This window comes from Arthrobacter terrae, assembly GCF_015708085.1.
GTDB lineage: Bacteria > Actinomycetota > Actinomycetes > Actinomycetales > Micrococcaceae > Arthrobacter_M > Arthrobacter_M terrae.
Genome location: NZ_JADNYM010000017.1, coordinates 1 through 110,276 on the forward strand (window position 1 = coordinate 1; position 110,276 = coordinate 110,276).

The following is a 110,276-nucleotide window of genomic DNA, read 5'->3' on the forward strand; positions in this document are numbered from 1 at the left end:
TAATCATAGCGCTCGCCGGTCGCCTGTGCCTGGGCCGCAACACCATAGAGGGCCTTGATGCCCGGGATGGAGGTCTGCACCCGGATGGATTTATACCCCTCCTCCAGGTGCTGGCGGATCGAGTCGAATAACTCCGGCAAATCCCGGCCGGAGGCATGCCCGTAGGTGCGCAGGGCCGTCCGGGAGGCGCCGCCGAGCAGCTGATACACCGGCAGACCCGCGACCTTGCCCTTAATATCCCACAACGCCATATCCACCGCCGCGATCGCCGCCATCGTCACCGGCCCCCGACGCCAGTAGGCGCTCCGGTACAGGAACTGCCAGGTGTCCTCGATCCGGTGCGGATCCCGCCCCACCAACAACGGCACCACATGCTCGGTCAGGTACGCTGCAACGGCGAGCTCACGCCCATTCAACGTCGCATCCCCCAACCCCGTAAACCCCTCATCCGTGGTGATCTTCAACGTCACAAAATTCCTCGACGGACTACTAACAACCACATCAGCAGCAACGATCTTCATCGGTATACCTCTCCATACCTGGACATACGTACCATCGTCTTTGCTCGGTGTCCGGTGCAACTGCCGGAGGCTACCGTCACCACTCGGCGTACGAGCCGTCGTCGTGCCGCCACAGTGGCGACCGCCAGGCGTGCCCGTTCTTGTCGGCGCTCCGCACAGCCTGTTCGTCGATCTCGATGCCCAGACCCGGACCGGTCAGCCGCTCAATATGTCCATTGACGAACTTCAACGGCGTTTTGTCCAGCACATAGTCCAGCACCTCGGCACCCTGGTTGTAATGGATGCCGATGCTCTGTTCCTGGATCAGGTAATTTGGCGTCGCGAAGCCGACCTGCAGACACGCGGCCAGCGCCAGCGGGCCGAGCGGGCAGTGCGGTGCGAGCTGGACGTCAAAGATCTCGGCGAGGGAGGCAATTTTCCGTACCTCCGTAATGCCGCCGGCATGCGAAAGATCCGGTTGGGCGACGGCGATGCCGGCCTGTAGGACCGGTAAGAATTCCTGCCGGCTGTACAGCCGCTCCCCGGTGGCGACGGGAATCGAGGTTGACCGGGTCAGCTGTCCAATTAAATGCGAGTTCTCCGGCACGACGGGTTCTTCGATGAAGAACGGGCGCAGCGGTTCCAGCAGCGGTGCCACCCGGCGCGCGTTAGCAAGGGTGAAGCGACCGTGAAAGTCGACGGCGACATCCCGGTGCGGTCCGAGGACGTCCCGGGCGGCGGCGACCCGTTCCACGACTCCGTCGATTTCCCCGACACTGCCGATCGGGTGCATCCGGCCGCTGGCGTTCATTTTTACTGCTGTCAGGCCAACGTCCAATTGGGCACAAATGGAGTCGGCAATTTCCGCCGGCTCGTCCCCGCCGACCCAGCCGTACATCCGGATGCGGTCCCGGACATGGCCGCCCAACAGCTGATGCACCGGGACGCCCAAGTGCTTGCCGGCGATGTCCCATAGCGCCTGGTCCAGCCCGGATACGGCGCTGGCCAGGATCGGGCCACCGCGGTAGAACGAACCCTTGGTCATGACCTGCCAGTGATCCTCGATCCGCAGCGGATCCTTACCCAGCAGGAGTTCGGCCAACTGTTCGACGGCGGTCCGAACGGTTTCGGATCTGCCCTCCACCACCGGTTCGCCCCAACCGACAATGCCGTTGTCGGTTTCGATGCGCACAAAGAGCCAGCGGGGCGGCACCAGGAACGTTTCGATTCGGGTAATGCGCATCTGGGGCATCGATCAGCCTTTCGTGGCGCCGGCAGTGAGGCCGGTGACAATGTATTTCTGCGTAAACAGGGCGATCACCATGATGGGAATGGTCACCACAACGGCGGCTGCCATCAGTCCGCCCCAGTCGATGCTGGCGTAGGAGACGAAGTTGAAGATCGCTACCGGCAGCGTCTTGGTGTGGGCGCCGGAGAGCACCAGAGCGAACATGAAGTTATTCCACGAAAAAATGAAGGAGAGGATGCCGGCCGTGGCAATTCCGCCGACGGACAGCGGGAGGGTGATCCGCGAGAAGGCGCCGATGGCGGTCAGCCCGTCCACCTGGGCAGATTCCTCGAGTTCCAGCGGCATCGAATCGAAGAACGACATCATGATGTAGACAATGAGCGGCAGGGCCACGAACATGTGCGAGAGGATCAGCACCGAGAACCCGCCCACCAGGCGCATATTGGAAAATACGTAGTACCAGGGCACCAGCAGGCTCACGCCGGGAATGATGCGCGCCATCAGCACCACCAGGGCGGAGCGGTGCATGGTGAAGCGGCTCATCGCGTATGCCGCCGGTACGCCCAAAACGAGGGATAACGCCGTCGAGCAGAAAGCCACCCAGAAACTGTTGAAGATGAACTGGAAGTAGTTATTGCGGCCCAGCACATTGTTGTAGTTCTCCCACGTAGGGGAGAAGATGATTGATTTCCCTGCGTCGTAGATGTCCACGTTGGTTTTGAAGGAGGCCAATAGCATCCACGCCAGCGGAGCGATGAATACGATGACCACCAGAATCAGCATGACCACGCGGAAAACCTTGTAGGCCCGGGAGCGCAGCGGCTTTCGGCGCCGTGCCGGGACTGCGGACCTCGTGTCAGGCCTGCCGTCGGTAAGGGTGGTGGCGCTCATTATTTATTGCCTTTCCGGCGACGTGTCAGGATAAACATGCATGCCACGATGATAAGGAAGAACAAAATCAGGACCGCCGAGGCCAGACCGTAGCTGTTGTAATCGAAGCTCAGGCCGTAGGCGTATACGTTGAGGGTTTCGACTTCGTTGAAGGACCCGCCGCCCTTTCCCTTGGTGGCGTAGAGAATATCGAAGGTTTTCAGGGCGTCGATGCTGCGCAGCAGGACGGCGACGATGACCGTGGGCATCAGCAGCGGCAGCGTCACAAAGCGGAACCGCTGCCAGGCATTGGCGCCGTCGATGCGCGCCGCTTCATCCGGCTCATCGGAAAGTGCGGTCAGGCCGGCGAGCAGGATCAGGACGACCATCGGCGTCCACTGCCAGATATCCACGAAGACCAGCGTCGGCAGGGCGGTCTCGGGGGAGGAGAGCCACGGCTGGGACGGCAGCCCAAGGAAGTTCAGCAGCTGGTTGGCGAAGCCGATGTTTGGATCGAAAATCAGCCGCCACATCATGCCAACGGCGACGGGGGTCGCCACCAGCGGCAGCAGGATTGCCACCCGCACCCATTTTTCACCGCGAAAGGGACGCCACAGCAGCAGCGCAATGCACATGCCCAGGACCATTTCCACGGCCAAGGCAGAGAGGGTGAAGGCAAAGGTGCGTCCGGTTGCCGGCCAAAACCTTTCGGTGTCCTTGAGGACTTCCAGGTAGTTGCCGAAGCCGACGAAATGCGACGCCGCACGGACCGAGCCGTGCGCATCGGTCAAACTCAGATAGAGGGTCCAGGCCAGAGGAAAGGCGATCAGGACTCCCACGAAAATCATGGCCGGGGCCGCAAAAAGCCACTTCCGGTGGGTATTGGCCCAGTCCGAATATGCCCGCCACGCGGACTTTCGGGTCGTGGTCAGAACGGTCATCGTTCACCTGTCGAATCGTTTGTTGGGTGGAAAATGTGTGCGCGGTGAGGAGATTGCGGAAGGCCGGCCGCCAGGACGGCGACCGGCCAGCGTGTGCCCGCAGTTATCCGGGGCTGATATTAATTGCCGGTCTTACTTGTCACTGTCAAGGAACTTCTGGAAGGCCGTGTTTGCGGAATCCGCTGCCTCGGAGGTGTTGCCGCCGGTGATGGCGGTGACGATCGGTTCGCCGACGATTTCACGGGCCTTGGCCACGGAGATCACGAGCGGCCGGTCATGACCGACGCCGTTCTTGGCGCTGACCGCGATTGCCGACGCCAGATCCTTGGGATAGGTGGAGATGCCCGCCGGATCATTCCAGACGGAGTTGCGCGGTCCGGGGACTCCTGCCTGTTGGATCTTCAGCGTCATGTCCTTGCTGGTGGCCCACTGGATGAACTTCCAGGCGTTGTCCTGATTCTTTGACGCCGCGTTGATGCCCAAGGCCCACGACGGCACGTTGTAGGGCTTGGATCCTGCAGGTCCGGCCGGCAGGGGCGCGAAGCCGACAGTATCGGAGACCTTGGACTTGGCCGGGTCGGTGGCGTTCTTGTAGAGACTGTCTGCTTCCGTGTAGAACGCCGCGTTACCCTGCGTGAAGATGGCCATCGCCTCGGGCCAGCTCATGTCGGTGCTGACATTGGCCGGTCCTTGATCCTTGATCAGGCCGCCGTAAAAAGCGTAGGCCTTCTTGGCTGCATCGCTGTTCACCGCGGACTTGCCCGACTTGTCGATGAAGTCGCCGCCAAAGCTGTACAGGAAACTGGAGAACTGGGTGACGGCAGTGGACTTCCCGGTCCGGGCCACAAAACCGGCCATCCCGGGATTGGCGTCCTTGATCTTCGTCGCTGCAGCCTTGAGCTCATCCATGGTCTTGGGGACTTCAATGCCCGCCTGGGCGAGCAGGTCCTTGCGGTAGTAGAGGACCTCGCGCTCGGTGATGGTCGGGACGCCGACCACCTTGTCTTCGTAGGTGGTGGAGGAAACGGGGCCGTCCTGGAAATCGCTCCAATTCCAGTCCGCGTCGCTCTTGACCTTGTCGGAGAGGTCGGCCAGGTAGCCGTTCTTGGCGAACAACTTCCCTTCCTGCAAGGGGCGGTACATCATCACGTCGATCTCGTCCGTGCCGGCGTTGAGCTTGACGTTGTACTGATCCGATAGCTGATCCTCGCCCAGCTGCGTGAGCTCGATCTTTACGTTGTTGGCCTTTTCAAATTCCGGGATAGCGGCCTTGATCTGATCGGTCCAGACGTGGTTCGCCAGCGTCACGCGCAAGGTGCTCGGTCCGTTTCCAGCTGCCGAGTCTGAGCCCGTGCCGCAGCCGGCAAGTGTTCCGACGGCCAGTGTCACTGCCGCAGCAGTTATCCCAACGGATCGCAAAAGAGGTGCTCGTTTCACGGTCTCTCCATTTCTTCAGTGGGACTGCAGCGCCACAGGCGGCGCAGCCGAAACAGATGCTTCTTTACATCTGCTTTATCCCGAAACTCTAGTGAGTAAGATCATACTTATGCAACCGCAAAACGGTAACGATATGATCAATGCCATGGACCCCCGGAAATCTTTGCGCCTTGCTGCCGCCGAAACGAGCGCCGGCAAGAACCTGCCAGCAGGGGAAAATACGGTGCGTACAGGCGGCCTTCACGCGCAGGTCGTGGAGCTCCTTGGGCTGGCCTTCAGCTCCGGTGAACTGCCAAGCGGCTCCATCCTGCGGATTGAAGAACTTGAAGAACGCTGCCAGGTTTCGCGCTCCGTGGTGCGGGAAGCGCTGCGCGTTTTGGCGTCGATGGGCATGGTGACATCACGGCGACGCATCGGCGTTTCTGTGCTGCCGTCGTCGGAATGGAATCTGTACGACCCGCAGATCATCCGGTGGCGGTTAGCCTCCGCGGGACGGATCGCGCAGTTGCGCTCGTTGTACGAGTTACGTGCCGCTATTGAGCCGGAGGCGGCGAAATTAGCGGCGCTGCGGGCACCGCTGAGCGATGCCAGCGATCTGATGGGGCTAGCCGGGAAGCTGTGGGCAGCAGGCCGGGACGGGGACACGGGCCTGTTCCTGGACCTGGATATCCAGTTCCACCGCCTCGTGCTCTCCAGCTCGGGGAACGAAATGTTTGGCCGCCTGCACACCCTGGTGGCGGAGGTGCTGACCGGGCGGACCAACTATGGTCTGATGCCGGAACATCCGCACGAAGAAGCACTCCAGATGCATGTGGACGTGGCCAGCGCCATTCAGCGCGGCGACCCTGACCAGGCCCGGGACGCCATGCTGCGTATTACCGACCGTGCAGTACGGGAAATGCAGTCACTGTGGACCATGAAGACGAACGCCTGAGGCAGCCGAACGCCGTTCCTGACCGCCGGCGTCCTCCTGCCCGCAGTGAGGACTAATCCGTCGTTCTAGTCTGCCGGTAGGGGTGGGCGGGGAAGACGCCCAAAATCCTCAGTTCGGTGCTGAAGAAGGTCAGCTCCGCCAAAGCCTGTTTCAGGGCACGGTCCTCTGGATGGCCCTCCACATCCACCATGAACATGGTGGCGGAAAATTCACCGTCCACCATGTAGCTCTCCAACCGGGTCATGTTCACGCCATTGGTCGCGAAACCGCCGAGCGCCTTATACAGGGAGGCCGCGATGTTCCGGACCCGGAAGACGAAACTGGTGACCAGCGGTCCGCTACCGGCCTCCGGATAACTCTGTGGGGGAGAGAGCACCACGAACCGGGTGGTGTTGTGGTGCTCGTCTTCCACATCCTTGGCCAGAGTATCCAGCCCGTACATAGCGGCGGCGAGCGGAGGAGCCAGCGAAACCTTTCCCGGATCGTTCCAGTCGCGTACCTCGCGGGCGGACCCGGCGGTGTCCCCGGCAACGACTGGTTTCAGGCCGTGGGCGCGGATGAAGCGGCGGCATTGGGCCAGGGCGTGGACATGGCTGTGGACTTCCTGTGCCTGCGCCATGGTGGCGCCGGGAATGCCCAGCAGATCGAAGCGGATCCGGAGAAAGTGCTCGCCGACAATCTGCAGACTGGTGTCCGGGAGCAGCAGGTGAATGTCCGCTACCCGCCCCGCCACCGAGTTATCGATCGGAATCATGGCGAGCTGGGCGGCCCCGGAGATGACCTGCGCGAAGGCATCCTCGAATGTTGCGCAGGGGATCGCATTCCAGCCGGGGTAAGCCTCGAGGCAGACAATATGCGAGTTCGCTCCGGGCTCGCCCTGGTAGGCAATGGAACCGATCGCGGCGGGTTCTGCTGGGGACGTCATGGCTCCATGCTAGTTAACACCGGGCAGGCTCCCTAAAATATGGCGTCACCGTCCCGCCGGGCAGAGGAACTCAAGGGATCCCCGCTGCTGCCAAGGTGTAGCCACCGGGCGCTGTGCTTAGTAGCGTGGACGGTGGAACGGTTCCCGGTCAGGCAAGGAGACAGCGATGGATGGACAGCAGATACATCAGCGGATTCAAGAACTCGTGGAGCAGGAACAAGGGCTACGGGACACCGCACCCTCGGAAGGGGAGTCGAAGTCCCGCAGCGCCGAACTGAAGCAACTCGAGGTACAGCTGGACCAATGCTGGGACCTGCTTCGGCAGCGGCGTGCCAAACTCGATGCGGGTCAAAACCCTGATGAGGCTTCCGTTCGCCCCGTCGAAGAGGTTGAGGGCTACCGCCAATAGCACCGGCACGGCCAGTGCAGGCCGGCCGTGACCCCGTCCTCAGCGACTGCCGTGGCCGGGGCACCCCTCCTCAGCGGGCCGGACCGGCAAGGTGGCCGCTAGTGATGCGTTATCTCGCTGATTTTTCCACGGGCGAGCCGGAATCTGCGGTCCGTTTTCCGGGCCAGGGCCTGATCATGGGTGACCACCAGGATGGTGGTGTTCTTTTCATGGCACAGCGAGCGCAGCAGCTCGATGATCAGCTCGCCCGTTTCATCGTCGAGATTCCCCGTCGGCTCATCCGCCAGGATCAGCTTGGGGTTGTTGGCCAGTGCACGGGCAATCGAGACACGCTGCTGTTGACCGCCGGAGAGCTTGTTGGCCTTGCGGTTGTGCATGTCTTCGGTCAGCTCAACCTGGTTGAGGAGCTGAGCGGCACGCACACTTCGTTTGGCCCGAGGCAGGCCGGCGAATTCCATCGGCAGCATAACGTTTTCCTTGGCGGACAGGTTGGGGATCAGGTTGTACTGCTGGAAGACGAAGCCGATGTCGTCCCGGCGGTAGGCCGTCAGTTTCGAATCAGGCAGCGCGCTGATATTGACCCCGTCCACCAGCACGTCCCCGGACGTGGCTTTATCCAACGCACCCAGCAGCGAAAGCAGCGTGCTTTTCCCGCTGCCGCTCTTGCCCAGGATCGCGGCAAACGTTCCCTGTTCCAACGAAAAGGACACTCCGTTGACCGGTTTAATGGTGTGATCGTCCGTCTTGAATGACTTGACGACGTCTTTTACTTCCAGCATCTCTTACTCTCCTCGCAGGACTTCAATGGGACGGACCTTTGCCGTGAGCAGCGCCGGGATCAATGCACCAAGGGCGGCTATCAGCAGAATTCCCAGCACACCCAAGACCAGGGTCTGCCACCCCAGGGACGTGCTGATGGTGCCGATGAGCTGACTTGCCCCGGCAAACGCACCCCGGCCGCCACCTGGCGCGGCGGAGCCGCCGAAGCCACCCGCCGCTTGCCTTGCCGCCAGCAGTCCCTGCCGTCCGGATCCGGCGACCGCCGCCGTCGTGCCCATATTGGTCGAAACCAGCGCGCCGACAATCGAATTGCTGCTGACGGACGCGAGCACCGCGCCGACAACCGAGCCCATCACCACCAGGACCAGCGCTTCGAAAACGAACTGGACGCCGATGCTGCGGTTTGACGCACCGATCGCCTTCAAAACGCCGATCTCGCGGCGGCGTTCCCGGACCACCATAATCATAATCAGCAAAACAATCAGACCGGCCGTGCCCACTGCTGCGATAAAGCCGATCAACGAGATGCTCTGCACGCTGCCGAGCGAACCGATGGTGGATTCGACCCTGCCGGGACCGGCCGTAACATCCACGCGAGTACTGCCCAGCGCGGAGGCCAGCGCCGATTTGGTGGCGTTAACATTGTCGATGCTGTCCACCAGAACCGTCATGGTGCTGATCTCGCTGGGTTGGTTGGCCAGGGTCTGCGCAGCGGTCAGCGGCAGGTAGATGGCGTTATTGTCAAACGCCGTGCCTGCGTCGAAGATCCCGCTGACCGTCATGGTCCGGTCATTGATGGTAAACGCGGAACCGACCGTCAGGGAGTTCTTAGCGGCCAAGGTGCTGCCCACCAGGGCTTGCGCTGACGTGGCGGCGAAGTCGTTAAGAGCCGTGCCATTGGTGATGTTGATGGGCTCTGCGGCGGCATTGACCGAGCCGCTGACGCCCGTCGCCTCGATTGGGATGCTGAAGGCGGGCCTGACGGCGGTGCTGCCGGCCACGGCCGCCCCGCTGGACGCTGTTGCCCCGCTGGACGCTGTTGCCCCGCTGGACGCGGTAGCCGCGCTGGTGGATGTCCGGCCGTTTTCCCGGTTACCCAAGGTGCCCGGGTCAACGGCGGACACCAGGCTGGTGGTGCCGCTGAGGGCCCTGCCGGTCCGGCTGCCGCCCTGCCCCTCCGGAGCCGCGGGGGCTGGTGCTGTGGTGCTGGCATTGCTTAACCGCAGGCTCAGCGTCCCGTTCACCGAGCTGACATGCGCTACCGAAGAGGCGGTGCTGAGGTCCGCGGTGGTCAATGGTTCTCCACCGCCCTGCCCGCCACGGGAACCAGCCGGATTGACGGTCAAATTATTTCCCACGGATGCCTTCAGCGACGTGATTTTATCCGCCACGGCTTGATTGGCCACCAGCATGGACAAGGCCAGTCCGATGGCGACTGCCAAAATAATGACGACGGCGCCGCTTCGGACCTTATTGCGGAAGGCATTGCCCACGCTGCGGGCTAAAATACTCATGTTCACTCCAAAGATTTCCGGCGCTCACGCGGCGCCTGGTCTCCTCTATATTTGCGGGCCGAACCGTGGAAGTACCTGCACCGGGCTGGGAGCGGGCTGTGAGTTGGCCGGATCGTCGTGGGAGTGCTCGTTCAGGCGTTGCACAGCCGCCGGACGTTAGACTGGACGCAGACATCCGTCACCGTATAACGCCGTCGGGCTGGCGTTTTGTGTTCCGCGAGGACGGCAGGACGCTGGCCGGCGGGAAAGGCCACATGAGCGAGAAATCACCGTTGCCCAGGCGCCCGGTGCCGCATGCCGGAATGATCCCCCTGGTGCCGGCGGCAAAGCAGAATTACGCGGCCCGCAGTGTGTTGCGCAAACTCGTCCAGGGCGAGGCGCCGCCCACGGCGCCGATGAGTATTGTGGACCGCCTGGCGGGCAGCCCCTACGCAAATCCGACGATTCAGGTCGGCGGGGTGGATGCCTCAGCCCGCAAGACCATCGACTTCGCGCTGCATCTGGCGGAAACTATGTTTCGCTATGGCGCCGGCGCCCTGGAGGTGGAGACCAGCATCATCGCGGTCACTGCGGCTTTGGGGCTGCGCAATATTGAGGTGGACATCACTAATCAGTCCGTGATCATCAATTACGCGAAAAAGGATGCGACGCCCATCACGTTGCTGCGTGTGGTGCGGTCCTGGACCAATAATTACGCCGGCCTGTCGCTGGTTCATGAGCTGGTGACGGACATCGTTTCCGGCGGGGTGGGCCGGGACGAATCCTACCGGCGCCTGGAGACCATTCTCCGAAGCCCACGGCCGTTCCCGCGCTGGATGGTCACCATGGCGGAGGCGGGGTTTGCCGCCATCGTTGTGGCTGTCATTGGCGGCACGGGCTTCGGCACCCTCGTCGCGCTGTTGAGCTCGCTGCTGGTGGGGCTGCTGGCCCGAACGCTGGGGAAATGGCGGGTCCCGGACTTTTTCACTACAGCGGCCAGTTCCTTCCTGGTGACCGCGATTGCTCTGATCTGCGCAATGCTGGATGTTCCGCTGACCCCGGCTTCGGTAGTGACCGGCGGGATCCTGCTGCTGCTGCCCTCCGGGCGCCTCGTGTCTGCCGTGCAGGATGCCATCAATGGCTTCCCGGTCACAGCGGCGGGACGATTTCTCTCCGCATTCCTGACCTTCGGCGCCATTGTCTCCGGGATAGCGGTGGGGCTGGTTTTTGGCTCCCTGTTCCGCTCCGGCCGGCTGGATGTCACCCAGCCCTTTTCCGGTGGCCTGCCGTTATGGGCGGCTTTGCCTCTTGTGATTCTGGCATCGGTAGCCATCGGCATCGCCGAGCAAACCAAAATCAAGCTGCTGCTGCCAACCGGTCTGATCGGATTGCTGGGGTACTGCGTGCTTCTGCTGGCCACCGCGGCAGGCCTGGGGGACCGGTTCGCGCCGGCCGTTGCAGCCGTGGTCGTAGGGATGGCGGCGCGGTTCGTGGCGCTGCGGATGGGGGCGCCGCAGCTGGTGATCGCCGTCCCGGCCAGCATTTTCCTGCTGGTGGGCCTGTCCATTTTCCGGGCCATGTTCGTCATGACCATCACTCCGGCTGCCTCCGTGGAAGGCGCGGTAGGACTCTTCAACGCACTGATCATCATTCTGGCCGTGGCGGCCGGCGTGGTGCTGGGAGACAATCTGGCCCGCCCGCTCACCCGCGGCCACGGCAACAATGAGAAGCGGCATAACCGAAGGCGCTAGATTTTGCCGATGGGGGTTTTCTTCTCGGCCTGGAACCCGTCCTCATTGCGGCCCTGGGCCCAGTAGCCGGAAAGGGACACCTGGGATCTTTCCAGGCCATGATCCGTGAACAGGATTTTGCGCAGGGCCTTCATGTATTCGCGCTCGCCGTGTGCGAAGACGTCAACGCGTCCGTCCTGCCAGGGAACAGCAGCCACGGCGTCGGCCAGTAAAGTGCTGGTGCCAGCGGGTTCGCCGCTGCGGAGCAGCCAGATTACCTGTATTCCCGGCGGTGCGGCGATCCTCTGGATGTCGTCGTCGCCGTCCACCTCCAGGAAGGCAGAGCCGACGGCGGCGGCCGGCAGGGCTTCCAGGGCTGCAGCAATGGCCGGGAGTGCCGCCTCATCGCCGGCCAGCAGGTACCAATCGGCTTCCGGATCCGGCCGATAGGCGCCACCCGGACCGGAGACAATCAGTCTGTCGCCTGGGGTGGCTGCTGCTGCCCACGGTCCGGCGAGGCCCTCACTGCCGTGAACCACGAAGTCGATGGCCAGTTCCTGCGCCTTGGCATCGATCCAGCGGATCGTGTAGGTGCGCGTGGCCGGCCATTGCTCCCGTGGCAGGGTATCGCGGAGGGCGAAAACGTCCAGCGGTTCGCGGTATTCTACGCCCGGCTGAGGAAAATGGATCTTGACGTACATGTCGCTAAACCCATTGGGCGTGAAATGGGCCAGGCCGACGCCCCCTGCGATGATCCGGACCATATGATCCCCGAGCCACTCCTTGCGCAACACGGCCAAGGTGGCCTGCGGACGAGGCTTCACGGCAGGGGCAATGGTCACAGCGGGACTCCTCGGATCGGTGCAGGGGCTCCCTGCGGGACTCCCAGCGGGACGCCCGGCTGGGGGTTACAGCTGGGGGTTTCAGACAGGGGGTTTCAGCCAAGGGTTTCAGCCAAAAGTTTAGGGCAGCCGCAGGGCCCCGGGTCAACCTTGCCAGCCTACAACGGGGGGAGCGACCAGTCGATCGGCTCGGCACCTTGGGCGCGTAGGAGTTCGTTTGTCCGGCTAAACGGCCGCGATCCAAAAAATCCGCGGGCTGCCGACAACGGGCTGGGATGGGCGGAAATAACGAGGGGCGTTCCGCCCAGCAGCGGCTCAAGTTTGAGCGCATCCTTACCCCACAGGACGGCGACCAGAGGCGAATGCCGGGCCACCAAGGCCCCAATGGCGGCATCGGTAATGACCTCCCAGCCCTTTCGCCGGTGCGAACCGGTAACCCCGGGCGTCACCGTGAGGACCCGGTTGAGCAGCATCACACCGTTGTCCGCCCACGGGCTCAGATCCCCGTGCAGCGCCCGCGGGATGCCTTGGTCCGACTGCAGCTCCTTATATATGTTGGCCAGGCTGCGGGGAAGCGGACGGGTGCGGTGGTCCGTGCAGAAAGCCAGTCCCACCGAATGGCCAGGCGTCGGATACGGATCCTGGCCGACGATTAACACTTTGACTCCGGCCAGGGGGCGCTGGAAGGTGCGCAGCACATGCTGGGCGCGCGGCAGGAAGCCGCGGCCGTCGTCGTGCTCCTGAATCAGGAACCGGCCCATTCGCCGCAACTGCCCCTCGACGGGCTGGAGTGCAGCTGCCCAATCCGGCGCCATGAGGGACAGCGGGTCGCTGGCGAGCACGCTCAGCGCAGCTGAATCCTCTGCGGGGCCGGACGCATCCTCGGGGAGGTTGAACAGAGCATCGGGATTGGTCACCCAACTATTCTGACCGATCCCATCCGCCTAGTCCGCCAAATGACAACGTTGTGATTCCGGATTATTATGGAGAGCAGCCGACTGCCCCGCCCCAGCGCCGCTGCCTTGCGTGCGCCGTTGCCCGAACCCGAAGGGGAGTGTGCATGACCGAACCTGTACCCGAGATGCCGCACCACGATGACGGATTCAGCGAACGCGATGCTCAGATGCTGACGCTGGAACGGCAATGGTGGAAGTACGCCGGCGCCAAGGAACAAGCCATCCGCGAACTTTTTGATATTTCCGCAACGCACTATTACCAGATCCTGAACGTCCTGATCGATACCGAAGCCGCGCTGGCGCATGACCCCATGTTGGTCAAGAGGTTGCGTAGACTACGTACGTCGCGTCAGCGGGCCAGAACGGCCCGCCGGCTGGGGAACTGACGCGAAGCCACGCAAGACACCACAAGGACGCAACTGCCATATGAGTAAATTCCCGCGGGACGAGTTCGACAAGGTCCCCGAAAATTCGTCCCGTCGCGGTGTTCATCGTAATTTCAATGACGCGCCACGATCCGGCCTTATCCCTATTCTCGCGTTCGCGGTACTGGCTTTACTCATCGGTGCGGTGGCGTTCTTTGTTCTCCCCAAGCTCGGGTTCGGGACCTCCTCGAGCTCGACGACGACGTCTGCGCCGTCCTCGAGCGCACCTTCATCCGGTGCTGAAACGAGCAGCCCGGCGGCCGCACCGGCCACCGCGGCACCTTCTGCAGGGTTAGCCGCCGCGTCCGCGAAGAAGTTACCGGAAGCCGCCGCGGTGAACAAGAGGACGCCGGTCAGCGTACTGAATGCATCCGGCCTGGCCGGGCTGGCGGCTAAGTATGGCTCCATGGTGACCGGCGCGGGCTGGTCCGTGAACCAGACGGCTAATTGGGCCGGAGCCGACCAACCGAGTTCCGTAATTTTCTACAGCTCCGCCAATGACAGAGCCGACGCCGAGGCGCTGGGCAATCTGCTGGGAATAACACGGACGGTACAAACTGCAGAGCTGGCCGTTCCGCTGGCCGTGGTGCTGGGCCCAGGGGCCCAGTGACAAACCGCCGGAACAGCGGCAGGGCCACTACCCGCGGCGTGGCTTTAGGCGCTGCGGTTCTGGCCGCCGTTCTGGTAGCTACGGCCTGTTCCGGGCCTTCCGGCAATGCCCGGTCCGCCACGGTTGGGGCCAGCGGCGACGGCGTCCTGAAAGTTGGTCTGCTGCTGGACAATAGCGGGGCCCAGGGCTTCCTCAACGACTCCGAGCAGGCTGCGGCGAAACTGGCCGTCAGCCAGATCAACGTCAGCGGCGGACTTAACTCAAAGCCGGTGGAGCTGTTGCCGGCAACACCGGGCGCGGACACAACATCCCAGGCGACCACTTTGGCCGCGGCCAAGGCCGACGTGGTGATCGGTCCCACCGATTCCTCGAACGCAGCCGCGGCGATTCGTGTGCTCAGCAAAGCCAGGATTGTGCTGATCTCACCGGCCAATAGTGCTCCGGGCCTGCGCAATGCTGCCAGCGGCGGGTACTACTTCAGGACACAGCCCGCCTACACCATGCAGGGGCAGGTACTGGCGAAGCTGGCGGCGGACATCGGCCCCAGGATCGCGGTGCTTCATGAGAGCGGCAGCTACGGATCGCAAATATCCCGTGCCATTGCCGAGGCGTTGAAAGAGACCGGACCAGAGGCCGGCGCCGGCACCCACGCCGGTATGGGCACCGTTGTTGCAGATGCTCAGGCGAACCCGGGCGCGGAAGGGGACGCTGTCCGGGAGGTCCAAAACGCCCGGTTCGATGCGGTGATTGTGGTGGCCCGCGGCGGCGGCCAGTTGCTCCTGGCCAAGCTCGCAAACGCCGGCATCCCAGGCTCCAAGCTGGTCCTCAGTGACGGGGCAACAGGGGATTATGGCACCGGGCTTGCCTCGGCTGCACTGAAGGGTGCGAAGGGGGTCCTGCCCGGTATTTTCCCAACGGCGGATTTCCAGAAGCAACTGCTGGCGCACACTCCGGGACTAAAAGATATGACTTTCGCTGCGGAAACTTACGATGCGGTGATGCTGGCAGCTCTGGCGGCAACGGCCGCGGATGACGACGCCGGATCCTCCATTGCTGCGCGGCTCGTGTCCGTCTCGGGCGGATCAGGTGCCGGAGACAACGGCGGCAAAACCACCTCGGGCACCCCTTGTACCGGATATCCGGACTGCTCGGAACTCTTGGCGCGGAAGCAGAGCATTGACTACGACGGGATCTCCGGTCCAATAAACTTTGACCAAAACGGCGACATTACAGCGGCCAACTATGTGAGCTACAGCTACGGCTCGGACAATAGACCCGCGATGAGTGGTACCGAAAAGGCAACCGCGCCCTAAACGGAAGGGCCCCTGGCCTTGCCGTCGGTGCCCCTAGCGGGCGGCCAGGTTCCCGATCGGACTGTTCGCCAGCTCCTGCAGTAACGACGCCGGATTCTGGTACACCGCGACGGCTCCGGCATCCCGCAGCTCGGCTTCACTGGTGCCACCGCAGGTCAGCCCTATGCAGGGGATGGATAGCTTAGCGCAGGCTTGGACGTCCCAGACAGAGTCCCCGACATAGACCACGTTCGCCGCTTCCAGCTGCCCTGCACGCAGTGCGGCGGAGAGGATATCCGGTGCGGGCTTGCTGTGCTCGGCGTCGCCGGAACTGGTCGCAGCGTCAATGCTGGCGTCCGCATCCAGTGCTGACTTCAGGACCGCGAGCTCATCCTCCTGAGCCGAGGAGGCGAGAACGACGGCGAGCTGGGCATCCGCGCATTGAACCAGTAGCTCTTTGGCTCCGGGGAAGGCCCGCAGGGCCGGCCAATGGGTGGAGAAGATGGCGCCGTGCGCGGCTTCCAGCGCGGCGTCATCCTCCACCGTCCGATCCGGTCCCAAGAGGTGGGCAATGATTTTATCCCCGCCCATGCCGACGGCGCGGTGAATGGACGCCATCTGCACGTCGATGCCCTGCCGGCGGAAGGCCTGCCACCACGCCACAGTATGCAGGTAGCTGGAATCGATCAGGGTGCCGTCCACGTCGAAGAGGACGCCGAACTTCTTCCCGCCATGCCCACTCATGATGCCTCCGTAGCTGGTTCTGTTGTCCCGCCTGTGATAAGCGCCAGGAGGGCCTTACCATACGCCTGGGCCGGATCAGGGTCCGTGTAATGCCTGCTGCCGTCCGAGCGGTGAATCTCCACCGTGAACAGGGCCGGCGGTCCGCTTTGGCGGCGGAGAGCCCGGAACGTTCCGGCCAGCAAATCGCGCAACTGGTCCTCCCGGGGGAGCCACAGCGACTCTTCCAGGGCAACGGAATCCAGGGCCCATTCGGTCGTGCCGTTCATGCCCAGTACGGTCCCGGTGGCGTAGGCGTGCGCCTCAATGGTCATGTCGCTGACCACAAAAATCTCGTTGGCCTCAAGGACATCCTGGCTCTGGCTCAACCGCTCGATGCAAAAGGCATCTCCGGACACGGGCGCCCACCGAAGACCGGCAACTTGCAGCGCCCGGGCAAGCTCGGTGGAAATCACCTCGACGCAGCCTTCGGCCGGGGCAGCAGCTTCGGCGAGCCCTGCAGCCCATCGCCGTACCCCATGCCCTGGATTACCTCCACCATCGCGTCAACGGAGCTGATCCGCGGCTCCCAGCCGAGCGCCCTGATTTTATCGGTGGACATTACCGGCGACTGCGCTGCCATGTCAATCCATCCCGGGTCCGAGCGCTGCAGCCTCAGCCGCCAGGTTACGGCGGCCAGGGCCCGAAGCACGGCCAGCGGCAGCGTAATGATCCGCCTGGATCCGAGGATCCAACCCAGCAGCTCCGGGGTAATTATCGGCTCACCTGCCACGTTGAAGGCGCCGGGAGCCCGCTGCTCGATCACCCGCCAATACGCATCCGCCACATCCTCGGCGTGCACGGCCTGGAAGGTGAGCTCCCGAGGCAGCGGCAGCAACGGCGTCGTAATTTTGTAACCGGCATATTTGGGTACAAAGGGGCCAAGGAAAAGCCTGCCTATTTCGCTGCCGGCGTCGCGCTGAAAGATCAGCGAAGGACGCAGACGGCTCACCATTACGCCGGGCTGCTCGGCCTCGAACGCGTCCAGTAAGCGTTCCGCTGCTGCCTTGTGGCGGCTGTAATGGGAGGTATGGATGCCGCCTGTGGGCCATGTCTCGTCGGTACGGCGGATCTTCGAACCCGGGCTGTAGGCGCCGACGGAGGACGCGTAAACGATGTGCTGAACGCCGGCACTCACGGCTGCCAGGAGGACGTTCTCCAGTCCAGTGACGTTGGTGGCGAACATGTCCGCCTCGTCATGGTTCGGCTGGATGGCCCACGCCAGATTGACGACGACGTCGGTTCCGTCCAGGATGCCGGACAGCTGGGGCGCTGCGCTGGCGGAGCCGATGTCCAAGGAGTGCCACTGGACTCCGAGGTACGGCCCGCTGCCCGGATCGGGCAGGTGCCGGGCAATGCCAAGGATGGAATCGACTCCGTCAGCCCGGTGCAGGCGCCGCAATAACGCCGTTCCGGCATTTCCGGTGGCCCCGATGACTGCTATCCGCATCCCGCACTCCCTCACCCGCTGCAGCCACACTAAGCAAGTGTGCTGATCACTAGCAAGCCTATTGTCGGCATGTGCCGCTAGCAAGGCCGACGGGGCCCGGTTCCGTTCTAGGATGAGAGCTAGGAATAGTCGGCGCGAACGCGGCTGGGAGACCAGCAGTCCACAGGGGCTCGCGCATTAATAGACAGGAGGATCGGACCATGAGCACCGAACCACGCGAACCGCAGGCAGGCAATCCCGGCAGAGAGTCGGTTAATCCCGGTAGGGAGCCGGGCAGGCCCGGCAGTGAGCCGGTTGATCGGAAGCGGTCGTCGGTCCCGGCGAAACCGGGACTTGGGCAGGACGGCGGATCGGGAAGCACGGGTGCTAATTCGCCGGACTCCCCGGTTGGTCGGAAGCGGACAGCCGCGCCACCGCCCGGCGCGAACAGCAGGACCCGGGCGGCGGCTGTATGGGTCGCTGTGGCGGTCTCACTGGTCGTGCTGGTCCTGCTGATCATCTTCTTCATTCAGAACCAGGATCAGGTCCTGGTCAGGTTCCTCGGAATGGAAGGATCATTGGCGCTGGGCATAGCGCTCTTCATTGCTGCAGTGGGCGGCGGGATCCTGGTTGCTCTGGCAGGGGGCGCCAGGATCGTTCAATTGCGGGTCCAAAGCCGGCGGGTCCGGAAACTGGGGAATCATTAGCCGAAACGTTATCAGTCCCGCAGCGGGACGCCCCTGGCATCGCGGCGAAATCCTTCCGAAGCGGTCAGGATTAAAATCCCCTCAATGATCCCCCAGATCGCGCTGGCCCAAGAGAGGAAACCCAGGGACAGCACGGTGATCAGCAATTGCGCAATCGCTTTTCCGGTAAAGCCAAGATAGAAATTGTGAATCCCCAGCGAGCCCAGGAAGATGCCGAGCAGACCGGCCGCTACCTTGGACTTCTGCTCAACGTAGCCGGGCTGGCCGTAGACCGGTTGGCCGTAGCCGGGCTGGCCGTATTGCTCGGGGTAAGGCTGTTGCCCATAAGACTGTTGACCGGAGGGCTGCTGCCCATAAGGCTGCTGGAGATACTGCTGCTGCGGGTATGGCTGCGCTTCGGAGTAAGTGGATGCATCCGGGTAGGGAAAGTCGGCCGGATAGGGAGAATCGGGTGACTGATATCCGGGATTATTTTCCGAGGGCCGGTTCTTCGCGGGCTCGTTGGACTCGGCGGGGATGCCGTGCTGCGGGTTGTCGCTCATAACCGGTCCTTGGATGGATGGATGGATGCTGCGGCTAGGAATCTGCACCGCTGCGAGTGGGAGTACTTGCCATCCCCAACGCTATGCCATCCGGGGCACCACGACCAGTGGTTGACGCGCAGTGCGCCGTTGCCGTCCGCTTACCGGGTTCGCCCCGAGCGCAAGAGCACTTATGCGCTTGCACTCTCCGCGGGCGAGTGCTAATTATTGAGTTAGCACTCTCCGGTGCTGACTGCTAAAAACGGGAAGCGCCGGAGCGAGTGAAGCATGAACCAGTGTGGTGAGAGCCTACCGGCCGGCGTAAAGAGATCGCCTGGTCCACGGCTCGTCCGTCGCGGGCACCACAGCCTGGGTCTGAGTCCAAAAATGACTGTCCCGAAAGGACTGAAGCCTACATGGCCAAGATCATTGCATTCGATGAAGAGGCACGCCGCGGTCTGGAGCGCGGATTAAACATCCTCGCCGACGCCGTCAAGGTCACCCTCGGCCCGCGCGGCCGCAACGTCGTGCTCGAAAAGAAGTGGGGCGCTCCGACGATCACCAACGATGGTGTTTCCATCGCCAAGGAGATCGAACTGGACGACCCTTACGAAAAGATCGGCGCAGAGCTGGTCAAGGAAGTTGCCAAGAAGACGGACGACGTGGCCGGCGACGGTACGACGACGGCTACCGTTCTTGCACAGGCATTGGTCAAGGAAGGCCTGCGGAACGTAGCGGCCGGAGCCGACCCGCTGAGCCTCAAGCGCGGAATCGAGAAGGCTGTCGAAGCCGTTATCGCCGAGTTGCTCTCCTCTGCCAAGGAAATCGAGACCAAGGAACAGATCGCCGCTACCGCGTCCATCTCCGCCGGGGACCCCGAAATCGGCGCCCTAATCGCTGAGGCGCTCGATAAGGTCGGCAAGGAAGGCGTCATCACCGTCGAGGAGTCCAACACGTTTGGGCTGGAGCTGGAGCTCACCGAGGGGATGCGCTTTGACAAGGGCTACATCTCCGCGTACTTCGTCACCGATGCAGAACGCCAGGAAACTGTCCTCGAGGACCCGTACATCCTGATCGCCAACTCCAAGATCACCAACGTGAAGGATCTCGTTGCCGTTCTGGAGAAAGTCATGCAGTCCTCCAAGCCGCTGCTGATCATCGCAGAGGACATTGAGGGCGAGGCCTTGGCCACGTTGATCGTGAACAAGATCCGCGGAACTTTCAAGTCCGTTGCCGTCAAGGCTCCGGGCTTCGGCGACCGTCGCAAGGCTCAGCTGGCGGACATCGCCATCCTGACCGGCGGACAGGTCATCGCCGAAGAGGTCGGTCTCAAACTGGAGAACACCACCCTCGAACTGCTCGGTAGCGCACGCAAGGTCGTCGTCACCAAGGACGAGACCACCATCGTCGAGGGTGCCGGCGACGCCGATGCCATTGCGGGCCGGGTTGCACAGATCCGTGCCGAGATCGAAAACTCGGATTCTGACTACGACCGCGAGAAGCTGCAGGAGCGCCTGGCCAAGCTGGCTGGCGGCGTTGCAGTCATCAAGGCCGGAGCCGCAACCGAGGTCGAGCTCAAGGAGCGCAAGCACCGCATCGAGGATGCAGTGCGTAACGCCAAGGCGGCTGTCGAAGAAGGCATCGTCCCCGGCGGTGGCGTGGCCCTGATCCAGGCCGGGGTCAAGGCATTTGCCAACCTCAACCTCTCAGGGGACGAGGCAACAGGTGCGAACATCGTCCGCGTTGCCATCGACGCACCGCTGAAGCAGATCGCGTTCAATGCGGGCATGGAGCCCGGCGTCGTTGTCGAGAAGGTCCGCGGCCTGCCCATCGGTCACGGCCTCAACGCTGCAACCGGCGTCTACGAGGACCTGCTGCTGGCCGGCATCAACGACCCGGTAAAGGTGACCCGCTCTGCTCTGCAGAACGCGGCTTCCATCGCCGGTCTGTTCCTGACCACCGAAGCTGTTGTGGCTGACAAGCCGCAGAAGTCGGCTCCGGCCGCCGGTGGCGGGGATGACATGGGTGGCATGGGCGGAATGGGCGGCTTCTAGCCACTCCGGCCTCACCCAAGCGTCACCTTGACGCGCAAAGGCGCTCCTGCCACGCGGGCAGTAGGATTCCGAAAAAAGAGCTCGGAATCCATCCCCGCTTCCGGCAAGGGCGCCTTTGCGCGTTTAAGTGTGCGGGATTGCGCCGAGTGGGGAGTAGGTGCAGGTTAGAGGGCGCAAGGCGACACCTGCGGCGCAATCGATGCGCGCAGATGGTCCGGCGGGGGTGCCGGGGAATGAAAGTATGGACGCATGACAATTGTTGCTGCCGCTGACGGTTCCGCCCTTGGAAATCCTGGACCGGCCGGATGGGCCTGGTACGTGGACGATTCCTGCTGGCGTGCCGGCGGGTGGCCGCACGGCACCAACAATCAAGGCGAGTTGATGGCCGTACTTGACCTCTTCCGGTCCACGGTTCATGTTCGGGATGAGCATCTGCGCATTCTTTGCGACAGCCAGTATGTCATCAACTGCATCACCAAGTGGATGGCAGGGTGGAAGCGTAAAGGGTGGCGCAAAGCCGATGGCAAGCCGGTATTGAACGTGGATCTGCTTAAAGACATCGACGCCGCAGTCGTTGGTCGCGACTACAGCTTTGAATGGGTGAAGGGCCATGCCGGGCATGAGCTGAATGAAGCTGCAGATGTTCGTGCGCGGGCCGTGGCAATCGCCTTTCAATCACAGAAGCCGGTTCCGGCGGGACCGGGCTATCCCGGCGTCGTCGCGCCAGCCGCCGACGGTGCCAAGGACGCAGTCATGGCCGTCAACAACATGGCGGATGTCAATGAGGCCGCGGCGTCGGCCCGGACGGTTGCATATTCGGTTGAGGAGCCCGATCTGTTCTCGCTCATGCGCGATGACGATTTATTGCAGGATTCTGCCTTGCAGGAGAGTGCGTTGGAGGACGATTTTGTCCCGCTGACAACCTCCGTCCGGGATCATATTGTGACCCTGGAACAGGAGCTAATGCGACCGGATATCCGTAGAGATGCCAGCCGCGTCGCCGTACTTCTTCATCCTGATTTTGAAGAGTTCGGCGTGTCGGGTCGAATGTGGAACCGCGATGCGATGCTCGGCACCATCGGGGTTGACATTGAACCCAACCCGGAGATGGATGTGCTTAACCTGGATCTGCTCGATGATGCCACCGCTCTGCTGACGTACCGGACCACCGGCCGGCAGGGCTCGGCGCTGCGTAGCTCCCTGTGGCGGCAGACTGGCGGCCGGTGGCGGCTTCGCTTCCATCAAGGCACCCCCGAGGCATAGAAAGCCCGGTGATCCTTGGTAGCGAATCTCCAAGCGGCTGCAGGCGGCCTTGGTCGATCGCCGAGGTAAAGGGCAGGTTAGCGACCCGAAAACAGCCTGGTGTTGGCGTCTTCCGCCTCGGCATATTGAGTTGCAGCCATGGCGAGGGCGTGGTTGATGCTCTCCAGCGAGGCTTCAACCCGGAGCTGAGTGCTCCGCCAATCCGTGAGCAGCAACTGGAAATTACTGGCTGCGGCTCCGGTCCAGCTCGATTGCAGGTCCATTAGGTTGCGTTGCATGGCATCCACCTCAGATCGGATCTGGTCAATGGAGCCTCTAACGGCCTGGCTTTTCAGCGCCAGATCGTCGCTGTTGACATGAAATTCGGCCATTTGGGGTTCCTCCTGAAGCTTGGTCGTCAACCTGACACTTCGAGGCTAAGCGCCGGGGCTTTCCGTTACCAGAGGCGGCAGCGATAGTGTGAATAGCTCTTTGTCTCAGGCACCGGTGGAGGAAGAGCCAGCATTGTTTGCCTGTATCTGGGTTTCCTGAATCTGAGTTGCCTGAATCTGATTGTCTGACGCCAGTTTGTCGTTTTCGTCGGAGTCGTCGGGAGGCTGGAACGGAAGGGAGACCACCAGGGTGGCGCCGCCGTCAGGAGTTGGTTCCACTTGGACCGTTCCGTCGTGTGCGGCGATGAGGGCGGTCACTATAGCCAGGCCAAGTCCACTGCCTCCGGTGTCCCGGTTGCGTGAAGAATCAGCGCGGTAAAAGCGTTCAAAGATCCGGGGTGCTTCTTCCTCCGAGATGCCAGGTCCGTGGTCGCGCACCTGCAGCACCGAGCGCCTCCCGCCGTCCGCTTCGGTCACTCCAACGGCGATTTCCACCGGGCTGCCCTCGGGGGTGTACCGCAGACAGTTGCCCATCAGATTGGCCACCACTTGGCGCAGTTTTGCTTCGTCCCCGCTGGCGGGCGCGCTGGTGCCCGGACCGCCGTCGAGCCCTACGACCTTAATTTCCCGGTCGGGAGCCGCAGCGCGCGCATCGATTACGGCGTCGTGCCCGAACAACAGCAGATCCACCGGCTTGCGCTGCAGCGGACGCTGCTCGTCGATGCGGGCCAGCATCAGCAGGTCCTCCACCAGCTCGCCCATCCGTTTGGCTTCGCTCTCGATCCGGCCCATCGCGGTCATCACGTTCTCGGAGCTCTGCAGGGCACCCTGGCGGTAGAGCTCAGAGAAGCCGCGGATAGTCACCAGCGGCGTGCGCAACTCATGCGAGGCATCCGCAACGAACCGGCGCATCCGCCGTTCCGAAGCCGTCCGGGCGGCGAACGCGGATTCGATGTGCGCCAGCATTGCGTTCAGCGAACCCGATAGGCGACCCACTTCGGTGGCAGGATTCTCGATCTCCACCCGGCGGGACAAGTCCCCTGCGGCGATAGCGGCCGCGGTCTTTTCCACGCGCGAGAGCGGCAGGAAAGACCTCGTCACTGTCCAGCGGGCAATCACGATTCCCAGCGCCACTGCCAGCAGCGCCACGCCGGCGATCACCGTAGCCAGCCGTTCCATAGTGTTATTCAGATCCGTGTAGGGAAGCCCGACGACGACGTAGCCGGCAAAGTTGGTGGAAGGTCCGGATCCACTCTGCCCCCTGATATTTGCCGGAGAAACGATGATGACACGCCAGGGATCGGCTCCGTCCGCGCCTGGGACCGTGAATGGCCGGTCCGCCAGATGGTTAGCCTCCGGCAGCGTATAGTGGGCCAGCACCGGGTCGTCTTTCTCCTGCCTGTTCTGGACATAGACCGTACCGTCCGGGTAGGAGAACTGAACGTAATACTCGAATCCGAACGGTGAGCTTCCATTGGCATCGGAGGGGCTAACACCGGCTTGGGCAATTGAGCTCTGGAAGGTTTTTAGCTGATTGTCCATCTGTTCCTGCAGGAAGGAGCGGAGCAGAATATATGTGGCACCCCCGAGCGCCAGCAGCGACACCACCAGCAGGGCGCTGATGATCGCCACCAGCTGCGTACGCAGCGAGGCGTTCTTCCAAGTACGGATCACAGAACGAACCGCTAGCGCTTTTCGGCCGTCCGCAGCACGTAACCCACGCCGCGCTTGGTCTGAATCAGCGCGGGAGAGTCAGGATCGGTATCGACCTTGCGCCGCAGGTAAGAGATGTAGGACTCCACAATGGACGCATCACCATTGAAATCGTATTCCCAGACATGGTCGAGGATCTGGGCCTTGGAGAGGACACGATTGGGGTTCAGCATCAGGTAGCGCAACAGCTTGAATTCGGTAGGGGAGAGTTCGATCGAACGTCCTCCGCGGCGGACCTCGTGTGCGTCGTCGTCGAGCTCCAGATCATCCACCCGGATTACGGCATCGTCGTCCTCCATCGGCTGGGTGCGCCGCAGCACCGCGCGGATTCGTGCCACCACCTCGTCGAGACTGAAAGGCTTCGTGACGTAGTCGTCCCCGCCCACGGTCAGGCCGGTGACCTTATCCTCGGTATCGTCCCGAGCGGTAAGAAAAAGGACAGGGAAGTGCCGGCCGGCAGCGCGCAGTCGTCGCGTGACGGTGAAGCCGTCCATGTCCGGCAGCATCACATCCAGCACCGCAAGGTCCGGATTGTGTTCCTCGGCGGCCGCGAGTGCCTCACGGCCGTTTCCCGCGGCGATCACCTCAAAACCTGCGAAGCGCAGCGACGTTGACAGCAATTCACGGATATTTGGCTCATCGTCAACAACGAGGAGCTTCGCTTCTGGTCCGGTCTTTTTCACTCTTCCAGTCTCCGACTAGTTGCTGGGAATCAGCTGGGCGTACCTTGTGAGTCCACTGTCAGCTTATCCCCAGCTGGCGCGTGGCGGACTGTCAGCGGACCCGGAGCCCGGAGAAGCCGGCGTAGTCCATGTCTGCGAAACTTTCGTGTGAGGGTCGAGGTGATGATCAAGCGGTGTGCTGACCGTTTGGATGAACATCCGGTCCAGATTGGGCAATGCATGACTGAGTCTGTGCCGGGCCTCAGTGACTATTTCCTCCGCGGCCGAGATCGTCCTGTCGCTGACCTCAATGCTGGCGTTGCCCTGCAGCCGGTGTCCGATCCACCGTAACTGCAGGGCCGGGACCGATTGCACGCCGGGGGTGCTGGCCAGAGCCGACTCCGCCCGGTCCAGCAGCTCCGGTTCAATTCCGTCCATCAGGCGCCGGCCGATGCTTCGCACCGTTCCCCAAAGCAAGACGACAATCGCCGCTGCAATCAGCAATCCGACGATCGGGTCTGCCAGCGGAAACCCAAGCCAGACGCCGACGACGCCTGCGACAACAGCGAGCGAAGTGAAGCCATCGATTCTGGCATGCACGCCGTCCGCCACCAGGGCCGCCGAGCCGATCTTCTGTCCGATCCGGATGCGGTAGATGGCAACCGCCTCGTTGCCGGCGAAACCAACCACACCCGCCGCCGCAACCCATCCCAGGTTAGTCAAGACTTGTGGGTGGATCAGCCTGTCGATGGACTGCCAGCCGGCGATGATGGCCGAGAGTGCGACGACGGCGACGATGAACAGTCCGGCCAGGTCCTCGGCACGGCCAAATCCGTAGGTGTAGCGGCGGGTCGCGGCCCGGCGAGCCAGGATGAAGGCGATCCACAACGGGACCGCCGTCAGGGCGTCGGAGAAATTATGGATGGTGTCGGCCAGCAGCGCCACGGAGCCGCTGAACAGGACCACTATGAATTGCAGGATGGTGGTACCGAGGAGCATGAACAGACTGATCTTTACCGCGCGGACGCCCTGCTCACTGGCTTCCAGTGCATCATCGATAGAATCTGCGGCGTCGTGGCTGTGCGGAACGAACAATCCATAGAAAAACCCCTTGATCCCGGTGGGATGCTCATGCGAATGGCTGTGTTCGTGCCCATGTCCGTGGGAGCCTTCGTGGCTGTGCCCGTGCTGGTCAGGATGCACATGGTGGCCAGTGGGGTGAGCGCTCATAACGCGTCCATGCCTTCGACGTGATGGTGACGGGGGACTCCCCCAAGGGAATGCTCTGCTTGGAAGATGGCGTCGGTGACGAGTTGGCGGGCGTGCTCGTTCTCCAAGCGGTAGAACACCCGGGTGCCGTCCTGTCTGGTGGTAACAAGGCGTCCCAAGCGCATTTTCGCCAGGTGTTGGGACACGGCTGCCGGAGATTTTCCAACCACCACGGCCAACTGATTGACGTGCATTTCACCATCCCGCAACGCGAGAACAATCCGTACCCGTGTTGCGTCGGCGAGCATTGCGAACACCTCGACAGCCAGTTCCACGTACTGGCTGTCCGGTTCCCGACCGCATATCCGTTTATCTGCATCGATACGTAGATTGTTGCACGCAAAGGCCTCATTACTGCTGTAGCCTTGATTGCTGATACCCCACCCGGGTATTATGACCAAGAGCAGCCGGTAAGATGGCCGGCATCCCAGCGAATGAGGAAGGATTTATGAGCAGCACACTGACACTGCCCGGCATCCGTTCCATGCTGCGCTGGGGACGCTTGCTCATCGTTGTGTTGGGTATCACCGGGGGAATCCTGGGTATGCACGTGATCGGCGGAGCGCCTCCTGAGTCAATGGCACCAGCAGCCATGACCACCCCCACAGCGACCGCTAAGGCCGTCACGTATGTAGGTGCGGCTCCGCAGGAAACCGTGGTCTCCATTCCGAACGCGCCGGGTGAACAAGCTCCTGACATCTGCAGCTGTTCATCTGGCTGCCCCGGTTCGATGGCCATGGATGATGCCTGTGTGCCCACCTTCGGTCCGGCGGGCGTCATTGTCCCGGCGCCGCAGACGGTTACCCACCGGTATGGGGATATTGTGTCCGGGCGAACGCCGGCACGAACCGCGGTCGAGCGGATCCCCGATGGGCCCTCACTACGCCAGCTCTCCGTTAGCCGAACGTAAACCGATGACGTGGCCGCCGCTTAGCGGCCGGCCTTCATTGACGCGCACTGATACAGTGCGCCGGCTATCGAGTGAGACTCCAGCTTTTAGTGAAGGACTTTACCAATGAAGAAGTTTCTGACCATTTCGTCCACTGCGCTTGCCGCGGCCATCGCTCTCGCGGGCTGCTCCGCCGGCACCGACAGCGGCAGTATGCCCGGCATGGATCACGGCGGCAGCTCCGCGGGCCCTACCGGCACGAGCGCGGCAACGTCCGCGACGTTAGGCGGCGCCGAGTACAACTCTGCCGACGCCACCTTCGCCCGGATGATGGCTCCGCACCACGTTCAGGCCGTGGATATGAGCAATATGCTGCTGGCCAAGCAGGACATCGACCCGCGGGCCAGTGCCCTGGCAACCAAAATCAAGGCAGCCCAGGCCCCCGAAATTGAGAAGATGACCGGATGGCTTGCGGCCTGGAACGAACCGGCAGCCATGTCGGGAATGTCTGCAATGACCGGCACGATGAGTGATGACGAGATGAGTAAGCTCGACGCGGCGCAGGGCGCGGAGGCCGCGAAGCTGTATCTTTCGCAAATGGTCAACCATCACGAAGGGGCAGTGGAGATGGCGAAGACTGAGGTGACCGAAGGCAGGAATGCTGACGCAGTCGCGCTGGCGAAGTCCATCGTCTCGGCCCAGGAATCCGAGATCAAGGAAATGCATGATCTGCTGACGGCCCTCTAAGCCAGGGCACAACGTCACAGCCAGTGGCGCTCCGGGGATCCGGGTCGCCACTGGGACACCTTCCTTCCTTCCTTCCTTCCTTGGAGCCCGTTGTGAAAACGCCTACCTTCCTTCTCCGCAACCATCGATTGCTCACCTCCGCGGTGCTGGGCGCCGTCGCCCTGCTGCTCGCCGGCTGCTCGTCCGGATCCGCCTCAACTGATCCCGCACCAACTCTCCAGAATCCCGACACCCACATTCACGCCATCGCCGTGGACCCGGCGTCGTCGGACGTCTTGCTGGCCACCCACGAGGGGCTGTATGACGCCGGCAAAAAACACCCCGTCAAGATCAGCGGCACCATTGACCTGATGGGGTTCACAGCTACGGCGGATCCCGCCGTTTTCTATGCCTCGGGCCACCCGGGCGCGGGATCGGCTTTGCCGGATCCCGTGGGACTCATCAAATCCGTTGACTCGGGTAAAACCTGGTCTCCCGTCTCGCGGCAGGGTCAATCGGACTTCCACGCCCTGACGTCCACCAAGTCAGGCCTGGTGGCCTACGACGGGACCCTGCAGACCAGCGCCGACGGCGTCAACTGGACTCCGTCGCCGTCGTCCTTTGCCCCCGCAGCGCTGGCCGGCAGCCCCGCCAGCACCGTCGTTTTGGCCACCACGGAACGGGGCCTGCAACGTTCCACCGACGGCGGAAGTACGTGGCAGCCCAATCCCGGAGCTCCGATTATGCAGTACGCGGCCTTTGCAGCTGCGAAGGACAAAGCAACGACGGAGGCCGTGGGCGTCGCGCCGGACGGCACGGTCTACCTTTCCGTCGATGCGGGTCTGAGCTGGGCCCGAACCGGCCAAATCAGCGGCCAGGTGCAGGCGATCGCAGCCGCTGAGGGAGAAACCGATAAGCCGCGGATCTGGGCCGCCACCAGCACCGGCGTCCAGGTCTCCACCGACGGCGGAACGACTTTCAGCCCCGCGGATTCCCGCTAGCTCCATGAACATCGGAGGGTATTTCGCCACGACGGTCAGCTCGGGAGCGTTCCTCACTCCGGTGTGGAATTTCCAACTCAGTATTATCAGTAAGGAATGGTTACCATGACCACTCAGGTCAACCGCCGCACGTTCGTTGGACTCTCCGTCGCCGCCGCCGCGGCTGCAGCGCTTGCCGCATGCAGCGGCAATGCCGCTCCCACCCAGTCCACCGGCGCTGCGGGGCAGCGAATCATGCCTGACAGTCCAGTGGTCGCTAAGTACGAGTCGCACCGCACTTCCACAGGTAAGACCGTCAACGCCCAACTGATACCGGCGGCGCTCAGAACCAGTCTGGACGGCAAAGAGATCACTACCTGGGGCTACAACGGAGCCCTAGTGGCACCGCTGATCCGTGCGGGCGTCGGAGACCTGCTGGAAGCAAAAGTCACCAACGGGCTCACGGACGCAACAACGGTGCACTGGCACGGTGTGGCGCTTCGGAACAACGACGACGGCGTCCAGAACGTCACGCAGCAGCCCGTCGCTGCCGGGGTCGACTTCACCTACAGTTTCAAGCTGCCCCATCCGGGAACCTACTGGTACCACTCGCATGTGGAACTGCAGCGGGCCCGGGCGCTCTACGGCGCTTTGATCATCGAAGACCCCAAGGAGCCGCTGCAGTACAGCAGGGACTGGGTCATTGTGCTTGATGACTGGCTCGACGGCGTCACAGGCACGCCCGATGAGGTGCTGCAGGAGCTGTCCAAGGGAATGAGTATGTCCGGGATGTCCGGGGGGACGAGCACGTCCGCGATGTCCGGCGACATGGGGCAGGGCGGGATGGATAGGGGACACATGCTGACGGGGGCCCGCAGCGACTTCTTGGGAGGGGATGCCGGAGACGTGGAATTTCCTTTTCACCTCTTCAACGGCAGGCCGTCGTCGCAGCCCGAAACGCTGACAGCCAAACCCGGAGAGGTCATCCGGCTGCGCATCATCAACGCCGCCGGCGATACGGCCTACCGCGTCGGTATTCCCGGGCAGAAGCTCACACTCACGCACACCGACGGGTTCCCCGTCACGCACCGGGACGTGGACGCGGTCGTGCTGGGCATGGGGGAGCGGATCGATGCGCTTCTGACGGTCCGGGACGGAATCACCCCTGTCCTGGCGCTGGCCGAGGGCAAGGGCCAGCTGACATACGGACTCGTTGCCACCGGCATCGGGACGCCGCCGGCGGCGGCGGACTTGCCCGCTCAACTCGACGGCGTCGTCGTCGACGGTGGTCAGCTCAAGGCCGACCCATCCGTGTCACTGCCGTTGAAGGCACCGGATAGGGTCCACGAACTGCACCTGACCGGCGGGATGGGTACATACGACTGGGGAATCAACGGGAAGCGCTTCGATATGGCAAAGCCGTTTGAGAACGCCTTCGACCTGAAAATCGGAGAGCGTGTCCAGGTGAAGTTCATTAACGACACGATGATGTGGCATCCGATGCACCTCCACGGCCATACATTCCAGGTAGGCGATGACGGAGCGCGCAAGGACACCGTCATCGTCCGGCCAATGCAAACCGTCACCGTCCAGTTCGAGGCGGACAACCCGGGCCAATGGCTCACCCACTGCCACAACGCCTTCCATGCCGAACGCGGCATGATGGGCCTCTTCTCCTACACCACCTAAGACAGGCCCCGTGATCGGTGTTGATGAAACACTGTTCGCCGTGGGACCAGCAGCTTCGGTTCGGGGCGCGCGCAGCAGGGGTCCAGTTGGCTCCGGTCGTTTAGCTCAGCGAATGCTTCAATCGGCTACGGAAAACCGGGCGTAAAGCTTTAGCGCAACGCTCCCGCCGTGGCTACGGGAACGGATTGACCTGCAGAAAAGCGAGTACTGGGTTCGCGAACAAGCCCATCAGCAGTGACAGGATCCCCAGGACTATTGCCGTTCGCGCACTCCGTGGCGCGACCAGGGTGCCACTCAGTACGACCGCATTCGTCGTTGCCGCACCCTCGCCTGAGGCGCCTTCCCCCGGCACATCGGCGCCGTCGTCGTGCGCCGTTGCCTGACCGCGCCCCGGCTGGAAGAGCCGGTAGATCCAGCGCAGGTAATAAAAGACGCTGGCCACGGAATTTATCAGCGCAAGCACCACCAGCCAGCCGAGACCGGCGTCGAGCGCGGCGGTGAAGGCGGTGAGTTTGCCGACGAAGACGGCAGTGGGGGGTGTGCCGACCAGCCCAAGCAGGCAGACAATCAGGCTCAGCGCCAGCCAGCGGTGCGTGCGGAAAAGCCCGCGGTAATCTTTCAGGGTGCGCAGGCTGGGGAACGCGCACACGACGGCGAAGGCTCCGAGATTGGTGATGGTGTAACCGAGCAGGTAGAACAGCAGGCTGGGCAGTGCCAGCTCAGAATGCCCGACGGCGGCGGTAACCATCAGCAGGTAGCCGACCTGGCTGATAGTGGAGTAGGCGAGCAGCCGCAGCACCGTGCTCTGGAAAAACGCGGCCAGATTGCCCAGCGTCATGGTCAATGCCGCCAGCAATGCCAGCATCAGCGGCCAGGCTACGGGCACGCCGGACAGTGAGCTGAGCCGGAATAGCGCAATGAGCGCGCCGATTTTGGGGATCGTGGAGATGAAGGCGGCGGCCGGCCCGGTGGTGCCGTCGATGGCATCCGGGACCCAGAAATGGGCCGGCACGGCGCCGGCTTTGAACAGCAGCCCGGCGGCAACTGCCAGCAGCCCGACGGCGGCGGCGCCGGCGGGTGCGCCGAGCAAGGCGCGGGACAGATCGGTATAGGTGGTGCTCCCGCCGGCGCCGAACAGCACCGTGATCCCCACCAGCAGCAGCACGCCGAACAGTGCGCCCATCAGGTAGTACTTGAGCATCGCTTCGGTGCCAGCTGAGTCTTTGGTGAATCCCACCAGGGCATAGAGCGGAATGCTGGCGAGCAGGTAGCCCGCTCCCAGCACCAGCAGGTCGCTGGCGCCGGCCAGGACCAGCGTTCCGAGGGCCCCAAGCAGCAACAGAACGTAAAACTCCGATTTCCTTTTGTGGACGCCGAACCTTCCGCCGGCCAGCACCAGGACGACGGCGGTGCCGGTAAGTACCGCTATGCGGGTCATGCCAAGGGAGACGTCGATGGTAAAGGTTGCCGCTGCGGTCACTTCCGCGGGTTGGACGATTCGGATAATTGACAGGATCAGGGCGGCAAAGACGGCTGCCAGCGCCAGCCAGCGGGACAGATGCTGCCGACGCCTCGGAAGCCAGCTGCCCAGCAGCAGGATGATCACGGCGGCCAGCGCCACGATGATCTCCGGCGCCAGGGCTGTGAGACTGATGGCGTCCCCGCCGGGTCTTGCGTTCACTGTGTCCCCGCCGCGACGAGGGTGATCAGCGCGTGCGCTGCAGGTTCGATCAGATCCAGCAGAAACCGTGGGAAGACGCCGATGACGACGGCCAGCACCAGCAGGGGAGCGACCGAGAGCAACTCGCGCGGGCGCAGATCACCCAGCGTTCCGGACCCCAACTCCGCACCCGCGGTGGGCTGCCGCTCGGGGCCGAGGAACACCTGGGCCAGCATCCGCAGCAGCAGGGCCGCGGTGATCAGGATGCCCAGCAGAGCCAAAGCCGTGGGGATGGGTGCGGCCCCCAGGCTCCCCGTGAAGATCTGGAACTCGGCGATGAATCCGGAGAGGCCGGGCAGGCCCAGGGAGCCGAAGACGGCGACGGCGGTGAGTGCGGCAAAGCGGGGAGCGGTCCGGGCGAGACCGCCGTATTCGGCCATTTCGTAGCTGTGGCCACGGGCAAAGAGCACTCCGGCCAGCAGGAACAGGGCTCCGGTCAGAAGTCCGTGGCTGACCATTTGCGTTACCGCACCAGTGACGGCCAGATTGGCTGCCTGCGGGTTGGTTCCCGCTGCAAGCCCCGCAGCCCCGAGTCCCAGAATGATGTAGCCCATGTGATTGACCGAGGTGTAGGCCACCATCCGCTTGAAGTTGGTCTGGGCCATGGCCACTAGTGCGCCGTAGAGCACCGAAACCACGCCGACGATGACGAAGACCATCGCGTAGCTGCGCCAAGGCCCCGGCAGAATCGGCATGGCGATCCGGACAAAACCGTAGGCTCCCATTTTGAGCAGCACGCCGGCCAGAATCACGGATCCCGGCGCCGGGGCGTCGGTGTGCGCGGGCGGCAGCCAGGTATGGAACGGCACGGTGGGCGTCTTCACGGCCAATCCGATGCTGATGGTCAGCAGGGCCAGGCCCCCCACCAGTGGATCGTTCTTTAGTGGATCCTGCCGGATGAGTTCGACGATGTCGAACGTGTGCGGGTCACTGGCCAGATACAGCACGATGAAGCCCAGCAGTAGGGCCAAGGAGCCGATGAACGTGTAGAGAAAGAACTGCAGGGCAGAGCGTGCGGCGTTTCCGTGCCCCCAGACGGCGATGATGAAGTACATGCCGACGATCGACAGGTCGAAGAAGACAAAGAAGAGGATTAAGTCCAAGGACACGAACAGACCCAGCGAAACGGTCTGCAGGAACAAAAACAGCGCGGCGTGGGCCCGGGGACGGTGGTCCTGACGGACGGAGTATATAGCGCAGGCCAGAAACAGCAGGGCCGTCATGGCCGCCAGCGGCAGCGACAGACCGTCCACACCCACGTGATAACCCGATCCCAAGGTGGGCATCCAGGCAATGTTGGTCTCATAGCCGATGGCGCCGGTCCCGGATGCCGGCCCGGCAACGGCTCCCGCTCCGGTACTTCTGCCGCCGCCGGCCGCGTAATCGATCCACAGTGCGACTAATAACGCGAGGTCGACGGCGGTCGTCGTGATCCAGATGCCGGCCACCAGCCGCCGTCGTGCTTCGGGCACCAGCAACAGACCGATCCCGACCAGGACCGGAAGAAAAACCACGATGGTTAACACCGGCAGTTCAGAGAACACAGTCACCTCAGGACGACGAATAGGGCGGCAAGGACAGTCAGCGCAATGATGGCTTGGGCGTAATACTGGTGAATGAGACCCGTCTGCGGGCGGCGGGCGGAGCGGGCCAGCTGCCGGAACGTACTGGCAATACCGGCGACGGCGGCACCGATGCCGTGCTCGATGCGTCGGTCGGTGCCCGTAGCGGCTTTCAGGACAAGTACCGCCGCCGCGTCGATACTGCGGGCCAGTACCCGATCGTCGAACCGGGCCAGGGAAACCGCCAGCGACATGGCCGGGCGGGTGATGAGCACCGACGCCGCGTGCTCCAGGCCGAGCCAATTACCGAGCCAGGCCGTCAGCCGGTTACCCGCAGGCGCACCCACCAGCATGCCCTCCCTCAACAGCCGCCGGGTCTGCTGACCGTAAATACCCCCGATGACGGCGAGGGCCAGTATCGCCGAGACGGCCAGTTCCCACGGCGCCGGGGTGGCGGTCTCCGGCAGCCCCAGCAGGTCCTGCCACCAACGCGAGACGGCGGGCACGCCGGCGACGCCGAATACGACCGCCGCGGTGGCGAGGACGGGCAGGGGCAGTAGCGCCGTGGTAGGAAGGCGGTGTTGTTGGCGTTTCCCAGCGGCGGCAGCCGGGCCGGCATCGGAAACGGATGCTGCCGGGTTTGCCCGGCCGGAAACCGATGGGGCCGGTTTTGCCCAGACCACGGCGAGCGCTTTGGCAGCGTAGGCCGCGCTGACGGCGGCTGCGGCGAGCCCCACTATGTAGAGCGCCGGAGATTCCCGCAGAACTCCGGCAAGGATCTCGTCCTTAGCGGCCCAGACGGACAGCGGCGGCAGGCCACCCAGAGCGAGGGCACCGGCAGTGAACGTGACCCCCGCGGTTCGGTACCCGAGGACGGATCCGTTCGCAGAGCCGCGGGCCACGCCGCGCAGCTCCAGCAGGTCCCTGGTTCCCAGCGCGGTCAGCCATGCCCCGGCTATCAGGAAGAGCAGGGACTTCACGGCTGCGTGCGCGACGAACTGGGCGGCCCCGCCAGCGACGCTTCCCGCGCCGGCGGCGAGCACGATGAAGCCGATCTGCGAACACGTGGAGGCGGCCAGCAGCTGTTTGAGGTCCCGCTGGGCAAAGGCGACGGCGCCCAGCAGCAGGGCCGTCAACGCACCCACCCACGCGACCGCGGGCCCGAGCCACCCGGTGGCGGCCATCCCCGGTTGAATCCGCAGCAGCAAATATCCCCCCGCGGCAACCATTGTGGCCGAATGCAACAGGGCGGAAACGGGGGAGGGGCCAGCCATGGCGTGCGAGAGCCAGAAACTAAAGGGCAGCTGCGCGGACTTCCCCAGCGCGGCCAGGGCCAATCCGGCCAATGCAGCATCCCGCCAGCCACCGGGCATCAACGCGAGGGCATCCAGGCGCAGCCCCGCAGCCCCACCGGCCAGGGCCGCTCCGGCGGCCAGATACATGCCCAGGTCTGCCGCCCTGGTGGTGATAAACGCCAAGGTCGCGGATCTGACCCGGGCAGCGTCCGGCCACCAGTATCCAATCAACGCATACGAAATGGCGCCCATCAGTTCCCACGAGCCAAGCAGCGTCAGCATGCCTGTCGATGTGACAGTCATGAGCATGGCGGCAACGAAAAGCAGCATGAGACCGAAAAAGCGCGCTCTGGCTTCCGATGAGGCGAGGTCGGGGCCGGCGAAGACGATTACGGCCAGGAAGATGCCTGCCACCGTCACCACCGCCGCGGCGGCAAGCCCATCGACGGCCAGACCCGCCGGGATGCCTTCGAGCCCCGGCACTTGGACGGCGGGCCGCAGGAGCGCAGCGGCCACAGCAAGTCCGAGCAGCACAACGGCGACCAGCACAGACACCGGGGCCGCGGCGCCGTCGGCCTTCCGTCCGAATACCAGCAGGATTCCGCCGGCAAGTGCGGGAAGAAGAATCAGCAGCCACAGGACCATGCCGGTTAGCCCGCCAGATCCGAGGCGGAATCAGCCATGTCCACATCGCGGGCGCGGAAAATGGCAGTGGTGATGGCAAACCCCATGGCCATTTCAATCGCCATCGCGCTGATGGCAACCAACACCAGGACCTGTCCGTCGGGTCGTCCGGACGCGGCGAAGAACCAGAATGCGGCGACGGCGACGATAATGCCGTTGATGGCGAGTTCGAGCCCCATTAAGATCATCACGATTGACTGCTGGCTCAGCAGGCCGTAAAGGCCCACTGCGAACAGGGCCGCGGCCAGGAGGAGGAACAACTGCAGCGTCATTTGCCCAGCCCTCCCCGCACCGGGTCGTCCGCCGGTCTGCGCTGCAGATCATCGCCGAACCTGTCATAACGGCCGCGATGGGTAGAGAGGACGACGACGGCGACCATGCTGGCGAACAGGGCCAGACCGATGACGATCATCACCAGCATATGCGGGCCCATCAGGTCCAGCCCGAGTGCCAGGGTCGGATCAGCCGCCGACCTGCCCCCCGTCGTCGTCGATCCCGAAACTGCCGCCTCCGCGGTTCCCGACGGCCAGGGGGTGAAGAGAGCCCCGGCTGCGAGCAGGACGAAGACCGCCGCCGCTATGACAAGCGACATTTTGTTGTTGTGGACCATTTTCATCGGCATGAGTCCGGCCGGGTTCATCATGTACATGACCATGAAGACGGCCATGATCATCATTTCCATCACCATCATCAGAATCACCAGTATCCCGAGGTAGGACAGGCCCAGCAGCAGGATCGGGACGGCCGCGAAAATAAAGGATGCCAGCAGCGCAAGGGTGGCCCGCGCCATAGAGTCCACCCGGAACACCGCGATGCCCGCCGCCACCGCCCCGACGGCGCAGATCAGGAAAATTACCGTCTGCAATGTTGCCTCCTCACATCCATCCGACAAGGACAAAAATCGATACGGCCAGCGCCTGGAGAATGGTCAGCGGCAACAGGACCAGCCAGCTGACCTCGGTGAAACGTTCCATCCGCACCGCCGGCACCCGGTGGCCGATCCAGACCAGGACCGCCAGGACCGCTGCCGTTTTGAGCAGGATCCAGGCCCCGGCCGGCAGCAGCGGGCCGGCACCACCGCCCAGGAACAGCGGAACGGACATGGCGGCGCCGGCCGTCAGCAGCAGGTACCTGCCGGCGAGGAGCAGTAACCTGTCGATTCCGGATAATTCGGCTGCCGCCCCGCCGGCGATCTCCCTGCCGATTGGTTGATCGAACGGGCCCCAGAAGGCAAACCCCAGCGCCGAGAGCAGGAAAACCAGGAACGCCGCGGGCATGTACACCACGAACCATAGGTGTCCGGGTAGTCCCTGCACCGCGGCAATGTCGCTGACGCGCAGCGACCCGGCGCCCACGGCGGCCGTGATCAACGCGAACATGTGCGGGAGTTCGTAGGCCAGCCCCTGTGCCAGGAAACGGTTGGCTCCCACCAGGCCCCAGCTGGAATTGGATCCCCAGCCGACCATCCACACTGCGGCCCAGGCCAGGACCTCCATGGCGTTGAACCAGACCACACCGACGGACAAATCACTGATGGCGTGCTGTCCGAGCGGGATCACCAGAACGGACATCAGCGCCGCCAGCGGCAGCAGCCCGGTGCCGATCCTGGCGAGCAGGGTGTCAGCGCCGGGAGTGACGCTGCGCTGGCGGATCAGCAGCCGGGCCGTCTCCTGGCCGGGCAACGTCAGCGCCGCTACCGCTGACGTTCCACTTTCGCGGGCGCTCATTGCAGCGGACAAGGCTGCAGCCGCGTAGGCCAGCACGCCAAGGACGACGAAGCCGCCGATGATACTCCACAGCAGCGCGCTATCCATCTGACTTCCTCGGCGCCGCTGCGTGCGCCTGCAGCGCTTCGATGTCGGGATCCAGCGAGGCCACAATCAGCCGGACCGCCGCAAGCTCTTGACCGACGAGCAAGTGGGGCAAAACGGTCAACGCGGCCCGGGCGCTTGCAGCACGACTGGTAACGACAGCTTCCCGCGCATCTGTGGAAACGGGATCGAGGACAACGGCAATGTCATCCACCCAGCGCAGCACGCGCGCGGTGACGTCGCCGACCAACGTCAGCGGAACGCCGTCATCGAGTTGGCCAGGGCCCAGCTGGCCAAGACCCGCAACGGACCAACGCAGCACCCGCGAACGCCCAACTGCTCGCAGCCAGCGCCTCGACCGGGGATCAATCGCGCGGCTTCGAGCTGCCGGATGGGCGGCACCAGCGAGCAGTTCATCGCGCAGCCGCCGGACAATGCGGGCAGCGGACGGCCATCCGGCCACATTCAGGAACCGCTGCAGTGAATCCGCCGCCGCGGCCGCGTTGACGAGTTCGACATGTTCGATCGGCTCCGACTGAGCAGCCTCACCGATCAGATCTGCCCAGAAGGAGGAGATCGGGGGCCCATCCGCCGCGCCGTCCAGCACGGATATCCCAGCCCTTTGGGCCACATCGCCTTGCAGGACCAACCGGACCACCAACCCGGAGGGCCAATCCGATAGGGCGGGTCCCAGGACCAAATGCAACTGGTCAAGCTTTAGCCCATCGCGGTCGGCGCCGCGGTCCGCCATCGGCAGGCCGCCCGGCAGTTCCATGTCCATGTCCATATCCATGCCGGTCTTGTCTGAGTCTGAGCCGGCCATATCCATGTCCATCGGCGCGGCATCCGGCCGATCGACTTCGAGCCGCCGTAGCCCCTCCAGATCCCGGAGTGCTGCGACGGCGGCGTCCAGGCAGGCGGACGCAGCGTCCGGGTCAGGAACCAGGGTCCTGGTCCGTGGGGCCGGCAACTGCTCCCACACCCGCCCGGCCACCGCACCGAACTCCTTGCCACCAGAGCCACACAGCACCAGCATGTCCGCGTCTGCCGGGCTCAGCGCCTCGGACCAGCCGCGCTCGCGGATTTGCTGCTCCACCGCCAGGCGCACCGCCGTGAAACCAGGGGCCGTGATCACGAAAGGGTGCGGAACGCCGAGCGCGAGCAGCCGGGCGGTCAAGTCCACCGGAACGCTCCTTCCCGCCACGCGTAAACGACTGCTGAAAACAGCACAGCCAGGAAGGCGAACATTTCCACCACTGCTCCGGCACCCATCCGATCCACCACCAACACCCAGGGATACATGAAAACCATCTCCATATCGAAGGCCAGGAAGAGCACGGCGACTGGGTACCAACGCACATGGAAGCGGGAGACGGCGTGCTCGCTGGGCGCGATCCCGGACAGGAACGGCTCCCGGGAACGCGGCTGGCGGATCACTCGGAGCGAAGCCGACAGGACGCAAACAGCCAGGATAATGACCGCAGCGATGCCAAAGACCAGCAGAGCTGCTCCGAATTCCATCCCGTCCCCCTTCGTGGTTTCGCCTTGTCTTCGGTCCACGCGGTCCTGGTCCACGCGGTCCTGGTCCACGCGGTCCTGGTTCCACACGGCTGCCCTGCGCGCCTGCGCCATTCGTACTTGTCAGTATTACTTGCCGAACCGCCGCAGCCGCAGGGAATTGGTGACCACGAGCACCGAGCTGGCGGCCATGGCGGCGCCGGCGATCATTGGATTCAGCAGTCCCAGCGCTGCGACCGGGATGCCGATGGCGTTGTAGAAAAAGGCCCAGAAGAGGTTCGTCTTAATGGTCCCGAGGGTTTTGCGGGAGAGTTCGATGGCCTGCGCCACTTGGGCGAGGTCATTGCCCATTACGGTCAGGTCCGCCGCCTCGATCGCGACATCTGTGCCGGATCCCATGGCGATGCCCAGATCAGCCTGCGCAAGCGCTGCTGCATCATTGACGCCGTCGCCTGCCATCGCCACCGTGGCGCCTTCTGCCTGGAGACGCTTGACGGCGTCGACCTTGCCTTCCGGCAGTACGCCGGCATAGACATCCTCCGGCGCGATGCCGACGACGGCGGCCACCTGGGCTGCGGCGGCGGCGTTGTCTCCGGTGAGCAGGATGGGCCGCAATCCCAGCGTCTTGAGCCTGGCAATGGCGGCCGCCGATCCGTCCTTAATGGTATCGGCAAGGCTGATGATGCCCTCCGGGGTTCCGTCCACGGCCACCCAGATGGCTGTGGCGCCGGTCTGCTCCGCGCTGAGCAGTGTTTTCTGCTGGGAGTCAGTGGTTTCGATCCCGTTTTCCCTCAGCCATCCTGCCCGCCCGGCCACAACAACGTGCCCGTCAACCGTGCCTCGGACGCCGCCGCCGGGAGCCGATTCGAACCCCTTCACCGCAGCGCGGCCCGCTCCAGCTGGCCGTCCTTCCGCGGCCGCCGCCGCGATGGCGCGGGCGATCGGATGTTCGCTGGCCGATTCGATGGCTCCGGCCAAACGCAGCACCTCGGCTTCCCCTCGCTGACCCAGTGTCACGATGCCGGTGACGGCGAGTTTGCCTTGGGTGACGGTGCCGGTCTTGTCCAACAGAATGGTATCGACCGTGCGGGTGTCTTCGAGAACCTGCGGGCCCTTGATCAGGATGCCCAGTTGGGCGCCGCGGCCGGTCCCCGTGAGCAGGCCGACGGGAGTGGCCAGGCCGAGGGCGCAGGGACACGCGATCACCAGGACGGCGACGGCGGCGGTGAAGGCGCTTTGGATGTCGCCGCTGAGCAGCAGCCACAGGATAAATGTCAGGATGGCGAGGCCGAGCACGATCGGTACGAAGACGGCACTGATCCGGTCCGCCAACCGGGCGATGGGCGCCTTGCCGGACTGGGCCTGACTGACCAGACGCCCCATCTGGGCCAGCGTCGTTTCGCTGCCCACGCGGGTGGCCTTGACCAGCAGGCGCCCGGAGGTATTAATGGTGGCGCCGGTGACCGTGTCATCCACGTCCACGTCGACCGGCATCGATTCTCCCGTGATCAGGGACGCGTCCACCGCGGACCGGCCCTCGACGACGATGCCGTCAGTGGCGATCTTTTCACCTGGCCGGACGACAAAGATGTCCTCTGCCACGAGGTCTGCGGCTGGAACGCTGACCTCGGCGCCGTCGCGGATCACCGTGGCGTCTTTAGCACCCAGACTCAGCAGTGCCTTCAGTGCGTCGCCGGCCTTCGCCTTGGCCTTCGCTTCCAGGTAACGGCCCAGGAGCAGGAAGGTGACAACTATCGCGGCGACCTCAAAATACAGTTCCGCATGGCCGCCCATTTCAGGGTGCGCAGTCATGGTCGGATCCGCCGTAAGCATGACGGCGGAAAATAGGTAGGAGGCCGTTACGCCCAGGGAAACCAGGGTGTCCATGGTGGAGGAGAAATGCCGGGCGTTGATGGCGGCGGCGCGGTGAAATGGCCAGGCCGACCATGTCACCACCGGCAGGGCCAGCAGGCCTACAACCCAGCCCCAGTTGGGGAACTGCAGGGGAGGGAACATTGAGATCAGAAATACCGGCACGCTGAGCACCGAGGCGAGTATCAGCCGCGGCCGTAATTGCGCAGCCACGCTCACAGCGGGTTCCTCCGCCGCTCGACCAGGGACGCCCGCGGGCGCGTAGAGATCCGGCATCGCGCCGTCGTCGTCCGCTGCGCTCGCCCTATCAGGCAGGCCCTTCAGCGTGGCCTTGTAGCCCGTGGCGTTGACGGTGTCGAGGATCTGCTGATCGCTCACGCCCTCCGGAACGGTCACCCGGGCTGACTCCAGCGGCAGATTCACCGCCGCCTGCACGCCGTCGAGCTTTCCGAGTTTGCGCTCCACCCGGCTCACACAGGAGGCACATGTCATGCCCTCAATCTCCAGGTCAATGACCCGGCTGAGCGGCTGGTGCAGCAGTTTTTCGGTGCTCATGGCAATTCCTCCGGAGGTGGTGGCTCGTTTGCGGCTGGGAGAAGCAGTTGGTTAGGCGTCGTTGGCGACGACGAGGTAGCCGGCCTCGGCGACCGCCTCGCCGATCTCCTCCGGCGAAATTGTCAGGTGGGAGATCACAGTGGCGGTGGAGATCCCCTCGGCGGCCAGATCTATGGTGACGTCGTCGACGCCCTTAAGCGAAGTGAGTTCTTCCGTAACGGCCCGGACGCAGTGTCCGCAGGTCATGCCGGAAATGCTGACGGTAGTGGTAATGGCATTCATGATGGTTCTTTCCTGTCGGTAGCGGTAGCAACTAGCGCAAAAGCCGCCCAATGGCGTCGGTGGCTTCCTTGACTTTTGATTGGACAATCTCCGGATCCCCGGTTTTGTCCGACTCGCGGGCTGCGCCCACGACGCAATGGGCTATGTGGTCTTCGATCAGACCGAGGCTCAATGCGTGGAGCGCCTTATTGATTGCGGCCGCCTGTGTGAGGATGTCGATGCAGTATTTGTCCTCGTCCACCATCCGGGCGATACCGCGGACCTGGCCCTCAATCCGTTTTAACCGGCGCAGATATGCATCCTTGTCCGTGGTGTAGCCGTGGTCAAGGTGTTGGTCGGCCGTCTCGCTGATGGTGGTGTCGCTCATGATGGTTCCTTCCCTGGGCTTCGCTTATATAATATACCCCTTGGGGGTATATATCCACGGGTTCGTATTGCGGCAACGTAATTCATGTCTTACGGTTTAGCTCAGACGCTGATGCGTCCCAAGAGACAAGGAGGATTTGCCGTGCTGATCTGTCTTCCGGCGCTTCTCCCGCTGGCTCTTCTGCGGCCTGGACGGGGATGAAGCGCCTCCGCTTTCTTGTGAAGGACGCTTTTCCATGTTTCGACCTTCGATCAGTGCCGACCTCGGCACCATTTTAACTTTCGCTGCTGCCGGGCCCGTGGGGTGGATTGATGCCGGGCGGTATCGGCGGGAACTAGCCACGAATAACTACCGCGACCATTGGACCTGGATCGCAGAGGTCAACGGAGTCCCCATTGCCCGGGCGATTTGGTGGGCACCTTCCGGAGCCAACCATCCTGCCGCGCTTGATTGCCTGTTGGTAAAGCCTTCCGTCAGAGAACCTGAGGAGCTCGCTGCGGGGCTGCTCAAAGCCGCGCATGTCGCCTTCAAGGCAGCGGGGGCGACGGTATTGCCCGACTATACAATCGACGTTGCCGTCGGGTGGCACGAGGACCCGAGGGCGAGGGAAGCCGTAGCATGGCGCCGGGGCGCCGCGCAGTCCGCCGGGTTGAAAAGTTTTATTGAGCGGGTGAATTTTGAATGGACCCCAGGAAACGTCCTGCCTGTTCCCGCCCATGAGCTGGACTATAGGTCCGGAACGGATCAGGAGTTTAAGGACGCGTTTGCCCGCGCAGCCGAAGGTAGCCTGGATGCCCAGACCAAGAGGAATCTGGCGGTCATGGGACCGGACGGACAAGCGCAGGACGATTTGGACTTCTATCTCTGCCTGCCGGGGGACAGAGCGGCCTGGCGACTGGCCTTTTTACCATCGGGGGCTCCCCTCGGATTCATCATCCCGACGCGCACGGCCTACGATGCGTCCGTGAGCTACTTGGGGGTCTATCCGGGCCAGCGTGGCCGTGGATATATCCATGAGCTGCTGGGTGAAATCACCCGCGTACACGCAGCTTCGGGTGCCCCACGGATTGTCGGGACAACCGACTTGGCTAATGCACCGATGCTGGCTGCGTTCGAGCGGGCCGGCTACCGCATTATCAAGCGCCGCCTGGTGCTGACCGCCTAGAATGCGGCTGGACCACTCGTAGGCCACCGGCCCCTTGCACGTCTGAACCGGTCTTGGATGATCGCACTTAACCCGCCCGGACCAATCGTGCAACCGTCCATTCACGCCCTTTACCGCGTAGCCTAGTCTCAACATAGGTCCAGCCGTACAGCCGGACGGCGGAGACATCCGACAGGAGAGGCAAGCACATCGTGGTTCACACCTTGCAGAACTTTATTAACGGGCAGTTTGTGCCCGTGATGGGCTCGGATTCGATCGAGGTCGTCAACCCGACCAATGGCGAGACCGTTGCCCTTGCACCTATCTCCGAGCAGGCCGATATAGCCGCGGCCATGAGTGCTGCGGCCACTGCCTTCCAGACCTGGCGCCGGACCACCCCGAGGGAACGCCAGTCGTTGCTGCTTCGGCTTGCCGATGCGATGGAGGCCCGCAGCGCCGAATTGGTGGAGGCACAGCACCGCAATACCGGACAGGTGCGCCAAATGATTGCTGATGAAGAGGTGGCGGCCGGCGCGGACCAGCTCCGCTTTTTCGCCGGCGCAGCGCGGCTGCTGGAAGGCAAATCCGCCGGTGAGTATATGGACGGGTTTACCTCCTTTGTGCGCCGCGAGCCGGTGGGCGTCATTGCCCAGGTGACGCCCTGGAATTACCCGCTGCTGATGGCTGTCTGGAAAATTGGTCCGGCCTTGGCCGCGGGGAACACCGTTGTCCTCAAGCCCAGCGACACGACTCCCGAAAGCACCCTGGTGCTCGCGGACATTGCCAAGGACATTCTGCCGGCCGGCGTTTTCAACGTGCTGTTGGGCAATGGCGCAACCGGGGCAGCCATGGTGGAGCATAAGATTCCTGCCATGGTGTCCATTACGGGCTCCGTGCGGGCCGGCATTGCCGTGGCAACGGGGGCAGCCGCCGGAGTGAAGCGGGCGCATCTGGAGCTCGGCGGCAAGGCTCCCGCCGTGGTCTTCGCGGACGCGGACCTGGGCAAAACCGCACAGTCTATCGCCGAATTCTCCTTCTTTAACGCCGGTCAGGACTGCACGGCCATTACCCGCGTTCTGGTCGAAGAATCTGCCCACGATGAGCTGGTGACGGCGCTGGCGACAGCGGCTCAAAGTCTGGAAACAGGCAATGAAGATGAATCGAAGAACTACTTTGGTCCGCTGAACAACGTCCACCATTTCAATGCAGTATGCAAGGTTGTGGAGAACATTCCGGAGTACGCGACGGTGGTGACCGGCGGCAAACGTGTGGGGGACAAGGGCTTCTTCTTCGAACCAACGGTGGTGGACGGCGTCCGGCAGACGGATGACATTGTCCAGCACGAAACTTTTGGCCCGGTCATCACGGTTCAGACGTTCCGGACCGAAGAGGAAGCCGTGGAGCTGGCCAATGACGTGGACTTCGCCTTGGCTTCCAGCGTCTGGACCAGCAACCATGGAACTGCGATGCGCGTCTCCCGGGATTTGGATTTCGGCGCCGTCTGGATCAATACGCACATCATGCTGACGGCGGAAATGCCGCATGGCGGATTTAAGCAGTCCGGTTACGGCAAGGATCTGTCGATGTACGGCGTCGAGGATTACACCCGGATCAAGCACGTCATGAGTGCGCTGGACGCTTAGTTTCGACGACGAAGACGACGACGGCTGGCTGCGCCGGGCGTGCCCCAGACTTATCTAAAAAAGCGTGAGAAAGAAGAAAAAATGGCGGAGATTCAGTACCGGTTGGAGCAGAAGCGGCAGATCCTGGGGGAATTCCCGGGGCCTAAATCCGCAGCATTGACGCAGCGGCGCAAGGCCGTGGTGGCGGCCGGCGTGGCCTCCAGTGTTCCGGTTTACGTCGCGGACGCGGACGGAGGTGTGATCGTCGACGTGGACGGCAACTCCTTCATTGACCTCGGCTCCGGCATTGCGGTGACCAGCGTGGGCGCGTCCGATCCCGCCGTCGTCGGCGCAGTTAAGGACCAAGCCGGGCATTTCACGCACACCTGCTTCATGGTTACTCCTTATGAGGGGTATATCGAGGTCGCGGAAGAGCTGGCAAGACTGACCCCCGGGGATCACGAGAAGCGCACGGTGCTGTTCAACTCCGGCGCCGAGGCCGTGGAAAACGCCGTCAAGGTGGCACGGCTTGCGACCGGCCGGGACGCAATTGTCGCCTTCGACCATGCGTATCACGGCCGAACGAACCTGACCATGGCGCTGACGGCAAAGGCGATGCCGTACAAGGCAAATTTCGGTCCGTTTGCCCCCGAGATCTATCGGGTGCCAATGAGCTACCCCTATCGTGAAGAAACCGAGATCAAGGGCGAGGACGCCGCCCGCCGCGCGATCAGCATGATTGAAAAGCAGATCGGTGCGGACTCCGTGGCGGCCATCCTGATCGAACCGGTCCAGGGCGAGGGCGGCTTCATTGTCCCCGCGGAGGGGTTCCTGCCCACGCTCGCTGCCTGGGCCAAGGAAAATGGCGTCGTCTTCATCGCTGATGAAGTACAGTCCGGTTTCTGCCGCACGGGTACGTGGTTTGCGTCCGAGCACGAGGGTGTGGTGCCGGACATCATCACGATGGCTAAGGGGATTGGTGGCGGCCTGCCGCTGAGCGCCATTACCGGCCGCGCGGAGCTGCTGGACGCGGTGCATCCGGGCGGCCTCGGCGGCACCTTCGGCGGAAATCCAGTGGCCTGTGCCGCGGCACTGGCTGCGATCGGCAGCATGCGCACGTTCGATCTGAACGCGCGCGCGCAGCGGATTGAAAAGATCGTGATGGACCGGCTCGGTGCGCTGGCGGCGGAGATGGGCGACGGCGGCATCATCGGCGAACTGCGCGGCCGCGGTGCCATGCTGGCCGTCGAACTCGTCCGGCCGGGCACCGCGCGGACCACCAAGGAACCCAACGCCCAGGCAACCAAGGCCGTCGCCGCTGCGTGCCTGCAGGCCGGCGTCGTCATTCTGACGTGCGGCACCTATGGAAACGTGGTCCGATTGCTGCCGCCGCTGGTCATCAGCGACGAACTCCTCAAAGACGGGCTGGATGTGCTGGTGGAAGCGATCCGCGCCAACGTCTGACGCTGCGGGTAGAGTCTGTGCTAACTGGTCGGCAGCGCAGATGCCGGCAACCCTAGGTGAGGGGTCTTTTGATGCGGTATGTAGTTGGATACACGCCAAATGAAAGCGGCGCGGACGCCATTGATCTGGCGTCCGTCATTGCCCGGACCCAAGGGGCACGTCTGGATCTGGTGTATGTGGTCGGGGAGCGGGCCGCCACCGTCCAGAATGCGGAGGCGGTCCAGCGGGACGCGCTCGACCTCGTTCCCGAGGGTGTGCAGGCCCAATTCCACGTCCGGCATTCGGACTCCTACGCGAGCGGGTTGATTGAGGCAGCTGTTGAATACTCGGCCTTGCTCATAGTCGTCGGCGCCGCCCGCAGCGGGCTGTTCAAGCGCTTCACCGTCGGCAGCGTGGCTAATGCTCTTCTGCACGCCTCGCCGGTGCCGGTGGCACTTGCACCGCGCGGCTATCAGCGCACAGAGCCGCTCACCCGGCTGACCGCCATGGTGGGGACCCGGGAGGGCTGGGAATCGGTGACGAATGTGGGAATCCATGCGGCGGACCGGCGGCATCTGCCGCTGCGCCTGGTCTCCCTCGTCGAGCTCGATGAGCTGACGCAGCGCCGTTACGAGCTGGACAATGCGCTCAGCCCAGCGCGCCAGCATGCCAATACCGTGCTGACCGAGGCCGCGCAGCGACGCTCGGGCGGGTCAACAACGGTAACTCTGGCGCACGGCCGGACCATCGAGGAAGCGGTCGATAGCCTGGGCTGGGAGGACGGCGAACTTGTCATCGTGGGGTCCAGCCGGCTGGCGGAACGCCGGAAGCTGTTCATGGGCGCAACTGCCAACAAAATCCTGCGTGCGCTGCCGGTGCCGATGGTGGTTGTTCCCCGTGAATACGAGCGGATCGATGACTAGCTTCTGATGCAGTCAAGGACCGGGCCGGGTGCTCAGTCCCGCGGAAGGGGCTGGGCCGCGGCCGGCATTAGGGAGCGGGCCCGGCGCAGGCTCCGGCTCTGTCCATAATTGCGGAGCATATCAACGGTAAGCAGCACCAGTGCCAGCCAGACGATGCAGAAGCCGATCCACCGTTCCGGGCCCATCTGCTCGCCGAGCACAGTGATGGCAAGTATGAATTGGATGACCGGGGTAAAGTACTGCAGCAATCCGATGGTCGTCATCGGGAGCCGGCGGGCAGCAGCCCCGAAGAACAGCAACGGGACCGCAGTAATAATTCCGGATGCGGCCAGCAGCCAGAAATGCCCCGCGCCGAGGGTGCCGAGCGTGTCCTGTCCGTTGAGCGAGAGGACGATCATAACGACGGCGGCGAACGGGGCCAGCACCGCGGTTTCAATGCTCAGGCTCGACGCTGCATCGACCCTGGGCCCGACCCGCTTCTTCATAAACCCGTACAGGCCGAAGCTGAAAGCCAGGACCAGAGCGATCCAGGGCAGTCGGCCGTAGCCGATTGTCAGGACGACGACGGCGGCAAACCCGACGCCGACGGCAGCCCACTGCAGCGGGCGAAGCTTTTCTTTCAGGAAGATGACGCCGAGCAGCACAGAGACCAACGGATTAATGAAATAGCCCAGGGACGCCTCAATGGCCTGGCCGGTGGTAACGCCGAATGTATAGGTCAGCCAGTTCACCGCGATCAGTACGGCGGCAACGGAGAGGTTGCCCAAAACCCGTTTGTTCCGTACGGCCGCGATCAGCTGCGGCCATGCCTTGGTAACAGTCAGCAGAAGGGCGCAAAACCCCAGCGACCAGACAACCCGGTTGGCCACAATTTCGACAGCGCCGGCGGGGATGAGCCAGATAAAGTAAACCGGCAGCAGACCCCAGATGCTGTAGGCACCCATCCCGAAGAACACCCCCGAGGTGGAGTCGCTTCGCGGTGCACGCCGGGGTGTGGAAGCGCCGGGTACGGGGTTGAGGGCACGGTTGCTGGCAGACACAAGTTCCATAACATCAGCTTTCCCGACAGTATTCCGCATCACGTCTTTGGTCCGCAGGTGAAACAGCCATTTAGACTGGTAGCTGGTGGCCATGGGGATGTCCCTGCGCCACGAAGCCTCGCTCTTGCTGATCGATCGTTTGGAAGGACTCTCCTGTGTCTAACTCGGCAGCCGCCCGCCCTCTCCGGGTGGCCATCATTGGTTCCGGCCCGGCCGGCGTCTATGCCGCCGATATTCTGACTAAGTCCCAAGAAGTGCGCGGCGGCGACGTCGCGGTCAGTATTGATCTTTTTGAGTCCTACCCGGCTCCTTATGGTCTGATCCGCTATGGTGTGGCTCCGGATCATCCCCGTATTAAGGGGATTGTGAATGCCCTGCATAAGGTCCTGGACCGGGGCGATATCCGCTTTCTGGGCAATGTCACCTACGGCCGGGATCTGACGTTGTCCGATATCCGCCACTTATACGATGCCGTCATCTTCTCCACCGGCGCCATCAAGGACTCCGGTCTGGACATTCCGGGCGTGGAGTTGGAGGGTTCGTTTGGCGGGGCGGATTTTGTGTCCTGGTATGACGGGCATCCGGATGTGGCGCGGGAGTGGCCGTTGGAGGCTAAGGAAGTTGCGGTGATCGGGAACGGCAATGTTGCTTTGGATGTGGCGCGGATGCTGTCCAAGCATGCCGATGATTTGTTGGTGACCGAGATTCCGGACAATGTGTACCGGGGGTTGAAGTCTTCACCGGTGACGGATGTGCATATTTTTGGCCGGCGCGGGCCGGCGCAGGTGAAGTTCACGCCGTTGGAGCTGCGGGAGTTGTCGCATTCGAAGGATGTGGACATTGTCCTGTATCCGGAGGATTTTGTCTTCGACGCGGCCTCGGATGAGGCGATCCGGACGAATAACCAGGTCAAGACCATGGTGAACACCCTGACGAACTGGCTGGTGGAGGAGCCGTCGCATGCGCAGAAGCCGGCGTCCCGGCGGCTGCACCTGCATTTCCTGCACAGTCCGGTGGAGATCACTGGGGTGGATGGGAAAGTCAGCGGGATGAAGTTTGAACGTACTGAGCTGGACGGCAGCGGGCGTGCGCGCGGCACCGGTGAAATTGTTCACTATCCGGTCCAGGCCGTCTACCGGGCCATCGGCTACTTCGGCTCAGAGCTTCCCGAGGTGGGCTTTGATGCCACGCACGGCGTCATTCCCAATGACGCGGGCCGGGTGCTGGATGCAGACGGAAAACCGGTTCCAGGCATCTACGCCACCGGCTGGATCAAACGAGGCCCCGTCGGCCTGATCGGCAGCACCAAGGGCGATGCCTTGGAGACTATCGGCTGCCTGCTGGAGGACCGCCTGAGTTTGCCCCGGGCCGGGAAGCCGCAGGAGCAGGCCATCATTGATCTGCTCGAATCCCGCGGCGTGCAGTACACCAGCTGGGAAGGCTGGCTGAAGCTGGACGCGCATGAGGCAGCACTGGGCGCCGAGTACGTTCGGGCCGACGACGCAGCCAGCCTCGCCGGGGACACCGTCGGCAAGCGTCCACGGGTAAAGGTGGTGCCGCGGGAGGACATGGTTTCCATTTCGCGCGGTACATCGCCGGAATCAGTCCTCGGGACGTCCCCGGGGACTGAGGGTTGTCCCACTATCTGAGACTGTGATGGCGTCCGGGCGGGCGAAGCAGATGCGGGTTCGGTATCGTGGTTGGGTCCCTTTGGCCCCAACCTCGACGGATGTCCATGAATTTACTGCGCACAAAGTCCATTGAAAGCTCCCTCCGCGATGCCCAGGAGCCCGGGCGGACACTCAAACGCTCGCTCAATACCTGGGACCTGATGATCATGGGAATTGCCGTGGCGGTGGGTGCCGGCATCTTTTCCGTGGGAGCCAAAGCCGCAGCACATAACGCAGGCCCGGCCGTGACCGTCAGCTTCATTCTGGCGGCGGTCACGTGCGCGTTGGCCATCATGTGCTACGCGGAGTTTGCCACCGCAATGCCCGTCACAGGCAGCGCGTACGTCTTTACCTACGCCACCATGGGGGAGCTGCTGGCCTGGATCATCGGCTGGAACCTGATTCTGGAACTGCTCATGGCCGGCTCGGTGATCGCTAAGTACTGGGGGGTCTACCTCAGCGACTTCCTGCAGGCCGTTAATATTGATATCCCCGCACAGCTGCACTTCGGAGCCCTGACCCTCTACTGGGGGCCCTTAGTGGTCGTCGCCGTCTTCACCACGGTCCTGGTATTAGGTACCAAGCTCTCTGCCCGGGTCAACAGCGTCTTCACCATGATCAAAATAGCGATCGTTGTCTTCGTGATCGTGGTGGGATTCTTCTTCGTCAAGGCGCAGAACTACACACCCTTCGTGCCCGCGTCCGTGCCGGCGCCGGCAACGGGCGGTTCCTGGACCGAGCAGCCGTTCCTGTCCTTCCTCAGCGGCGCCAACCCCGCTATGTACGGTTTCACCGGCGTGATCTCCGGCGCCGCGCTGGTCTTCTTCGCCTTCATTGGTTTCGACGTGGTCGCCACCAGCGCGGAGGAAGTCAAGAACCCGAAAAGGACCCTGCCGCGCGGCATTTTTGCGGGGCTGGCGGTCGTCACGGTCCTGTATATCCTGGTCACCTTGGTGGTCACGGGCATGGTTTCCTATCAGGACCTGGCCAAGGCCACGGATCCGTCCCTGGCAACCGCGTTCCATCTGGTCGGAGCGGACTGGGCCGTCGTCGTCATTTCGCTCGGTTCCCTGATTGGCCTGACGACGGTGATCATGGTGCTCCTGATGGGTCTGGCCCGAGTCACCATGGCGATGAGCCGGGACGGCCTGCTCCCGCGTGGGCTGAGCAAGACCTCTGCCAAGCGCAGCACTCCTGCACGTACGCAGATCATGTGCGGCACACTGGTGGCGCTGCTGGCCGGCTTTACCCCGGTGGATCTGCTGGCCGAAATGATCAACATCGGCACGTTGTCCGCGTTCGTGATGGTCAGCCTGGGTATTCTGGTGCTCCGCCGCAAGCGTCCGGATCTCAAACCATCCTTTCGGGTACCGTTTGGCCCTGTCATCCCGGTGGCCTCCGCCCTGCTCTGCATCTACCTGATGTTTAACCTGGCGACGCTGACCTGGGTCTTTTTCGGGATCTGGCTGGTTCTCGGGCTGGCGATCTACTTCTCTTACGGAGCGTGGAATTCCCGGCTCGGCAGGCAGCTCAAGAGCGCGCGGTCCGGCGGAGAACTTTACAGCGCTTCGGCGGAGGCCGACGCCGACGACAAGGTCTCCCTCGACGCCTGAGGCTCTTGTGCCGGTGACTTCTGCGTAGAGTTGGGCGCTACGGATGCGCAGGGATGCATCCGGCGCATTGTCCGGCGCCAACGCTGCGCAGGTTTACGCGGCTTGCTGCGGATCAACGCGTGCGGACAGAGAAAGGGCGGGTTCCCGGTATGGGAGCCCGCCCTTTTATGCTTGGTGCCGGATGGAACCTAGTACTTGATGGCCGCTTCGGAGGCCGAATTAGTCTCTTCGCCGGCGCCCAGATTAGCGCGCAGCTTGGCTCCGAGATCCGCGTCTACGCTGGTCCAGTAGCCGATTGCACGCTCCTTGATGCCGGCGTCCTTGACTCCGCCCACAGCGCCGGTGATGGTGTCCAGGAAACGGGCCTTGGCGCCGTCGTCGAACACCTCGCGGTACATGGTGCCGGCCTGGCCAAAGTCGCTGTCCTCGGCGTGCAGGGAATGTGCCGAGAGCGTCAGTGCGCCGTCGTTTTCCCAGCCGCCACCGACGGTAGCCGGCTCAACGGCAGCTGCCCCGCCCTTGGAATTGGGGGCGTAGTTCGGGGTGGACGCATCGTTGAACGTGTAGCGCGCCGCGCCGTTCTGGCTGTAGTTGTGCACCTGGTTCTTCGGCGCGTTCACCGGCAGCTGGGCGTGGTTGGTTCCTACGCGGTAACGGTGCGCATCCGCGTAGGAGAAGATACGGGCCTGCAGCATCTTGTCCGGCGAAGCTGCAATACCCGGTACGAAGTTCGACGGCGCGAACGCGGCCTGCTCGATCTGCGCGAAGTAGTTCTCCGGATTCCGGTTCAGCGTCATGGTCCCGACCTTGACCAGCGGGTAATCAGCGTGCGGCCAGACCTTGGTCAGGTCGAACGGGTTGAACCGGTAGTCCTTGGCATCGGCGTACGGCATGATCTGTACGTGCAGATCCCAGGAGGGGAAGTTACCGGCATCGATGTTCTCGTACAGGTCCCGGATGTAGTAGTCCGAGTCGGAGCCGGCCAGGCGCTCGGCCTCATCGCCGGTCATTGCGTTGACGCCCTGGTTGGAGCGGAAGTGGTACTTGACCCAGAACCGCTCGCCGGCGTCGTTGATCCACTGGTAGGTGTGTGAGCCGTAGCCCTGCATTTCACGCCAGGAGGCGGGCAGGCCGCGGTCGCTCATCACCCAGGTGACCTGGTGGGCGGACTCGGGGGAGAGGGTCCAGAAGTCCCACTGCATGTCGGCGTCGCGCAGGTTGGAGCCGGGAAGACGCTTCTGGCTGTGGATGAAGTCCGGGAACTTGATGCCGTCGCGGATGAAGAACACCGGAGTGTTGTTGCCGACCAAGTCGTAGTTGCCCTCGGTGGTGTAGAACTTCGTGGAGAAGCCGCGCGGGTCCCGCCAGGTGTCGGGAGAGCCAGCCTCGCCGGCCACGGAGGAGAAGCGGGTCAGCGTCTCCGTCTCCACGCCCTGCTGGAACAGGGCAGCTTTGGTGTAAGCAGAGACGTCTTCGGTGGTCTTGAAGGTACCGAAAGCGCCGCCACCCTTGGCATGCACGATGCGCTCCGGGACACGCTCGCGGTTAAACTGGGCCAGCTTTTCGACCAGATAGTGGTCCGTCAGCGCGATGGCGCCGTCGGCACCGGTTGACTGGGCATGCGCGTCACTGACGACGGGGGCACCGGACTGGGTGGTGGAATGCGGCGTCGTGGAAGGGGTAGTTGTGGAAGGGGTAGTCATATCTCTCCTTGATAGTGGTTCGGGTTGGCTGAGGAAAAATCAGTGGGAGGCAGGCGCGGGGGCAGGTGCCTCGACCAGGCCGGCCTTGGCCGCGCAGTCGCTGCACGTTCCTTGGTACAGGACGTCCGCGATGACGATGCGGCCGATGGTCGCGCCGGCGTCCAGGCCCGGAGTCAGGCAGGGAGCATGGCCGACGGCGCAATCCACGTCTTCGATCCGCCCGCATCCGGTACAGATGGCATGGTGATGATTGTCGCCGGTCCGGGTCTCGTAGCGGGCCGCGGAGTTGGGCGGCTCGATGCGCCGCAGCATACCCAGCCCAGTAAGGTCCGCCAGTACCACATAAACGGACTGCAGGGTGATGTTTGCCAGCTCGGCACGGACAACGTCGGTAACGGCTTCCGCCGTCGCATGCGGAGAACGGGCGACGGCGGCCAGCACGGCGAGCCGCTGTTTGGTCACCCGGCGGTCGTGGGAATGCAGCTGCTGCTCCCACTGGTGCTCCGCTGTAGGTCCGGAGGTCCACTCCGTCGTTGTGTCCGTGGTCATGGTTTTAGTTAACCACTTATTCTGAGTAATTCACAATAAGCATTGCTGCCGGGCGCGCAGGAGCGTCTGCCGGCTGTGCGCCGGTATCCTTGACCGGTGCGCAATCTGCTGGCCGATCTCACCCCGCTTCGTGAAAGCCCGGAATTCCGGCGGCTCTTTTTTGGCCTCGGACTGTCCTCGATCGGCACTCAGCTGACAGTGGTCGCGGTCAGCCTTGAGATCTACAGCTTGACTCAGTCCACCCTGGCGGTGGGTCTATTGGGGATATTTGCTCTGCTTCCGCTGGTCTTCGCCGGCCTCTACGGCGGTTCGATCATCGATTCGCTGGACCGCCGGAAGGTGGCGCTGATGTCCGCTGCGGTGTTGTGGGTGGTGACCATCGGCATCGCGCTGCAGGCCTGGCTTGGCCTTCACCAGACGTGGATCCTGTATCTGCTGATTGCGATTCAATCCGGTGCGGCAGGCATCAACCAGCCGGCCCGCAGCGCAATTATTCCCCGCTTGGTGCGCTTGGAGCTGCTGCCGGCAGCCAATGCCCTCAGCATGATCGTCTTCGGACTCGGCACTACCGTTGGACCGCTGCTCGCGGGTGTCCTGGTGGCCAATATCGGCTACGCCTGGACCTATACCATCGACGTGCTGACATTCGCCGCTTCTATGTGGGCCTTGTTCGCTCTGCCGCCGATGCTGCCGGAGGGGGAAGTGCGTAAGGCGGGGCTGGGCTCCGTGCTGGAGGGGCTGAAATTTCTGGGAACCCGGCCCAATGTGCGTATGACGTTCCTGGTGGACCTCTGCGCCATGGTCTTCGCCATGCCGCGGTCGCTGCTGCCGGCCATTGGAGCCGTCTGGCTGGGCGGTGGTGAGGAAACAGCAGGTGTCCTCCTGTCGGCGATTGCCGCCGGTTCCTTGCTTGCCGCACTGTTTTCGGGACCCCTCGGGCATGTGCGGCGGCAGGGCCTGGCTGTGGTGTGGTCCGTGACTGTCTGGGGGACGGCCATAGCGGCAATGGGTGCCGCCGTCGCTCTTGGCGGACGGCACGGCGGAGAAGGAACTTCCCCGTGGATCATTGCCGCCGTGTTCGCCCTGGTGGTTTCCGGTGTTGCGGATTCCGTCAGCAGCGTGTTCCGGTCCACTATTCTGCAGGCCGCTACGCCAGACCACCTCCGCGGTCGGCTGCAGGGGGTCTTTGTGGTGGTGGTCGCAGGTGGGCCACGTTTGGGGGATCTCTTTGCCGGCGGCGCCGGACAGGTCCTTGGGGAGGCGCTCGCCGCAGTCGTCGGTGGCTGTTTGTGTATCGCGGCCGTGGGGCTGCTGGCCCGCTGGCAACCTAAGTTCCTGCACTACGACGCGCGCCACCCCGAGCCGTAGCGACAGGACCCGGGGCGTGGGAGATCAGGCCTTCTGCACCGTAATCGACCATTGAGCGTCGCCGACCTTGACAAAGTTGGTCACCGGATAGCCGTTCTCCGCAGCCCAGCGGGGAATCGCGTCCGTGGCCTGGGTGCAGTCGAAGTTGATGATCAGCTCATCCCCGGCACTCAGGTCCCGGATGGCGTTCTGGGCCTCGACCAAGGGGAAGGGGCAGACTTGTCCGTCGGTTTCCAGCGTTTTCACCATGGTGTCTCACTTCTTCTTCTGTTGGGTCCATTGCCGACTTCTCAGCGCGGCTTACACACCGGGTCTGCTTACACGCCGACGCTGCTGCGCGCGGGCTTCGCCACAGCCGGTGCAGTGGAACCAGTCCGGCGGATGGTCAGTTTAGCGGCCGCTCCGGTTCCCAGAATCATGACGCCGAACGCCACCCAGCCCTGAAAGCTGAACTGCGCGGTCTGCACCATGGCGTTGCCGATAGTGCAGCCACCGGCCAGGGACGCCCCAACGCCCATCAACGCCCCGCCGGCAACGCTCTTGACGGCCTGCTTGGCATCGGGCACCCGCACCCGGAATTCCCCGCTGGTCTTTGCCGCAGCGAAAGATCCGAGCAGCAGACCGAGCACCAGGTAAACGCCCCAGTCCACCAGCTTGATGTTCCCGGTGGTCAGAAACCCGATGAGGTTGGCCGACGGAGTGGTGATACCCAGGCCGTCATTACGTCCGGTCGCCGAGCTCAGGGGCCATGCTGCGATCGCGATAATGCCGATCACGGCGGCGGATGCGAAGGCGCCCCATGGCTTCTCGAAGAGCAAGTGTGCCAGACCGGTTTTTTCCGGCGGCAGGGCAGCCATCTTAAAGCCGGGCCTGGCCAGGTGATGCCTGGCCATAATGACGACGACGGCGGCCAGCAGGGCGACGAGGACCCATGGAGAAATCCCTAACGTCTGGTAAATGTTTCCCTGCCGAACCGTGATGCCACGCAGCAAGGCTGTCAGCTGCGCGAGCGGACCGGTCTTCATGATCGAGCTGAAGAGGGCGTAAAAGACCAACGCCAGCCAGCTGCCGACGAGCCCTTCACCGGAGCGGTAATAGGTGCCGGTGGCGCATCCGCCGGCCAGGACGATGGCGAATCCGAAGATGAAAGCCCCGACTATGGTGGCCAGCCACGGGAAGGCCTTCGACTGCAGATCGATCACCCCGAGGGCAGCCAAGGCGAAGATTCCTGCACTTTGGATGGCAATGACCATCATGAACGCCGTGAGCCACCGCGTGTTCCTGCTGATCCACACGTCCCGGAAGGCTCCGGTGACACAGAAGCGTCCTCGCTGCATCGCGAATCCTAGAGCGGTCCCAAGCAGGAGTCCTGTGATTGGCATTGGCAAGTCCTTTACAGCTAAACGAGTTCCAGCGGATTTTCACCGGCAGCGTTGCGCCTTAGCGCTAAGCTGAAAACACTAGACCGGCACGTCGTGGCACGGCGATCTTTTATTAAGACGTATGACGTTCCGGTGCCACCGGTGCGCCGACGGGACCGCGGGAACACCAGAGCCCACTAAGCCGCTTTCTTTACGGCCGGAAGTTTCCCTTACCACCGGTCGGCCGATAAGTCGGCGACTAAAGGAGAAGTGATCGTGCACAGGCATTTCAACGGGTTGAAAACCGCCGCGCTCTTTGGTGTGCTGTGGCTGGTCCTGCTGATCATCGGAGGAATCCTGGCAACGGGGATGCGCAGTTCGGCCCCGATCTGGATCATGGCGCTGATCGGCGTGGGGACAACGGCGTATGGATACTGGAATTCGGATAAGATCGCTATCCGCTCCATGCAGGCCTTTCCCGTCACCCAAGAGCAGGCGCCGGGCATTTACCAGATCGTAAGGGAACTCTCCACCAAGGCACATCAGCCCATGCCGCGCATCTATGTTTCCCCTACCCTGGCTCCGAATGCCTTCGCCACCGGGCGCAATCCCCGGAACGCCGCAGTGTGCTGCACTCAGGGGATTCTGAACATTCTCACCGAACGCGAGCTGCGGGGCGTGCTCGGGCATGAACTGATGCACGTCTACAACCGGGACATCCTGACCTCTTCCGTGGCGGCTGCCGTCGCGGGTGTCATTACGTCGGCGGCCCAATTCGCGCTCTTTTTCGGCGGTGGCCGGGACAGCAGGAACGCCAATCCGTTGGCCATGATTGCCATGGCACTGCTGGCGCCGCTGGCCGCTTCCGTGATTCAGCTGGCCATCAGCCGGACTCGTGAATACCATGCGGACGAGGACGGTTCAACGCTTACGGGTGATCCGCTGGCGTTGGCATCCGCATTGCGCAAGCTGGAGCAGGGAGTAGAGCTGGCGCCGCTGCCCCGCAAGCAGGACTTGGTCAACACCAGCCACCTGATGATCGCCAACCCGTTTCGCGGCGCTGCAGGGCGGATGTTCTCCACCCACCCGCCCATGCCGGACCGCATTGCCCGGCTTGAGCGAATGGCGGGCCGCCCATGATGGTTTTCAGGGATAATTGAAACATGCGACTTATCCTGATCCGGCACGGCCAAACCTCCTCCAATGTTCGTAACCTCCTGGACACGGCGGTGCCCGGACCCGGACTAACTGAGTTGGGCCGGCGCCAGGCGCGCGCGATTCCGGCGGTCCTGGCCCGCCTCGCCGGGATACCGCCGCTGGCCGCGATTTACGTTTCCAACCAGACCCGGGCACAGCTGACGGCGGAGCCACTGGCGGCAGCTGCCGGACTTGAACTGCAGATCCGGGACGGGCTGCGTGAGATCGACGCAGGGGATTTGGAGATGCAGGGGGATCCGGTCTCGGTCGGGCAGTACGTGGAAGTCGTGCGCAGCTGGCTCACCGGCAGGCAGCAGAGCCGGATTCCGGGTGCCGCTGAGACGGGGACGCAAACCCTGGCACGCTTCGATGCCGTGGTCCGCGAGGCCAGCCAAGCGGTGGGCAGCGGGACGGCGGTCATGGTCAGCCATGGCGCCATGATCCGCAGCTGGGTGGGCTGCCGGGCCGGCAATATTGATCCGGCGCACGTGGAGAATTACGGGCTCAGCAATACCGGCATTGTTGTCTTGGAGGGGTCTGTTCCGGAGGACGGATCGGCCAATCAGCGCAACGGTGAGCGGACCTGGGAGATCATCAGCTGGCAGAGCCAGCCAGCCGGCGGCCCGGAGCTGGCCGATAGCTCCGCGGACGGACCGATGGGCGACGCGGACGGACCGATGGGCGACGCGGAGGGGCCCGCTGACGGATTCCGTCATCCCGCCCATGCTCAGGGGCGGTACCGGTGACAGCGGCCAAACGCCTCGATCTGGCCACCCAGATGGCGGCGCTGCCGCGGCTGAGATTGAAGAAGATCAGCTGGGCCTGGCTCGGGTTTATCACCGCCTGCGTGGCACTGATGGCGGTAGGCGCTTCGCTGAACGTGAATCTGTACAGAATGATGCTGCCCTTCGCCCTGGGCATGACGATTCTGCATACCGGCTCTCTGGCGCTGACAGTTGTCCGTCCGGTCCCGGGGGCGCTCCTGTCCCTGGTGCCGCTGGGGATCATGCCGCTCGTGTCCTCGCCCGTAGGTTCGGCCCCGATGCCCTTCAGCATCGTCGCCATGGTGACGCAGATCCTGGTCATGTGTGTGGCGGGTCTGCGCACCCACTGGACGCTCCCCGCGGTGACTTGGCTGTTGAGCACTTTCATTGGTGTAGCCGTAAACTATCGTGGCCAGCCGGCGCAGGTTCCGCTGGCGGCGGAGATGAACGTGGTGGTCTACGCCTCGGTATCCGGTGGCCTGATGGTAGCCGCCGTGATCACCCAGCAGTGGCAAAATATCCGCCAGCAGCTGCTGGCCGAACGGACCCTCTCCGCGGAAGAGCAGTCGATGCGTCGGCTGGCCGAAGAACGGGCCAGAATCGCCCGCGAACTCCATGACGTCGTCGCCCATGGCATGTCCATTGTGGTGGTGCAGGCGACGACGGCACAGTACCGGCACCCGGATCTGGACGGGTCCCTCAAACAGGAATTTGATGACATCGCTGCGAATTCCCGGCGTGCGATGACGGAAATGCGCAGCATGCTGGGAGCACTGCGCAGTGACGGCGCAGTCCGGGACCTCTCGCCGAAACCGGGTTTGACGGATATCCCGCAGCTGATCGCGGCTGCCCGGACGGCCGGAGTTGACGTTTCGATCGATCTGGACTCGGACAGTATTGGGGCCGATGCGGCAGTGGATGTCAGCGAAGTGATTGGCCTGACGGCGTATCGAATTGCACAGGAGGCACTGAGCAACGTGGTTCGTCATGCACCGGGGGCCCAGGTTACCGTTTCCCTGCGCGCGATCGCCCGGACCCTCCAGCTGGAGATCAGTAATGGCCCTTCCGGAATCGGTGCGGTACTGGCACAGCTGGACCGCACGCATCCCGGACAGGGTCTGATAGGAATGCGTGAGCGGGCCAGCATCGTCGGCGGTTCCGTCCTGTGCATGCCATCGAATAACGGAGGATATACGGTCACCGCAACATTGCCGCTGGTCACCGTGGGAACCGGAGGAACCCCATGACAATCCGCGTTTTGGTGGTGGATGATCAGGCCATGGTCCGAGCCGGGTTTGCGGCCTTGTTGGGCGCGCAACACGACATTGACGTCGTCGGGCAGGCCAGCGATGGAGCAGAAGCGGTCGATCTGGCGGCCGCATTGCTGCCGGATGTTGTGCTGATGGATGTCCGCATGCCGGTCATGAACGGACTTGAGGCGGCCCGCGAGATTCTGGGCGGGCAGGATCCCGGCCACGGCGCACCAACCACGCACGTGTTGATGCTTACAACCTTTGACGCTGACGACTACGTCTACGACGCATTGCGGCTCGGTGCCAGCGGATTCCTGCTCAAGGATGCCTTGGCGGACGAGTTGGTGGCAGCCGTGCGGATCGTGGCGGCCGGGGAGGCATTACTGGCTCCCTCCGTGACCAAGCGCTTGATTGAGCAGTTCGCCAAGAGCCAACCCCGGTCCGTGCCGTGTGCAGACCGGCTGGTTGGATTGACCGAACGCGAACGCGAAGTCATGGTTCTGGTGGGGCGCGGGCTTTCCAATCAGGAGATTGCCGCGGAGCTTTATATCGCGGAGCAGACCGCTAAAACGCATGTCAGCAAGATCCTGACCAAGCTCTCGCTGCGGGACCGGGTGCAGGCAGTGGTGCTCGCTTACGACACCGGTTTGGTCGAGCCGGCCGGCTAGCCGTTCGCTGCGTCGGCGCAGAGGGCCGCGGACGCCCTAGCGGAAGTTGATGAACTGGAGGTCGGCATCCTCGAAGTTCTTCAACAGAGCCATGGTCGACTGCAGATCGTCACGGCTCTTGGAACTGACCCGCAGCTCGTCCCCCTGGATGGTGGACTTAACACCCTTGGGCGCCTCGTCGCGAATGAGCTTGTTGATCTTCTTCGCGACGTCCTGCTCGATCCCTTCCTTGATGGAAGCCTCCAGCCGGTATTCCTTGCCCGAGGCGAACGGTTCGCCGGCATCAAGGGATTTCAGCGAAATACCGCGCTTGATCAATTTGCTCTCGAAAACGTCCAGGACTGCCTTAACGCGTTCCTCCGAGTTTGCCTTTAACAGAATTTTTTCGCCGCTGAAGTCAATCTCCGCCCCAATCCCCTTGAAGTCGTAGCGCTGGGCAACTTCCTTCTGCGCCTGGTTCAACGCATTGGCGACTTCCTGCTTATCGACTTTGCTGACGACGTCGAATGTTGATTCGCTTGCCATGAGGCCCTCCAGATAATTGAAAATGAGCAAAATACGCTTCGGCTTCTAGCCTATCCGGCTAACCAGTGTTGGCCAGCGTGCGGCGGCGAACGGAGGCCGACGACGGCGAACGGCTGCCGCTCCCGGCCATGGGTTCTCAGTTCGCTCCAAGCGGACGCAAAGCGGGAGCACAAACAGAACCGGCAGAGTTGGAATGGTAGAGGGCCCACGAACCCATCATTGACGAGGGAGATCAGCATGTCCACCGGAAAACCGCGCCGATACATTGTCCGGGGCGCAAAAATTGCAGCGGGAACCATGATCGCCGCTGCCACCTTGGCCGCCTCCACAGCGTTTTCCGCAACGGGCACCACAACTTCACCAACTGCGGCAGCGTCGTCCCGAATCGACGGCGTGCATGCAGACTTGGCCCGTGCCGTGGCTCTACGGCAGGTGACGCAGGAACAGGCCGGGCGGTTCGAGCAACAGCTCATCCGGAGAATCCAGTCGGACGCGTAGGCCAGCCTGTCTCCCCACGAGGGCCTTGGGTCCTCGATTCGATTCCTGGCCACTTTCCTAGTATCGTTTTAGTGCTTCCACTTATTGGGAGCAAATGCCGGTCCGGAGTTTCGGGACGGCAGGCCTGCGGCAGATTACCCGAGCGGCCAAAGGGGGCTGACTGTAAATCAGCTGGCAACGCCTACGGGGGTTCGAATCCCTCATCTGCCACACTATGAGAGGCCCGGAACACGGCGGGAGATCGCCAGGTTCCGGGCCTTTTTGGCGTTATGGTCCTGGTACTGCGGTCGCCTTTGGGGGGATGTCAGCGGCAGGGTAATGACAGTATTGTGCCCGCGGTTGATTTTTTTGCCGCCTGATTGGATGCTTCAGGCTCGGCGCGAAGCGGCCGGCACCAGATGAGCCGAACCCAGCAGGCGTCTGATTTCCGGACGGGAGAACCTGATCAGTTCCCGGCTTCGACGGGACTGTTGATGCGGGTCCGTGCCCAGCGGTAGTCTGCCGACGCACTCGCCCCCGCTCCGTTCAAGGAAGCGGGGGCGAGTCGCCGTTTGGAGCGGCTGCAGCATCGTAGCGGGCCATGCGGGTAAACTCCCGCTAGCCGCCGAGACCGCCGGGGAGTTTGCCCATCAGGTCCTGGGGATTGATGCCAAGCTTGCTCAGCAGTCCCGAGTCCTTATCCGTGTCGACCTTGTCGGGAAGGTCGGACTGGGCCTGGTCGGTCTTGTCCTGATCGCCCTTGCCTTTGAGGTGGTCAATGATTTGCTGCTTGTCTATCTGCATCTGATTCTCCTCTGTTTCTGGTTACCCGGGGTTTTTCGGGGATTGATTGAGGCTATCCATGGGGTGGTGACGTCCTGCCTCAAGAGCGTGGGAACGGTCCGTCAGTGCTTTCTACCTTCTTCACCCCTGGCAGTGTCCGTGCCGGCGTCGGTGTCGATCTGTTCCTTGCGGACTTCCTCGTTCACTTCCTGGTTCTCGGTCACGGTTTCGGTGCCGAGCCGGACACGTTCCACCGGAACGGTTTCCTTCTCCACTACGGGCCGTTCGGCGTGGAGCGTGACCTCGTGCTCCTCTTCGCTGATGTCCGGACCGGAGGTAGCAGCTCCACGGTTGGCGTCGGTAATCGGCTCACGTTCGACGTGGACTTCCTCGTGGCTGACGGGTACCGTCTTGGAGACGTTTTCCGTTACCACGTACTTGCGCAGCCGGGCTTTACCGGACTCAACTTTCTCGGTCCCGACCCTCAGCTCTTCCTCTGAACGTGTCATCGAGTCATCGGTGGTGGGTCCGGAGGTGTCACGCCCCTGAACGCCGGACTCACCGGCACGATCCGGACGCTTCTCCTTGCCGTGCTGCGGAGCACCGCCGGCCGGAAGGCCGGAATCCGATGTCCGTTCCGAATAGGCCAGGCCGTAGTACTCGTAAAGGTCAGCCTCCTGATCCTTGCTCAGGTGTCCCTCGGAGTCGTCCATCCGCGGTGCGTTCTTGACCTTGTCCTTGTCATAGGGAACCCGGATGGTGTCACCTTCGACAGTGCCTTCGGCCAACGGAACGAAGGTCTCCGCACCGCCAAACATGCCGGTCTTGACCGTGACCCATTCGGGCTTTCCGGTTTCGTCGTCCATGTAGACCTGGCCGATTTTTCCGATCTTGTCCCCTTCGCCGCCGACGACGGTGCCGCCGCTGCCGAGCAGGTCCTGGATCTGTTCTGTAGTAATCACAAGGATTCTCCTTTTCTGTGCGGGGCCCGAGTGGCCCCTGGGGTGTGGTGATGGGTCCGGATTCAGTGTGGGGTGTAAGGGCCGCCGTCGACCAAACGTGTGCAATTCGCCTCTGCCGGCTTCTTTGTCAGGATCGGGCAGGAAGCGGTGCGCTACCCGTGATTGTTCTCAGTCAGGTCTACCTCGATGCGTTCCTTGCGGACTTCTTCAGTGATGTCCTGCTCCCCGGTGACGATGACCTTGCGGACTTTTATCCGCTCGACCGGAATGGTTTCCATCCGGACCACCGGCCGCTCGGCATGGAGAACGATGTCGTATTCTTCTTCATTTAGAACAGCATCCTCAGGGGTCTGAGTGTGGTTTCCCGCGGGGATGGGTTCGTGCTCAAGACGGAACTCTTCGTGGCTCACCGGGACGGTCAGCGTGACCTCTTCGGTCACGATGTATTTGCCGAGCCGGACTTTGCCGGTTTCATAGGTCCCGGTGTCCACCCGGACCCGCTCCTCGGAGCGGATCATGGAATCCTCGGCGCCGGATGCGAAGCCGTCAGACATGTCAGTACCTTCCATGATCTATTGCAGAACGGTTCCGGTTGAATGGACAACCGTGCCGGTGCCTTGGGTACGGCCGCTGACATCAATTTGAAGACGGCTCTTCTGCAGGGGTGTCTCCAATGCGTTGGACAGATCCGGCAGTGTGGACGTTTGGATCCGGTGGATGAGGTCCTGAACATCTGTGCGGTCATTGACCGTCACCTTCAGGGTCAGGTCGGGATCGGTGGCTGTGCCACGCAGCAGGGCCGAGGAGGTGACAACGCCGGGGAGTGTATTGACCTGGTTTTCAACGGCAGTGGCCAGGACAGACGGGTCACAGACGGTGAAGCCTTGCGCGCCGTCGTCGTGCAGCCGGTAGGTGTCCGCCGCGTTTTTCCGCGGAACCTGCGCCAGCATCCACAGCAGGCCCAGCACACCCACAATGATGCCTGCAATCAGGATGACGACCACGACCCACTGCGGGGACGTGACGGCGTGCAGGTCACCGGTAACGACGCGCTCTGAGGAAGGAGCAGTGTTGGCCAGGCTGTGCAGCTGTCCGCTGGCCTGCAGGAGCAGTCCAATGCCGGCGGCCAGGACAATGATGCCCAGAATTGTCAGCCAAGTGCGGTTCAGGGTTCCGGCTGTTTGCCTCATCAGAAACATTCCTTCCATAGGTGGTGCGCAGGATCGGCCATGATGTCAGGCGTTGGATTGGATGGTGGCGCTCACGCGCGGAACCGGGTCAAGGCCCGCAGTTTCGAGGTGCTCGCTGATCGTGTCGGTGACCCTCGCCCGCAGATCGCCGGATTCGCGCAGAGACGTTTTGACGTTTAGGTGTACGCGCTTACCGGTGGCCGTCGCGGTGACCGAGCTGACGCCGTCGATCTGCCCGCACCGCGCCCGGGCAAGTTGGGCCACCGCACGTCGGGTCATCACGGTCTCCTGCTCCTGTACCGGTGCCTGGTCCGAACCGTCGGGACTGCGGACCGGGAGGGCACTGAAACCGCCGGGCACAATCGCACACAACAAGAGAATTACGCCCACGACGACGGCGCCGACTCCTACGCCCCACGCACCGGCACTGTTCCAGGTCAACCCGGTCAGCCAGTCCCTGGGTCCTTGCAGGACCATGGACCACGTACCGTTCATCAATCTGGCAATGGTCAGCCACACCAAGGCGACACCGGCTGCCAAGAGCAGGATGCCCACGATTAGTGCCGGGACGGTGCGGCTGGGCCGGCGCCGCAAACTCGTTGACCGTCCGTCATGCCGGCTCACAATAACCGCCTCCGCCCAGGCGCAGCTCCTTCACTTGTCAACCACGCGACTTTGATATCGACCTGCCGGACTTCGACCCCGGTCAATTCCGTGACCCGTCCCCTGATCCGCTGCCGCAAATCCTCGGTCGCACGGCGCAAGGGAACCGGATATAACAACCCGACCTCGACACTGACCGTGGCAATGTTCCCGTTCAGCTCAACTGAAGCCTTCGGCCGGGCAGACAAATCCGCATGCGCGCCAATCCCGAGAAACCCTCCGGAGGAGCCCCCGGCAGAGGATTCATCATTGGCGACCTGACCGGCAATCTTCTCGATCACCCTATTTGCCAGGACCGTGTGGCCCCGGGAGCCGATGTCATCATCGCCACCGCCATAACTGCCACTGGCGGCGTCCTCAGCTGCAGTGGGCGGCAGTTGGTGGGCGCCCTGCCGGTTCATCGGCTTGTTGCCTTACCGAACAGGGCTGCCATGTCGAGTTTGCCCTCCGCCACCCGGCCGACCACCAAACCGATGAAGCCCAGGACGATCGCGGACACCAGCGCCCACCACCCGCCGAAAGCCAAGACAATTCCCAGTACCAGACCTATCGTCAAGCACCAACGTGTAGTAGACATAGCCATCCTCTTCCTTCCCGGTCTTACGGACACACCGGGCAGGATGCCCCGCCCGGTGCTGTGGACTTACTGAAGTTCGGTCTTCTGATCCTGCTGGCTCTGCTTGTCCTGCTGGTCCTCGCCGGGGAGATGTACATCGGTGACATTGATGTTCACTTCAATGACCTCCAACCCAGTGGCCCGTTCCACCGACTGAATGACGTTGCGGCGGATTCCCTGGCTGACGTCCACCACGGAGGCCCCGTACTCCACCACGATGGAGACGTCGATGGCAGTCTGCCGCTCACCCTTTTCCACGGACACACCGCCGCTGACGTTGGTCTGGGAACCGGGGATGCGCTCGGCCAGCGCGCTGAAGGCACGGCGCCCGGCACTACCCATGGCATATACGCCGGGAACCTCGCGGGTCGCCATGCCGGCAAGCTTTTGCACCACGGTTTCCTCGATGGTGGTATCCCCGCGGTCGGTGTGCAGGGGGCCGGTCTTTTTCGGCTGTTCCTGCGGAGCGCTTCGCTTCTGCTCCTCGGGCGTGGCCATAACGCCGCTGGAACTTCCGGGGGTCTTCGTTGCCTCTGACATGGAAAACATCTCCTTCTGAAGGGGAATAGTAATCGTGCTTACAAAGATAAAGACGAAGCCCACAGCCAAACGTCACGCACAAGGTAGATCTTTTTCGAAAAGTTTTCCCGTGAAGCGCCCGTTAGAAGCTGCAGATCCTGCAGCGTTATGACACAGTGAGGGCAATGCGCCGGTACACTGCCGGACGGAACGGATGGCCGATGGAGGATTACGGATCCGGCTTCGAGGCGGAACCGGGCCTGGATGAAGGAAGTATCGTTGCCCGCGCGCAGGACGGGGACCTCAGGGCCTTCGAACATCTGGTCAATTCCTATCAGGGCCGTCTTTTCCGGCTGGCATACCGCATGCTCAATGACCGCGGAGATGCCGAGGATGTGGTGCAGGAGGCACTGACGGCCAGCTGGCGCGGACTGGCAAGGCTGCAGGACGTGCAGGCCTTCGGCGGCTGGGTTTATCGGCTGGCCACCAACAGATGCCTGGATGTTCTGCGGAAACGTTCCACCAGAACCGAGCACATAACAGATCCGCAGGATATTCTCTCCATCAGCACCGATGGTGCTGGATCGGACCAGCTTTCCGACCCCGCCTACGCGGCCGAAAGGACCGCCCGCGACGACGGCCTCACTGCCGTCCTGAACACCCTCCCGCCGGAACAGCGTGCCTGCTGGCTGCTCCGGGAAATGCATGGACGCAGCTATGCCGAAATCGGTGCAACACTAAAGATAAGCCCAACGGCAGTGCGCGGACGCCTCGCCCGGGCACGGATCCAGATTGCGGAAGGGATGAACGAATGGCGCTAGACGACGAACCACGCCTGGGCTGCGGACGCAGCATCGACCGGATCTGGACCACCATTGATCAGCCGCTCAACGCCCACGAACAAACGTGCAGACAATGCCAGGCCGCCAGGGCACAGCTGAAAAGGCTCAATGAAGCAACCCAAGCACTGCGCGAAGCCGACCTTCACGATGAGGCATTGACCCCGCGCAGCGGAGTCAAAACCGCCATCATGGACGTAGCCCGGGCAGAGATCCGGCGCAGCAAAAGAATCCTCCTGGCCAGCAATGGCAACGGCACAACCGAAATCAGTGAGCAGGCCCTGAGCTCCGTCATCCGGGCGGCCGCTGCCGAGGTTCCCGGTATTCATGCCCGACGATGCCACATCGAAATATCTTCTGCCACTTCCGACAGCTCCGTCGACGATCCCCCCTCCGGTCAGTCCGGCGTCATCGGCCCGCACCTCGTCATCGGTCTTCGGTCTGCAGTTGCCCCGGACATCAATATCCCCCGAACCGTCCAGTTGCTGCGGCAACGGATCATCACCGCCATTCCCGCAGGCATCGGCATCAGCGCCGGGACCATCAACATCACAGTGGAGGACCTCTACGATGTCTGAAAATCCGCTCCAAAGCCAGCTCATCACGAGTAAGCTGATCGCCTCCCTGGCCGCCCGCACAACGTTGGAGACCCCCGGGGTCCTCAGACTCGAGCCCACCGTGAAGGGGTTCCTGGCCCGGCTCGGTCCTGCCGCACTGCAGCGCCTCTCCAATTCCGCCGGCCAGAACGGCACCTACCGGGATGACGGCGTTCGCGTCACCATCAACGACAATGTCGCCGTCGTCCATCTTGATATAGCCACGGATATCGCCTACACCGCCCTCAACGTTGCCGAAACAGTGCAGCAACGCGTCCGCGGGAACATCGGCCACACCGGTCTGACCGTGGGAAAGGTAGACATCAGCATCCTGGCGATCGAGCCCCCACCGCCGGCAAAAATCAGCTAGCCGGCAGGTCAGTCCGTCGGTGGGGTATAGAGCTGAAGATCGTTTCCCTCAGAGTCCTTGAATGGCATGATGCGACCCCAGTCATGATCGCTGACCTGGCCGGTAATTTCGATGCCGTTTGCCTTGAGCCGGTCAATTTCCGTTTCGAGGTCGCCGCCATCCGGCTGGAAAGTTATTACCGCACCGCGGCTGGCATGTGCTGACGCGTCCTCGCGGGCGTTTAGCCCAATTTTTAGGCCGTTCGCATCGACTTCACTCCAGTCTGACTCCTGCTTCGTGACCTTGAAGCCAAGGGAATCACGATAAAACCTTACCGCCCGTTCCATGTCGCTGACGGGAACCCACACTGCCGCTATACCTGATGCCATGATTCTTCTCCTTGCTATTAATACTGATGGGATGATTCCGGCCCTCTACCTCACGAAGCCTTTGAGGACGTTACGAGGCCGCTGCATCTCTGCGTGCTTGGCGCCCAGAATAATGACCGTGCCGGCGAAGAAGGGCAAGGCCCACTGCAGGAGACGGAGTTTCTTTTGGGCCGGCTCCAGTTCCTTGGAAGCATTCGGGCCCGGTTCCGTTGCACCCTCGGCACCCTCCCCCGCCAGTTGTTCAACTTTCCTGCCCAGGAGCCCCGTGTAGAGAGTAAATCCGGCTCCAGTGAGGGTCACAGCCGTCTTGAAGGCCGTCACGCCGGTCATACCGTCTTGGCTTGCTATTCTCCCCTTATTGTCACTGATGACGAAGATCCCGGCGATCACGTGACCTACCAGGGCTGTAGCCTGGACGGGGGCCCATCTTTTCCAGCCCAAAGCGGAGAGCCTGGTCCGTTCGGTGGAGTCTTTGGCCTGTGACGCTGCGCCATTGAGGCCGATGGCGCCCATCAGGGATCCCCCGAACCAGGCGGCAGCGGTGAGGTCGTGGACGGAACGGGCGATCAGGTTGCCGGCCATGATGGTTTCCTTTTCTCGAATCCAAAAAGTTACTGGTCGTCGGCGCTGCTGGAATTAGTACCGGAGGGCTGCTGTTGGTGCGGATGCTGATAGACCTGCTGCCACATTCCGACGCCGTAAGCCCGGATCAGACGTCCCTCAGCGGTACTGATCCGAAGCACACCATCTTGAAGTCCGATGTCGAATCCGGGCACTTTTCCGGAAGTTCCGTCTTCTTCCTCTTGCGCATAAACGTGCGATTCGGAGTCAAGAAGTACCAGTACTCCTGGCTGCACCTGGCCATACAGGGCTGATGAATAACTGGATGCTTCCTGATCAGCATCAAAGATCTGCGGACCCTTCGAGCCCTGAGCATAAATTCTTATTGTTGGCATCATGGTCTCCTTTAGAGCTTGTTTATCCAGACTACGACGAAAACTAAGCCAACTGACTTTTATGCTCCTAAATACTTGAGACCGGGTATTACTGGTCGTTGCTAACCTGATAATGCCCCTCTTGGGGCAGTGTGGCATGCGACGCGGGGCCAGCGCTGGATCCCTCCCCGTCAGCTATGCCCGGGGCTTCTGGTTCAGCCCTGCCCGGAGCGTTACATCTATTTCCTGGATCTGAAGACGATATAGAGCACGAGGGCAAAGGTGATCATCGCGCCCAATGCGATGGGGTAGCCGAACGCCCAGTGGAGCTCGGGTGGGCATGTTGTCGAAGTTCATGCCGTAGATAGCACCGATGAGTGTGGGTGCAAAGAGGATTGCCGCTCATCCCGAGATCTTTTTCATGTCCTCGTTTTGCCATTGCACGACGAGGCTCGAGTTCACGCTCAGGATCTGTGAAAGGGCGTCGACGCCCAAATGGACGCCTGATGAACAACCTTTCGCCCCACCTTCAGCCCTCGATTTGGGTTCTCACCGTGAGCCATGGCTCGAAGATTACAGGCTCTGCTGGTGTGGCCCGCTGCCATCGCGCTTGAAAGAAGCCGTGGTCAAGGTCGAGAGTTCCTTGGCCGGAGTGCAACCCGAAATGCGGGTGCTCCATGAACGGCTCAATATAGGTTGGGATCGCCGCATCGAGGCTTCTTCGCAATGGGTGCAGCAGATTTCAAGGTCCAGGATGTTGGGGTCCTCTCTGCTACGGTCGAACGCCAATCGTAGGGTGGCCGCGAATATTGCTGACTAATCACCGCGTTGTCTTCTCCTGAAAAAATACTGTTGCCTGACTGACCCTGGGACGCTGTGGTGATTGCCTGTTATTCGACCCGCCATACTTGTTCGGTGTCACTGTGATAGGCCATGCGGCGGCCGAAGGCGCCATTGCTGGAGAGCCAGATAATGGTTGAGTCCACCGTTTTCTCGTCGATATACCCCGAGTACGTCCGATACCCGTTGTTTTTTAGATAGACCTTGTCTCCGCGTCTCAGCAGCGTCCAATCGCTGACCAGCGTGCTCCCGGTTTGCAGCGGGAGCGCAGCTATCTGCGGCGGGTACGCGTGGTCGCCGGTCCGTGGGCTCAAGGCCCCTCCCTCAGGTAGTTAGGTGACAGTGCCGGATCGTTTCAGCCGGAACTGAGAACGGTCTCTTGTTTTCGGCGCTCACGGTTCTTTCTCCGGTGGTGCGTTGTAAAGGGTCTCCGAGGTCCGTCAGCTGCAGGCGGGCCTGTTGTTGAGCGGGAATCAGGGCAAGGTATCGGGGATCGGTGCGCATGAACGCCCGGATGGCGAGGCAAAAGGGCAGTACGGCGAGACGACGTCGGGAGGCTTCCTCCACCGTGCTGCGGATCAGCAGCGTGGTCAGTTTAGGATTGTCGTGTTGCAGCATCTGCGTGTTAAGGAACCAGATTTCCTGACCGTTCATGCGGTAGAACACGCAGCCCGCCAAGCGCCCATCGTCGTAAATTTCGAAACGGGACAAGTCAAGGTTGTTATGAATGGTCTGCATTGGTCACCCCTGCCGGTACAGCTTCCCGGCCCGCGCGTGCGTCAAGTTCTGCCGCGACGTCCTGATAGAGGGCGCAGACACCAGGGCTGGGAAAGTCCTGATCCAGCAGGCGGTACATCCGATCACAGGAGGCAAGCAGATCTAGGGTGGGGACGCTGGAAAGATCCGCCGGCAGACCCGCCTGCGGTAGCGCAGAAGCCACTGACGAAGTTCTCACGCGGCCACCTTCGCAGCTGTGGGCGGACAGGAAACCTGCCACGCAGGGCACTCCGGCAGGACTGCGGGAGCACTGACACTGACGTGCGGATTGGATCCTCCGAAGGGCGCCAAGTCCGCATCCACGTCGGGACCGTCGTTGAGGTGGTACAGAATGTCCAGCGCCGACGCATCAATGTGGCGGGCGAGGGAAAGATCAACGACGACGTTCAGTCCCTGAATCAGGGAGCCGGCACGACGGATAATGGGAAGAAGAGCACGGCAGCTCTTGTCGGTGAGGCAGCCGTTTACTTCAAGAACGGCGGAGGTCGCTTCAATGTCCAAACGGACGATTACGCGCAGTTTATGATCCATGGGGGTACTCCAAGATGAAGGTTCCATGGCTCACTGCTAAGCCTCGATAATGTTATAGGTTCCAATGGGAAGCAACAAGCTCCCGGCACACCTGATTATCAAATGGTGCGAAGAGGCACGGTAACACCACGTGATATCTGTGATCCGGCCAGGGTTTTGGCGCCGGCCCGACCTCCGGGCTGCTGCTCGGGACCGCCCATGGATTGCTGCGGGCCTCTATGATAAGGACTTACGGTTTAGCAAAAAGCCGTTGGCATGCTTATCGGGACAAAACGCCGCCGACTGCTCCAGGATCTCCGGGAAACCCGGCCGCGGATCCCCGGGCGTTTGGCTACGTTCGGTGTCGGCCGGCACAACCGGAACGGCAAAGACAACGTGGCCATTGACGCGACAGCTCGAACCAGCACACCCGAATCCTCGATCGGCGAATATCTCCACACACTGATTCTTCAAAGCGAAGACATCGATGCCTTCCTCAATGGCCTCGCCTGTCATGCTGCACAGATTCTCTCCAGCGCAGATGATGAAGTGCTGTGTGGCATCACTCTCCTGCGGGACCGGAAGGCTGGGACCGTTGCCAGCAGCAGTGACCGTGCACGCCATATGGATGAAATCCAGTACAGCTTCGGGGACGGTCCCTGCATGACGGCATCCCGGGACCAGGTCACGGTCCATGTACCCGATCTGGAAACCGAAAACCGGTGGCCCGAGTACTCTGCGACCGTGCACCAGAGCGGTATGCGCTCTATCCTGGCCATCCCGTTCAACCTCGAGGGAGACGCGAAGGCAGCGCTGAATCTGTATTCGGCACGTGCCGGCAAATTTGATGCCCGCGTCCAGGAGACCGTCCAAAGGTACACCAGGGAGGTAACCACCACTTTGCAGCTTGGACTTCGCTTCGCCCAGCACATCGATACCGCATCCAATCTGAAATCAGCACTGGAGTCACGGACCATCATTGATCTTGCTGTGGGCATCATCATGGCGCAAAACCGGTGCAGCCAGGAAACCGCAGTTGGAATTCTCAAATCTGCCTCCAGCGCCCGGAACCTTAAACTCCGCGATGTCGCGACCGCCCTTGTCCAGTCCATCAACCAGGAAGCCGCCCACACGCATTTCGATTAAACTAAATCCAGGCTTTCAATACTCGGCCACAGAATCCGGACGCTGCACGCCATTGCCCCCTTCCCATCGCTGACGTCAAGCAGAGCGCGGCAACGGTGGGCAGGGCCTTCAGGCGCCGGCCGCGCTATTTCACGCCGTTTCGGAGCGATCAGGGGTACCTGTCGCCTCTTGGCAACTGCTGTAAAAACAGAAAATGAACGACGCAGACGACAACAGCAGCTGCTGCCCCTAAGGGATCAGAAGAGAATGTGATTAGACTTCGACTACCTGACCGTGCCCCGGAGTTGGAGGCCACTGTAGTGACGGATGTAGACAAGCATGTTAAAGACACCAAGGGTGAACCAGCTGCTCAGGAGGGTGCGGCAACCGTGGCCACGGATGATTTGGCCATCAGACTCGGCGAATTGGCCCGGGCACTGCAGCAGGATGACGGCGCTGAGCAGATGATGACGGACACGGTGCTTGCGGCCATTGACCTGATTCCCGGCGTGAACAACGGATCCATCAGCGTAGTCACAGCCCGGAAGCATGTTCAGTCCCGGGCAGCGTCCAGTGACCTTGCCCGCCGCATTGATGCCTTCCAGGAAGAGACCGGGCAGGGACCGTGCCTGTCGGCGATCTACGAAGAACGGACGATCCGGATTCCGGACATGACATGCGAGACCCGCTGGCCCGAATTTATCCGCAAAGCGGTGCAGACCGGTGTTGGCAGCATGCTGTGCTTTCAGCTGTACGTCCAGGAAGATAACCTCGGGGCGTTGAATCTTTACGGCGATGTCGGCGCTTTCACCGACGAATCCGAGCATGTCGGATTGCTGGTAGCGGCCCATGCCGCCGTCGCCTATGCCGGAGAGTTGAAAACCGATCAGCTCGGTGAGGCTATCTCCACCAGGGACCTGATCGGGCAGGCCAAAGGCATTCTGATGGAGCGCTACAAAATTACTGGACATCAGGCTTTTACTATCCTCGCGCGGGCCAGCTCACAATCAAACGTAAAGCTCCGTGAGGTCGCGGAGCATCTGGTTACCAGTGGCGACGTTCTGCACAAATGAGTAACTGGTTCTACGTTGTGGTTTGCCGGTTACCTGTATAGCCTGACGGAGAGTCAAGACGCGGCTTCAGGGTAGTGAAAAAACCTGCCGTCACGGGAGCCAGTTGCTCGCCGTTATTCTCTGCGAGGCTACGAGCCATGAGTCAACCCGATATCAGTGTTTGCGTTGATGTTCTCCTGCGCGGGGGAGGATTCGTTCTTCCGGCACGGGATCGCTCATACGACGCCGCAGCATTCCTTGGCCATCTAATATCTTGTGCTCAACGAGTGCATATGCGCATCACCATCCGCGAGGATGAAAAGTTTCTCACCGTGATAAATCCGGATCACCAGGTCACTGAGATCGAGAAGCGCGCGGCACAGATGATGACCGACTCTTTCCTCGACGATGGCCCACTTATAACTTATGAGGAAGCGCTGGACGATTCCCGCCGACTGGCGATACGGTCCGTGACGTAGTCCGGCAACCCTTCGAGCAATTCGCCCAGGGGTTATTTCACGCCGCCGATTTCGCTCCACAACTGAGCTCACAATTGGCGTCCAGTGTAAGACGTACAGGACAAACTTCGAGCCGGGGTCAAGGGCGCAGCAGGATCCTGCCCTTCACCGTCCCGGCCTCCATGTGCTCGTGAGCGGAAGCCGTCTGCTCCAGCGGCAGCCGCTCTGTAATCCGCGGGTGCAGTTGATTCCGGACCAGCATGCGGTTGATCAGTACCGCGGCGCCGGCAAGATCTGCCACGCTGGCGCGGCTGATCACAAAGCCGAGCACGCTGATATCCCGGGTGTAGAGCTGTGCCAACGGCATCTCTGTTTTTGCGCCTGCAGGGCCGGTAGCTGCCGTGATGAGGATCCTGGCGCCGGGAACCGTCGCGCCGGCCGCAGCCGCGAAATCGGTGTGTCCGGATGTGTCCCAAAAGATGTCCAGTCCTTCCGGCGCCACCTCGATCAGGCGGTCCGTCGGCTCCGGGTCGCGGTAATTGACAACGGCGTCCGCACCGGCCTGGCGGCAGCGGGCGAAGTCCTCCGGCCGGCAGCTGGTCACGACTCGCGCACCTGCCAGCGCAGCCGTCGCTATGGCGGCCAGGCCGACATTGCCGGCGCCGCCACCGACGAACACCGTTTGTCCGGGCCGCAATCTGCCGTGCACAAACCAGGCCAGGTAGGCTGTCGCCGTCGGATGGGCTACGGCAACGGCGGTGTCGGGGTCAACGCCGTCGGGCAGCCGGTACAACCTCTCTGAAGGGACCACAGCGAACTCCGCGAAGGAACCCTGCCGCCCGTCGTGTCCGAGGCTGTTGCACCAGACCCGGTCGCCGGCGTAAAAGCCCCGCACCGCGTTTCCGCAGCTCACGACGGTTCCGACGAGATCGCGTCCGAGAACGAATGGCAGCGGCAGGGCTGTACGGTAACGGCCGGACCTGACGAGAGTGTCGACGGGGTCCAGGGCTACGGTTTCGACGGCGACCAGAACGTCCTCCGCTGCGGGGCTGGGTCTGGGTAGGCTCCCCACTTCGATGCCGGCGGCGGGACCGGGCCGACGAACATACGCGGCGGTCATCAGTGACTGCGTTCCCAGCGGCGGCAACAGCGGTTTGGACATAGTTCCATCTTGACGGGTACGAGCTTGCGGTGGGAACTTCGGCGTGAGATTTTTAGGAGGCCACAATTTTCCACAGTGCCGACGGCACCCGGACGAGTACGCCGTACCCGGACAGCGACAAGACGGCGTCAAGGAGATCATTTTGTCCTGGCTGATTCTGGTAATTTCCGGCGTTTTCGAAGCTGTCTGGGCGACGGCGCTAGGCAAGTCGGAGGGGTTCAGCAGGCTCTGGCCGACGGTCGTTTTCGGCGTGGGCCTGCTGCTCAGCATGGCCGGCCTTGCGTTCGCCATGCGTCAGCTGCCCACCGGAACCTCGTACGCAGTGTGGGTTGGCATCGGGGCGGTGCTGACCATAACGTACGCAATGATCTTTGACGCCGAGCCGGTATCTGTGCTCAAGGTCGCGCTGCTGCTGGGGATTGTAGCGTGCGTGGTGGGCCTGAAAGTTCTGCACTAACCAGGAGCGACGAGCGTGGGTGCGAAGATAGCTAAGTGAAAATCCTCCGCCGCGCAGCACTCCCCGCGGCACTGTTTCTCGCCGGAGTGGGGGTGCTGATCAGCGGGTTGTTGCCTTGGCCGGACTTCGTCGCCCTGGCGGACCGGACGGTGCCGATCCTGCTGTTCGTGGTGGCGATGACAGTGGTGACAGAGTTGGCCGATGAAGCGGGGGTCTTCCGCCTGGTGACCGGGGCGCTCGCGCGGCTGGGGACCCGCCCACGCGCCACAGGCACCGACACCGGCGCGGAAGCCGGCACAGGAACCGGGAGGGTCTGGCTGCTGTGGCTGTTTGTGGTGGCGCTCTCGACCGTCAGCACGGTGTTCTTGTCCTTGGATTCGACGGCGGTTCTGGTCACGCCCGTCGTCGTCCTGCTGGCCATCCACGCGCGCATACCTCCGCTGCCGTTCGCACTAACCACAGTCTGGCTTGCTAATACTGCGTCCCTTTTGCTGCCCGTTTCCAACCTGACTAATCTGCTGGCGCAGCAGCGGCTGGGCCTTTCCCCTGCAGCTTTCGCGGCCATGATGTGGGCGCCGGCACTAGTGGGCGTTGTTGTTCCGGCGGCATTGCTGTGGATCACGTTTGGCCGCCGGTTGCGCGGTGCCTACACTCCAGCGGACACCGGGGCGGCACCGGACCGGTTATTGCTTATAGTGGCTGGTGTCGCGGTGCTGCTGCTGTTGCCGGCGCTGGTCTCGGGCGTGCCTGTGGTGATCCCCGCAGGCCTTGCGGCTTTATTGCTCCTGGCCGTCTTTGGGTTCCGTCGGCGCCAGGCACTGCGCTGGTCCATGTTCCCGTGGCTTCCGCTCCTGCTGACTTCCGGGCTTTTTCTCGTGGTGCAGACAATGCACTCGCATGGGCTCGGCGCCCTGCTGGCCCGGGTATCCGGTTCGGGCGAAGGACTAGTGCCCCTGCTGCAGCTGGCGGCTGTTGGTGCCGTGGCCTCGAACGGGGTTAATAATCTCCCCGCGTATCTGGCCCTTGAACCTGTTGCGGGCTCGCCGCTGCGGCTTGGGGCGCTGTTGATCGGAGTAAATCTAGGTCCGCTGATTTCGCCCTGGGCATCGCTGGCGACGCTGCTTTGGCATGAACGGCTCAAGGCTCTGGCAGTTAATGTCTCCTGGGGCCGGTACGCCCTGGCCGGGCTGGCGGCAGTCATTATTACCTTGCCGCTGGCAGTCTTGGCCATCTGGGCAGCGGCCGGATACCCGTAGCCCGGTTCCCGTCAGCAGATGGTTGATTTTTGGCAAAGCCGGTACGAGCCGTCACGGCGCAAGCTGTGGGGAATCCTCCGGCGGCAGTTTGCAGACAACATAACCGTCCTGATGGTGCACCAGCCGGCGGCCCCTTCCGCCGTCGAGCTGAATCCAGAATGTGCTGCGATCCTCCGTCATCGCATCCACGCGTCCGCTGAGCGGCCATCCGGACGGATCGATCAGGCAGATCGCCTCATCCCGCTGCAGCGCCGGCCACTGTGCCCCGGGCGCTGCCCCCGTCGTCATGTTATTGCTGCGTCGTCGCATAATGCCCTCTCCTCTTGGCCTTATGACCAGCTAACAGTCCCAGTGTGCGTGCAGCCAGTGAACCAGCGGTTAACCAGCTGTGGACGACACATTTGGGCGGCATGGTCTGTGCCCGGTCCGCATGACTGGCCGGCCGCGCAACGCGTATCAGGCCAAGGCATCGAGAAGAGGCGCGGCGGCGGCAGCGGCCCATGCCTGTGGGAAACAGGACATCGGGTAGGGCACCGGGGCGGGAGCCTGGCGCCGTGAGTAGCCCCCGAACAACTCGGGCAGGCGATAGTGAAAGGCCTCCGCCGCATCCAGCAGACCGGAGGCGATCCGGTGCGCGGTACTGGCATGCCCATCCTTGCGCAGCCCGGCGACGATGATAGCCGTGTCATGGGACCAGACCGACCCGCAGTGGTAGCTCAACGGCCAGTAGCCGGCATTCGTCTGTGACAGCGTGCGGATCCCAAAGCCGGTGAACAGATCGGGTGCCGTCAGCCGCTCGGCAACAGCCCGGCTTTCCGCGGCGTTCAGTAGTCCGGTCCCGAGCAGGTGGCCCATATTGCTGGCCGCGCTGGACACCGGGCGTTTATCAGCATCCAATGCTATTGCGGGGAACCGGCCGGCTGCGTCCGCGCACCAGAACTTCTCCCGGAAGCGCCGCTGCAGGTCGGTGCCCCAGGCGCGCCAGCGCGAGGCGCTCCGGCCAAAAGCCGTAAGCAGCGCGGATCCGCCCATCGCTGCCTCATACGCGTAGGCCTGAACCTCGCAGAGTGCGATCGGCCCTGCGGCCAAGGTCCCGTCGGGCCAGCGGACAGCGTCCGCGGAATCCTTCCAGCCCTGATTGGCCAGCCCGGTCCCGGTCGGATCCATGTACTCGAGGAAACCGTCGCCGTCGGAATCACCGTACTCCACCATCCATTCCAGCGCCGCCTCGCACGAATCGAGCAGGCTCTCAACCTCTTCATGCGGCAGCCCGGCACGCCAGGCGTCGTGCAGCAGGCAGACCCACAGCGGTGTCGCGTCGACGGTGCCGTAGTACAACGGGGGCAGGTGCAGACCCTTTCCCTGGTTCTCACTGGGAATGCTAAAACTGCCCCTGCGCAGCTCGTGGGGAATCTTTCCCGGCTGCTCCGCAGTCGCGGGGTCGGATGCGCTGCCCTGGAAAGCTGCGAGCGTGCGCAGGGTGCCGGAGGCCAAGGACAGATCGCGGGAAAGAAGAAGTCGTGCCGCCCAGAGCGAGTCCCGGCCAAATAGCGTGAAGTACCAGGGCGCCCCGGCGGCGAGGAAGGCCGCCCTGGGTCCCGCTGCTTCCAGATGGCGTTTCCCGGTCGATGCACGCAGGGCCAGGCGCAGCCCGGCAAGGTCCGAGGAGGACTGTGCAGCGAGTGCGACGAGCCGCGGTTCGGTGCCGGCGGTCAGTTTCGGTGCCTGCCAAGTGGGTGCCGCGGACACCGGGGACAGCGGGTCCATACCGGTCAGGTGCCAGCGGAACTCAGCCGTGCCGTGCGGCTGAAGTGTGACGGAATGGACGACGGCGGCAGTTGCCTTATCGGTAGCGGTTGACGAGGTGGCGCTTGAGTCAGCGGCAGGTGAGCTCAGCGCAAGGGTTGATTCTACGCCGTCGGACGTGCTCCAGCGGTAGGTTCCTGCTGTGCTGCCGGGCCGGAGCGGTGCTGTCACCGCTCCGCCGCGGACCGCGTCCATGCCGGCCAGATCCGCCGCCAGCTCCAGCCCAAGATCGACGGTCAATTCCGTAGGCAGGGCCGACTCGATGCTGATGGTTTCGCCGATACCTTCCCGGCTGACCAACACGGACCGGGTCAGCTGGCATGGGGGTGAGAGCACAGTGGAGCCCGTTCCGCGGAAGATGAAGCGTGCTTCAATCAACTGACCGTCGGCCGCTGGGCGGACGCGTACGGAAACTGCTTCCGGCTCCGCACCGTCAACAGTGAGCACAGCACAGGACAGAATCCGTGTGTCACCCAGATATGCGCCCTGTGCCCCAAGCTGCCGAAGCTGGCCATCGTCGCCGAGCCAGAGCTGATATGGGGCAGCAACCGCGGCTGTCAACCGATGGAGGAGTGGTTGCCGGGATGGGAACCCGGTGCCATTGAGTTCTTCGGTTTTGGGCATGATTCATTGCACCATTTCCGTGCATAATTGACACTTAGGGTTCCTAACTATTAGGCTACCTAAGTATGAGTGAAAAAGCGCTGCATGAGCTGGCGGGCCGCTACCGGGAAAGTCTGCGCCGGGCCGTGTACCTGATCAGGTCCTTGGATGTTGATGATGATTTGAGTACCGGACAGGTCAGTACCCTGAACATCGTGGCGGAAGGGCCGGTCCGCGTCAGCGAGATCGCACGCAAGGCCGGCGTCCGGGTGCCCAGCGCAACGGAGCAGATCATCAGGCTGGAGAACGCGGGCCTGGTGCAGCGGACCCAGGACGATAAGGATGCCCGCGCCGTGCTGGTTAGCCTGACTGCCAAAGGGGATGCTGCGCTGACGTCCGCCAATCATGCGCGAAACATTGTGCTCGGTGACGGTTTGGCCCAGCTGACACAAGCTGAGCGGGACGCTATTGCCGGCGCCATCGGCCCGATGAACAAGCTCAACAGTGCCCTCACGGGTTCAACACCATAAACCCCACAACAGTATTTCAGCAAGCGTTAGCGCAGCAAACAAGAGGAGGAACCGTGGCAGCCACTAGGGCAGCTAATACGGCAGAAACAACCAGACCGGCCGGAGCAGCGGGCGAAGTTGAAGAAATCGAAGAAACTTTCCGGGCGGAAAAAGCGTCCATGCTCAAACAGCCCAAGGCCGTGTGGGCCGTAGCCATCGCCTCCATATTCGCCTTCATGGGAATCGGGCTGGTGGACCCGATCCTGCCGGCGATTGCGGAAAACCTGCAGGCCACACCCAGCCAGGTTTCCCTGCTCTTCACCAGCTACTTCCTCGTTACCGCATTCGCCATGCTCATCACCGGATTTGTGTCCTCCAGGATCGGGGGCAAGAAAACGCTGTTGATCGGGCTGAGCATTATCGTGGTGTTCGCCGCGCTTTCCGGGACCGCCGGGAATGTTTCCACGCTGGTCGGCTTCCGCGCCGGCTGGGGCCTGGGTAATGCGCTCTTCGTCGCCACGGCGCTTGCCGTCATGGTTGGCGTGGCCAGCGGCGGTAGCGCCACCGCGATCATCCTTTATGAAGCAGCCCTTGGCCTGGGCCTTTCGCTTGGCCCGCTGGTGGGTGCCCTGCTGGGCGGCTGGCAGTGGCGCGCCCCGTTCTTCGGCACTGCCACACTAATGGCCGTTGCGTTCATTGCGTTGATTACTCTGCTCCCGAAGACAGCAGCACCGGCCAAGCGCACCAGGCTTCGCGACCCCCTGCTGGCGTTGGCCCACCCCGGGCTGCGGACCACAGCAGGAAGTGCGCTCTTCTATAACTACGGCTTCTTCACGATTCTCGCATTCACGCCGTTTATTCTGCACATGAACGCCTACGGAATCGGTGCTGTCTTCTTCGGCTGGGGCGTAGCAGTCGCCGTATTCTCCGTTTTCGTTGCTCCCGTACTGCAGCGACACTTCGGCCCGGTGAAAACCCTGCTGGGTTCCCTGGGTGCCTTGATGCTGGTGCTGGTTGGTATGGGCCTGGCCGCTGGACATTCCATTCCGACCATCGTGGTGCTGGTGATTATTGGCGGTGCGCTTCTGGGCATCAACAACACGCTCTTCACGGAACTCGCTATGGAGGTCTCGGACTCGCCGCGCCCCGTGGCCAGCGCCGGGTACAACTTTGTCCGCTGGCTGGGTGGGTCAATCGCACCGTTTGCGGCTGCCAAACTGGCCGAGCACTTCGGTGCGCCGGTGACATTCTATACCGCCGCCGTCGCGCTGCTGATCGGCATGCTGATTATCGCAACCGGTCGCAAGTACCTCTCGGCACATGCACCGCAGGGTGTGTGAGAGAGCCAGCGTCTAATCGGCCGCAGACACGACGAGGGCTCTACCGTGCGCCGTGCACGGTAGAGCCCTCGTCGTCGTCGACAGGTTCACCCGGTTGCTCTGATGCCCTCATGACGCACTATTCCCGCTCACGCGGTCAGCGGAATCGGCCGCTGTCACTGGTGCCGGCGGATGGCCTGCCGTAGCGTTAAGGAATGGCTACAGTCGAAATCACCACAGATTCATTCGGAACCACCATCGAGGGCAACGACATTGTGCTCGTCGATTTCTGGGCATCCTGGTGCCAGCCGTGCCTGCGGTTTGCACCCACTTATGACGCCGCGTCCCAGCAGCATGATGACGTCGTCTTCGGCAAGGTGGATACGGAGGCCGAGCAGCAGCTGGCCGCGGAGGCGAACATCACCTCGATCCCAACGCTGATGGCCTTCCGTGAAAAAGTACTGGTTTTCTCCCAGCCCGGTGCACTCAACGGCCCCCAGCTTGACGAGGTCATTACCGCCGTAAAGGCCCTGGACATGAAGGAAGTCCACGAGCATGTGGCGCGGCAGCAGGCCCAGGCGCAGGCTCCCGCAGCTGATGGAGATGCTCCCATAACCGGCGAGATTATCTAACCGCCGGAAGGTACGCCGGCGGGATCAGCCGCGGTCCAGTTTCACCGGTTCGGCCAGCAAGGCACTGAGCGATTCATTGAGATCCTGGACAGCAGTGCCCTTGCTGTGCCGATCCAGCTCCTGTGCACCGGCCCACTGCTCCGTCAGGACGATTCGTTCCTCGCTGTCCTGAGTGATTTCATAGCGCAGACAGCCGGGCTCCGCCACCACCTGCTCAATTGCAATCTCCAACGCCAGTTTCACGCGGAGGTATTCGCCGGGGCTGGGGATGAACGTTGCGGTCAGGTCAATAATTTCACTCATGCCACCAGCCTAACCGCCGGTTGCCGATCGCGTTGCGCCGTTCGTCTGCGGGGGAGTCGGCCGGCGCATCACGGGCGGAGTTAATGCCAGCGATGGTCCTGGATAGTCATCCGGGGGCCAAAAGCGGGTTTGCGGAATCCGCTCAGACCCAGCATCCGCACCACGCGCTGACGATGTCCACGCCATGGCTCCAGCAGCGCGCCCATTCCCGCGTCATCGACCGGTCGTCCGGTGAGGGCGCGGCCAACGAATGCGGCCAGATGGTAGTCACCGAACGAAACGCTGTCAGCGTCGCCGTGGGTGCGTTGGGTAACCTCCGCGGCCGTCCATAGTCCGATGCCCGGGATGGTCTGCAGTTTCGCTGCCGCCTCCTGGGCCGGCAGCGCTGCCAGGCGCTCCAACGACGACGCCACCTTGGTTAGGCGCATCACTGTCGCAGAGCGCTGCGGCCCCACCCCGGCCCTGTGCCATTCCCAGGACGGGATTCTGGCCCACTGTTCCGAGCTGGGGGCGATCATTAATCCAGCGGGAACGGGACCCGCCGCGGCCGCGCCCGGGGCCGGCGAACCATATTTGTGCACCAGGAACCGGAAGCTGTGCCGTGCCTCCTTCATCGTCACCTTCTGCTCCAACACGGCCGGGATGATGGCGTCCACCATCCGCCCGGTGGCGGGCAGACGCACGGCGGGGTTCCGCCGTCGTGCTTCCGTCACCAAACGAGGCAGCGTGGCATGGAAGTCCGGGTGGTCGAAGCCGGACCAATCGTCGTTAGCACCGAGCAGGGCCGGCACACCGGCGAGCGCAGCGGATGCACCCGGGCCCCAGGCCCTCGCCGTCACGGTCTGCTGTCCGGCGTCATGGGTGCGGACGGTGAGCTGAACAGTGGCGACGCCCGCGTCAGTAGCGAGACCCAGCCACGCCTGGTTACCCGCGAGCATAATGGTCCGGTCCGAACTTCCGCGGGGAAGTGTACCGAGGGTCTGCTGCAGGTCCAGCGGCCCGGCCGGTTCCCACACAAGCTCCAGCGCGCTGGTCTCGGTGGTGGCGGCTGTCATCCATCCATGGTCCCACGAATGCCGGAGCGGATTACGTCCTGATGCCGCCAATCGCGCACGAGCGCACCTGCTACACCGGCCGCGCTGGTCTTTAGTGGGTGCGGCGGTGGCAGCCGCGCGACTAGCCGGCGCCGCCCTGGCCGGTTGCCTCAGCGGCGCGTTGGAGCACCTCGCGGCAGGCAAGGATGGCTGGGCGGCGTCGGCTGGCCTGGCGTGCAGAGGTGAAAACGGTGCGGCGGGGGAGATCGGGAAGATCGAGCAGCCGGACCGTGGTGGGACGCCCGGTCCAGACCAGGTCCGGCATCAGGGCGACGGCGTTGCCGGACTCGATCAGTCGGATCTGTGCCTGCAAATCGGCAGTTTCATACCGGACATCGGGTTCGAAGCCGGCCTGCCGGCACGCCTGCTCGGCCCAGTGCCGAGAAGCGGCTCCGCGCGGCTCCATCACCCAGGGCAGTGCAGCGGTATCGGACAGCGACGTAATGCGCTGGCCGCCCAAACCATCAGGGGGAGTCGCAAGGCGGATGGCGTCGCTGGTCAAGGTGACGCGGTCGAGCTCCGGGTAGCGGGGCGCGGCGTGCCCGGGGTACTGCTCGGCAATGACCAGGTCAAAGTCGCGGGCCCACGTTTCGTAGAGAGCAGTCTCAGGCTCCTTCTGAGTCATTTCCAGCCGGACATCGGGATATTCATTGCGCATGATGGTCAGCGCATCGGGCATCAGCGCCAGCGCGGCGGACTGGAAAACGGCTAATCGGACGGTTCCAGTGACGGTGGTCAGCGAAGCGGCAAGGTCGGCCTCCGCACGTTCGAGTGTTTCAAGCAGCTCCGCGGTGTGATCGATCAGGATCTGCGCCTGCGGCGTCAGCTGCACCCTGCGGCCGGATTTGCGCAGCAGTGCAACGCCAGCCTCCTTCTCCAGCAATGCGAGCTGTTGCGAGACCGACGACGGACTGAAGTTCAGCGCTTCGGCCACTGCGGCGAGGGTCCCCCTGATCTTCAATTCCCGCAGAAGACGCAGCCGGCGTACGTCCAACATAAGCGGTTTCCTCCGTCTTCGAAGCGTGCCGTTCGGGCGGCGCGGGACTGTTACGGGAATCATCGGCAGAACTGATGATTATTAGTCAGAAAAGATCGCTTTTCCTCATCTGATTCTAGTCACATACTAAAAGAAAAGTGCCTCTCAAGACCCGCCCAGAAGGAACCGAATCCAGCATGCCCCAATTAACTCAGGAGTCCAGCTCCAGCAACGAAGCCGCAGCTTCAGCCGAGGACGCAGCAATGCCGGCCGGGAAGGCCGCAGGTTCTTCCATCGGTACCTCAGGGCCCAACCCACAGGAACTGGCGGAAGAAACCATCGCCGTCGTGCGACGGTGGCTGACCGAGGCCGCAAAGGTGCCGGTGGATGTCTCCGCGAGCCGGCTGGCCGGTGTGTTGAAGGACCCGAACGGGCTGGACTTCACCGTTGGTTTTGTGGACGGCGTGATCCGGCCGGAGGACCTGGCCGTGGCCGGACGTAATCTGGCCACGCTGGCCCCGAAGGTGCCCGCATTCCTGCCGTGGTACATGCGTGCTGCGGTCCGTCTGGGCGGGGTAATGGCCCCGGTGCTGCCACAGGTGGTGATTCCCGTTGCCCGGCGCGTGCTGCGCGAGATGGTCGGCCACCTGATTGTGGATGCCACCGATGCCAAGTTGGGCCCGGCCATCGCGGGAATCCGCAAGGACGGCGTGGACCTGAATATCAACCTCCTCGGAGAAGCCGTGCTGGGCGAGCACGAGGCGCAGCGCCGGCTGGAGGGCACGCTGAAGCTGCTGGCCCGGCCGGACGTGGACTATGTTTCGATCAAGGAATCCTCTACCGTCGCGCCGCATTCGCTCTGGGCCTTTGACCAGGCCGTGGAGCATGTGGTGGACAAGCTGACCCCGCTGTACCGGCTGGCGGCATCGTTCCCGAAAGCCAAATTCATTAATTTGGACATGGAGGAATACAAGGATCTGAGCCTGACCATCGCGGTCTTCACCCGGATCCTGGACCAGCCGGAATTCCAGAACCTGGAGGCGGGCATAGTGCTGCAGGCCTATCTGCCTGATGCCCTGGCCGCCATGATGCAGCTCCAGGAATGGGCCACGGCGCGCCGGGCACGGGGCGGCGCACCGGTCAAGGTGCGCGTGGTGAAGGGCGCGAACCTGCCGATGGAGCAGGTGGAGGCGTCCATTCATGACTGGCCGCTGGCAACCTGGGGGAGCAAGCAGGATTCGGACACCAATTACAAGCGCGTCATCAACTACGCGCTGACCGCTGAGCACATTGACGCGGTCCGGATCGGCGTGGCCGGCCACAATCTCTTCGACGTTGCCTTCGCCTGGCTGCTGGCACAGCAGCGAGGGGTAACAGCCGGCATTGAGTTTGAGATGCTCCTCGGGATGGCCACGGGCCAAGCGGAGGTGGTTCGCAAGGACGTAGGCCGGCTGCTGCTGTACACGCCGGTGGTCCACCCGGCGGAGTTCGACGTCGCCATTGCCTACCTGATCCGCCGCCTGGAGGAGGGCGCCAGCCAGGACAACTTCATGTCCGCCGTCTTCGAGCTCACGGAAAACGAGGCTCTCTTCGAACGCGAGAAGCAGCGGTTCCTGGCCTCCTTGGCAAACCTGGACGACACCGTTCCCGGGCCCAACCGCACCCAGGACCGCAACAAGGACGCCGCCGCGGCGCCGTCAGACGGTTTCGGGAACACCCCCGACACTGACCCCGCCCTGCCCGAAAACCGGATGTGGGGCAGGGCCATCCTGGAACGCATTCCGTCCTCCACCTTGGGGAACGCGGCGGTGCAGGCCGCGACAATCACCGATGCGTCGGCGCTGAACGCTGTGCTCAAGACTGCCGTGGAGCACGGCAGGGCTTGGGGGGCGCTCAGCGGCGCCGAGCGTGCAGCCATTCTGCACCGCGCCGGAGATGCGCTGGAAGCCCGGCGCGCGGACCTGATCGAGGTGATGGCCGCAGAAACCGGCAAGACCATTGACCAGGGTGATCCCGAGGTCAGCGAGGCCATTGACTTTGCACATTTCTACGCGGAGCGCGCCAAGGACCTGGACGCGGTCGACGGCGCCACGTTCGTTCCTGCGCGGGTCACCGTGGTGACCCCGCCGTGGAACTTCCCGGTGGCCATTCCGGCCGGCTCAACGCTGGCAGCGCTCGCCGCGGGATCCGCCGTCGTTATTAAACCCGCAACCCAGGCCCGTCGTTCCGGGGCCGTCATGGTGGAGGCGCTCTGGGAAGCCGGCGTGCCCCGTGAAGTGCTGGCGCTGGTGCAATTGGGTGAGCGCGAGCTGGGACAGCAGCTGGTGGCGCACCCCAGCGTTGACCGGGTAATCCTGACCGGTGGCTATGAAACAGCTGAATTGTTCCGCAGCTTCCGCACCGACCTGCCGCTGCTGGCCGAGACCTCCGGGAAAAACGCCATCATTGTCACGCCGAGCGCCGATCTGGACCTGGCGGCCAAGGATGTTGTCTACTCCGCCTTTGGTCACGCCGGGCAGAAATGCTCCGCCGCCTCACTGGTGATTCTGGTGGGCAGCGCAGCTACCTCCAAGCGCTTCCATAATCAGCTGGTGGATGCCGTGCGCTCGCTGAAAGTGGGCTTCCCGGCGGACGCCACCGTGCAGATGGGACCCATTATTGAACCGGCCAAGGGCAAGCTGCTCAACGCCCTCACCACGCTGGGCGAAGGGGAGAGCTGGGCAGTCAAGCCGGAGAAGCTCGACGCGGACGGCCGGCTCTGGTCCCCGGGAGTGCGCTCCGGCGTGCGTCGCGGTTCGTACTTCCATCTCACGGAATTCTTCGGGCCGGTGCTGGGAGTAATGACTGCCGCAACGCTTGAAGAGGCTATCGCGATGACCAACCAGATTGAGTACGGACTGACCTCCGGACTGCATTCGCTGGACTCCGTGGAGATCGGCACCTGGCTGGAGACTATCGAGGCCGGAAACCTCTATGTCAACCGTGGAATCACCGGCGCCATTGTCCGCCGCCAGCCCTTCGGTGGCTGGAAGAAATCCGCCGTCGGCGCCGGCGGCAAGGCCGGTGGCCCGAACTACCTGATGGGGTTGGGCAGCTGGGTTCCGGCCGAACCCGCTCCCTCGACCGGCACCGACGGTACTCCCGGCGGGAAGCTCCCGGACGTGGCAGCCGCGCTGCTCACCGCGGTACAGAGGGATTCGAAGACCGCAGTGTCGGAGGCGGAGAGCGAAGCACTGGCGACGGCGCTGCACAGCGATGCCGCGGCCTGGGCGCAGGAATTCGGCACCAGTAAGGACGTCTCGGGCCTCATCGCCGAGCGCAATATTTTCCGCTACCGTCCGGTGCCCGTGACCGTCCGGCTCAGTGCCGGCGAGCCTGTGGTGTCCTTGCTCCGTGTGCTGGCCGCCGGCCTGCTGGCCGGCTCGGCGCTGACCGTTTCCACCGCCGTCGTACTCGACTCTGCCGTCGCTGCCGTCCTGGCAGAGTACGGTGTGGATGTGCATGTGGAGGACGACGGCGGCTGGCTGGCAAGGGGGGTACGGCTCGGTTCGGGGCGCGTCCGGCTCATCGGTGGCGATCCTGCGGCTCTGGCCGGTGCCCTCGGCGGACGGCCGGACGTCGCGGTGTATGCCGGCCCGGTGACCGCCGCCGGGCGGATCGAACTGCTGCCGTTCCTGCGCGAACAGGCCATCAGCATCACCGCCCATCGCTTCGGCACCCCGAACCACCTCTCGGACGCGCTGATCTAGCCGCTGTCCGGATCGGAACTGTAATATCTGCCCACGTTTTGGACTTTCACGCCTTTTACGGTGCCTCCTCCGGCCAACGGAGCGTCCTTCCGGAACGTGGGCAGAACGCATTGTGGTCTCCGTTCGCCCTATGGTTGGCCAACCCATAACCTAGGAAGTATGAAGTACGCCAATTCCGTCCTGGACCTGATCGGCAATACGCCGCTGGTCAAGCTGAACAAAATCACCCAAGGCCTGGCCGCCACCGTCCTGGTGAAACTGGAGTATATGAACCCGGGCGGTTCCGCGAAGGACCGGATCGCGGTGAAGATGCTCGATGAAGCGGCCAAGGCAGGCCTGATTGCCCCCGGCGGCACCGTCATCGAGCCCACCAGCGGCAATACGGGCGTGGCCATGGCGATGGTGGCCCAGCAGCGCGGGTACGGGTGCATCTTTGTGGTGCCGGACAAGGTGGGCGAGGACAAGCGCGCCGTGCTGACTGCCTATGGCGCCGAGGTGGTGGTGACTCCTACGGCGGTGGCCGCAGACAGCCCGCAGTCTTATTACGGCGTGTCCGACCGTCTGGTGCGTGAGATTGCCGGTGCCTACAAGCCCGACCAGTTCTCCAATGCCAACGGTCCCTTGAGCCACTATGAGACCACCGGGCCGGAGATCTGGAAGGACACGGACGGGCGGGTCACGCACTTCGTGGCCGGCGTGGGCACGGGCGGTACCATCAGCGGCACCGGGCGCTATCTGCGCGAGGTCTCGGCCGACCGTGCAGCGGAGAACGGCGGCGAGGTACGGATCATCGGCGTCGACCCGGAAGGCTCTGTCTACTCCGGTGGCACCGGGCGGCCGTATTTGGTGGAAGGCGTCGGTGAAGACATCTGGCCCTCCTCCTATGATCCGGCGGTCCCGCACGAAATCATAGCCGTCTCGGACGCCGACAGTTTTGCGATGACGCGGCGGCTGGCCCGTGAGGAAGGCCTGCTGGTCGGTGGATCCAGCGGGATGGCTGTGGTGGCCGCGCTGGAGGCGGCGAAGGGGCTGGGAGCCGATGCCGTCGTCGTCGTTCTGCTGCCGGACAGCGGCCGCGGCTACCTGGGCAAGATCTTCAATGATCAATGGATGCAGTCCTATGGTTTCCTCAAAGCCGACGATGAACCCGCGATTGGCGACGTGCTGCGGTCCAAGAACGGGCAGCTGCCGGCGCTGGTGCACATCCATCCGAATGAGACCGTCCGCGACGTGATTTCCCTGATGAGCGAGTACGGTGTTTCGCAGATTCCGGTACTGACCCAGGAACCGCCCGTGGTGATGGGCGAGGTGATCGGCGCCGTGGACGAGCGGACCCTGACCGGAAAATTGTTCCGCGGCGAGGCAAAGCTGACGGACAGGATCACCGAGCACATGCAGCCCGCACTGCCGATCATCGGTTCGCTCGAGCCGATCGCCGCTGCACGGAACAAACTGCAGGACGTGGACGCATTGATGGTGACGTTTGTGGGCGCCCCTGTCGGAGTGCTGACCCGGCACGACCTGCTGAACTACCTCAACGACTGAAGGCAAGGAAAACTCATGAGCCAGGGATTCAACACACGAGCCGTCCATGCCGGCCAGGAGCCGGACGGCACAACGGGCGCCGTCGTTGTGCCGCTGTATCAGACCTCAACATTCGCCCAGGACGGCATCGGGGTGCTGCGCAACGGCTACGAATACGGTCGGGGAACCAACCCGACGAGGGACTCGCTGCAGACCCAGCTCGCCGCGTTGGAAGGCGCCGGGCACGCGTTTAGCTTCGCGTCCGGGCTCGCGGCTGAGGATGCGCTGATCCGTGCGGCGCTGGCGCCGCGGGATCATATTGTGCTGGGCAATGACGTGTACGGCGGCACCTACCGGCTGATCAACAAGGTACTGTCCGGCTGGGGGATCAGCAACTCCGCGGTGGACATGTCCGATCAGGATGCCGTCCGTGCCGCGGTTGCCGCCGGCGGCCCCGAGGGCAAGACCAGGATGATCTGGGTGGAAACACCCTCTAATCCGATGATGAAAATCACCGATATTGCCGCGTTGGCGCAGATTGCGCGGGATGCCGGGGCCGTGCTTGTGGTGGATAACACATTTGCCTCCCCGTACCTGCAGAACCCCCTCGCTTTGGGGGCTGACGTCGTCGTCCATTCCACCACCAAATACATCGGCGGGCATTCGGATGCCAGCGGCGGAGCCGTGGTGCTCAACGACACGGAGCTGGCGGAGAAGATCGGATTTGTGCAGTTCGCCGTCGGAGCCGTGTCCGCGCCAATGGAGGCGTGGCTGACCACGCGCGGGTTGAAGACGCTCGGGGTGCGGATGGACCGGCACTGCGAAAATGCGCAGCACATCGCTGAGTGGCTGCTGACCCGGCCCGAGGTGGAGCGCGTGCTGTACCCGGGGCTGCCGGACCATCCCGGGCACGAGCTGGCCGCTCGACAGATGCGCAAGTTCGGCGGGATGATTTCGGTGCAGTTGACCGGTGGGGAAGCTGCCGCCCGCAGCGTGGCCGAAGCCACCCGGGTGTTCACACTGGCCGAATCCCTTGGCGGAGTCGAGTCCCTGATGAACTACCCCGCCGAGATGACGCACGCCTCAGTGAAGGGCACCGCACTGGCCGTACCGGAGAATTTGATCCGGCTCTCCGTGGGTATTGAGGACCTGGAGGATCTGCTGGCTGACCTCGCGCAGGCCCTCGACGGAATCTGACGGCTAGCCGGGACCAAGCCGGGATTCGGATGGAAATTTCCCCTACATTACCCGATGGTTGCCCGCAGTCACAACAATATAACAATCATGTTGCTTCGATATCGATTTGGCATCGACTCTGAAATGCTCTAGCGTGGTACGTGCCCTGCGGGGTGGCGGTCGCCCAGCGTGCCGCGCAATCTAACTTAATGCCCGGGCCTGTCCACACCGAACGCCGTCACAACGGCAGGTACCGGAAGTAACCTCCACATCAGCAGGTTCGACGGCGACGCAGAGAAGTCCGGGGACGGGCGGAGCGCAGGTGGCCCTTCGGAGTAGTAAGCCATGAATAAAATGACGATCAGCCGCGGCCTTCGCCGGGGAATAGCAGTAGCCGCAATCGCCGGAGCAGGTCTGGCGGTTTCCGGAACAGCAGCAAATGCCGCACCGGTAAGCACCTGGGACGCGCTGGCACAGTGCGAAAGCTCAGGTAACTGGAACATAAATACCGGCAACGGTTTCTCCGGCGGCCTGCAGTTCACGCCGAGCACGTGGGCCGCATTTGGCGGAACGGGATCGCCGGAAAACGCTTCCAAGGCCGAGCAGATCGCTGTGGCTGAGCGTGTCCAGGCCGGTCAGGGCTGGGGCGCATGGCCGGCATGCTCGGCCGGATTGGGATTGTCCGGCGGCGGCGGCGCAGCCCCCGCACCGGTTCAGGCCCAGGCTCAGGCAATAGCACCTATCGCAGCCCAGCCTGCGGTTCAGGCTCCGGTAGTGCGGGCTGCTCCGGTTGCCCAGGCCCCGGTGGTCCAGGCGCCGGTAGCACAGGCTCCGGTCCAGGTAGCTCAGGCTCCGGTCCAGGTTGCACTGAGCGGGGAGACCTACACCGTTGTCTCCGGCGATACGCTCAGCACCATCGCGCAGCGTCTTGGCGTCGTTGGTGGCTGGGAATCGCTGTACAGCGCCAACACCGGCACCATCATTCACCCCGACCTCATCATGACCGGTCAGGTCCTGCAGCTGCCTGCCTAATATCTCTGCGCTGCCGGGAGGAAAGCTCCCGAAACGAAAGCACCCCGGCCATCAGGCGGGGTGCTTTCGTTGCCACTGGCACTCTTACGGAACCGATAAGATCCCCCACTAACGGGGAGCCACAACGCCTGTCCGGGTTTCGCCGTCGTACTCGTAGACCTGCCTCCCGCCGATCCACACAGTCAGCGCCCGCGCCATAACGTCCAGCGGATCGCCGCTCCACAGCACCAGGTCCGCATCCTTACCCTCCGTCAATGAACCGATCCGGTCCGCCAGCCCCAGCACCTTGGCGGGGTTGATAGTGATGGACCGCAGCGCCGTTTCGCGGTCCAGCCCCTCCTTGACGGCCAGGGTGCACTGATGGACCAGGAAGTTCACCGGCACCACCGGATGGTCCGTGATGATGGAAATCTCAACCCCCGCCGCCGCCAGCTTCCCGGGATTCGCCAGCGAGCGCCCGCGCAGTTCCACCTTTGACTTGGTGGTGAACAGCGGACCGATCAGGACCGGAATGCCGCGCTCCGCCAGCACGTCGGCCAGCACGTGCGCTTCAGTACCATGGTCCAGCACCAGCTCATAGCCGAATTCGTCCGCCAGCCGCAGTGCCGTGGCGATGTCATCGGCGCGGTGGCAGTGCTGGCGCCAGGGGATCTCCCGGCGCAGCACCATCGCCAACGCTTCCATCCGGGGGTCGCGGGCGGTTTCGTCTGCCTTCGCCATATAGTTCTGCGCGTCTATGAAGGCCTTGCGGATCACCATGGCGGTGCCCAGTCGCGTGGACGGGGTCTGCTTTTTGTCGCCGTAGACCCTTTTAGGGTTCTCGCCGAGGGCGGATTTCAGGCCGCTGGGGGAGCGGAGCACCATCTCCTCGATGTACCGGCCATGCGTGTGCAGCGCCACCGCCAGGCCACCGATCGGATTTCCGGAGCCGGGATTCACATTCACCGCGGTGATTCCGCCCGCGAGCGCGTCGTCGAAGCCGGGGTCAAAAGGGTCCACGGCATCAATAGCGCGGACGGCTGCCATATTCGGATCGGTCATTTCGTTCACATCGCTGGTGGAACCCACCTCACCTTCGGGATGCATCCCGAGATGGACGTGCGCATCGATGAAGCCCGGCAGCAGCCACGCCCCTGCGGCATCGACCACGGCGGCGCCGGCAGGGACTTCCACCATCGGGCCCAGCGCCGAAATTCTGCCATCCTTGACCACCAGCGTTCCGTCAAAGGGCTCGGCGTTGATCGGCACCACGTGGGCGTTGGTAATGGCGAACGCCGATTGCGTGCGGGTGCTGTTGCGGGAAACGGGAGCGGTAGTCATGAATGAACCTTTCACCGGTCGTTGTAGGGTGATTTCCAACCTACCCCGCGCGTCCGGCGGCGCCCGACTATGCACCGAAAGGGGCAGGCCTGAGTGCCGAAAGGGGCGGGGCTGAGGGCCGCTATGCTGGCTGGATGGCTGAGTACAGGATGCGTAAATCCGCTTTAATCACCGGGGTTGGACGCACCGTTGGCATTGGTGCCGCGATTGCCCGGGCACTGGCCGCTGACGGCTGGGACCTGGTGTTAACTTATTGGCAGGAGTACGACGCACGGATGCCCTGGGGCGTACAGCCGGAGGACGTCGGCAGACTTACCGCGGAGCTGGAAGCGGCGGGGGCGAAAGTCAGCGCGATGCCCGCCGATCTGGCCGATCCAGGTGCTGTTGATGCGCTTATGGCGCGGCTTTCCACGGAGGCCGGTCCGCTGCAGGGCCTGGTGCTCTCGCACTGTGAGTCGGTGGATTCTTCCATCCTCGACACGTCGCTGGAAAGCTTTGACCGGCACTTCGCCGTCAACACCCGCGCGAGTTGGCAGCTGGTGGCCGCCTTTGCCCGGCAGATTCCGGACGACGGCGGCGCCATAGTTGCGCTGACCAGTGACCATACCGTACAGAATCTGCCCTACGGCGCCTCGAAGGGCGCGTTGGACAGGATTATCATGGCCGCCGCCCGCGAGCTGGGTCCGCTGGGAATTAGCTCAAATGCGCTAAATCCCGGCCCGGTGGATACCGGATGGATGAACCCCGTACTGCGCGCCGAGCTGACCGCCATGCAGCCCACCGGCAGGCTCGGCACCCCGGCCGACGTTGCCGGGACAGCCGCGTTCCTGCTCTCTCCGGCCGGCCGCTGGGTGAGTGGGCAGCTGATTAAGGCCGACGGCGGCTTCTCCGCCTGAGCACGGCCGGACAATTCCCGCCAAAAAACGCCACTCATCGAACCTCCTTAAGACCGGTTCTCAACACCGGTTCTCAACTCCGGTTCTCAACAACCACTGCTGGGATAGCGGCCCATGACACTTTGGCGTGCCGCAGGGGTATGCCCGCAGCGTCAGCGGCGTCGCTTCCGCGTGCGGGGGTAACGGGGGGGGGGGGGGGGGGGGGGGCAGGTGTTAAAGGGGGAAACAACCCCCCCCCCCACCCACAAACCCCCCCCCCCCCCCCCCCCCCCCCCCCCCCCCCCCCCCCCCCCCCCCCCCCCCCCCCCCCCCCCCCCCCCCCCCCCCCCCCCCCCCCCCCCCCCCCCCCCCCCCAAGGCGTAAAGAGTGCGTCAAGACCCGGGGCCAACCCGTCAAGGAAACGTCAAGGCAACCGCCGGTGCTCATCCAACGGAGTCCGATAAGGGAAGAACTAAAAACTCCGCTGGAAAGTAGGTCGTGGAAACGGCTGACGTGGTCTGTTTGGCTGTGTTGCTGGTGGCAGCAGTGGTGATGCTGGTCCATCTGTTCGCCGCCCTGACCGGCCCGGACAAGTGGTGACGCCGCCGTGCAACTGAACGTGCTCTCATTTCCTGATCCTGCTGGTTCCATCCGCCCTCCCGGCCATGTACGGCCGGATGGTGGGCGACAAACGCCAGGGCCACACGGTGCTGACGGTATTGGGTGCATTTTGGCTGATCTCCTCGTCCCTGATGGTCTGGGCCGTGTCGGCCGGCGCCGGAGTAGGCCTGGGCGAGGGCTTTGAGCAGTGCCTGAGCGTGGCACCGGGCAGCCTTTTTGCCACTGCCACCACGCTGACTTCCACCGGTGCGGTCAATGTGGCCCACGACCCCCTGCCCCCGCTGGCGGGAGCGCTGCTGATGCTGAACATGATGACGGGCGAGGTGGCCCCGGGCGGAATCGGCTCCGGTCTCTACGGGATGCTGGTCCTGGCCATCGTCACGGTGTTCATCGCCGGGCTGATGGTGGGGCGCACACCGGAATTCCTGGGCAAGAAGATCAGCGCCCGGCAGATGACGCTGGTGGCGCTGTACATTCTAATGACACCCTTCCTCGTCCTGGCAGGCACGGCGACCACCGTCGCACTGGGGGACCTGTCGTCGGCCGCGCCGGCGGTGGGGCCGCCCGGGTGCTGGCCAATATCGTGGAGAATGCGCTCAAGTAACGCGCCAGACTCGAAGATCCTCATTGTCGGGGCCGTGGGCGGGTCCGGCTGGGGCACCATTGAGGGACAGCCGGCCAGCGAGCTGCGGATCATCGACCGCGGCCGGGGTGTGCCCGCGGCCGCCGTCATCGCCATGTTCCAGCCCTTCCAGCGCCTGGACGACGTCTCCTATTCAGCTGCCGGTGGCCCAGGAATCGGGCTGGGCCCGGCTGTGGCCAAGGGCTTCATGGAGACCATGGGCGGTGTATTCGAGGCCGAGCCAACCCCCGGTGGCGGCCTGACCATGGTGGTGCGACTGCCTATTTCAACAGGTGTGAGCCGACGGAGAGTCCTATGACCTGGGTCCTGATTGTCGACGACGAACCCCAAATTCTGCGCGCCCTGCAGATCAATCTGCATGCCCACGGATACCAGGTAATTGCCGCGAATGACGGCGCCTCCGCACTGCTGGCCGCGCAGAAGCACCCGCTGGACGTGGTGGTGCTGGACCTGGACCTGGGCCTGCCGGACCTGGACGGCGTGCAGGTTCGAGGGGCTACACGGCTGGACCTCAGTGCCCAGCATTGTGCTCTCCGCCCGGCACGGCTCCGAGGACAAGGTGCTCGCACTGGATGCCGGGGCCCAGAAGCGTGTCACGCGGGCTGACGGCGATGTGCGGCTGACGCCCACGGAGTGGAAGATCCTCGAGGTGTTGGTGCGCAACCCGCGCAGGCTGGTCAGCCAGCAGCAGATCCTCACTCAGGTCTGCGGACCCGCCTATGCCGGCTTACCCATTATCTGCGCGTCTACATGACCCAGCTGCGACGCAAGCTGGAGCCGGATCCGGCCGTCCCGAAGCACCTGCTCACCGAGGCCGGGATGGGGTACCGCTTTGAGCCGCAGCAGGCGGTGACCGACGTGCTGGACGTCACTTAGTAATTCCTGATTAGTCATGTTAAGGCTACTAGTCTGGATGGATGCCCAAAAGATCCGCTCTTGCGCTCGCAGTTTTGGCGCTGCTCGCGGAGCAGCCGCTGCGCCCCTACCGGATGCCGCGGCTCATCACCTCCCGGGGCAAGAGCGAGGGTATCAACGTCACCGCACGGGCCAGCTTGTATAACACCATGGACCGGCTCGCCCGCGACGGGCTGGTGCAGCTGATGGAAACCAACCGCAAGGGCCAGCGTCCGGAGCGGCGGGCCTTTGGATGCGTCAGATGATCTCCGCGCCCAAGCCGGAATATCGCGAGTTCACCGCGGAGATCGGGCAGACCTCCGCGGAGTTCGACGCGGTCAAGGATAGGCTGCCGCGGCTGTTCCTGCTGAAGAACGAACTCATTTTTCACACCCGGCGCACCGAGTTGCGCTGGATCGAGAGCGTGCTGGCCGATCTGCACAGCGGCGCCATGGACTGGAGCAGGGAATCCCCGGCCGAGCTCTCACTCACCCTTGAAAAACCCGACGAACATCCTGATCCCGAGGAACACACATCATGAAGACGCACGCCGTGCCCACGGGCAGAGCACGTTCCTTTGCGCTCGTCTCGCTCTTCCTGGCCTCCTTCATGGAGCTTCTCGACGCCACCATAGTCAACGTTGCACTGCCCCAGATCGAACAATCCTTGGGCGCCGAAAACAGCGAACTGCAGTGGATGGTAGCGTCCTACACTCTTGCCCTGGCAATCGGTCTGATCACCGGCTCGCGGCTGGGCGACATTTACGGGCGCAAACGGCTCTTCGTCGTCGGAGTGATTCTCTTCACTCTCTCCTCCGTGCTCTGCGGGCTGGCGATGAATCCCGAAATGCTGATTGCCTCCCGGGGGCTGCAGGGCTTCGCAGCGGCGGCGATGATTCCGCAGGTGCTCTCCAGCATCCAGGTGATGTACAAGCCAAGCGAGCGGGCAGGTGCAATGGCCGGGTTCTCCGCACTTGCCGGAGTCGCCGCGGTTTCCGGTCCAATTCTGGGTGCGGTCCTCACCGATGCGGATCTCTTTGGCTGGGGCTGGCGGACAATTTTCTTTGTGAATGTTCCGGTCGGAGTCTTTGCCGTGCTGTGCGCCATTCGGTTTATCCCCGAATCCGCCGCCCCGGTGCGACACCGGTTGGATATTCCGGGCGTGCTGATGCTCGCCGCCGGAATGCTCGGGATACTGTATCCGCTGACCATGGGCCGGGAGCAGGACTGGCCGTTGTGGACGTTCCTGATGATGGCGGCCGGCGTGCTTGTTCTGATCAGCTTTGTTCTCCTTCAGTGGCGGGAGGAGCGCGGCGGCGGCGAACCGCTGGTGGCGGTTTCGCTGTTCAAAAACCGTTCCTTTGCTGCCGGCATCGCACTGATGATGCTCTTCTTTATTCCGATGAACGGCTTCTTCCTGATCCAGACTCTGTTCCTGCAGCTGGGGCTGGATTACCCAATTCTCGAGTCCGGGCTGACCATGATCCCGTTCTCGGTTATGGTGCCGATTCTGGCAGGCCTCTCCGCAGCCATCCTGGCAAAGAAGATTGGCAAGGTGGTGCTTCAACTGGGTCCGCTGGTGATCGCGGCGGGCTTTGTGGTCCTCATCCTGACCGTCCAGGCCGCCGGTGCCGGCGTCACGCCGTGGCAGCTCATTGCCGGGCTGGCACTGGGCGGCGCGGGCTTTGGCATGGTTGTGGCACCGGTGGGAATATTCGTCCTCTCCGAAGTTCCCCTCATGCGTGCGGGTTCGGCATCCGGGCTATTCAACACCACCACCCAGCTCTCCGGTGCCCTGGGAGTGGCGATCGTTGGCACCATCTTCTTCAACGCCTTGGATACCAGTACCGGAACCAGCAGGTCTGCCGTCTTTGAAGGGGCGTACACAGGCACCATGTGGATCATGGCCGGCGCCATGGTGCTTGCCGCCATCGTCGCTTCGTTCCTGCCGCGTTGGGCGTCGGAAGCTGACCCGATGGAAGCTGACCTGCTGGAAGCTGACCGGTCCGACCCGATGGAGTCGCCAGAGGGCGACGGCGCGGGTGAGCCCGCGCAGACGGCCGAGTCCTCGCTCGTCTAGCTGCCGCCCCTTGCGGTCGTTTCGCTGGTCCCTAATTCTCCCTCGCCCTGATCGGCGGCGGCGTCCCGGTGAGCAGATTCTATGGTCAGGGAGTTAAGCTGGCACGGTGACTACCGGAACCCTGCTCGCCGTCTGTCGTGTCCACGAATTGCATGCGGATGCCGGCGGCGCCGGGGTAACCGCCATTGATAAACGGCCAGTGGCCGGCCCGGTTAAAGTCAGGCAGCTGGGGCTGTTCGGTGATGTGCAGGCGGACCGGCAGCATCACGGTGGGGCAGACAAGGCGTTGTATGCGTATGCCCAGCATGAAGCCGAGCACTGGGCGGCGCGGTTGGGCAAAGCGGTGCCGCCGGGCCTTTTCGGCGAGAACCTGCGCACGGACGGGATGGCAACTACGGGCGCCGTGATCGGCGAACGCTGGGCCATCGGTTCCACCGTCGTCGCCGAGGTCACCATGGCCAGGACGCCCTGCGCCACCTTTCAACGTCGCCTTCGCGAGCCCCATTGGGTCAAGCGCTTTACGGCCGCCGGAATGATCGGCACCTACCTGCGGGTCATTACTAAAGGTGTCATCCAGGCGGGCGACAACATCACGGTGATAGCCCGGCCCTCACATGGCATCACGGTCGGCAAGTTCTTCAGCAACCCGACGGCGGCGGATGTCCGGACGCTGACAAAGCTGCACGACGACGGCGAACTGCGGCTCGCGCACGAGCTGCGGGCGTACTTCGACAAGGTTCTCCGCGCCGGATCCTGACCGGCTGGCGCTGCCCGAACAGCCGCCGCCGCCGTCGGAACCGGTCTGCCGTCATCGTCCAGGCGTGTGCGCAACCTCACGGCCTGATTTCGGCACCGGGCTTTCACGTCCAACGGCCATATAGTACACTTGAAACATCCCCCACTTTCGGTATCTCCTTTATCTTTCTGCCCAATTCTTGAGGCAGAAGTCGCAGTGTATGGGTCCCGCAGGCAACAAGCGGGGTTGTTCAGTTCATTAGGGGATCGCCGGCAAAGAAAACGTCATACGGCATCGGCTCACAGCTGATGCCCGTGACCGCGCAAGCGGTACGCAGCTATGGCGAGAGGTCCTGCCACGGGATGGTTATGGCGGCTGGATTTCTTTGTAATGCGGCATCCAAGCCGCCTGGCCCTATGTGAATGAGGAATCTTCCCCATGCCCGAAAACCTGCCCGAAACCACCACCGCAACCAGCAACCCCGACGTCAGCGTGAAGACCGAGTCCGAAGAGCACGAAGTGCGCTTTGCAGACATGGGAATCGACTCCCGCGTCCTCGCCGCACTCAGCGACGTCGGCTACGAAAAGCCCTCTGCCATCCAGGCGGCAACCATTCCGGTGCTGCTGGAAGGCCGCGACGTCGTCGGCCTGGCGCAGACCGGAACCGGTAAGACCGCAGCATTCGCCGTCCCGGCACTGTCCCGGATGGCCGATCTGATGGCCATCAACGGTCCGTCCAAAGCCACTCAGATTCTGGTGCTGGCACCGACCCGCGAACTGGCGCTCCAGGTCGCCGAGGCTTTCTCCTCCTACGCCGCGCACCTGGACGAATTCACCGTGCTCCCGGTGTATGGGGGCTCCGCCTACGGACCTCAGCTGGCTGGCCTGCGCCGCGGCGCCCAGGTCGTCGTCGGCACCCCCGGCCGCGTCATCGACCACCTGTCCAAGGGTTCGCTGGACCTGTCCAACCTGCAGTACCTTGTCCTCGACGAGGCCGATGAAATGCTGCGGATGGGCTTCGCCGAGGACGTCGAGCAGATCCTCTCGCAGACCCCGGAGGACAAGCAAGTAGCGCTTTTCTCCGCGACCATGCCGTCAGCGATCCGCCGAATTGCCAAGAAGTACTTGAACAACCCCGCGGAAATCTCCGTCAAATCCAAGACCACCACGGGCGAGAACACCCGCCAGCGCTACCTGCAGGTCATGGGCCCGCACAAGCTGGACGCGCTGACCCGCGTGCTTGAGGTTGAGGAGTTCGACGGCGTCATCGCCTTTGTGCGCACCAAGATGGCTACCGAGGAACTCGCGGACAAGCTCAAAGCCCGCGGCTTCCTGGCGGCGGCCATCAATGGTGATATCCCGCAGCAGCAGCGCGAGCGCACCATCGAGGCCCTGCGCGACGGCAAGATTGACGTTCTCGTCGCTACCGACGTCGCCGCCCGCGGCCTAGACGTCGAGCGCATCAGCCACGTCATCAACTACGACATCCCCCATGACACCGAGTCTTACGTGCACCGGATCGGTCGTACGGGCCGCGCCGGCCGCAGTGGAGACGCGATCCTGTTCATGACCCCCCGGGAGAAGTACCTGCTGCGTTCCATCGAAAAGGCCACCCGCCAGCCGGTGGAACAGATGCACCTGCCCAGCGCTGAGACCATCAATGGTCTGCGTCTTGGCAAGTTTGCGGACAAGATCACCGATACCCTTTCCTCCAAGGACGTCTCCAAGTTCCGTGACCTGATCTCCCGCTACGAGGAAGAGCACGACGTCCCGGCCGCGGAGATCGCCGCCGCGCTGGCCGTGATGGCACAGGGCGGACAGCCGCTGCTCGTCAACGATCTGCCGGCAGCACCGGAGTACCAGCAGCGCGAGCGTTCCAAGGACGGCTTCGGCTCCCGTGGCCCCACCCGTACGCTGACCGAGGGTAATGCCACCTACCGGATCGCCGTAGGGCGCCGCCAGCGCGTTATGCCGGGCTCCATCGTCGGCGCCATTGCCAATGAGGGCGGCCTGACTTCGGCACAAATCGGCGGCATCGACATCCGCTCGGACCACACCCTGGTCGAGCTGCCTGCCGAGCTCTCAGCCGATCAGCTGCGTGCCCTGAGCCGCACCCGGATCGGCGGCGAGCTGATCCACCTCGAACTGGACAAGGGCCGCAGCCCGCGTTCCGAGCGTGAAGGCGGCGGCGGTTACAAGGGCCGCAGCCAGGGCGGCTACCAGGGCGGGGACCGAAACGACCGCGGACAGGGCGGCTTCAAGAAGAAGTACGACGGCGACCGCAGCTCCGGTCAGGGCGGTTACCAGGGAGGCGGCGAGCGTAGCCACAACCGCACCTCCGAGTCCGGATATGCCGGGCACACCTCGAACGGTGCCGGAGACCGCAAACCGCGCCACGGTGCCAAAGAGACCGGCGCTGCCGACTTCAACCGCAAGGGCAAATGGTAAAACCGGCGGCCCACTGGTTAGGTGGGCTGAGCAGGCCGCTGTTTCAATCAGTCGCTGCTTAAATCAGTCGCTGACTGAGTAGCTCGTTGAGCTGAGGGCGCCGGGACCGAGAGGTTCCGGCGCCCTAGTGCTTTTAACTCTTGCTTCCGTGCGTTTCCGGCACTGGGCACTGGAAGCTCTCAGCCGGCCTTCACCCAATCGATTTCGGTGCTGCGGCCCTGAGTCAGTCGACCTTGACGCTGCGGCCCTGAGTCAGCGCGAGCAGTTCCGTATAAACGGTCGGAAAGACGCTGTTCGGCGTTCCTGCGGAGGCCCAAAGGACGGGGTAGTCTGCCAGCGCTTCATCGACCACTGTCTCAACTCGTGCCGGATGCCCCACCGGTGCCACGCCGCCGATCGCCTGACCCGTCGCCGCACGGACCTGCTCGGGACTGGCGCGATGGATCTTCCCCCGCTTCAGCCGGTCCGCAAGCGCCTTGGTATCAACCCGGTGGCTGCCGCTCGTCATGACCAGCAGCGGAACACCGTCGCAGATGAACACGAGCGAGTTCGCGATGGCACCGACTTCGCTGCCCAATGCCTGCGCCGCCTCCACAGCCGTCCGGGTGGAGGCCGGGAGCACACGGACCTGCCCCTGGACCCCTGTTTCGGCCAGCGCGGCAGCAACACTCTGGCTGCTGCGCGGCAGCGGTTCCTCGCTCATCCGTCCCCTTCCTACTTCACTATGTCCTGCAGGTAACTGTCCTGCAGGTAACTGTCCTGCAGGTAACTGTGTCAGTGGAACATAACACGTGCACCGTACTGCGCTTTGGACTGCCGGCTGATGGTTTCACGCCAAAGGACGCCTGCCCCGTGAAATGAGGCGCGGTCCGCATGCCATTTCACAAGATAGCGGTCAGTTGGTGGCCGGAGATGGATCATCCTGGAATTGTCACGACCAAAGCGCTCTTGCCCATTGGTCGTGGGCGGCATGAGACGTACCATCAGAGTGCGGCCAGGAGACCGGTCCGTGCAGCGCAGGGTTGCTGAGAGGAAGGGACCCACGATGGGCTTTTTAGAGGACGCGAAACAGAACGTGAAGAATGCTCTGCATTCGACAAACGCAGAGTCGACGGACAACAACGAGGAAACTAAGGAAAGCGATCCCGATGACCCGTCGACTCAGTCCTCTCTCGAGCGCTCCGGTGACGACGCGGACGACGTTGGATGACACGGCGACAGCCGGCGCAGCAATGACACGCATGACGGCGCAGGCCCTGCTGCCGACTCCGATCACGAACGGGAGGCTTTACCGGACGGTCGCGGCGCCGTCGTCGAACCTGTCATCGGAGCGGTTGATCCGACCGGATCCGCAACCCCCGCCGCTGCGAAGAGTACGACAGAAGCAGGTGGCGCCGATCACAGTAGGCAATAGCGCCAAGAACGGCAGGCAGGAGCCGAAGGAGCCGATTTCGTAGTTGGGAAATCCGCTGGTAAAGTTTTCTTTCGTTGCCCCCCTAGCTCAGTGGTAGAGCGCGTTCTTGGTAAGAACGAGGTCACCGGATCGATTCCGGTGGGGGGCTCTGAGTGAGAGGGCTCGTGTCAAGACGGTTTTGGCCGACTAAGCACGGGCCACACTCATCTCATGGCGGCGTAGCTCAGTTGGTTAGAGCGCACGACTCATAATCGTGAGGTCGGGAGATCGAGCCTCCCCGCCGCTACAGTAAACAACCCCTAGAATCAGCGGATTTCTGGGGGTTGTTTTGTGTCTGGGCACGTTTTGGATACGCCTCCTTTCTCTAGTCTTCCCTCAAAATCCATCCTTTTCCGTGGATGGTGGATGGTGGATGGTGGATGGGTTTATTTGGCGCCTGTGCCTTCGGAATCATGGGAAGCGCTAGCCGGGTACGGTGCAGGGTGGTCTGTTTGTCGGATGGTTGCGGACATAGCCGGGGCGTAGTCGGCTGGACCTGGACGACGGGGGCGGCGTCGGCTTCGCCGCCGTGCTTCGGAGTGTTGGGCCTGCCGTTGGGGTAGGTCTACTACGCCCGTACACTTGCCGCATGGAACCGAGTGCAGCTATTCCAGCCATCACAGCTTTGCTTGGCGTTCTGTTCGGTGGCTAACTTGCCGGCCGCCGGGACAGGGTCAACGCCGTTATTCAATTGAACCTAGCTGACCGTGCGGAGACGAAAGCAATTTGCAGGGATGCGTTCAGCCTGTTACTGCGGGCCTAAGGTTCGTTAAAAGGCTTCCTCAATGATGGCATTGCGATGGACGCAGGCCTGTGCGCACAGTCGATCTCCAAGCACGAGCGGAGTTTCACCTTCCGCCGTTGCTGTCGGGAAAGCTCCGAGAGGCGTTCTGGCGCATAGCCCCGGATAGCCCCGGATAGTAGCACTAGTCGACGTTGTTGGTAGCGGGGTTCTGACGACCGGGTAGCGCTCGTGTTACGGGGCTACCCGGATATCAGTTCTGTTGTCGGTATTTGTGTTGTGGGTTATTCCCAGAATCCACCGGTTTGGCGTGCTTCTTGGCTGCGTTGGCGCCGCATGTCGACCTCGCCGAGTTTGATGGTTCTGGCGTTGTTGTCAAGCCGGTTGACGATGGAGTCTGCCGCGACTCGGTCTGGCAGTGCGTGAGCCCAGTAGTCAGGGCCGGTTTGACTGGCGATCATCGTAGGCGATCACCGCCGAAATCGATTTCGTCCGATCCCATAAAACATCTGGCATGGTCAACGTGCCGAGCTCACCAACGTGGGTAAAGTAACAGCAATGTCATTTCCAGAAGACGACTGCACAGATTTCAGCAGTAGTCTGCACAGCACTTTCGTGTCCGTAAGCGGAACCCGTTGCTGACTGTTCGTGAGGTAAAAAGCCGTCCTGACGGCAGGGCATCGAATCCAGGCGGCTTGCCTGTAGCGGGTCCGCAACCGGAAGCGTTAGAAGGGGGCGATGCCGGAGCGGTCTATGAACGTATCGGTAGGAGCTTGGTCGCCACGGGTGGCCAGCTCCACGATGGCATCCGTCCCTTCCTGCACGGACTGTGTGCCATTGTGTCCGTTGAAATCGGTCTCATTGTATCCGGGGTCGGCACCGTTAATGCGCATCTCAGGGAACGCCTTGACGTACTGCACCGTCAGCATAGTGCTGGATGAACCCGTCCTTGCCATCAAGTTCGATCTCGCCCCGATCGATTTGCCCCATCAACTTATCGAAGGCCCTCGAGGCCTTCAACGCCTCCATGTTCCCCACGGCTGCCATCTGCTCCGCCGCCGCCGAGGCGGCCACCTTCACTGCCGAATCCTTGTTTTCTATCACGGTCACAATTATGTTCCAATCAGATGGTGACCACGTCGTTTACACACTTCATCTAACAGGTTTAACGCACCGTCCCCGTGTTCACCGGGCCATCAGCAACTTCAAGGCCTGGCTGCGCGGCACCCAACGCTCCGTCAGCAACGAGCATCTCCAGATCTACCTGGACGAGTTCGTCTTCCGCTACAACCGGCGCCGCTCACCTTTGCCGGCATTCCAGACCATCTTCGGCTTGAATCGCACCAAGACTCCACAACCTACCGCGAAATCGTGGCGCAAGGCCCCGGCGCGAGAAAACGAACCTGATCTAACCGGATACGCACTAGCTCACTACCGACAGGCCGATGGACTCGCTTCACCTCACCACGGTGCAACTGGCTACATGCGCAGCAATCTTCTCGGCGGCCTCCCTGTCATACGGTGACTCAATCCCGCACTTCTTTGCGACGCTCAACCCCGGACGTAGAATGCTCTTCCTCTACCTCGTACTCGCCTGCACCGTCTTCGCCTTCTTGGTACAAACCTGGGCAGTCCGGCGCACACCGCCATCGAGAGTCAGCCTTCTCCTCGGAATCGAGCCCATCTGGGCCGCAATCGTTGGAATCGCGATCGCTCACGACAACGTGGGCCTTGTCGGATATTGCGGTATCGCCCTCATTCTCGCCGGAACAGCGTCGGGTCGCTCCTCGAGCAAAATCACCGCGTCGCCGTCCGCCCAGCCGACCATCAACGGCTGAGAGCGGTAACTACAGAACAGAAAGAGGATGAGCACGGGGGCCGCAACGCATACAGAATCCGCACCCATCCACTCGACGCCGCGTAGCAATCACCGTGTCAGTTGGGGGAACCTGAACGCGAGAAGGTTCGGTGGATCCCGGATAAGGGCGGCTTCGATCGGGCGCACCCACGGGTGTCCTATCCATTCGGCACCCCTTGATCGCGCTGTAATCGGAAGGCATGGTGTGGGTCGAGCCGTTCGGAGATGTCGGCCACGCGAGCAGACAGGGCGAGATCTGCGCGGCCAGCGTCGGGCTGACCTTCCCGGAACGAGGGTGTGTCCAGTCCTGTGCCGACGGATTCTGCGGCACGCTCGACTCGACGGAGTGCGGCCTGCGTACCGGAAAGATGTGCACGGTCACCGATGCCGACACCGAGGAGGAGGAAGGGACCCGCGACTGTGCTGCGCGCACCGGACCGGGCCACGGCCGTCGTCGCAACGTGGCGGAGTTCCACCATCACCATCCCATCGGGTTGCCCGACCAGTGCTGCTTCGAACAGCTGCGGGACTGCCCGCGCCCCATCCGCGGTGAGCCATTGCCCAATCCCGCGGGCAGGCACGCGCACGGAAGGATCCAAATGAATTTGGGCTAGCCGCGTAGCGTCTGCGGGCCCGGTGGTGTCGACGGTGGGTCTAGCGACGGTGCCCAGTGCTTCTCGAAGCGCGGTAAGTGGTTTCTCGCCGTCCACAGAGGCATAGGACAGGTGAACGACTGGCCTGCCGCGCAACTCGTCGGGGAATGGTCCCTGAGGCGGCAGTTGCAGCGTCGCGATCGTACTGGTGACCGTCTGGGGTATTCCGGGCACCATCGCTGCCCATCTCCGCAGAAGGTCATCTGCGTGTTCCACAGGCCAGAGCAACAGTCCTGCCCACAGGTTCGGAACGGAGACGAGGTCGAACTCGAGTTCGGTCGCGATACCCACTGGTGCACCGCCTCGGAACGCCCAGATAGCGTCGCGGTCGAGCGAGTCGGGGGCCTGGTCTGAAGCACGTCGGATTCGCCCTAGCCCGTCGACGTAGTTAACGCTCCTGTGTGCCCCTGCTGCTAATCCGTGCGGACGGGTCAGCCATCCGACCCCGCCGCCGAAGGTGTAGCCTGCCACGCCGACGCTCGAGGCGGTACCGGATCATCCGAGCAGTCCGTGCGGACTGGCCGCACTTTGAACCTCGCTCCACACGACTCCAGCGCCCACTCGTGCGACGCCCGCGGCCGCGTCGACATCGATCCGTCGAAGGTCGCGGGTGTCGATGAGCAAGGTATCGGGACCCAGATCGTAACCGGCCCCGTGCCCTGTGGACTGCACCTCGATATGAACCCCGAGCCTCCCCGTCGCCGCGATGGTCTTTGCCAGGGCGGCGGCGGAGTCCGGTCGCACAACGACGAGTGGCTCTTGTACGACGCTGGAGTTTTCTGGCATCGTCGAAAGGCGATACTCTTCGCTGCCGCGGCGCAGCACTGTGACATCATGAAGCTGTCGTGCCAGTCGGTCCGCGATGGACTGCTGTTCATGTGACATGTCGGTCCTTCCGTTTTGACCATATTCACATTGCCGGGGTCGTTACCTTATGACCTCCGGTCACTTACACCGCCGTGCTGCCGCTCACGCGGCGGCAGCGAGATCGAGTGTCGGGTAGTCGAGGTAGCCGTGCTCGTCTCCGCCGTAGAACGTGCTCCGATCCGGGGTGTTTAGCGGCGCGCGGACTCTCAGCCGCTCGATGAGATCGGGGTTGGCCAGCGCCAGGCTTCCGACCGTGACGACGTCGGCGAGGCCGTCCTCGATATCATGCACCCGGGTAACGAGGTCGGTCCGGCCGCGGTTGAGCAGCAGCGTGGTCGGCCACAGTCTGCGCAGTTCGCGCAGCAGCGCAGCGTCGTTACCGCTGGATGCCACGTGCAGGTACGCGAGGTCCAACGGAGCGAGAGCCGAGACCAGTGCACTGTAGAGCTCATCGACGTCGTGCTCGACGATGTCATTGAGCGGGTTTCCTGGTGAGATACGGATGCCCGTCCGCCCGGCGCCGATCTCCTCGGCAACAGCGGCGGCGACCTCCACGCTGAGCCGAATCCGATTGGTGATCGAACCGCCATACTCGTCGGTGCGGCGGTTGACATTGCTCGACAGGAACTGTTGCAGCAGGTACCCGTTCGCCGAGTGGATCTCCACGCCGTCGGCGCCTGACGCGATCGCCGCTCTGGCCGCGACCCGGAACTCCTCCACGACACCGCGCACCTCGTCAGTCGACAGTTCCCGCGGCTCGGCGATCGGCTGCATGCCGGACGCGGTGAAGATCGGGCTCGCCGGTGCGACCGGTGACGGCGCCACAGCCTGGCGCCCGTGCGGTGTGTTCTGCGGATGTGACACGCGGCCTACGTGCATCAGCTGGATCACGATGCGGCCACCAGCCTCGTGCACGGCGTCGGTGACAATCCGCCAACCATTGATGTGCTCGTCGTTGTAGATACCCGGCGTGAGCAGATAACCCTGGCCATCCTCGGAAGGCTGGGTGCCCTCGGTGATAATCAGCGCCATGGACGCGCGCTGGGCGTAGTAGCGGGCATTCATCTCGTTGGGGGTGCCATTCTCATGCGAGCGGTCGCGCGTCATCGGCGCCATTGCGAGACGATGCGGTAACTGCAGCTCTCCGGCCCGGATCGGCTGCCACAGCGGGGAAAGTGCGGCGGGGTCGATAGTTTGGTTGTTCGTTGTCATGGAGTTCTCCTCATCGGTTTGTTGCGAGACGGCGTCAGAACGCACGGGGGTGAGCGTGATGACGGGAATGGTGCGCTGGGTCGTGCGCTGGCAGCCGGCGAAGCCAGGGAAGCGGCTGGCCTGCTCTTCGAAAAGGCGGTCTCGCTCTGCGTCGTGCAACCCGGTAGCCATACCTCGGTGCGGGTATCTCCTACCTCGCTAACGGAGGTCGGGTATGCGAGAAGGTTGTGGTAGCACGCAGGGTTTTTATCTGTGCCGGTCAACGGCCCACCGGTTTGGCCGTGGTTAGCTCAGAATTTCCTGATGGTCCAAGCGATGAAGTCCTCTCGCTGGCTCATGATGAACTCACGAGTTCGGCGACGTAATCCTCGATCGTGCGCGCCGATCGTCCGAGGATCGAACGGAGCACGAGAGAACTCCCGCCGTGGGAGCCAGTGCGGTCGTAGTCGGCGAACATGGCCCGCAACCCCTCGGGCAGCCCCGAAGGCAACGCACCTGCGGGCACGTCTTCGGCAGCGATCGGGATGCCGGACGCTGCGGCGAACAGTTCGGCCAGTCGTATCCGGTCGATCATGCCGCCTGCGGCCAGTTCGAACGTGCCGTAGGACAACCGCTCGTCGTTAAATGCCAGCGCCGCTACCTCGGCCACGTCACGGTAGTCGACGTAAGTCATCCGGGAGCGCTTGGACCAGGGCATCACGAGGGCACCGGTTGAGCGAGCCTGCTGCCAGGCGCCATCGAGACCCTGCATGTACATGGCTGGCTGCAGGATCGTGAAATCGAGGTCCGACGCGTACAGCGCCGCCTCGATCGGGCGGGTACTCGCATGGTTCTCAAGGGACAAAGACGGATGGTAGACGCCGGAGTAGACGAGCTTGCGCACCCCGGATCGGTGGACAGCATCGATCAGCGCCAAGCCAAGTTCGGTCGCGTCGGGCGCAAACGCCGGAGTGATCAGGAACGCACCGGCGACGCCATCAAGCGCAGCATCGAGGCTGGCGGGGTCACGCAGGTCTGCCTGGACAGTCTCCTGCGCGCCGAGGCCTCGTGGGATGCCTGCCTTGTTCTTGTCGTGCACGACGCCCCTCACCTCGTGCCCGGCACGCACCAACGCCGGTACAACCAGCCCTGCGAATTGACCGGTAGCACCGGTGGCCAGAATCTTCATAATGATCTCCTTGCCGTAGTTACATGTTCAAACAAGTAAATTGACTGGGTTTATTCCTGGACGGCTCAAATCTTTTTACGTTGCATTCGTTGTTCGGTTAGCTATGCCTTAAACTCAGTAGGGACGTCGAGGAGGACGCGGATGACAGAGCACACGGATCGAATGGACGGCGGCCCCGAAACTGCCCCAACGGTCCGTGCGGTCCTGCGGCAGCCCTCGACAGCGGCCGGCGGCCCGATCAGTCATGCGATCTTCCGTGTGGCGCGCCTGCACCGGATGCTGGCAGGCTCTCTCCTGCGCAACACCGGGCTGTACCCCGGCCAGGAGCTGGTCATGATGCATCTCTGGGATCAGGGGGAGCAACGGCAGGTCGACCTCGTCAAGGTACTCGACTCCGACGCGGCGACAATGACGCGTACGATTCAACGGCTCGAGCGCGCGGGATTCGTGCGCCGCCGACCAGACCCCACCGACGCCCGGGCCTCCCTGATCGAGCCCACCCCGGCCAGCATGCACCTGCGCACGGAACTCAACGAAATCTGGCAGCAATTGGAGCGCCTCACTGTGGGTCCGTTCGATCCTACGCATCAGGAGGCGGCACTCGCTTCGCTCGAAGAGCTGGAACACAACCTAGCCATCGCTACCGCCGAGCGCTAACGGAAAAGCGCTCTCGAACGGTTAGCTCGACCAGCGCACGCACTGTCCTACTGAATGTCAGTGGGTGGTGGCAGTGTTGGGTTATGGACGGTTTGACGGGAGCATCGGGGACGGCGGGCGGGTCGGGGACGCAGTCGACGGCGGGCGGGTTGGGGGCGGAGCCGACGGCGGGCGGGTTGGGGGCGGAGCCGACGACGGCGGCGCTGCTGGCTGCTGTGGTCCTGCCGGATGAAGCTCTGTCGGGGACCGGGCCGGGGTCTGGTGCTGGGTCGGGTTCCGGGACTGATACGGGGTCTGGTGGTGGTGGGGTGTTTCGGCCGCATCCGGGGTTTCCGGTGCGGGGGGATGGCGGGGTTCTGGATCCGGTGTTTGCTGCGGGGGTTGTTGCTGCGGGTGAGTGGTTGGCGGAGCAGGAAG

General features: G+C 63.1%; 114 protein-coding genes, 3 tRNA genes, 5 pseudogenes and 1 riboswitch. Of the genes and pseudogenes, 56 read left to right on the forward strand and 66 right to left on the reverse strand.

The annotated features are described in order from the left end of the window. From IV500_RS13440 to IV500_RS13460, 5 genes are all read right to left on the reverse strand, one after another. Positions 1-521 (reverse strand): enolase-like domain-containing protein (locus IV500_RS13440; RefSeq protein WP_512699635.1); only part of this gene is annotated, 521 nt, incomplete at its 3' end. Between the two features lie 76 nt (positions 522-597). Continuing rightward, positions 598-1,743: a galactonate dehydratase gene (dgoD, locus tag IV500_RS13445; RefSeq protein WP_196397423.1), complete on the reverse strand. Its 1,146-nt coding sequence runs from the start codon at positions 1,741-1,743 to the stop codon at positions 598-600. A 12-nt stretch (positions 1,744-1,755) separates the two neighbouring features. After that, complete coding sequence (locus tag IV500_RS13450) at positions 1,756-2,640, reverse strand: carbohydrate ABC transporter permease (RefSeq protein WP_196397330.1); 885 nt, start codon at positions 2,638-2,640, stop codon at positions 1,756-1,758. Beyond that, positions 2,640-3,560 (reverse strand): carbohydrate ABC transporter permease, encoded by a 921-nt coding sequence (locus IV500_RS13455; protein WP_230854956.1) that lies wholly within the window; start codon positions 3,558-3,560, stop codon positions 2,640-2,642. Before IV500_RS13455 ends, IV500_RS13450 begins: the two co-directional genes overlap by 1 nt. Positions 3,561-3,692: 132 nt before the next feature. Further along, entirely contained in the window at positions 3,693-4,997 is a 1,305-nt protein-coding gene (locus IV500_RS13460) for an ABC transporter substrate-binding protein (RefSeq protein ID WP_196397331.1), read from the reverse strand. 109 nt (positions 4,998-5,106) lie between these two features. Here IV500_RS13460 and IV500_RS13465 point away from each other — a divergent pair, with 109 nt between their 5' ends. Beyond that, positions 5,107-5,931 (forward strand): FadR/GntR family transcriptional regulator, encoded by an 825-nt coding sequence (locus tag IV500_RS13465; protein WP_230854957.1) that lies wholly within the window; start codon positions 5,107-5,109, stop codon positions 5,929-5,931. A 52-nt stretch (positions 5,932-5,983) separates the two neighbouring features. Here the strand turns inward: IV500_RS13465 and IV500_RS13470 are convergent, their stop codons facing one another. Continuing rightward, entirely contained in the window at positions 5,984-6,856 is an 873-nt protein-coding gene (locus IV500_RS13470; protein WP_196397332.1) for a prephenate dehydratase, read from the reverse strand. Between the two features lie 166 nt (positions 6,857-7,022). Between IV500_RS13470 and IV500_RS13475 the strand changes: the two genes are divergently transcribed. Continuing rightward, positions 7,023-7,265: a DUF2630 family protein gene (locus tag IV500_RS13475; protein WP_196397333.1), complete on the forward strand. Its 243-nt coding sequence runs from the start codon at positions 7,023-7,025 to the stop codon at positions 7,263-7,265. Between the two features lie 98 nt (positions 7,266-7,363). Here the strand turns inward: IV500_RS13475 and IV500_RS13480 are convergent, their stop codons facing one another. Together IV500_RS13480 and IV500_RS13485 are read right to left on the reverse strand one after the other, a co-directional pair. Next, complete coding sequence (locus tag IV500_RS13480) at positions 7,364-8,044, reverse strand: ABC transporter ATP-binding protein (RefSeq protein ID WP_196397334.1); 681 nt, start codon at positions 8,042-8,044, stop codon at positions 7,364-7,366. A gap of 3 nt (positions 8,045-8,047) precedes the next feature. Next, positions 8,048-9,559, reverse strand: coding sequence for an ABC transporter permease (locus IV500_RS13485; protein ID WP_196397335.1), 1,512 nt, complete (start codon positions 9,557-9,559; stop codon positions 8,048-8,050). A gap of 254 nt (positions 9,560-9,813) precedes the next feature. Between IV500_RS13485 and IV500_RS13490 the strand changes: the two genes are divergently transcribed. Then, a complete protein-coding gene (locus IV500_RS13490; RefSeq protein ID WP_196397336.1) occupies positions 9,814-11,289 on the forward strand; it encodes a threonine/serine exporter family protein in 1,476 nt (491 codons plus the stop codon). On the opposite strand, the gene IV500_RS13495 is transcribed toward IV500_RS13490, so the two are convergent. Both IV500_RS13495 and IV500_RS13500 read right to left on the reverse strand, forming a co-directional pair. Continuing rightward, entirely contained in the window at positions 11,286-12,110 is an 825-nt protein-coding gene (locus tag IV500_RS13495) for a siderophore-interacting protein (protein WP_196397337.1), read from the reverse strand. The genes IV500_RS13490 and IV500_RS13495 overlap by 4 nt on opposite strands. A gap of 158 nt (positions 12,111-12,268) precedes the next feature. After that, positions 12,269-13,027, reverse strand: a complete 759-nt coding sequence (locus IV500_RS13500; RefSeq protein WP_196397338.1) for a uracil-DNA glycosylase — start codon at positions 13,025-13,027, stop codon at positions 12,269-12,271. A gap of 143 nt (positions 13,028-13,170) precedes the next feature. On the opposite strand from IV500_RS13500, the gene IV500_RS13505 reads away from it, so the two are divergent. From IV500_RS13505 to IV500_RS13515, 3 genes are read left to right on the forward strand one after another with little or no spacing between them, the layout of a single operon-like run. After that, on the forward strand, positions 13,171-13,452 hold the full coding sequence (locus IV500_RS13505) for a DUF3263 domain-containing protein (protein ID WP_230854958.1): 282 nt from the start codon (positions 13,171-13,173) through the stop codon (positions 13,450-13,452). 40 nt (positions 13,453-13,492) lie between these two features. Then, a complete protein-coding gene (locus tag IV500_RS13510) occupies positions 13,493-14,101 on the forward strand; it encodes a LytR C-terminal domain-containing protein (protein ID WP_196397339.1) in 609 nt (202 codons plus the stop codon). Further along, complete coding sequence (locus tag IV500_RS13515; RefSeq protein WP_312875928.1) at positions 14,098-15,414, forward strand: ABC transporter substrate-binding protein; 1,317 nt, start codon at positions 14,098-14,100, stop codon at positions 15,412-15,414. Before IV500_RS13510 ends, IV500_RS13515 begins: the two co-directional genes overlap by 4 nt. A gap of 33 nt (positions 15,415-15,447) precedes the next feature. Here IV500_RS13515 and IV500_RS13520 read toward each other — a convergent pair whose 3' ends face one another. The 3 genes from IV500_RS13520 to IV500_RS13530 are packed head-to-tail and all read right to left on the reverse strand — an operon-like array spanning position 15,448 to position 17,623. Beyond that, on the reverse strand, positions 15,448-16,137 hold the full coding sequence (locus IV500_RS13520) for an HAD family hydrolase (RefSeq protein ID WP_196397340.1): 690 nt from the start codon (positions 16,135-16,137) through the stop codon (positions 15,448-15,450). Next, positions 16,134-16,589 carry a pilus assembly protein CpaE gene (locus IV500_RS13525; protein WP_196397341.1) on the reverse strand — a complete coding sequence of 152 codons (456 nt, stop codon included), beginning with the start codon at positions 16,587-16,589 and terminating at the stop codon, positions 16,134-16,136. Before IV500_RS13525 ends, IV500_RS13520 begins: the two co-directional genes overlap by 4 nt. After that, positions 16,586-17,623: an NAD-dependent epimerase/dehydratase family protein gene (locus IV500_RS13530; RefSeq protein ID WP_196397342.1), complete on the reverse strand. Its 1,038-nt coding sequence runs from the start codon at positions 17,621-17,623 to the stop codon at positions 16,586-16,588. The genes IV500_RS13525 and IV500_RS13530 overlap by 4 nt, the downstream gene beginning before the upstream one ends. 200 nt (positions 17,624-17,823) lie before the next feature. On the opposite strand from IV500_RS13530, the gene IV500_RS13535 reads away from it, so the two are divergent. After that, positions 17,824-18,309, forward strand: a complete 486-nt coding sequence (locus tag IV500_RS13535; protein ID WP_196397343.1) for a LapA family protein — start codon at positions 17,824-17,826, stop codon at positions 18,307-18,309. Between the two features lie 11 nt (positions 18,310-18,320). Here IV500_RS13535 and IV500_RS13540 read toward each other — a convergent pair whose 3' ends face one another. Next, positions 18,321-18,851: a TM2 domain-containing protein gene (locus tag IV500_RS13540; RefSeq protein WP_196397344.1), complete on the reverse strand. Its 531-nt coding sequence runs from the start codon at positions 18,849-18,851 to the stop codon at positions 18,321-18,323. Positions 18,852-19,246: 395 nt separating this feature from the next. On the opposite strand from IV500_RS13540, the gene groL reads away from it, so the two are divergent. Next, positions 19,247-20,884, forward strand: coding sequence for a chaperonin GroEL (gene groL, locus IV500_RS13545; RefSeq protein ID WP_196397345.1), 1,638 nt, complete (start codon positions 19,247-19,249; stop codon positions 20,882-20,884). Between the two features lie 249 nt (positions 20,885-21,133). Beyond that, on the forward strand, positions 21,134-22,147 hold the full coding sequence (locus IV500_RS13550) for a ribonuclease HI family protein (protein WP_196397346.1): 1,014 nt from the start codon (positions 21,134-21,136) through the stop codon (positions 22,145-22,147). A 77-nt stretch (positions 22,148-22,224) separates the two neighbouring features. Here IV500_RS13550 and IV500_RS13555 read toward each other — a convergent pair whose 3' ends face one another. The 5 genes from IV500_RS13555 to IV500_RS13575 form a co-directional block, all read right to left on the reverse strand. After that, positions 22,225-22,518: a WXG100 family type VII secretion target gene (locus IV500_RS13555; RefSeq protein WP_196397347.1), complete on the reverse strand. Its 294-nt coding sequence runs from the start codon at positions 22,516-22,518 to the stop codon at positions 22,225-22,227. A 105-nt stretch (positions 22,519-22,623) separates the two neighbouring features. Beyond that, entirely contained in the window at positions 22,624-24,192 is a 1,569-nt protein-coding gene (locus IV500_RS13560; RefSeq protein WP_196397348.1) for a sensor histidine kinase, read from the reverse strand. Between the two features lie 11 nt (positions 24,193-24,203). Further along, positions 24,204-24,914: a response regulator transcription factor gene (locus IV500_RS13565; protein ID WP_196397349.1), complete on the reverse strand. Its 711-nt coding sequence runs from the start codon at positions 24,912-24,914 to the stop codon at positions 24,204-24,206. A 63-nt stretch (positions 24,915-24,977) separates the two neighbouring features. Then, a complete protein-coding gene (locus IV500_RS13570) occupies positions 24,978-26,123 on the reverse strand; it encodes a cation diffusion facilitator family transporter (protein WP_196397350.1) in 1,146 nt (381 codons plus the stop codon). Beyond that, positions 26,120-26,485, reverse strand: coding sequence for an ArsR/SmtB family transcription factor (locus tag IV500_RS13575; protein ID WP_312875932.1), 366 nt, complete (start codon positions 26,483-26,485; stop codon positions 26,120-26,122). The genes IV500_RS13570 and IV500_RS13575 overlap by 4 nt, the downstream gene beginning before the upstream one ends. 125 nt (positions 26,486-26,610) lie before the next feature. Here IV500_RS13575 and IV500_RS13580 point away from each other — a divergent pair, with 125 nt between their 5' ends. From IV500_RS13580 to IV500_RS13595, 4 genes are all read left to right on the forward strand, one after another. Continuing rightward, the gene (locus tag IV500_RS13580; protein WP_196397351.1) at positions 26,611-27,072 is read left to right on the forward strand and encodes a DUF6153 family protein; all 462 of its coding nucleotides are present in this window, start codon (positions 26,611-26,613) and stop codon (positions 27,070-27,072) included. Between the two features lie 105 nt (positions 27,073-27,177). Further along, entirely contained in the window at positions 27,178-27,798 is a 621-nt protein-coding gene (locus IV500_RS13585; RefSeq protein ID WP_196397352.1) for a DUF305 domain-containing protein, read from the forward strand. Between the two features lie 92 nt (positions 27,799-27,890). After that, a complete protein-coding gene (locus tag IV500_RS13590; RefSeq protein ID WP_196397353.1) occupies positions 27,891-28,778 on the forward strand; it encodes a F510_1955 family glycosylhydrolase in 888 nt (295 codons plus the stop codon). Positions 28,779-28,883: 105 nt separating this feature from the next. Then, entirely contained in the window at positions 28,884-30,446 is a 1,563-nt protein-coding gene (locus IV500_RS13595) for a multicopper oxidase family protein (protein ID WP_196397354.1), read from the forward strand. Between the two features lie 172 nt (positions 30,447-30,618). On the opposite strand, the gene IV500_RS13600 is transcribed toward IV500_RS13595, so the two are convergent. The 11 genes from IV500_RS13600 to IV500_RS13650 are packed head-to-tail and all read right to left on the reverse strand — an operon-like array spanning position 30,619 to position 42,112. Continuing rightward, the gene (locus IV500_RS13600) at positions 30,619-32,127 is read right to left on the reverse strand and encodes an NADH-quinone oxidoreductase subunit N (RefSeq protein ID WP_196397355.1); all 1,509 of its coding nucleotides are present in this window, start codon (positions 32,125-32,127) and stop codon (positions 30,619-30,621) included. Further along, a complete protein-coding gene (locus IV500_RS13605) occupies positions 32,124-33,710 on the reverse strand; it encodes a complex I subunit 4 family protein (protein ID WP_312875929.1) in 1,587 nt (528 codons plus the stop codon). Before IV500_RS13605 ends, IV500_RS13600 begins: the two co-directional genes overlap by 4 nt. 2 nt (positions 33,711-33,712) lie before the next feature. Further along, positions 33,713-35,668, reverse strand: a complete 1,956-nt coding sequence (locus IV500_RS13610) for a proton-conducting transporter transmembrane domain-containing protein (protein WP_196397356.1) — start codon at positions 35,666-35,668, stop codon at positions 33,713-33,715. A gap of 5 nt (positions 35,669-35,673) precedes the next feature. Then, a complete protein-coding gene (locus IV500_RS13615; protein WP_196397357.1) occupies positions 35,674-35,979 on the reverse strand; it encodes an NADH-quinone oxidoreductase subunit NuoK in 306 nt (101 codons plus the stop codon). After that, positions 35,976-36,572 (reverse strand): NADH-quinone oxidoreductase subunit J, encoded by a 597-nt coding sequence (locus IV500_RS13620; RefSeq protein WP_230854959.1) that lies wholly within the window; start codon positions 36,570-36,572, stop codon positions 35,976-35,978. Before IV500_RS13620 ends, IV500_RS13615 begins: the two co-directional genes overlap by 4 nt. A gap of 10 nt (positions 36,573-36,582) precedes the next feature. Beyond that, the gene (locus IV500_RS13625) at positions 36,583-37,521 is read right to left on the reverse strand and encodes a complex I subunit 1 family protein (RefSeq protein ID WP_196397358.1); all 939 of its coding nucleotides are present in this window, start codon (positions 37,519-37,521) and stop codon (positions 36,583-36,585) included. Next, on the reverse strand, positions 37,514-38,701 hold the full coding sequence (locus tag IV500_RS13630; RefSeq protein ID WP_196397359.1) for a hypothetical protein: 1,188 nt from the start codon (positions 38,699-38,701) through the stop codon (positions 37,514-37,516). The genes IV500_RS13625 and IV500_RS13630 overlap by 8 nt, the downstream gene beginning before the upstream one ends. Then, complete coding sequence (locus tag IV500_RS13635) at positions 38,692-39,150, reverse strand: NADH-quinone oxidoreductase subunit A (RefSeq protein ID WP_230854960.1); 459 nt, start codon at positions 39,148-39,150, stop codon at positions 38,692-38,694. The genes IV500_RS13630 and IV500_RS13635 overlap by 10 nt, the downstream gene beginning before the upstream one ends. Positions 39,151-39,165: 15 nt before the next feature. Further along, positions 39,166-41,463 (reverse strand): heavy metal translocating P-type ATPase, encoded by a 2,298-nt coding sequence (locus IV500_RS13640; protein ID WP_196397360.1) that lies wholly within the window; start codon positions 41,461-41,463, stop codon positions 39,166-39,168. A 51-nt stretch (positions 41,464-41,514) separates the two neighbouring features. After that, on the reverse strand, positions 41,515-41,745 hold the full coding sequence (locus IV500_RS13645; protein WP_196397361.1) for a heavy-metal-associated domain-containing protein: 231 nt from the start codon (positions 41,743-41,745) through the stop codon (positions 41,515-41,517). Between the two features lie 31 nt (positions 41,746-41,776). Next, the gene (locus IV500_RS13650; protein ID WP_196397362.1) at positions 41,777-42,112 is read right to left on the reverse strand and encodes a metal-sensitive transcriptional regulator; all 336 of its coding nucleotides are present in this window, start codon (positions 42,110-42,112) and stop codon (positions 41,777-41,779) included. Positions 42,113-42,347: 235 nt separating this feature from the next. On the opposite strand from IV500_RS13650, the gene IV500_RS13655 reads away from it, so the two are divergent. The 4 genes from IV500_RS13655 (at position 42,348) to IV500_RS13670 (ending at position 47,244) form a co-directional block, all read left to right on the forward strand. Continuing rightward, positions 42,348-43,277, forward strand: coding sequence for a GNAT family N-acetyltransferase (locus IV500_RS13655; protein WP_196397363.1), 930 nt, complete (start codon positions 42,348-42,350; stop codon positions 43,275-43,277). 191 nt (positions 43,278-43,468) lie between these two features. Then, entirely contained in the window at positions 43,469-44,899 is a 1,431-nt protein-coding gene (locus tag IV500_RS13660; RefSeq protein WP_196397364.1) for a gamma-aminobutyraldehyde dehydrogenase, read from the forward strand. Positions 44,900-44,980: 81 nt separating this feature from the next. Beyond that, positions 44,981-46,342: a 4-aminobutyrate--2-oxoglutarate transaminase gene (gene gabT, locus IV500_RS13665; RefSeq protein WP_196397365.1), complete on the forward strand. Its 1,362-nt coding sequence runs from the start codon at positions 44,981-44,983 to the stop codon at positions 46,340-46,342. A gap of 71 nt (positions 46,343-46,413) precedes the next feature. Next, positions 46,414-47,244: a universal stress protein gene (locus IV500_RS13670; protein ID WP_196397366.1), complete on the forward strand. Its 831-nt coding sequence runs from the start codon at positions 46,414-46,416 to the stop codon at positions 47,242-47,244. A 32-nt stretch (positions 47,245-47,276) separates the two neighbouring features. On the opposite strand, the gene rarD is transcribed toward IV500_RS13670, so the two are convergent. After that, complete coding sequence (gene rarD, locus IV500_RS13675; RefSeq protein WP_230854961.1) at positions 47,277-48,293, reverse strand: EamA family transporter RarD; 1,017 nt, start codon at positions 48,291-48,293, stop codon at positions 47,277-47,279. A gap of 146 nt (positions 48,294-48,439) precedes the next feature. On the opposite strand from rarD, the gene IV500_RS13680 reads away from it, so the two are divergent. Together IV500_RS13680 and IV500_RS13685 are read left to right on the forward strand one after the other, a co-directional pair. After that, a complete protein-coding gene (locus tag IV500_RS13680) occupies positions 48,440-49,933 on the forward strand; it encodes an FAD-dependent oxidoreductase (protein WP_196397367.1) in 1,494 nt (497 codons plus the stop codon). 86 nt (positions 49,934-50,019) lie between these two features. Continuing rightward, on the forward strand, positions 50,020-51,567 hold the full coding sequence (locus tag IV500_RS13685; RefSeq protein ID WP_196397433.1) for an amino acid permease: 1,548 nt from the start codon (positions 50,020-50,022) through the stop codon (positions 51,565-51,567). A 188-nt stretch (positions 51,568-51,755) separates the two neighbouring features. Here the strand turns inward: IV500_RS13685 and IV500_RS13690 are convergent, their stop codons facing one another. Continuing rightward, positions 51,756-53,270, reverse strand: a complete 1,515-nt coding sequence (locus IV500_RS13690; RefSeq protein WP_196397368.1) for a catalase — start codon at positions 53,268-53,270, stop codon at positions 51,756-51,758. Between the two features lie 39 nt (positions 53,271-53,309). Next, on the reverse strand, positions 53,310-53,819 hold the full coding sequence (locus IV500_RS13695) for a Fur family transcriptional regulator (protein WP_196397369.1): 510 nt from the start codon (positions 53,817-53,819) through the stop codon (positions 53,310-53,312). Positions 53,820-53,915: 96 nt separating this feature from the next. On the opposite strand from IV500_RS13695, the gene IV500_RS13700 reads away from it, so the two are divergent. After that, a complete protein-coding gene (locus IV500_RS13700; RefSeq protein WP_196397370.1) occupies positions 53,916-55,187 on the forward strand; it encodes an MFS transporter in 1,272 nt (423 codons plus the stop codon). 24 nt (positions 55,188-55,211) lie between these two features. Here the strand turns inward: IV500_RS13700 and IV500_RS13705 are convergent, their stop codons facing one another. Together IV500_RS13705 and IV500_RS13710 are read right to left on the reverse strand one after the other, a co-directional pair. Beyond that, the gene (locus IV500_RS13705; RefSeq protein WP_196397371.1) at positions 55,212-55,436 is read right to left on the reverse strand and encodes a sulfurtransferase TusA family protein; all 225 of its coding nucleotides are present in this window, start codon (positions 55,434-55,436) and stop codon (positions 55,212-55,214) included. Positions 55,437-55,504: 68 nt separating this feature from the next. Continuing rightward, positions 55,505-56,569 (reverse strand): YeeE/YedE family protein, encoded by a 1,065-nt coding sequence (locus tag IV500_RS13710; protein WP_196397372.1) that lies wholly within the window; start codon positions 56,567-56,569, stop codon positions 55,505-55,507. A gap of 255 nt (positions 56,570-56,824) precedes the next feature. Between IV500_RS13710 and htpX the strand changes: the two genes are divergently transcribed. Genes htpX through IV500_RS13730 form a run of 4 tightly spaced genes read left to right on the forward strand, consistent with a single transcriptional unit; the run spans position 56,825 to position 60,430 of the window. Then, the gene (gene htpX, locus IV500_RS13715) at positions 56,825-57,688 is read left to right on the forward strand and encodes a zinc metalloprotease HtpX (RefSeq protein ID WP_196397434.1); all 864 of its coding nucleotides are present in this window, start codon (positions 56,825-56,827) and stop codon (positions 57,686-57,688) included. A 23-nt stretch (positions 57,689-57,711) separates the two neighbouring features. Continuing rightward, on the forward strand, positions 57,712-58,491 hold the full coding sequence (locus tag IV500_RS13720) for a histidine phosphatase family protein (RefSeq protein ID WP_196397373.1): 780 nt from the start codon (positions 57,712-57,714) through the stop codon (positions 58,489-58,491). Then, a complete protein-coding gene (locus IV500_RS22160) occupies positions 58,488-59,756 on the forward strand; it encodes a sensor histidine kinase (protein WP_196397374.1) in 1,269 nt (422 codons plus the stop codon). Before IV500_RS13720 ends, IV500_RS22160 begins: the two co-directional genes overlap by 4 nt. Beyond that, complete coding sequence (locus IV500_RS13730; protein WP_196397375.1) at positions 59,753-60,430, forward strand: response regulator; 678 nt, start codon at positions 59,753-59,755, stop codon at positions 60,428-60,430. The genes IV500_RS22160 and IV500_RS13730 overlap by 4 nt, the downstream gene beginning before the upstream one ends. Positions 60,431-60,466: 36 nt before the next feature. Here IV500_RS13730 and IV500_RS13735 read toward each other — a convergent pair whose 3' ends face one another. Next, entirely contained in the window at positions 60,467-60,955 is a 489-nt protein-coding gene (locus IV500_RS13735; protein ID WP_196397376.1) for a YajQ family cyclic di-GMP-binding protein, read from the reverse strand. Positions 60,956-61,192: 237 nt separating this feature from the next. On the opposite strand from IV500_RS13735, the gene IV500_RS13740 reads away from it, so the two are divergent. Continuing rightward, positions 61,193-61,453 (forward strand): hypothetical protein, encoded by a 261-nt coding sequence (locus IV500_RS13740; protein WP_196397377.1) that lies wholly within the window; start codon positions 61,193-61,195, stop codon positions 61,451-61,453. A 128-nt stretch (positions 61,454-61,581) separates the two neighbouring features. After that, positions 61,582-61,663, forward strand: a tRNA-Tyr gene (locus tag IV500_RS13745). A 387-nt stretch (positions 61,664-62,050) separates the two neighbouring features. Here the strand turns inward: IV500_RS13745 and IV500_RS13750 are convergent. The 8 genes from IV500_RS13750 to IV500_RS13785 all read right to left on the reverse strand — a co-directional run bounded on the left by IV500_RS13750 (position 62,051) and on the right by IV500_RS13785 (position 66,144). After that, positions 62,051-62,236, reverse strand: coding sequence for a hypothetical protein (locus tag IV500_RS13750; RefSeq protein WP_196397378.1), 186 nt, complete (start codon positions 62,234-62,236; stop codon positions 62,051-62,053). A 101-nt stretch (positions 62,237-62,337) separates the two neighbouring features. Continuing rightward, entirely contained in the window at positions 62,338-63,177 is an 840-nt protein-coding gene (locus tag IV500_RS13755) for a DUF2382 domain-containing protein (RefSeq protein WP_196397379.1), read from the reverse strand. Positions 63,178-63,329: 152 nt separating this feature from the next. Continuing rightward, positions 63,330-63,731: a YsnF/AvaK domain-containing protein gene (locus IV500_RS13760; RefSeq protein ID WP_196397380.1), complete on the reverse strand. Its 402-nt coding sequence runs from the start codon at positions 63,729-63,731 to the stop codon at positions 63,330-63,332. Between the two features lie 18 nt (positions 63,732-63,749). Further along, the gene (locus IV500_RS13765; protein ID WP_196397381.1) at positions 63,750-64,367 is read right to left on the reverse strand and encodes an Asp23/Gls24 family envelope stress response protein; all 618 of its coding nucleotides are present in this window, start codon (positions 64,365-64,367) and stop codon (positions 63,750-63,752) included. Between the two features lie 45 nt (positions 64,368-64,412). After that, complete coding sequence (locus IV500_RS13770; RefSeq protein WP_196397382.1) at positions 64,413-64,991, reverse strand: DUF6286 domain-containing protein; 579 nt, start codon at positions 64,989-64,991, stop codon at positions 64,413-64,415. Then, positions 64,988-65,431, reverse strand: coding sequence for an Asp23/Gls24 family envelope stress response protein (locus IV500_RS13775; protein ID WP_196397383.1), 444 nt, complete (start codon positions 65,429-65,431; stop codon positions 64,988-64,990). Before IV500_RS13775 ends, IV500_RS13770 begins: the two co-directional genes overlap by 4 nt. After that, a complete protein-coding gene (locus IV500_RS13780) occupies positions 65,428-65,607 on the reverse strand; it encodes a hypothetical protein (RefSeq protein ID WP_196397384.1) in 180 nt (59 codons plus the stop codon). Before IV500_RS13780 ends, IV500_RS13775 begins: the two co-directional genes overlap by 4 nt. A gap of 66 nt (positions 65,608-65,673) precedes the next feature. Then, positions 65,674-66,144 carry an Asp23/Gls24 family envelope stress response protein gene (locus tag IV500_RS13785; protein WP_230854983.1) on the reverse strand — a complete coding sequence of 157 codons (471 nt, stop codon included), beginning with the start codon at positions 66,142-66,144 and terminating at the stop codon, positions 65,674-65,676. Between the two features lie 206 nt (positions 66,145-66,350). Here IV500_RS13785 and IV500_RS13790 point away from each other — a divergent pair, with 206 nt between their 5' ends. The 3 genes from IV500_RS13790 to IV500_RS13800 are packed head-to-tail and all read left to right on the forward strand — an operon-like array spanning position 66,351 to position 67,970. Further along, positions 66,351-66,986 (forward strand): RNA polymerase sigma factor, encoded by a 636-nt coding sequence (locus IV500_RS13790; protein ID WP_230854962.1) that lies wholly within the window; start codon positions 66,351-66,353, stop codon positions 66,984-66,986. Next, the gene (locus IV500_RS13795; protein ID WP_196397386.1) at positions 66,977-67,582 is read left to right on the forward strand and encodes an Asp23/Gls24 family envelope stress response protein; all 606 of its coding nucleotides are present in this window, start codon (positions 66,977-66,979) and stop codon (positions 67,580-67,582) included. Before IV500_RS13790 ends, IV500_RS13795 begins: the two co-directional genes overlap by 10 nt. Further along, complete coding sequence (locus tag IV500_RS13800; RefSeq protein WP_196397387.1) at positions 67,575-67,970, forward strand: Asp23/Gls24 family envelope stress response protein; 396 nt, start codon at positions 67,575-67,577, stop codon at positions 67,968-67,970. Before IV500_RS13795 ends, IV500_RS13800 begins: the two co-directional genes overlap by 8 nt. An 8-nt stretch (positions 67,971-67,978) precedes the next feature. On the opposite strand, the gene IV500_RS13805 is transcribed toward IV500_RS13800, so the two are convergent. From IV500_RS13805 to IV500_RS13840, 8 genes and pseudogenes are all read right to left on the reverse strand, one after another. Next, a complete protein-coding gene (locus tag IV500_RS13805; RefSeq protein WP_196397388.1) occupies positions 67,979-68,338 on the reverse strand; it encodes a VOC family protein in 360 nt (119 codons plus the stop codon). Positions 68,339-68,383: 45 nt separating this feature from the next. Next, complete coding sequence (locus IV500_RS13810; RefSeq protein WP_196397389.1) at positions 68,384-68,920, reverse strand: hypothetical protein; 537 nt, start codon at positions 68,918-68,920, stop codon at positions 68,384-68,386. Positions 68,921-68,949: 29 nt separating this feature from the next. Next, entirely contained in the window at positions 68,950-69,297 is a 348-nt protein-coding gene (locus IV500_RS13815) for a DNA-3-methyladenine glycosylase (RefSeq protein WP_196397390.1), read from the reverse strand. A gap of 215 nt (positions 69,298-69,512) precedes the next feature. Beyond that, positions 69,513-69,759, reverse strand: a pseudogene (locus IV500_RS13820) (CorA family divalent cation transporter); the annotation flags it as partial. Between the two features lie 404 nt (positions 69,760-70,163). Further along, positions 70,164-70,427, reverse strand: coding sequence for a hypothetical protein (locus IV500_RS13825; protein WP_196397391.1), 264 nt, complete (start codon positions 70,425-70,427; stop codon positions 70,164-70,166). 10 nt (positions 70,428-70,437) lie between these two features. Continuing rightward, on the reverse strand, positions 70,438-70,851 hold the full coding sequence (locus IV500_RS13830) for a GNAT family protein (protein WP_196397392.1): 414 nt from the start codon (positions 70,849-70,851) through the stop codon (positions 70,438-70,440). After that, on the reverse strand, positions 70,835-71,068 hold the full coding sequence (locus IV500_RS13835; protein WP_196397393.1) for a hypothetical protein: 234 nt from the start codon (positions 71,066-71,068) through the stop codon (positions 70,835-70,837). The genes IV500_RS13830 and IV500_RS13835 overlap by 17 nt, the downstream gene beginning before the upstream one ends. Next, positions 71,065-71,421: a hypothetical protein gene (locus tag IV500_RS13840; RefSeq protein WP_196397394.1), complete on the reverse strand. Its 357-nt coding sequence runs from the start codon at positions 71,419-71,421 to the stop codon at positions 71,065-71,067. The genes IV500_RS13835 and IV500_RS13840 overlap by 4 nt, the downstream gene beginning before the upstream one ends. A gap of 255 nt (positions 71,422-71,676) precedes the next feature. Between IV500_RS13840 and IV500_RS13845 the strand changes: the two genes are divergently transcribed. From IV500_RS13845 to IV500_RS13855, 3 genes are all read left to right on the forward strand, one after another. Next, entirely contained in the window at positions 71,677-72,546 is an 870-nt protein-coding gene (locus IV500_RS13845) for a GAF and ANTAR domain-containing protein (protein WP_196397395.1), read from the forward strand. Between the two features lie 299 nt (positions 72,547-72,845). After that, positions 72,846-73,598 carry a GAF and ANTAR domain-containing protein gene (locus tag IV500_RS13850; RefSeq protein WP_312875930.1) on the forward strand — a complete coding sequence of 251 codons (753 nt, stop codon included), beginning with the start codon at positions 72,846-72,848 and terminating at the stop codon, positions 73,596-73,598. A gap of 272 nt (positions 73,599-73,870) precedes the next feature. Beyond that, complete coding sequence (locus IV500_RS13855; protein WP_196397396.1) at positions 73,871-74,056, forward strand: hypothetical protein; 186 nt, start codon at positions 73,871-73,873, stop codon at positions 74,054-74,056. A gap of 118 nt (positions 74,057-74,174) precedes the next feature. On the opposite strand, the gene IV500_RS13860 is transcribed toward IV500_RS13855, so the two are convergent. Continuing rightward, complete coding sequence (locus IV500_RS13860; RefSeq protein ID WP_230854963.1) at positions 74,175-75,197, reverse strand: NADPH:quinone reductase; 1,023 nt, start codon at positions 75,195-75,197, stop codon at positions 74,175-74,177. Between the two features lie 72 nt (positions 75,198-75,269). Beyond that, positions 75,270-75,329, forward strand: a riboswitch (guanidine-III (ykkC-III) riboswitch). Between the two features lie 10 nt (positions 75,330-75,339). Here IV500_RS13860 and IV500_RS13865 point away from each other — a divergent pair. Both IV500_RS13865 and IV500_RS13870 read left to right on the forward strand, forming a co-directional pair. After that, positions 75,340-75,654 carry a DMT family transporter gene (locus IV500_RS13865; RefSeq protein WP_196397438.1) on the forward strand — a complete coding sequence of 105 codons (315 nt, stop codon included), beginning with the start codon at positions 75,340-75,342 and terminating at the stop codon, positions 75,652-75,654. Between the two features lie 35 nt (positions 75,655-75,689). Continuing rightward, a complete protein-coding gene (locus tag IV500_RS13870) occupies positions 75,690-76,910 on the forward strand; it encodes an SLC13 family permease (protein WP_196397397.1) in 1,221 nt (406 codons plus the stop codon). Between the two features lie 51 nt (positions 76,911-76,961). On the opposite strand, the gene IV500_RS13875 is transcribed toward IV500_RS13870, so the two are convergent. Both IV500_RS13875 and IV500_RS13880 read right to left on the reverse strand, forming a co-directional pair. Then, the gene (locus tag IV500_RS13875; RefSeq protein WP_230854964.1) at positions 76,962-77,219 is read right to left on the reverse strand and encodes a hypothetical protein; all 258 of its coding nucleotides are present in this window, start codon (positions 77,217-77,219) and stop codon (positions 76,962-76,964) included. 147 nt (positions 77,220-77,366) lie between these two features. Then, positions 77,367-79,340, reverse strand: coding sequence for a glycogen debranching N-terminal domain-containing protein (locus tag IV500_RS13880; RefSeq protein ID WP_196397398.1), 1,974 nt, complete (start codon positions 79,338-79,340; stop codon positions 77,367-77,369). Between the two features lie 65 nt (positions 79,341-79,405). On the opposite strand from IV500_RS13880, the gene IV500_RS13885 reads away from it, so the two are divergent. The 3 genes from IV500_RS13885 (at position 79,406) to IV500_RS13895 (ending at position 81,779) form a co-directional block, all read left to right on the forward strand. Then, entirely contained in the window at positions 79,406-79,849 is a 444-nt protein-coding gene (locus IV500_RS13885; protein WP_196397399.1) for a MarR family winged helix-turn-helix transcriptional regulator, read from the forward strand. 125 nt (positions 79,850-79,974) lie between these two features. Next, entirely contained in the window at positions 79,975-81,168 is a 1,194-nt protein-coding gene (locus IV500_RS13890; RefSeq protein WP_312875933.1) for an MFS transporter, read from the forward strand. A 194-nt stretch (positions 81,169-81,362) separates the two neighbouring features. Then, on the forward strand, positions 81,363-81,779 hold the full coding sequence (locus IV500_RS13895; RefSeq protein WP_196397400.1) for a thioredoxin family protein: 417 nt from the start codon (positions 81,363-81,365) through the stop codon (positions 81,777-81,779). 24 nt (positions 81,780-81,803) lie between these two features. Here the strand turns inward: IV500_RS13895 and IV500_RS13900 are convergent, their stop codons facing one another. From IV500_RS13900 to IV500_RS13910, 3 genes are all read right to left on the reverse strand, one after another. After that, positions 81,804-82,082: a putative quinol monooxygenase gene (locus tag IV500_RS13900; protein WP_196397401.1), complete on the reverse strand. Its 279-nt coding sequence runs from the start codon at positions 82,080-82,082 to the stop codon at positions 81,804-81,806. An 80-nt stretch (positions 82,083-82,162) separates the two neighbouring features. Continuing rightward, positions 82,163-83,137, reverse strand: a complete 975-nt coding sequence (locus IV500_RS13905; RefSeq protein WP_196397402.1) for a DNA-3-methyladenine glycosylase family protein — start codon at positions 83,135-83,137, stop codon at positions 82,163-82,165. Between the two features lie 121 nt (positions 83,138-83,258). Beyond that, positions 83,259-84,173: a LysR substrate-binding domain-containing protein gene (locus IV500_RS13910; RefSeq protein ID WP_196397403.1), complete on the reverse strand. Its 915-nt coding sequence runs from the start codon at positions 84,171-84,173 to the stop codon at positions 83,259-83,261. Between the two features lie 242 nt (positions 84,174-84,415). Here IV500_RS13910 and IV500_RS13915 point away from each other — a divergent pair, with 242 nt between their 5' ends. The 4 genes from IV500_RS13915 (at position 84,416) to IV500_RS13930 (ending at position 91,633) form a co-directional block, all read left to right on the forward strand. Beyond that, positions 84,416-87,901 (forward strand): bifunctional proline dehydrogenase/L-glutamate gamma-semialdehyde dehydrogenase, encoded by a 3,486-nt coding sequence (locus IV500_RS13915; protein WP_196397441.1) that lies wholly within the window; start codon positions 84,416-84,418, stop codon positions 87,899-87,901. A 159-nt stretch (positions 87,902-88,060) separates the two neighbouring features. Next, positions 88,061-89,446 (forward strand): cystathionine beta-synthase, encoded by a 1,386-nt coding sequence (locus IV500_RS13920; RefSeq protein WP_196397404.1) that lies wholly within the window; start codon positions 88,061-88,063, stop codon positions 89,444-89,446. A gap of 15 nt (positions 89,447-89,461) precedes the next feature. Beyond that, on the forward strand, positions 89,462-90,622 hold the full coding sequence (locus IV500_RS13925) for a cystathionine gamma-synthase (protein ID WP_196397405.1): 1,161 nt from the start codon (positions 89,462-89,464) through the stop codon (positions 90,620-90,622). Positions 90,623-90,946: 324 nt separating this feature from the next. Beyond that, entirely contained in the window at positions 90,947-91,633 is a 687-nt protein-coding gene (locus tag IV500_RS13930) for a LysM peptidoglycan-binding domain-containing protein (protein ID WP_196397406.1), read from the forward strand. A 108-nt stretch (positions 91,634-91,741) separates the two neighbouring features. Here IV500_RS13930 and IV500_RS13935 read toward each other — a convergent pair whose 3' ends face one another. After that, positions 91,742-92,953, reverse strand: coding sequence for an amidohydrolase (locus IV500_RS13935; protein ID WP_196397407.1), 1,212 nt, complete (start codon positions 92,951-92,953; stop codon positions 91,742-91,744). Positions 92,954-93,087: 134 nt separating this feature from the next. Here IV500_RS13935 and IV500_RS13940 point away from each other — a divergent pair, with 134 nt between their 5' ends. The 8 genes and pseudogenes from IV500_RS13940 (at position 93,088) to IV500_RS13975 (ending at position 101,249) form a co-directional block, all read left to right on the forward strand. Further along, positions 93,088-93,849 carry an SDR family oxidoreductase gene (locus IV500_RS13940; protein ID WP_230854965.1) on the forward strand — a complete coding sequence of 254 codons (762 nt, stop codon included), beginning with the start codon at positions 93,088-93,090 and terminating at the stop codon, positions 93,847-93,849. Between the two features lie 656 nt (positions 93,850-94,505). Then, the gene (locus tag IV500_RS22165; protein ID WP_376770210.1) at positions 94,506-95,390 is read left to right on the forward strand and encodes a potassium-transporting ATPase subunit KdpA; all 885 of its coding nucleotides are present in this window, start codon (positions 94,506-94,508) and stop codon (positions 95,388-95,390) included. After that, positions 95,387-95,968 (forward strand): annotated as a pseudogene (locus tag IV500_RS13950) (winged helix-turn-helix domain-containing protein). Before IV500_RS22165 ends, IV500_RS13950 begins: the two are co-directional and overlap by 4 nt. A 41-nt stretch (positions 95,969-96,009) precedes the next feature. Continuing rightward, positions 96,010-96,252, forward strand: coding sequence for a helix-turn-helix transcriptional regulator (locus IV500_RS13955; RefSeq protein ID WP_196397409.1), 243 nt, complete (start codon positions 96,010-96,012; stop codon positions 96,250-96,252). Next, positions 96,249-96,527 (forward strand): hypothetical protein, encoded by a 279-nt coding sequence (locus IV500_RS13960; protein ID WP_196397410.1) that lies wholly within the window; start codon positions 96,249-96,251, stop codon positions 96,525-96,527. Before IV500_RS13955 ends, IV500_RS13960 begins: the two co-directional genes overlap by 4 nt. Then, the gene (locus tag IV500_RS13965; RefSeq protein WP_196397411.1) at positions 96,524-98,065 is read left to right on the forward strand and encodes a DHA2 family efflux MFS transporter permease subunit; all 1,542 of its coding nucleotides are present in this window, start codon (positions 96,524-96,526) and stop codon (positions 98,063-98,065) included. The genes IV500_RS13960 and IV500_RS13965 overlap by 4 nt, the downstream gene beginning before the upstream one ends. Positions 98,066-98,171: 106 nt before the next feature. Beyond that, positions 98,172-98,822: an MOSC domain-containing protein gene (locus IV500_RS13970; protein WP_196397412.1), complete on the forward strand. Its 651-nt coding sequence runs from the start codon at positions 98,172-98,174 to the stop codon at positions 98,820-98,822. A 417-nt stretch (positions 98,823-99,239) separates the two neighbouring features. Next, positions 99,240-101,249 (forward strand): DEAD/DEAH box helicase, encoded by a 2,010-nt coding sequence (locus IV500_RS13975; RefSeq protein WP_196397413.1) that lies wholly within the window; start codon positions 99,240-99,242, stop codon positions 101,247-101,249. Positions 101,250-101,472: 223 nt separating this feature from the next. Here the strand turns inward: IV500_RS13975 and IV500_RS13980 are convergent, their stop codons facing one another. Further along, entirely contained in the window at positions 101,473-101,952 is a 480-nt protein-coding gene (locus IV500_RS13980) for a YbaK/EbsC family protein (protein WP_196397414.1), read from the reverse strand. A gap of 342 nt (positions 101,953-102,294) precedes the next feature. Here IV500_RS13980 and IV500_RS13985 point away from each other — a divergent pair, with 342 nt between their 5' ends. The 3 genes from IV500_RS13985 to IV500_RS13995 all read left to right on the forward strand — a co-directional run bounded on the left by IV500_RS13985 (position 102,295) and on the right by IV500_RS13995 (position 102,949). Continuing rightward, complete coding sequence (locus IV500_RS13985; RefSeq protein ID WP_196397415.1) at positions 102,295-102,459, forward strand: hypothetical protein; 165 nt, start codon at positions 102,295-102,297, stop codon at positions 102,457-102,459. Between the two features lie 280 nt (positions 102,460-102,739). Next, positions 102,740-102,811, forward strand: a tRNA-Thr gene (locus tag IV500_RS13990). A gap of 64 nt (positions 102,812-102,875) precedes the next feature. Further along, positions 102,876-102,949: transfer RNA gene (locus IV500_RS13995), tRNA-Met, on the forward strand. 1,220 nt (positions 102,950-104,169) lie between these two features. Here IV500_RS13995 and IV500_RS14000 read toward each other — a convergent pair. Together IV500_RS14000 and IV500_RS14005 are read right to left on the reverse strand one after the other, a co-directional pair. After that, the gene (locus IV500_RS14000) at positions 104,170-104,337 is read right to left on the reverse strand and encodes a Rossmann-fold NAD(P)-binding domain-containing protein (protein ID WP_196397416.1); all 168 of its coding nucleotides are present in this window, start codon (positions 104,335-104,337) and stop codon (positions 104,170-104,172) included. 7 nt (positions 104,338-104,344) lie between these two features. Next, positions 104,345-104,491 (reverse strand): annotated as a pseudogene (locus tag IV500_RS14005) (IS256 family transposase); the annotation flags it as partial. A 130-nt stretch (positions 104,492-104,621) separates the two neighbouring features. Here IV500_RS14005 and IV500_RS21525 point away from each other — a divergent pair. Together IV500_RS21525 and IV500_RS14015 are read left to right on the forward strand one after the other, a co-directional pair. After that, positions 104,622-104,851: pseudogene (locus tag IV500_RS21525) on the forward strand (transposase); the annotation flags it as partial. A 38-nt stretch (positions 104,852-104,889) separates the two neighbouring features. After that, entirely contained in the window at positions 104,890-105,282 is a 393-nt protein-coding gene (locus IV500_RS14015) for an EamA family transporter (RefSeq protein WP_196397419.1), read from the forward strand. 178 nt (positions 105,283-105,460) lie between these two features. Here IV500_RS14015 and IV500_RS14020 read toward each other — a convergent pair whose 3' ends face one another. The 4 genes from IV500_RS14020 to IV500_RS14035 form a co-directional block, all read right to left on the reverse strand. After that, positions 105,461-106,246: a hypothetical protein gene (locus tag IV500_RS14020; protein ID WP_196397420.1), complete on the reverse strand. Its 786-nt coding sequence runs from the start codon at positions 106,244-106,246 to the stop codon at positions 105,461-105,463. Between the two features lie 204 nt (positions 106,247-106,450). Beyond that, positions 106,451-106,840 (reverse strand): FAD-binding protein, encoded by a 390-nt coding sequence (locus IV500_RS14025; RefSeq protein WP_196397421.1) that lies wholly within the window; start codon positions 106,838-106,840, stop codon positions 106,451-106,453. 84 nt (positions 106,841-106,924) lie between these two features. Continuing rightward, on the reverse strand, positions 106,925-108,205 hold the full coding sequence (locus IV500_RS14030) for an alkene reductase (protein ID WP_312875931.1): 1,281 nt from the start codon (positions 108,203-108,205) through the stop codon (positions 106,925-106,927). Positions 108,206-108,368: 163 nt separating this feature from the next. Next, positions 108,369-109,202: an NmrA family NAD(P)-binding protein gene (locus IV500_RS14035; RefSeq protein ID WP_196397422.1), complete on the reverse strand. Its 834-nt coding sequence runs from the start codon at positions 109,200-109,202 to the stop codon at positions 108,369-108,371. 141 nt (positions 109,203-109,343) lie between these two features. On the opposite strand from IV500_RS14035, the gene IV500_RS14040 reads away from it, so the two are divergent. Together IV500_RS14040 and IV500_RS21530 are read left to right on the forward strand one after the other, a co-directional pair. Continuing rightward, the gene (locus tag IV500_RS14040) at positions 109,344-109,859 is read left to right on the forward strand and encodes a MarR family winged helix-turn-helix transcriptional regulator (RefSeq protein ID WP_230854966.1); all 516 of its coding nucleotides are present in this window, start codon (positions 109,344-109,346) and stop codon (positions 109,857-109,859) included. An 83-nt stretch (positions 109,860-109,942) separates the two neighbouring features. Continuing rightward, positions 109,943-110,276 (forward strand): annotated as a pseudogene (locus tag IV500_RS21530) (hypothetical protein); the annotation flags it as partial.

Excerpts from the sequence above, each read along its gene's own strand:
- dgoD (WP_196397423.1), bottom strand. The coding sequence starts at position 1,743 with ATGCGCATTACCCGAATCGAAACGTTCCTGGTGCCGCCCCGCTGGCTC.
- IV500_RS13450 (WP_196397330.1), bottom strand. The coding sequence starts at position 2,640 with ATGAGCGCCACCACCCTTACCGACGGCAGGCCTGACACGAGGTCCGCA.
- IV500_RS13455 (WP_230854956.1), bottom strand. The coding sequence starts at position 3,560 with ATGACCGTTCTGACCACGACCCGAAAGTCCGCGTGGCGGGCATATTCG.
- IV500_RS13465 (WP_230854957.1), top strand. The coding sequence starts at position 5,107 with ATGCAACCGCAAAACGGTAACGATATGATCAATGCCATGGACCCCCGG.
- IV500_RS13470 (WP_196397332.1), bottom strand. The coding sequence starts at position 6,856 with ATGACGTCCCCAGCAGAACCCGCCGCGATCGGTTCCATTGCCTACCAG.
- IV500_RS13475 (WP_196397333.1), top strand. The coding sequence starts at position 7,023 with ATGGATGGACAGCAGATACATCAGCGGATTCAAGAACTCGTGGAGCAG.
- IV500_RS13480 (WP_196397334.1), bottom strand. The coding sequence starts at position 8,044 with ATGCTGGAAGTAAAAGACGTCGTCAAGTCATTCAAGACGGACGATCAC.
- IV500_RS13485 (WP_196397335.1), bottom strand. The coding sequence starts at position 9,559 with ATGAGTATTTTAGCCCGCAGCGTGGGCAATGCCTTCCGCAATAAGGTC.
- IV500_RS13490 (WP_196397336.1), top strand. The coding sequence starts at position 9,814 with ATGAGCGAGAAATCACCGTTGCCCAGGCGCCCGGTGCCGCATGCCGGA.
- IV500_RS13505 (WP_230854958.1), top strand. The coding sequence starts at position 13,171 with ATGACCGAACCTGTACCCGAGATGCCGCACCACGATGACGGATTCAGC.
- IV500_RS13510 (WP_196397339.1), top strand. The coding sequence starts at position 13,493 with ATGAGTAAATTCCCGCGGGACGAGTTCGACAAGGTCCCCGAAAATTCG.
- IV500_RS13520 (WP_196397340.1), bottom strand. The coding sequence starts at position 16,137 with ATGAGTGGGCATGGCGGGAAGAAGTTCGGCGTCCTCTTCGACGTGGAC.
- IV500_RS13530 (WP_196397342.1), bottom strand. The coding sequence starts at position 17,623 with ATGCGGATAGCAGTCATCGGGGCCACCGGAAATGCCGGAACGGCGTTA.
- IV500_RS13535 (WP_196397343.1), top strand. The coding sequence starts at position 17,824 with ATGAGCACCGAACCACGCGAACCGCAGGCAGGCAATCCCGGCAGAGAG.
- IV500_RS13540 (WP_196397344.1), bottom strand. The coding sequence starts at position 18,851 with ATGAGCGACAACCCGCAGCACGGCATCCCCGCCGAGTCCAACGAGCCC.
- groL (WP_196397345.1), top strand. The coding sequence starts at position 19,247 with ATGGCCAAGATCATTGCATTCGATGAAGAGGCACGCCGCGGTCTGGAG.
- IV500_RS13550 (WP_196397346.1), top strand. The coding sequence starts at position 21,134 with ATGACAATTGTTGCTGCCGCTGACGGTTCCGCCCTTGGAAATCCTGGA.
- IV500_RS13555 (WP_196397347.1), bottom strand. The coding sequence starts at position 22,518 with ATGGCCGAATTTCATGTCAACAGCGACGATCTGGCGCTGAAAAGCCAG.
- IV500_RS13570 (WP_196397350.1), bottom strand. The coding sequence starts at position 26,123 with ATGAGCGCTCACCCCACTGGCCACCATGTGCATCCTGACCAGCACGGG.
- IV500_RS13580 (WP_196397351.1), top strand. The coding sequence starts at position 26,611 with ATGAGCAGCACACTGACACTGCCCGGCATCCGTTCCATGCTGCGCTGG.
- IV500_RS13585 (WP_196397352.1), top strand. The coding sequence starts at position 27,178 with ATGAAGAAGTTTCTGACCATTTCGTCCACTGCGCTTGCCGCGGCCATC.
- IV500_RS13595 (WP_196397354.1), top strand. The coding sequence starts at position 28,884 with ATGACCACTCAGGTCAACCGCCGCACGTTCGTTGGACTCTCCGTCGCC.
- IV500_RS13610 (WP_196397356.1), bottom strand. The coding sequence starts at position 35,668 with ATGGTCCTGTGGCTGCTGATTCTTCTTCCCGCACTTGCCGGCGGAATC.
- IV500_RS13615 (WP_196397357.1), bottom strand. The coding sequence starts at position 35,979 with ATGACGCTGCAGTTGTTCCTCCTCCTGGCCGCGGCCCTGTTCGCAGTG.
- IV500_RS13625 (WP_196397358.1), bottom strand. The coding sequence starts at position 37,521 with ATGGATAGCGCGCTGCTGTGGAGTATCATCGGCGGCTTCGTCGTCCTT.
- IV500_RS13635 (WP_230854960.1), bottom strand. The coding sequence starts at position 39,150 with ATGGCGCAGGCGCGCAGGGCAGCCGTGTGGAACCAGGACCGCGTGGAC.
- IV500_RS13640 (WP_196397360.1), bottom strand. The coding sequence starts at position 41,463 with ATGAGCACCGAAAAACTGCTGCACCAGCCGCTCAGCCGGGTCATTGAC.
- IV500_RS13645 (WP_196397361.1), bottom strand. The coding sequence starts at position 41,745 with ATGAATGCCATTACCACTACCGTCAGCATTTCCGGCATGACCTGCGGA.
- IV500_RS13650 (WP_196397362.1), bottom strand. The coding sequence starts at position 42,112 with ATGAGCGACACCACCATCAGCGAGACGGCCGACCAACACCTTGACCAC.
- IV500_RS13655 (WP_196397363.1), top strand. The coding sequence starts at position 42,348 with ATGTTTCGACCTTCGATCAGTGCCGACCTCGGCACCATTTTAACTTTC.
- gabT (WP_196397365.1), top strand. The coding sequence starts at position 44,981 with ATGGCGGAGATTCAGTACCGGTTGGAGCAGAAGCGGCAGATCCTGGGG.
- IV500_RS13670 (WP_196397366.1), top strand. The coding sequence starts at position 46,414 with ATGCGGTATGTAGTTGGATACACGCCAAATGAAAGCGGCGCGGACGCC.
- rarD (WP_230854961.1), bottom strand. The coding sequence starts at position 48,293 with ATGGAACTTGTGTCTGCCAGCAACCGTGCCCTCAACCCCGTACCCGGC.
- IV500_RS13685 (WP_196397433.1), top strand. The coding sequence starts at position 50,020 with ATGAATTTACTGCGCACAAAGTCCATTGAAAGCTCCCTCCGCGATGCC.
- IV500_RS13690 (WP_196397368.1), bottom strand. The coding sequence starts at position 53,270 with ATGACTACCCCTTCCACAACTACCCCTTCCACGACGCCGCATTCCACC.
- IV500_RS13695 (WP_196397369.1), bottom strand. The coding sequence starts at position 53,819 with ATGACCACGGACACAACGACGGAGTGGACCTCCGGACCTACAGCGGAG.
- IV500_RS13705 (WP_196397371.1), bottom strand. The coding sequence starts at position 55,436 with ATGGTGAAAACGCTGGAAACCGACGGACAAGTCTGCCCCTTCCCCTTG.
- IV500_RS13710 (WP_196397372.1), bottom strand. The coding sequence starts at position 56,569 with ATGCCAATCACAGGACTCCTGCTTGGGACCGCTCTAGGATTCGCGATG.
- IV500_RS13720 (WP_196397373.1), top strand. The coding sequence starts at position 57,712 with ATGCGACTTATCCTGATCCGGCACGGCCAAACCTCCTCCAATGTTCGT.
- IV500_RS13730 (WP_196397375.1), top strand. The coding sequence starts at position 59,753 with ATGACAATCCGCGTTTTGGTGGTGGATGATCAGGCCATGGTCCGAGCC.
- IV500_RS13735 (WP_196397376.1), bottom strand. The coding sequence starts at position 60,955 with ATGGCAAGCGAATCAACATTCGACGTCGTCAGCAAAGTCGATAAGCAG.
- IV500_RS13740 (WP_196397377.1), top strand. The coding sequence starts at position 61,193 with ATGTCCACCGGAAAACCGCGCCGATACATTGTCCGGGGCGCAAAAATT.
- IV500_RS13750 (WP_196397378.1), bottom strand. The coding sequence starts at position 62,236 with ATGCAGATAGACAAGCAGCAAATCATTGACCACCTCAAAGGCAAGGGC.
- IV500_RS13760 (WP_196397380.1), bottom strand. The coding sequence starts at position 63,731 with ATGTCTGACGGCTTCGCATCCGGCGCCGAGGATTCCATGATCCGCTCC.
- IV500_RS13765 (WP_196397381.1), bottom strand. The coding sequence starts at position 64,367 with ATGAGGCAAACAGCCGGAACCCTGAACCGCACTTGGCTGACAATTCTG.
- IV500_RS13775 (WP_196397383.1), bottom strand. The coding sequence starts at position 65,431 with ATGAACCGGCAGGGCGCCCACCAACTGCCGCCCACTGCAGCTGAGGAC.
- IV500_RS13780 (WP_196397384.1), bottom strand. The coding sequence starts at position 65,607 with ATGTCTACTACACGTTGGTGCTTGACGATAGGTCTGGTACTGGGAATT.
- IV500_RS13785 (WP_230854983.1), bottom strand. The coding sequence starts at position 66,144 with ATGGCCACGCCCGAGGAGCAGAAGCGAAGCGCTCCGCAGGAACAGCCG.
- IV500_RS13790 (WP_230854962.1), top strand. The coding sequence starts at position 66,351 with ATGCGCCGGTACACTGCCGGACGGAACGGATGGCCGATGGAGGATTAC.
- IV500_RS13795 (WP_196397386.1), top strand. The coding sequence starts at position 66,977 with ATGGCGCTAGACGACGAACCACGCCTGGGCTGCGGACGCAGCATCGAC.
- IV500_RS13800 (WP_196397387.1), top strand. The coding sequence starts at position 67,575 with ATGTCTGAAAATCCGCTCCAAAGCCAGCTCATCACGAGTAAGCTGATC.
- IV500_RS13805 (WP_196397388.1), bottom strand. The coding sequence starts at position 68,338 with ATGGCATCAGGTATAGCGGCAGTGTGGGTTCCCGTCAGCGACATGGAA.
- IV500_RS13810 (WP_196397389.1), bottom strand. The coding sequence starts at position 68,920 with ATGGCCGGCAACCTGATCGCCCGTTCCGTCCACGACCTCACCGCTGCC.
- IV500_RS13815 (WP_196397390.1), bottom strand. The coding sequence starts at position 69,297 with ATGATGCCAACAATAAGAATTTATGCTCAGGGCTCGAAGGGTCCGCAG.
- IV500_RS13830 (WP_196397392.1), bottom strand. The coding sequence starts at position 70,851 with ATGCAGACCATTCATAACAACCTTGACTTGTCCCGTTTCGAAATTTAC.
- IV500_RS13840 (WP_196397394.1), bottom strand. The coding sequence starts at position 71,421 with ATGGATCATAAACTGCGCGTAATCGTCCGTTTGGACATTGAAGCGACC.
- IV500_RS13845 (WP_196397395.1), top strand. The coding sequence starts at position 71,677 with ATGCTTATCGGGACAAAACGCCGCCGACTGCTCCAGGATCTCCGGGAA.
- IV500_RS13855 (WP_196397396.1), top strand. The coding sequence starts at position 73,871 with ATGCGCATCACCATCCGCGAGGATGAAAAGTTTCTCACCGTGATAAAT.
- IV500_RS13860 (WP_230854963.1), bottom strand. The coding sequence starts at position 75,197 with ATGTCCAAACCGCTGTTGCCGCCGCTGGGAACGCAGTCACTGATGACC.
- IV500_RS13875 (WP_230854964.1), bottom strand. The coding sequence starts at position 77,219 with ATGCGACGACGCAGCAATAACATGACGACGGGGGCAGCGCCCGGGGCA.
- IV500_RS13880 (WP_196397398.1), bottom strand. The coding sequence starts at position 79,340 with ATGCCCAAAACCGAAGAACTCAATGGCACCGGGTTCCCATCCCGGCAA.
- IV500_RS13885 (WP_196397399.1), top strand. The coding sequence starts at position 79,406 with ATGAGTGAAAAAGCGCTGCATGAGCTGGCGGGCCGCTACCGGGAAAGT.
- IV500_RS13895 (WP_196397400.1), top strand. The coding sequence starts at position 81,363 with ATGGCTACAGTCGAAATCACCACAGATTCATTCGGAACCACCATCGAG.
- IV500_RS13900 (WP_196397401.1), bottom strand. The coding sequence starts at position 82,082 with ATGAGTGAAATTATTGACCTGACCGCAACGTTCATCCCCAGCCCCGGC.
- IV500_RS13905 (WP_196397402.1), bottom strand. The coding sequence starts at position 83,137 with ATGACAGCCGCCACCACCGAGACCAGCGCGCTGGAGCTTGTGTGGGAA.
- IV500_RS13910 (WP_196397403.1), bottom strand. The coding sequence starts at position 84,173 with ATGTTGGACGTACGCCGGCTGCGTCTTCTGCGGGAATTGAAGATCAGG.
- IV500_RS13915 (WP_196397441.1), top strand. The coding sequence starts at position 84,416 with ATGCCGGCCGGGAAGGCCGCAGGTTCTTCCATCGGTACCTCAGGGCCC.
- IV500_RS13920 (WP_196397404.1), top strand. The coding sequence starts at position 88,061 with ATGAAGTACGCCAATTCCGTCCTGGACCTGATCGGCAATACGCCGCTG.
- IV500_RS13925 (WP_196397405.1), top strand. The coding sequence starts at position 89,462 with ATGAGCCAGGGATTCAACACACGAGCCGTCCATGCCGGCCAGGAGCCG.
- IV500_RS13930 (WP_196397406.1), top strand. The coding sequence starts at position 90,947 with ATGAATAAAATGACGATCAGCCGCGGCCTTCGCCGGGGAATAGCAGTA.
- IV500_RS13935 (WP_196397407.1), bottom strand. The coding sequence starts at position 92,953 with ATGACTACCGCTCCCGTTTCCCGCAACAGCACCCGCACGCAATCGGCG.
- IV500_RS13940 (WP_230854965.1), top strand. The coding sequence starts at position 93,088 with ATGGCTGAGTACAGGATGCGTAAATCCGCTTTAATCACCGGGGTTGGA.
- IV500_RS22165 (WP_376770210.1), top strand. The coding sequence starts at position 94,506 with ATGGTGGGCGACAAACGCCAGGGCCACACGGTGCTGACGGTATTGGGT.
- IV500_RS13955 (WP_196397409.1), top strand. The coding sequence starts at position 96,010 with ATGCCCAAAAGATCCGCTCTTGCGCTCGCAGTTTTGGCGCTGCTCGCG.
- IV500_RS13960 (WP_196397410.1), top strand. The coding sequence starts at position 96,249 with ATGATCTCCGCGCCCAAGCCGGAATATCGCGAGTTCACCGCGGAGATC.
- IV500_RS13965 (WP_196397411.1), top strand. The coding sequence starts at position 96,524 with ATGAAGACGCACGCCGTGCCCACGGGCAGAGCACGTTCCTTTGCGCTC.
- IV500_RS13975 (WP_196397413.1), top strand. The coding sequence starts at position 99,240 with ATGCCCGAAAACCTGCCCGAAACCACCACCGCAACCAGCAACCCCGAC.
- IV500_RS13980 (WP_196397414.1), bottom strand. The coding sequence starts at position 101,952 with ATGAGCGAGGAACCGCTGCCGCGCAGCAGCCAGAGTGTTGCTGCCGCG.
- IV500_RS13985 (WP_196397415.1), top strand. The coding sequence starts at position 102,295 with ATGGGCTTTTTAGAGGACGCGAAACAGAACGTGAAGAATGCTCTGCAT.
- IV500_RS14000 (WP_196397416.1), bottom strand. The coding sequence starts at position 104,337 with ATGCGCATTAACGGTGCCGACCCCGGATACAATGAGACCGATTTCAAC.
- IV500_RS14015 (WP_196397419.1), top strand. The coding sequence starts at position 104,890 with ATGGACTCGCTTCACCTCACCACGGTGCAACTGGCTACATGCGCAGCA.
- IV500_RS14025 (WP_196397421.1), bottom strand. The coding sequence starts at position 106,840 with ATGTCACATGAACAGCAGTCCATCGCGGACCGACTGGCACGACAGCTT.
- IV500_RS14030 (WP_312875931.1), bottom strand. The coding sequence starts at position 108,205 with ATGGCTACCGGGTTGCACGACGCAGAGCGAGACCGCCTTTTCGAAGAG.
- IV500_RS14035 (WP_196397422.1), bottom strand. The coding sequence starts at position 109,202 with ATGAAGATTCTGGCCACCGGTGCTACCGGTCAATTCGCAGGGCTGGTT.
- IV500_RS14040 (WP_230854966.1), top strand. The coding sequence starts at position 109,344 with ATGACAGAGCACACGGATCGAATGGACGGCGGCCCCGAAACTGCCCCA.